Source organism: Streptomyces sp. ATCC 21386, from assembly GCF_018728545.1.
In the GTDB taxonomy this organism is placed as follows: domain Bacteria; phylum Actinomycetota; class Actinomycetes; order Streptomycetales; family Streptomycetaceae; genus Streptomyces.
Genome location: NZ_JAAVVL010000001.1, coordinates 6,334,400 through 6,425,915 on the forward strand (window position 1 = coordinate 6,334,400; position 91,516 = coordinate 6,425,915).

Consider the following 91,516-nt stretch of genomic DNA (forward strand, 5'->3'; position numbering starts at 1 on the left):
TGACCGGCGACACGCTGCTGCTGATCCGTCCCGACGGCTACATCGGGCACATCGCCACCCGCGACCTCCTCAGCACCACACAAACCGCCGTCCGGGCGATGACCCCACAGGCAAGGAGCCGCACCATGCCCCAGCAGAGCCACCCCTCCCCCGGTTCGGGGGCCACCGCATGAGCCGCACACTGCTCCGCGGAGCGCGAGTCATCACGATGACGCCGGGCCGGCCGGACGCCGAGCGCCTCGACATCCTCGTCGGCGGCGACCGCATCGCGGCCCTGGCCGAGAACATCGAGGCGCCCGACGCCGAAGTCGTCGACTTCTCCGGCCGCATCGTCATCCCCGGCCTGGTCAACGCCCACCTGCACACCTGGCAGACCGCGCTGCGCTCCGTGGGCGCCGACTGGACGCTGATGCAGTACCTCACCCACCTCCACGGCGAGTGCGTAGGGCACTACACCCCGGCCGACATGCACATCAGCAATCTCGCCGGCGCACTGAACCAGATCAACTGCGGTACGACCACCGTCGGCGACTGGTGTCACAACGCCCTCTCGCCCGAACACGCCGACGCCGCCGTCGAGGGCTTGACCCACGCCGGGATCCGCGCCGTCTTCCTGCACGGTACGGCCTACCGCTCGCCGGACACCCCCCACCCCCTCGCCGAGATCGACCGGCTGCTCGACGGCCCCCTCCGCGACCGCGCCCTCCTCACCCTGGGCATGGCCCTGCAGGGGCCGCAGTACTCCTCGCCCGACACCGCGTTGGCCGATTTCCGAGCCGGCGCGGAACGCGGCCTCGTCGTCTCGATGCACCAGAGCGGCGGAGAACCGTCCCCCGGCTGGGAAGCCGTGCGCGCCGCCGGGCTGTTCAGCCCTCTGACCAACATCGTGCACGGGATCGACCTCCCCGACGACTGGATCAAGACGCTCGTCGAGGCGGGCGTCACCTTCACCAGCACACCGGAGAACGAACTGGGCCAAGGACACGGCACACCCATCACCGGGTCCCTGCTACGCCTGGGCGCGGCGCCCTCCCTGGGCACCGACATCGACACCGCCGTGCCCGGCAATCTCCTCACGGCCGCCCGCATCGCCCTGGCCCACCAGCGCAGCCTGGACCACGCCCGACATCGACAGACGACAGGCATGCACGCCAACACCGCTTCGGTCACCGCCAAGCAGGCGCTGGCCTGGGCCACGGTGGAAGGAGCGAAGGCCCTGGGCCTCGCCGACCGGGTCGGCCGGATCGAGGTGGGCATGCAGGCCGACCTGGTCGCCGTCGACGCCCGGGCCCTCAACCTGTGGCCGGCACACGACCCGGTCGCGACGGCCCTGCACGCCGACATCGCCAACATCGAAGCCGTGATGGTCGCCGGCACCTGGCGCAAACGCGATCACGCCCTGCTCACGTCGCGACTCGACGAGGTCAAGGACCAGCTCCGCGAGTCCGGAGAGCGGCTGTTGCGCAGCACCCGGCTCGCAGGCAACCAGAGCTGACACCCGCGCAGCCTTCGAGCAGGAACCGCGCCGACGCGCACGGCGTTCCGTATTGCCACACCACCTTCGGGAAACCTCGAAGAGGCCGCACTGCCGGAACTGGGCGGAGAACCAGTGCCCGGCCACCGGCGCGTTCGGCAGTGACCCCGGGGGGTTGTCGCCGTTGCGGGGGTTGCCGCCGTAGGTCGGGACGCACATGCGGTCGAAGCCCTTGCCCTCGTCGTTGGGGACGGCGGCGCTGGAGCCGTCGGACTCCCCCCGGCGGCTTCACCCACACGTAGGCGTCGATGCCGACGGCCGGTGCCGCGGTGGGTCGTTCGCAGGGGGCCAGGTCTCCTTCGGCTTCCAGGCTCCTACAGCGGCAGCTTCGCCAAGCCGGCCGCGTCAGCCTGAACGGCACTTCCTGCACGACCGAGTGACGTATTCAGGACGCATCTGTCCACCCGGAACCCGCCCACCAGGCCCTCGTGCCGGAGGGGCGGGTGCCGTCTTTCTCACCAGCGGACACGAGCGGTCTTCGGGCAGGAGGTCTCGGAGCCCGAGCGAGGACCGATCTCGAAAAGGTCGATCGCTGTCAGGCTCATGCGCCGGAACCGAGTCGGCGCCTCGCTCGGAACGGCCTGGTCGGAACCGCCCGGACTCGGCGATGTACATCAACAACGCGGCCGGTGTGAAGGAGTCGACGCGCGAAGCCGTCCGACAAGCCATCAAAGAGCTGGGATACGTTCCCAATCTGGCGGCGCGCTCACTGGCCGGACAGCCGACCGATGCCGTCGCGCTCGTGCTGACGGAGCCCGACTGGCGCGTGTTCGCCGAGCCGTTCTTCTCGGAGATCGTCCGCTCGCTCGGGGACGCGCTGGCGGACACCGGGATGCAACTGCTGCTGACCCTGGTCCGCTCGGACACCGACCGGAAACGCTTCCTGGAGTACGCGCGCGGCGGTCGGGTCGACGGAGTTCTGCTGTTGTCCGTGCATGCGGGCGACCGACTGCCGGACATGCTCGCCGAGGCACGACTGCCGACCGTGATGCTGGGGCGCCGCTCGAGCGACGAGTACGTCAGTTACGTGGACGCGGACAACGTGGGCGGTGCCCGCAGCGCCGTCTCCCACCTGCTGGCGCGGGGCCGCAGAGCGATCGCCACCATCACGGGGCCGCTGGACATGCACGTCGCCCAGTGCCGACTGCGCGGCTACCAGGATGCTCTGACGCTGGCCGGCTCGGGGTACGAGGAGTCCTTGGTCGCCGAAAGCGACTTCACGGAGGACAGCGGGCGCCGCGCCATGGCAGAACTGCTCGAACGGCACCCGGAGATCGACGGGGTCCTCGCCGCGTCGGACACCACGGCGGCGGGGGCTCTGAAAGCACTGCGTGCGGCCGGACGGCGCGTGCCGGAGGATGTCGCCGTGATCGGGTTCGACGACTTTCCCCTGGCTCAGCGCACCGATCCGCCCCTGACCACTGTGCGTCAGCCGCTGGAGGAGATGGGCCGGGCCATGATCCGGCTGCTGCTGGAGGACATGGACGAGCCGTCGGTGGCCTACCGTCATGTCATCCTCCGTACAAAGCTGCAGGTCCGCGACTCGGCCTGAGGAGCGTCGGTGTCCGCCGGGCGACCCGGGCCGGAGACAGTTTCGGGAGCGCTCCCATCGCCGCTCTGGCAGCCAGCTCGGCTGGTCCAAGACGCTGGCCCGGGAAGTGGCGGCCGACGGCGTCACCTGCAACGTGGTCGTCCCCGGCCGAATCGGCACCCGGCGGACCAAGTTCCTCGACCAGGCCAAGGCCGAGCGGGAGGGCAGGTCCGTCGAGGAGACCGCCGCCGAGAGCCTCGCTCCGATCCCCGTGGGCCGCTACGGCGAACCGCGCGGAACGCCACCGGGACATGCTCACTTCTGTGGAGCTGCCGCTGACCACGGAGCGGGATCTGCCCGAAGGAGCGGTCCGTTTCCAGAACCTGTCCTAGCGATCATGTCGCTCGGTCAGGCCTCGTCGCGCAGATGGGCAAGGCCGCCGATAAGAAGTTCGAGCCCGAAGGAGAACTCGTCCTCGATCGGAACCGGCATCACCCCGGCCACCGTCACGGTGGCCGGGAACAGGTCGGGATCCACGCTCTGAAAGACGGCTGCCGTCCGTGCCGCGTCGTCGGGTTGTTCCGCGCCGGCATGCCCGTTGACCTGCACGGCGAACCCGAGGACGTAGCGGGCCACGGTCGCGTACGCGTACGCGGCCACTCGCGGTGGGAAACCACTGTCGAGCAGCACCGCGACACAGCGCTCCCGCAATGCCATGGCGTTCGGTCCCAGGGGTACCTGCTCGACCAGCAGGCGGGCCGCGTTGCTGTGCCGGGCCAAGGCGTCGAACATGGTGTGCGCGACCGTCCGCAGCGCCCTCTCCCAGCCCAGCGCGAGGAGTTCGTCACCGTTCAGCTCCACGCTGCCGAACATGCGGTCCACGACATGCGCGACCAGAGCTGCCCGGTTGTCGAAGTGCCGGTACAGCGTCGCCGTGCCCGAACCCAGACGCTGGGCCAGCGTCCGCATCGAGAGAGCGTCGGAGCCCTCCTCCTCCACGATCCGCAGTGCGGTGGCGACGATGCGCTCCAACGGCACGGGCGGCCGCCCCGGAGAACGCCGTGCCGATGCCCTCGCGCCTGTCGGCGCAGAACCAGCTTCTGCCACGGAACGTCCGACCTCCTCCGCCAGCACCGTAACAGCAACACCGTAGCCGATACGAAGACCGCCGGTCGGGCGAGGTGCTTGATCAGTCCCCCGGCACTTGCGCAGTACGGGTCGGTGAAGCGTCGGTCGGGGTCGAGCCGGTTGCGCAGTGCGGTGAACTCGTCGTCGCCCGACACCAGGTGGAGGGTGTTGACGCGTTCGCAGACCCTTTCCGGGGAGTGCACAGCGCGGCCGTGGCAACGGCGGCCGGGCGGAACGACGCTCTTCTCGGGTCGGACGGGGCGACCGTCGGACGGATCGGCGAGCGGATTGGCGGTCCGAGGGCGTCGTCGTCCCTCATCGGCCGGTCCCGGGGCGGGGCATGAGGCGCTCCCGCCGCCGCAGCCCCTTGGCTTCGGCGATGGGCAGGACGAGGCGCATCAGCCCGGGGAAGACGCCGGCGATCCGCTGGACGCGGCCTCCGAGGGGCGGGAAGACGACTTCGACCGGCTTGGCGGCGATGGCGTCGACGACGGCCCGGGCGATCCGCTCGGGTGCGTAGGGCTTCTCCGCGAAGGCGATGGCGCTGGAGGGGTCGGCCATTTCCTGCTCGAGCATGCTCGTCCGGGTGGACGGCGGATGAATGATCGTGAAGTCCAGCGGCCCGTCGCGCTCCTCGATGGCGACGCTGTGGTGAAAGGCCCGCAGCCCGTACTTCGAGGCGCAGTAGGTGGCGTATCCGGGCAGCGGCAGGAACGCGGTCATGCTGCAGACGTTGATGATGTGACCGTGGCCCTGCGCGGTCATCCGCTCCAGTGCCGTGCAGACCCCGGTGATGGTGCCGAGGAGGTTCACCTCGACGATGTCCCGGTGCTGCTGCTCCCGGAGGTCGCGTGCGACTCCGGTGTGGGTGATGCCCGCGTTGTTGACCAGTACGTCGACCCGTCCGAAGGCGGCCTCCGCCGCCTCGAAGGCCCTGGCCCACCCGGCGGAACTGCGGATGTCCAGCACACAGGCGGCGGCCCGGTCACCGAGGCTGAGGGCGCGGCTGACGACAGCCACTTCGTCGATGTCGGTCAGCATCACCCGATGGCCGCACGCGACGGCGAGTTCCGCGATGGCGGCGCCGATGCCGGCCGCCGCGCCGGTCACGAGGACGACCTGCTCCTGCTCAGTTCTCCGGCCCATGGCCACAGACTCCTTCGTTCATGGCGCTTCGGCGTCGTTCGTCACCGAAGGCGTCACGGCCGCACGCAACGGGGTGGGTCACAGCCGTGCCATCTCGATACGGCCGCCGCCCAGCGCGGCGGCGCGGACGGGATCGTCCGTCGGGACGGTCGCGGCGAAAAGAGTGCGGCCGTCATGACCCGCCACCAGGCAACTGAGGGTCTGCCGGCTCGTCGCCACCCGATCGAGGACACGGCCGCCCTCTGCCACGCGCACGCATTCGCCACGCAGGGCGTTCGCCACCCAGATCGTCTCGCCGTCGGCGTCCCAGGCGATGCCGTCCGGTGCGACGGGTGACGCGGAACGCTTCGCTACGGCGGGACGGTCCAGGAGGGCGGAGATCCTGCGGGTGATGCGTCCGGGCAGCCCCGGGTGGTTCAGCAGGCCCCACAGGACCGGTGAGATCAGCGCGGCCCAGGGCTGTGGGCCGGCGAGCGTGCCGTCGGCGTCGACGGGAAGGCGGATGAGTCGCATGGCGAGTGTCTCGGCCACCATCACCGCCTTGCCGTCAGCCGTGAGGAGCATGCCGTTGGGAAACAGCAGCGGCTCGGTCAGACCGATCAGGCTTCCGTCCGGAGCCAGACACGCGACCGGGGTTCTCGGGGGTCCGGGCGGCGCATAGAGCAGAGAGTTCGGGTGCTTGCGCGTGAAGGCGTGGTAGTCGAAACCGAAGTTTCCGACGTACGCCCGCCCTTGCGGGTCGACCAGCATGTCGTTCACCGGGCCGCCGACGATGTGGCGCAGATCGGCGTGCTCGACCAGTTCGCCGTCCGCCTCCATCCGGTACACGCACCCTCCGTCCATGGACACGACGAGCAGACGGCCGTCGGGAAGCCAGCCGAGCCCGCCGGCCCGGCCCGGCACCTTCAGGACCGTCTCCGGCTCCCCGCTGCCGTCCCAGCGATGCACGGAGCCGTGCGCCAGGTCGGAGAACCACAGAGCTCCTTCGTGCCAGCGCAGGGATTCCGGAACACCGAGGCCGCTCAACGCGACCACTGCCGTCCTTTTCATTCAGCCACTCCTTCAGTGACCGGCTGACGTGGCTCTTCTTCACCACGACCAGGAGTTGGACGCTCGTACAAGACGCTTGACTTGTACGAGCGACCGTCTCATCCTGCGTGAACCGAAGTCAACGTTCCGGCGGGAGCTTCGCGGCTCACATCGGAACCCTCGACGCAGGCGGAGCCCCGGCGAGCGCTCGCATCGCAGTGGAAATCCGGCCACCGGAGCGGTGATCGGCCATGTCTGAGGCCGCGGCGCGGGCCGGAACGCGCCGCCACCGAGAACTCCGAACCCGCAGCTATTCCTTCTTCTCGGCAAGGGTCAGAAGATGCTCGCCGGTCAGACGGAGCACCTCGCGGCTGTCCTCGCTGTTGCGGTCGACCAGCCAGCACAGGATGAGGCCGTCCAACACCGAGTTCAGATAGCGAGCCAGGACCGGTACAGGAACAGTCCAACGGATTCCCTGGGCCTCGGCGGCCTCCGTGAGGAGCCCCTGGTGGACTTCCAGGTAGCTCTGGTACTGCCGACGAGCCAACTCCTCGAAGCCGGCCTGCCGCAGGGCGTAATGGGTGAGCTCATAGGTCACCTGGTGCTCTCCCGGACTGAGTTCCACTCCACCCCAGAAAGCTTCCAGGCTCTCGGAGATCCTCATGCCGAGGTCGCCGCCCTCGGAAATGGCATTGCGCGCCGCTTCGGCACTCCTGGCGGCGAAGCGGGTGAGGACTTCCTGGAGCAGTTCTTCCCTGGAGCTGAAGCAGTAATGGAAGACACCCAACGGCATCTTCGCTTCACTGACGATCGCGCGCGTGGTCGCTTTCGTCACTCCGTCGCGGACCATGACGCGGAACGCCGCTGCGATCAGCTCTTCCCGTCGGTCCTTCGCCGCCATGCGAGGCATGCAGTCCGGTTTCCCCTGTGTGATCGAGACGCGTAGTCGCCCGTACTTTATCGCAGTGTCTTGGACGGTCGACCAACATGCGGCCGAGGGTGAAGGGCGTTCGCGTCAGCTCGGCGCCCGCGACGAGCGCGGGCGCGATTCTCCGGGAGTGCGGCCGAAACGGCTCCGGAAGACCCGGGTGAAGTGGGCCTGGCTGGCGAAGCCCCAGCAATGGGCGACTTCGGCGATCGTCAGATGGCGGGAGCTCGGCTCGGCGAGCACCTGCCGGGCCTTGCCGAGCCGCTGTTCGAGGATGTAACGGGAGGGGCTCACCCCGGTCGGCTGGAAGATACGGCTGAGGTGCCGCGCGGACACTCCGATCGCCTCCGCGACCATCCCCGAGCTCAGCCCGGGGTCCGTGAGGTGCCGGGCTATGTAGTCCTTGGCCACCGCCAGTTGGGAGAGCATGGCGGGCGACGCGGAACCGCCCAGCCTCGGTGCGGCCAGCGTACGGACGAGATCCAGCACGGTGGCCTGCGTGCTGACCGAGTCCTCGCCGCCCTGCCCCGTGACCCAGTCGGCCAGCACCGCCTCCAGTGCGGAAGCCCGGGCACCTTCGGCAGCCGACCCCCGGCCGAGCAGCATCGGTGCGGACACCTCGCCGGGGGCACACTGCGCGGCGAACACCTCACGCGGGATGTCCACCAGCAACTGGCGCATGGGAGAGGGGAACCCGAACAGATAGGGCCGCCTCGTGTCGTACAGAATCAGGTCGCCCGTCTGCAGGGTGACGCAACCGTCCTCGTGGAAGAACACCCCGCCGCCTGCCGTCAACAGCGTGACAAAGATCGAGTCCTTCGGCAGGGTCCGACAGGTCCGTGGGGTCCGTTCGATGACGTGCTCGTTGCCGGCGATCTCGGCCAGCCGCAGGTCTCCCAGCTCGACGTTCGTCTCCGTGGCCAGCAGGCCGTCCCGCGAGTACGACGAGCATGTCAAGCCCACCAGAGCCTGGCGGTTGTGTTCTTCCCAGAAGTCGATGCGGTCCGCCGGGTCGACCGACTGTGTGGACACGCGGGAGACGATAGGCAGGTACACCTGAATCTCCTTTCCGGCCCGTGCATCCCTGATGACTGTGGTGCGGGACTGTTTTTGCCGTGACGACAGGGAGTCGATGCGGCCGCCGGGCTGGGCCTCGCCTCTGACGTGAGGGGCCGTCGGAGGTGCCTGGTGCTGTCTCCGGGCGAGAGTACCCCCGGTGCGCTGCCGCGTCACGGGTCGCGCAGGCGGGGGCACGGCGCCCGAGCCGGGGGGCCCGCCGGCCGGCCGACGCCTGCACGATCGCGGTGAGCCGGGCTCAGCGCCTCCTCCCGCGGTCCGAGGTCGTATGCGTCGCGGTCTCGGCTGACGCCGCGCTGGTGACGAGGTGGTCGAGGCGGTCACGGTGTGCGGCGGGGTCGACCAGGATCTTGACCTGGTCTCCCGGACCGTCCGACAGCGCCTCGAAGCCATGGGGGACCAGAGCGTCGAGGGCGATGGTCGAGGTGACGACCGGTGTCAGGTCCAGCCCTCGCTCGGCGACCAGCCGGATGAGTTCCGGATAGGTGTCGCGGTACCCGACACTGCCGACGATCGACTGCTCGTTGTTGACCAGTGCGAAGGTGTCCAGGGACACCTCCCGGGCCAGACCGACGAGGACGACCCTGCCGCCGCGCCGAGTCGCGGCCAGGCAGGTGCGCAGGGCGCTCTCAGAGCCGACCACTTCGAACGCGACATCGACGCCCTCACCCCCGGTCAGCTCACGGATGTGCTCCCCGGCGCCTTCCTCCACGCGGGCGTCGACCAGATCGGTGGCGCCGAGCCCGGCGGCGCGGTGCAGGCGAGTCGGGGAAACGTCGACGGCGACGATGCGCCGCACGTTGCGTTCCGCGGCGAGCCGGACGGTGAGCAGACCGACCGGGCCCAGGCCGACCACCGCCACCGTCTCGGGCAGGGCCCCTGCGCGCCGTAGGGCGTGCAGGGCGACCGAGGCTGGTTCGAAGAGCGCGGCCTGCTCCAGCGACACGGTCTCGGGGAGGCGGTGCGCCATGTAGGCGGGGACGGCCGCGTACTCGGCCATGCCGCCGTTCCCCATCAGCCCGGCGAACCCGAAGTGCCGGCAGATGTTGTACTCCCCTGCCCGGCACCGTGGGCACGTCCCGCACCGGTAGTTCGGTTCGACTGCGACCCGGTCACCGATCGTCAGGCCGGTCACCGACGGTCCGAGGGCCTCCACCGTCCCGCAGAACTCGTGGCCGAGGACGAGCGGAGCCGTGGCGCCGGAAGCCGGATGCGGCTCCGCGACGGGGATCGCGTGTGGTCCGTCGACGTACTCGTGCAGGTCACTGCCGCAGATACCGCAGTAGGAGACCTTGATGAGCACCTCACCGTGCCCGGGTGCGGGAACGTCCACCTCTGCTATCCGGACGTCCCTGGCTCCGTACCAGACAGCGGCCCGCATACGCCGCGGGTCGGCCCTCATTCGGCCGCTCCCGCCACCGCTGCGCCCGAACCGACCGCAACCGCGGCCCGCTCGGCCCGTCGGCGCAACACCCGCGGCGCGGTCTCCCGCAGGCCGAGGGAGAGCAGGACGACGCCGACGGCGCCGCCGGCCGAGATGAACATGGCCGTCTGCAGGCCCCAGACGTCCGACGCGCGCCCGGCGATCATCGGGGCGAGGAAGCCACCGGCCAGCTCACCGACTCCCATGACCAGCCCGAGTGCGGTGGCCAGCGCGCCACGGGGCACCGTCTCGGCGGGGATGGTGGCCATGAACAGGGTGAAGCAGCCGAGCCCGGTGTAGGTGAGCACGATGACCAGGCCCAGCATCACCGGATCGGTGACGTAGACCACCGCGAGCGGACACAGGGCCGCTGTCACGGAAAAGCCGATCATGGTCGGCTTGCGGCCTATGCGGTCGGAGACGGCCGGGGTGAGGAACCCCCACAGCACCCACCCCACTCCCAGGCAGGTCATGACTCCGCTCATGGTGCCCGGGGAGAAGCCCTTGACGGTCAGCAGGTACGTGGGGGTGAAGGTGACGATGACGATGAACCAGGTCAGGTAGCAGCACGCGACCGCCATGCACAGGACGATGTTGCGGTGTCGCAGAACCTCCCGCACCGACGGCCTGGGGGCGGCCGTCGTCTCGGGTACGGCCTCGGCATCGGCGGCGGCGACCTGGACCCGGCCGCCGGGCGGGACCTCCCTGACCGACTTGGCGATCCAGACCGCGATGAGCAGACCAGGCACGATCGTCACGAGCAAGGCCGTGCGCCAGCCATGGAGCTCGGCCAGCCACACCACCGCCAGCGGGGCGAGGATCCCGCCCATCAGGCCTGCCGACGAGCCCTGGAGCAGCCCCATGTTGAGCCCGCGACGGCTCTCCCGCGACGCCTCCACCATCAGTGACTGGGCCAGCGGCAGCACGGCTCCCTCCGCCACACCCATCAGGGCCCGGGCGACGAGGAGACCGAGGAAGCCGGTCATCAGCCCGCCCGCCGCGGAGAAGCAGGAGAACAGGACCACCGCGGCGATCAGAATGGGTTTGCGTCTTCCGAGCTTGTCCGAGAGACGGCCGGCCACCAGCCCGGACAGTGCCCACGTGAGGGCCAGCACTCCGGACAGTGTGCCCAGCTCGGTGTTGGACAGATGAATGTCCTTGCTGATGAACGGGGCCAGGAACGGCAACGCCTGGCGGTCGAAGAAAACGAAACCGAAGGCCAGGAAGAGGATCAGCAGCAGCCGGTTCTCATAGCGGCGTGCAGTGGTGTCGACGGCCGCGGGCGGCGCTTCCGCTTCGGGCCGGACTCGGGTACGGAGACGTGGCATCGGAACCTCGTTCGAGCGATGGGACCGGGGTCACCGGAAGAGTGAGTTGACGTAGTCGGCACCGATGCCGACCTTCTCGTAGTGGTTCCGGCACAGCTCGATGTAGTCGTGGACATCGAAGTAGCCGACCGTTCCGCCGTCCTCGTCCAGCCAGATCAACGGACCCTTGACGATGAAGAACGCCTTCATCGGCTCGTCGCTCTCGTAGGCCACCAGTGTGTGTCCCTCGCCCGGGGCCTCGTAGACGAAGTCACCGGTGGTCGCGGTCCAGGGCCGCTCCAGGTAGCCCCACTTGCCGGAGATCGTGTACGCGAACACCTCGTGCGGGTGGTAGTGCCGGTTGACGAGCCCGGCTTGCTTGGCGCAGAGGATGTCGGCCCAGGAGTTGTCCTTGACGTTGATCCACAGCGGGCGCGAGCCGACGGTCTCGCTGAGCGGTGCGTAGTACCGGTCGTCGTCGGTGGCCACCTGGGACAGGTAGACCTCCGGTTGTGCGTCGGGCTTCACCGAGTCGGTGATCGGCTTGAGGCCCTTCCAGAATTCCGACCTGGCTTCCTCGGGCATGTTGCGGCTCCTTTTCGTCGAGGTGGCCGACAGTGAACCCCTAGAGCCGTGGCCAGGTCTTTCCCATAGGAGACATGGCGGATTGCCTGTTTGGGACATGCGCGGGCCCACCACCTCTCCGCGGTCGGAGCGCCCCACGTCGACTGCACCACAGCGAACGGCGGCCACCGCCATCGCCATCGGCATCGGCATCGGCATCGGCATCGGCATCGGCATCGGCCTGACGCTACGGATCCGCCGCCTCCACCGCGCGGCACTGGAGGACCGGGCCGCACGCCTGGAGACCGAGCGGTAACCAGCGCATCCCGCTGCCGACGGGGGCGCAGCGCCTCTTCGTGGTTCGACTTGGCGACCGGTTCCAGCACGCCCGACGCGTTGGAGGTCGCGAGGATCAGGACGCGGGTACGGCCGCCGACGCCTGGCCGTCGGGTCCAGCTGCAGCAGATCGGCCCGGTCGAGTTCACCGGCCCCTTGATGCATCCGTCGCAAGGAGTCCGTGGTAGAAGACGATCTGGCGGAGCCGCTCGGCGTCGTCGATCCCGGAGTCCGCCTGTCGCACACCCTGGTTCGAGCCTGCCGCGGCGTCCACCTCACAGGCGTCGTTCGTCGGCCTCGCGCTCTTCCCGAACAGACCTGCCTCGGCCGCATGCCGGGGTTGCCCGCAGTCCGGCCCCGGGTGCACGAGAAACGAGCTTACTTGACACCTGTCAGATTGCCACTAATCTGACAGGTGTCAGAGGTTGTTCGTGACGGACATCCCCACCGTCCCGACCGGCTCGGGGGACCTGGCTCTCGACGCCGGTCCGAGGAAAGGGCTGGCAGGTCTCGACGAGCGGCCCCCGCAAGCCGTCGCCGCGCTGCTGAAGCAGGTGGAGACGACCCCTTCCTGGGTCGACCCTCTGATGCTCCACCGGCGTGAGTCTGTCCGTCCCGCCCCTGTGGTTCGGTCTGATGACGAGCTCCGACGAAGCAGCCGTCCGACACATCACCGCACGTTCCTGCTCCTTGACCACTTCTGGAGACTTCGTCATGTCGCAAACGTCCTACGACACACCGGCCGCGGCCACCGTGTCCCCGCTCCCGTCCTCCGGCGCACCACCTCGCCATCGCTGGTGGATTCTCACCGTCATCGGCGTAGCCCAGCTCATGGTGGTGCTCGACTCGACGATCGTGAACATCGCCCTGCCCTCGGCCCAGAAGGACCTGGGCTTCTCCGACGGCGACCGGCAGTGGGTCGTCACCGCCTATGCCCTCGCCTTCGGCAGCCTGCTGCTGCTCGGCGGACGCATAGCCGACCTGTTCGGCCGTAAGATCACCTTCCTGGTCGGACTGGTCGGCTTCGCCGGGGCCTCCGCCTTGGGCGGCGCCGCGAACGGCTTCGAGGTGCTGGTCGCCGCGCGCGTCGGTCAGGGCCTGTTCGGGGCCTTGCTCGCACCGGCCGCGATGTCGCTGCTGACCACGACGTTCACCGACCCCAAGGAGCGCGCCAGGGCCTTTGGTGTCTACGGCGCCATCGCCGGCGCCGGCGGTGCCATCGGCCTGCTGCTCGGCGGTGTGCTCACCGAGCACCTGGACTGGCGCTGGACCCTCTACGTCAACCTCGTCTTCGCCGGTGCGGCGTTCCTCGGAGGTGCCCTCCTTCTGCGCCGTTCCCACCGCGACAAGACCACCAGCCTGGACATCCCCGGCGCCATCCTCGTCGGTGGCGGCCTGTTCAGCCTGGTCTACGGCTTCGCCAACGCCGAGAGCCATGACTGGAGTTCGCCGCAGACATGGGGCTGGCTGGTCGCCGGAGTCGTCCTGCTCGCCGCGTTCACCGTGTGGCAGACCAGGTCTTCCCATCCCCTGCTGCCCCTGCGCGTGCTGCTCGACCGCAACCGCGGCGCCTCCTTCATGGCCGTGCTGATCAGCGGCGCCGGCATGTTCGGGGTGTTCCTCTTCCTCACCTACTACCTGCAGCAGAGCCTCGGCTACTCGCCCATCGAGACCGGGCTGGCCTTCCTGCCCATGACCGGCGCGCTGGTGATCAGCTCCGCCCTTGCCACCAGCGTGCTGATCCCCCGCATCGGCCCCAAGCCGGTGGTCCCGCTCGGCATGGGCCTGGCCGCCACCGGCATGGTCTGGATGACCGCCCTCGACCTGCACAGCTCCTACGCCACGGACATCCTGCCTGCACTGGTCGTGGTGGGTCTCGGCCTGGGCCTGGTGATGCCCCCTGGCATGAGCCTCGCCGTCACAGGCGTGGACGCCGAGCACTCCGGGGTCGCCTCCGCCACCGTCAACGCCATGCTGCAGGTCGGCGGCTCGATCGGCACCGCCCTGCTCAACACCCTTGCCACCAGCGCCGCCACCGACTACCTGACCGGCAAGGACCCCAGGGACCCCGCTGTTCAGGCCCATGCGGGCCTGGAGGCCTACTCCACCGCCTACTGGTGGTCGGCCGTCTTCTTCGCCGTCGGCCTGGTCGTCAGCGTCATCCTCTACCGACGCGGCGTACCGGAGCACGACCCCGACGCCTCCCCCGTCGTACACATGTGACGCCCCGAGCAGGAGCCGAACCGACCCGAGGCACCGGGTCGGTTCGGCTGCTCATCGGAGACGGGCGCAGGCTGCCCCGATCCGCACTCCCGCGGACGGTCCCGAGAGCACCGGCATCCCTGTCGGTGGGGTCAGCTCGTCACGCGGAAGGTGGCGTCGTTGCGTCCTGTCGCGGTGGTGATCGGGTCCAGCCGCAGTTCGTAGGCGTAGTGGCGGATGTAGCGGTCGGGGTGGTTGTACGACTGGAACGACGACCAGGTCGAGTCGGCGAGGCCGGCAACCTGGCGGAAGGTGGCGTCCGCGGCGAACTGGCTGCTGCCGTCGTTGTAGACCAGTTGGAAGTCGTAGTTGGAGTGCCGCAGGAAGTACCCGGGGAAGTTCACCGACTCGAAGGAGACGGTGCCGGAGCCCGCCAGGCCGGGCCTGAGCCGGAACTTGGCGTCCTCGCTGGTGATGTTCTGGTCGATGCGCACGTCGAAGTTGGCGTGCCGCACGTACCGGTCCTGGAAGTTGAACGACTGGAGCCGCTGGGCGAGGGTGTTGGACCAGCGTGTGAGGACGCGGCTCTCCTCGGCGGCTGTCAGGTTCAGGATCGAACCGTGCCGCTTCTTCGTTCCGCCCATGCTGTAGCTGCCCGACGCCGGAATCCGGTAGGTGCCGGGGCTGGACGGGTTGGTCGTCATGACCGGCATGTAACCGCGCCCGCTCGCGTACTGGTCGAGGTACAGGGTCCACTCGTTGCGGTCGCGGAACTTCATCCACATCGGGCCTTCGACCTGGGAACCGGTCAGGCCGATGCCGGAGAGGTTGCCGAGGTTCGTCCAGGTGCCGAGGATCGAGTTGCTGCCCTCGAGCGTGATCTGGCCGTCGCCGGAGGCACGCACGTAACGGTAGTTGCCCACACCGGCCGGCAACTCGACGATCTGGGTGTCGATGAGTTCCTGAGTGCCGGGACGCTCGATGTAGGTCTGCGGGGTGGTGACGGTGCGGAAGTCGCTGGTGCGAGCGTAGAAGATGCGGTGCTTCGTCGCGCCGTTCAGGGGCACGTTCGTCGCCCAGTACAGGACGTAGTCGTTGGTGGCCGGGTTCCAAATGGCTTCCGGTGCCCACGCGTTGCGCCCGTCGGGGATCGCGCCCGCGACGTTGAGCAACCACGGCTGCGACCAGTTGACCAGGTCCGTGGACTCCCACACCACGAGGTTGCGGCTGCCGTCGTTGATGGCCTGACTCCACGTCTGCCCGCAGCCGATGCACAGGTCGGTCGCGATGATCCAGTACTTGTCACCGCCCGGGGAGCGGACCAGTGCGGGGTCACGCACCCCGCGCGTGCCGACGTTGGAGCGCAGGGTCATTCCCCCGCCGTTGAGGTCGTTCCAGTGCAGGCCGTCCGCACTGTGCGAGAAGTAGATCTGCTGCCCGGTCGCCCCCTCCCCGATGAAGTGCGTCATCAGATAGCCGGGGTCGGCGGCGGCCGCCCGCTGAGGTGTGGTCAGGACTTGGGAGGTGAAGAGCAGACAAGCGGCGACCAATATCGCCGCCAGCCGTGCGAGAACAGCGGACATGTACATCTCCCGTCGTTGTGCCATGCCACCGCCGGGTGAGGGGGCAGTGGGGGGCATGGATCGCTCGGTGTCGAGGGGACGGACGCGGCTACCGGGCGGCCTTTCCCCAGGGGCTAGGGGCCTTCGGAGGGTCACAACGCCAGCACCGGTTAGTTCGAATCCTCGAACAATGTTCGTAAAGTCGGGCAGAGTTAAGCGGGAGGAAGACGGAAGCGTCAATACCTCTGACACCTGCGGTTCACGGGGCCCGAGGGGCGGCCACCCTCGGCAAGCGCGGTGACGCAGCACGCGGTCCGGCCCCTGAGGGGCGATGGTTGCGTTGCACGGATGCGAGCATGCGGGGCACTTCCTGGTGCCGTCATCGCTGCCGCCGATCGCCAGTGGTTTCCACCTGTTGCGGGCACTCAACAGCGACACACAGCCGACCACGGCGAACCCGGCCCTGCCCTGTGTCACCTCGGCACCCCTCGGCACGCCACGGCCGAATTCCCCTCGCACGGACCTTGACACCTTCTCACCGAGCGGCAAAGAATTCCCGCTGCAAACACAGGAATGAAACGATTCAAAATCGTCGGCGTCGCTGCGTCCCCTCTTCCTCGGCCTCCAGAACACGACGCCCCGCAAACCCCACATCACCGCACATCACCGCACATCGCCATACATCACCGCACATCGACAGCAGGAGCCCACATGTCCTCTGTAACGCGCCGGTCCATCCTGTGCTCCGCCATAGCCGTGGCGCTCACGCCCACCCTCGGCTCGGCGCTCCTGCCGGGGCTCGCCGCCCCGGCGTCGGCCGCCGTCTCCTGGACCGCGAAGTGGATCTGGGCTCCGTCCAGCTCGACGAACCAGTGGGTGGCATTCCGCAGATCCTTCACCCTGGGTTCCGCGCCGTCCAAGGCGGTGACGCACATCGCGGCGGACTCCAAGTACTGGCTGTGGGTCAACGGCACGCTCGTCGTCTTCGACGGACAGCTCAAGCGGGGCCCCGACCGCACCGGCACCTACTACGACGAGATCGACCTCGCGCCGTACCTCACGAGCGGCCGCAACACGGTGGCGCTACTGGTGTGGTACTTCGGTAAGCAGGGCTTCTCGCACAGCAGCAGCGGCAAGGGCGGTCTGCTGTTCCAGTCCGACATCACCACAGGTTCCACCACCACCCGGCTCGTCAGCGACACCGGCTGGAAGCACATCGTCCATCCGGGCTACTCCAACAACACCAGCGGCACCCAGGTCAACTTCCGCCTGCCCGAGTCGAACATCCACTACGACGCACGCAACGCCACCGCCATGACCGCCTGGGAGTCGGCCGGCTACGACGACAGCGCGTGGAGTGCCCCCACCGACTTCGGAGCCGCCGGTGCCGCGCCCTGGAACGGTCTCGTCCGGCGGCCCGTCCCACAGTTCCGGTACTCGAGCCTGAAGTCCTACGGCAACGCCTCGTCGCTTCCGTCCACGGGACAGGGCGCCACCGCCATCACGGCCACCTTGCCCTCGAACCTCCAGGTCACGCCGTATCTGAGGGTGGACGCTCCGGCCGGCGCGGTGATCGGCGTGCAGACCGACCACTACGCCGACGGCGACGGCCTGACCGGCCTCACACCCGGGGCGGAGAACAACATTCGCGCCACCTACGTCTGCAAGGGCGGGGTCCAGGAGTTCGAGGCGCTGGCCTGGATGAGCGGCACGGCGGTGAAGTACACGATCCCCACCGGTGTCACCATTCTGGATCTGAAGTACCGGGAATCCGGCTACGACACCGACTTCGCCGGATCGTTCAGCAGCAACGAGGCCTTCTTCGACACCCTGTGGGGCAAGGCGGCGCGCACGATGTACGTCAACATGCGCGACACCTACATGGACTGCCCCACCCGCGAACGCGCCCAGTGGTGGGGCGATGTGGTCAACCAGCTCAAAGAAGGCTTCTACACCTTCGACACACGCTCCCACGCCCTCGGCGCCAAGGCCATCGCCGAGCTGACCGCCTGGCAGAAGCCGAGTGGCGTGCTCTACTCGCCGATGCCCTCCACCATCTGGACCGCTGAACTGCCCGTCCAGATGCTCGCCTCGGTGTGGGCCTTCGGTACGTACCACCTCTACACGGGCAACTCCGACGCGGTCGCCGGCACCTACCCGGCGGTGAAGGCGTACCTGAACCTGTGGAGCCTGGACTCGGCCGGGCTGGTCAACCACCGGGCGGGGGACTGGGACTGGGAGGACTGGGGCACCAACATCGACGCCCGCCTGCTGGACAACTGCTGGTACTACCTGGCCCTGGGCACGGCCATCACCCTCGCCGGCCTCAGCGGCAACAGCGGTGACGTCGCCGCATGGCAGGCCAAGCGCGACAGCATCAAGGCCAACTTCGACCGCGTTCTGTGGGACACGTCCAAGAACGAGTACCGCTCACCCGGCTACACCAAGGACACCGACGACCGCGGCAACGGTCTCGCCGTCGTCGCCGGCCTCGCGCCCGCCTCCCGACACCGGGCGATCACCGAGGTGCTGCGCACCCACCTCAACGCCAGCCCTTACATGGAGTTCTACGTCCTGGAAGCCCTTTACCTCATGGGAGCGGCCACCGTCGCCGAGGAGCGGATGCGCAACCGCTACGCCGCCCAGGTCGCCGACCCCGCCTGCTACACCCTGTGGGAAATATGGGACAAGTCCGGTGGCACCGACAACCACGCCTGGAACGGTGGCCCCCTGTACGCGCTGTCCGCCTACGCCGCCGGCGTCCGTCCCACCAAGCCCGGCTGGACCACGTACGACGTCATCCCGCAGACCGGCACCCTCACGAAGATCAACACGGTCACACCGACCGTCAAGGGCGACATCCGCTTCGGCATCACACGCGACGGCGACCAGGTCACCCTGACCCTCACCTCCCCGAGTGCAACAACCGCGCGGGTGGGTGTTCCGACGTACGGCGGCTCCTCACCGGTCATCAAGGCCAACGGAACCACGGTCTTCACGGGCGGCGCCTCCACCGGGAGCGTCTCGGGGCTCAGCTACGCGAGCAAGGACTCCTCGTACGTCTACTTCACCCTCCAGCCGGGCAGCTGGACGTTCACCGTCGCCGGCGCCGGCCGCCTGGACAATCTCGCCCTGGGTCGGCCCGTCACCAGCAACAGCAGCCTGGAGAACGGCGACTGGGGCAGGAACCGGCTCACCGACGGCAAGCTCACCAGCGTGACCGGCGCCAGGGGCTACACCAGCATCGACTTCCCCTCCGCCGATGTCAGCGCGAACCCCGTCTGGGTGGAGATCGACCTCGGCGCCGACACCGACGTCGACGCCGTGCGGCTCTTCCCGCGCACCGACACCCCGGCGGTCGGCGGCGGCACGGCGGGCTTCCCCGTCGACTTCACGATCCAGACCCGCCCCGAGGGGTCGAGCACCTACACCACCGTCCGCACGGTCACCGCCGAGCCCAACCCGGGCGGGCGCGTGCAGACGTACGGCTTCAAAACCAGGACCGCCCGCTACGTCCGTCTGCAAGCCACCAAGCTCGGTACCCCTCCCGTCGACGAGACCACCAAGTACCGGCTGCAACTCGCCGAACTCGCCGTCCCCACCGCCGCGACCGCCGTCAGGGCCAACTACACGCTGGAGAACGGCGACTGGGGCAAGACCCGGCTCCTGGACGGCACCACGACCAGCGTGTCCGGCGCCAGGGGCTTCACGAGCATCGACTTCCCCTCCGCCGGCGTCAGCGACACCCCCGTGTGGATCGAGATCGACCTCGGCGCCGACCGGGCCATCGGGTCCGTCACTCTTCACCCCCGCACGGACACCGGCGCAGCTGGCGGCGGAACAGCCGGCTTCCCGGTCGACTTCACGCTCCAGACCCGCCCGGACGGATCCGGCACCTACACCACGGCTCGCACCATCACCGCCGAACCCAACCCCGACGGAGCCGCTCAGACCTACACTCTCACGGCCGCCACCGGCCGCTATCTACGCCTGAAGGTCTCCAAGCTCGGCAAGCCCGCCTCGGACGAGTCCAGCAAGTACCGCCTCCAACTCGCCGAGATCCGCATCAAGTAGCAGGCCGTCCCGAAACGGGCAGGCGGCGGTCAGGTCATTCACCACGACCTGACCGCCGCTTCTCCGGAGAGAGCGACGACACGGCCAGGCGGTGACAAGCGGCGATCTCCGCCTCCCACCATCCGCAGGAGCCGATGGCCTCCAGGTCGCCGAACCGGCTTGACGCCGTGCGCGATCGGCCGGCCCCTGGTGCGGACCTCGCGGACGGCCCGCTCGCGGAGCTCGTCGGGGTATTCGCGTGTGCCGCCACTGCTCGTGGTTTTCGCGCTCGGGGGTGGATTCTCGTATCTGGCCCAGCTCACCGCCGGTCGGCAGGCCAGCCGTAGCGAGGTCAGGCGCCAGGCGGCTCAACTGGCGGAAAAACGCCGGACGGAGCGGCTTGAGTTGTTGCGCGAGTTCATCAGCCTCACACAAACAGGGCATCCGCCTCGCTCCGACCAGCTCCCGACAGAGGTTCATTCTGGCACGCAGCTCGAACGAAATATTTCGTCGAATCATTCGAATCATGCGAGAGGTATTGACGGGGTTTACTGGCCTCCTATCATCCAAAGTGCTCGATGTGCCGACCGATGTACGACATCACGAACGAGGCAGAAGCAGGCCCGACCCCGGGACGCCCTCCTCGACGAGCCACCGCACGCTCCACGTCGCACGTCGGCACAGCACCCGGCCCCACACCTGCCCCCACAACGGCCCGGACGTGCGAGGAGAACGCCATGGATATGTCATGCCCTGATCAATTTTGGGATCGCCGTCGCACGCTGGCCGCGGCCACCGGTCTGGTGACGGGCGCCCTGCTCCCCCTGACCGGAGCCTCACGGGTTGTCGCGGCCCCCGGTCCGGAACAGGGGCCATCGGTCACGGCTGCCGCGAACCTCACGAATCCGGTCGTCTGGCAGGACTTCGCGGACATCGACATCATCCGCGTCGGCAACACCTACTACGCCTCGGCCTCCACGATGCACTACTCCCCCGGAGCACCCGTCCTGCGCTCGTACGACCTGGTGAACTGGGAGATCGCCGGTCACGCGGTGCCCACCCTCGACTTCGGCGCCAAGTACGACCTGAACGGCGGGCGCGGCTACGTCCGGGGCATCTGGGCGTCGTCGCTGGCCCACCGCCCGAGCAACGGAACCTTCTACTGGCTCGGCCAGATCGACTTCGCCAGGACGTACGTCTACACCGCCACCGCCGTCGAGGGGCCGTGGAACAGGCTCACCACCATCAACACGCCCTACTACGACGCCGGGTTGCTCGTCGACACCGACGACACCCTGTACGTGGCGTACGGCAACACCACCATCAGCGTCGCCCAGCTCTCACCGGACGGCCGCACCCAGGTCCGCACCCAGCAGGTGTTCACCACACCGTCGAGTGTCGGCACCCTGGAGGGCTCCCGCTTCTACCGGATCAACGGGCAGTACTACATCTTCCTGACCCGTCCGGCGAACGGCCAGTACATCCTGAAGTCGTCGAGCGGCCCCTTCGGTCCCTACACGATGCGGCAGGTCCTGCTCGACCTGCGCGGGCCGATCCCCGGCGGCGGTGTCCCGCACCAGGGCGGCCTGGTGCAGACACAGAGCGGCGCCTGGTACTACCTGGCGTTCGTGGACGCGTACCCCGGCGGCCGGGTGCCCGCTCTGGCGCCGATCACCTGGACCTCGGACGGCTGGCCCGTGGTCCAACTCGTGAACGGCGCCTGGGGCGCCTCGTATCCCGCCCCGGTGGTGCCCGCCCCGCCCCGCCCGGTGACCCCCATGATCGGCGTCGACACCTTCGACGGGACGACCCTCAAACCGAGGTGGGAGTGGAACCACAACCCTGACAACACGAAGTGGTCGGTGAACAACGGTCTGACGCTGGCCACCGCGACCGTCACCAACGACCTGTACTGGGCCCGCAACACCCTCACCCACCGCATCCAGGGCCCCACCTCCACCGCCACCGTCCAGCTCGACCCCTCGGCCATGCGCGACGGCGACCGGGCCGGACTCGCGCTGCTGCGTGACTCCTCCGCGTGGATCGGGCTCAAACGCGACGGCGGCGTCACCCGGCTGGTCATGGTCGACGGGCTGACCATGGACGGCAACTGGAACACCACCGGAACCGGAGTCGAGCGGGCGAGCACGACCGTGCCGGGCGGGCGCGTCTGGCTGCGGGCGAACGCCGACATCCGCCCCGGGTCCTCCCGGCCGGGCACCTTCTCCTACAGCACCGACGGCACGCGCTTCACCCGCCTCGGCCCCGCCTTCTCCATGGGCAACGACTGGCGCTTCTTCATGGGCTACCGGTTCGCCCTCTTCAACCACGCCACCCGGGCACTCGGCGGCTCCGTCCGCGTCACCCGCTTCGAGGTGTCGACCCCCTGAAGACCGTCCGCCGCACCACCGAAAGCTCCCACCCGCTTCGCCATCACCCACACCCGCTTCGCCATCACTCGCACCCGCACCCGCACCCGCACCCGCACCCGCACCCGCACCCGACCGTACGAGGAGAACGATGAACCAGTGGAAACGGCTCGGCCGACGCCGGGCATCGGTACTGGGCCTGGCAGCGCTCATGACCCTCGCGACGCCCGGCATCGCGAACGGCGCGCCGGAGGCGGGTCCCGGCACCGCGACCGGCTCACAGAAGGCGGTGAAGGCGTCCACCCTGGGTGCTCAGGCCGCCCAGTCCGGACGGTACTTCGGAACCGCCGTGGCAGCCGGACGGCTGGGGAACAGCCAGTACACCGGCATTTTGGACCGGGAGTTCAACTCGGTCACGGCCGAGAACGAGATGAAGTGGGACGCGACCGAGCGGTCCCGGGGCCAGTTCACCTTCGGGGCCGGGGACCAGATCATGAACCGTGCGGCCTCCCGGGGCCAGCGCGTGCGCGGCCACACGCTGGTGTGGCACCAGCAACTCCCCGACTGGGTGAAGTCCATCAGGGACGCGAACACGTTACGCGGCGTGATGAACAACCACATCAGCACCGTGATGAACCACTACAAGGGCCGCATCCACTCCTGGGACGTGGTCAACGAGGCCTTCGCCGACGGCAACAGCGGCCAGATGCGCAGCTCGGTCTTCCGGGACGTGCTGGGCACCGGCTTCATCGAGCAGGCGTTCCGCACCGCCCGTTCGGCCGACCCCGGGGCCAAGCTCTGCTACAACGACTACAACATCGAGGACTGGAACGCCGCCAAGACCCAGGGCGTCTACCGCATGGTCCGCGACTTCAAGTCGCGGGGCGTGCCCATCGACTGCGTCGGACTGCAGGCGCACTTCGGCGCCGGCGGTCCCCCCGGCAGCTTCCGGACGACGCTGGCGAACTTCGCCGCGCTCGGTGTGGACGTGCAGATCACCGAGCTGGACATCGCGCAGGCGCCGGGGTCCGCGTACGCGAACACGGTCCGGGCGTGCATGGAGGTGTCCCGCTGCACCGGCATCACCGTCTGGGGCATCCGTGACAGCGACTCCTGGCGCAGCGGGGAGAACCCATTGCTGTTCGACCGCAACGGCAACAAGAAGCCTGCCTACCAGTCGGCGCTCACCGCGATGGGCGGCTCGCTCGCCTGATGCGGGCCGGCCCCACCCCCTGAGCTGGGGTGCTGCAACAGGTCCCAGGCCAGGAGCGGGTCGAAGAGACGGCGGTCACCACCAGGAAGGCGAGCACCGCTGCCTGGCCGAGCCCGCTCCCGCGGGGGGGCGGTGGACGAGCCGCGTGCCATGCGTCGTCCCCTCCCCGTTCCGGTGCCTGATGCAAGTGCTTCGTCAGTGCCAACGCTCCTGGCCGGCCCGAGAGCTCCGGGCGCGTGCGCGACGGGCGGACATGCGCGCCCGCGGGCGGTGTCAGGGTTCGATGAGACCGGCGCGGATGGCGTAGCGGGTGAGTTCCAGACGGTCGCGCAGGCCGAGTTTGTGCAGGAGGTTCGCGCGGTGCCGGTGGACCGTCTTGATGCTGATGAAGAGCAGTTCGGCGATCTCCTTGGAGGAGTGCCCCTCGGCGACGAGTTTGAGCACCTCCTCCTCCCGGGGGGTCACCACCTGGTCGGGTGGTTCCTCCCCGTGGCGGACCCGGTCGAGATAGTTGCGCACGAGCGCGGTGACCGCCCCCGGGTAGAGGAAGGGCTCGTCCCGCATGGCGGCCCGGCAGGCGGCGACCAGGTCGCGGTCGGCGACCGACTTCAGCACGTATCCGCTGGCACCCGCCTTCAGCGCCTGGAAGAAGTACTGCTCGTTGTCGTGCATGGTCAGCATCAGCACGCGTAGGTCCGGCTTCAGCGCGATCAGTTCCCGGGCGGCCTGCAGACCTGTCATCCGGGGCATGGCGATGTCCAGCACCGCGAGGTCGACGTCGTGGGTGCGGGCCTGGGCGATGGCCTCCGCGCCGTCCCCGGCCTCGGCGACGACCCGGAGGTCAGGCTCGCCGTCGAGGATGAGCCGCACACCGCGCCGTACGAGCGCGTGGTCGTCGGCGAGGAGGATGCGGATCTCGGTCGGGTCGGTCGGGGTCATGGCTGCTTCCTGGGGACGGGTACGGTCAGGCGGACGTGCGTACCGGTGGCCGGCCGGGAGGTGACGTCCAGCGCGGCGCCGATGAGCAGGGCCCGCTCGCGCATCCCGCGGATCCCCGCCCCTTCCCGGGCCACACCCGCCCCCCGGCCGTCGTCCGTGACGGACAGGACGATGACGCCGTCACCCGGGCTCAGGCTGACCTCGACCCGGCCGGCGTCGGCGTGCCGGGCCGCGTTGGTCAGGGCCTCCTGCGCGACCCGGTACAGCACCAGCTCGGTCTCCTGGTCCAGTTCGGGCAGGCCGGTGTCGAAGCGACGGACGACGCGCAGCCCGGTGTGGGCGGCGAACTCGGTGGTCAGCGAGGTCAGGGCGCTGACCAGGCCGAGATCCTCCAGGACACCCGGTCGCAGCCGGCGCACCAGGCGGCGGACCTCGTCGAGGCTCTCGCGGGTGATCTCCTGCGCCTGCTGCAGCTCGCCGCGCAGGGGTTCGTCCGCGTCGTCGGCCGCCCGTTTCAGCCCCAGCAGGACGGCGGTCATGCTCTGGCCCACCTCGTCGTGCAGTTCCTGGGCGATACGGCGGCGTTCGTCCTCCTGCGCGAGCAGCGCACGGGCGCTGCTCGACGCCCGCTCGTGTTCGAGCCGGTCCAGCATGGCGTTGAAGGTGCTGATCACCTCCGCGGTCTCGCCCCGGCCGCGCTCCGGCAGCCGCTGGCCGGGCCGCAGGAGGTCGACCGTGGTCATGAGCCTCGTCAGCCGGTCCAGGGGGGCGAGCCCGATCCTCAGCAGGGCGGCGTTGGCGATCAGCATGACGCCCAGGCCGGCCACGAGGATGATCGCCTCGGTCAGTACCACCGGCACGGACACGGTCACCGGAGCCCACAGCAGCAGTGCGGTCGCGGTCCCCAGCACGACGGCGTTGAGGGCGAAGATCCGCCAGAACAGGGACACCGCGACGACGCCTTCCTTCCTGCCGGTGACACGGGCTGTGTCGTTCTCGTGGCGGGCGCGCGACCCGGCCCGTGTGCCGTGTCCCGCCGCCGCGGGCCGGTCTCCCCGCAAGCCTGCCCGCACCCGGGCGGTCGCGTCGATGGGGCGCGATACCCATTTCCGCCGCCGGCCGGCCCACGCCACGGTAGACCCCGTGCGGCGGTGAATGGGTATTGCGCCCGATGGGTTTCGCGCGGCGCATCGGCCACGGTGAAGTCGTACCCCCGTCCACCGTGCGGAAGGCAGGACCCGCCATGTCACTCGATACACCCCGGACCGAGTCCCGGCCCGGACGGCTGTCCGCGCACGAGGCCCGGCAGCGCCTCGCCCACGAACGCGACACCCGCCTGACGCAGCTGCGAGCCCTCGCCGAGGCCGGACGCGAAGCAGGGGAGCAGCTGATGCCGGGGCAGCGGGACACCATCGAGCGCGTCCTCAAGGAGATCGACGCCGCCTTCGCCCGCGTCCAGGACCGCACCTACGGCACCTGCCTGGGCTGCTCGAAGCCCATCCCGGTAGAGCGTCTGGAGATCCTGCCCTACACGCGGTTCTGTGTCCCCTGCCGGCAAGACGCGGTCTGACGACCGCCGCCCGGTGACTCCGTCTCCCTGACAGCCCGAGGGGTGAAGTGGTGAACCAGCAGACCATCGGCGAACGCGAACGCGGCACGGCCCTGTCGGCCGCGGACCTGGCCGCACTGCGCGACAGCCTGAACGAGCAGCGCCTGTTCCGCCGCGAACAGATCCAGCAGCTCACGGCCTCGGCCGCGCCGCGCGCCGAGGCACTGCTCGACCGGCGGGCCGCCTCCCAGACCGAGGTACGCGTCCAGCTCGCCGCGTCGGCCCGCATGGTCCTCGCCGACGTCGAGGCGGCCCTGGAGCGCATGGACCAGGGCCGCTACGGCAACTGCCACCTGTGCCGCGGGCCCATCGACCGCGAGCGTCTGACGATCGTGCCGCAGGCCCGCTACTGCGGCCGCTGCCAGCACCTCAGGGAGGCGGGCCGGTGACCACGTTCCACCGGCCCCGCTCGCCCTCCTGCGGCACCCCCCGGCCGCGCGGCTCACGGTACAGCCGACGACGGCGTACCCGGCCCTCAGGTGGCCCCGGGGTGGCTGCCGGGCCCTTCGGTGTGCGGGGACAGGGGGGTCGGTGACAGGGCCGTGTCCTCCTCGCCGGGTTCCAGGAGGGTGTTGGCGGCGCCGACGATGAGCGGGTCGGGGGTGCCGACCGCCTCGGGGTCCTTGTTTCCGTAGTCGACGCGTGACAGCAGGCTGCGCATGGTCTCCAGCCGGGCGCGGCGTTTGTCGTTGCTCTTGACGACGGTCCAGGGGGCCTGTTCGGTGTCGGTGGCCCGGAACATGTCGACCTTGGCCTCCGTGTAGTCGTCCCACCGGTCCAGCGAGGCCAGGTCGGTGGGCGACAGTTTCCACTGGCGCACCGGGTCGACCTGCCGGATGGCAAAACGGGTGCGCTGTTCGGCGCGGGAGACGGAGAACCAGAACTTGCACAGCAGGAAGCCGTCGTCGACGAGCATCCGCTCGAAGGCCGGGCACTGTGCGAGGAACAGTTCGTACTCGTCCTTCGAGCAGTAGCCCATCACACGCTCCACGCCGGCCCGGTTGTACCAGGACCGGTCGAAGAAGACGATCTCACCTGCCGTCGGCAGGTGGGCGATGTACCGCTGGAAGTACCACTGCCCCATCTCCCGTTCCGTGGGCTTGTCCAGGGCCACCACCCTGGCTCCACGGGGGTTGAGCCGCTCGGTCAGACGTTGGATCGTGCCGCCCTTGCCCGCCGCGTCACGCCCCTCGCACACCACGATCACCCGCGCGCCCGCGTCCTTGACCCACCGCTGGAGCTTGAGCAGCTCGATCTGCAGGACGCGCTTGCGCCGTTCGTACTCCTGACGGCCGACCTTGCGCCCGTAGGGATGGTTCTCACGCCATGTCGTGAGGGGGCGGCCGGTCCCGTCGAGCAGGACCGGCCGCTCCCGTCGGCTGGTGTCCACGGTCAGGCCGTCCAGCAGTCCGTCGGCGTCTTCAGCGTTCATCACACCACTCCCGTATGGGATCATCGCCCGCTCCGGACGGTGCCGGACGGCCCAGCCCACCCTGCCGACGTCAGAACGGCATGCGTCCACGGGTACGGCGGCCCGCCGAGCCGCTGCGGCCGACGGCGCGGGAACTCGACCGGAACGGCTTGCTGAACAGCCGGCCCAGGGCGCCGGGCGCCTTGCCGCCCACCCGCGACCCGGCACCGAGCGAACGCTGCGTGCCGCGCTCGGGGTGACGGGAGAGGCGCGGGACGAAGAAGGCGAGAACAGCCAGGAGCACACACACTCCGACTACGACGGCAATGATCACGAGTTGTCTCCCTAGGCTGGTCGGGAGCGTACGGGTTCCCCGTCGGCGTCCGTCCATGTGAGCGCGCCGCGAGCCGCTTCAGCGGCTCTGTGCCCGCGCGGAGGAAGGGGAGGGCCTGTTCACGTCACGCGGGCACCGAACCCGACGGTTCGACGTTGGACGGATCGGTGGACGACGGCTCGGCGGACGCCCCGTCGACGACGGTCGCTGCCCGCCGAGCTGCATGCGTGGATGCTTCTGCCGGCCGCGACCCGGGCGTTGGAGCAGCGGCTGCGCGCGGTCGTGAAGGAGCGGCTCGGGGTGCCGCGCAGCCATCGGCCGACGGCGGTCACCGAGGTGATCCGCGCCTGCGGCGCCGCATATCGCGATTCAGTGCTGGTCATACACCAGGAGGCCATCGTCACGCAGCCGCGCACCAGGCGTCGGCCGATGCTCGGTCAGCCGCCCGTCATGGGACAGGTGCAACACCGGGGTCCCGCGCGCGAGTACGGCGAAGTCGGCGATGATCCGCCGGTGGCAGCGCCACCACACCGCTTCCGCGCACATGACCGTGGTGCGTACAGTCGCGGCCTCTGTGAGGAGCTCGTCCATGGCTGCCCCGAACTGCGGGTCCCGTGTGTACCCGGCGTATCCGCGGAAGGAGGCGTTCTGCCAGAACGTGTCCGGTGAGTCCGGCGCGGTCCTGCGGAAGCCGCCGAGCCGGGGCTCCCACCGGTAGGCGATGCCCTGACGCGGCATCCACTGCTCCAGCGCACCACGGTTCGTGTCCGGGTTGTGGCGGCTTCCGGGAGCGGTGCGGACGTCGACCACCGCCCGTACCTCGGCACTGTCCAGGAGCGCGGCCATCTGTTCTCTGGTGGCGGTGCTGTGCCCGAAGGTGAGCAACTGTCCGCGGCTCTCCTCTGCGCGGTTCACACGTCAGCCGGGTTTGGCGACGGTGAGGAGCGCCGCTGCGTCGTCGATCTCATGGCGGGCGTGGTCGCCCGATTCATCGAGTTCGACACCGTCGTGGCTGACCACTGGGGCGAGGTCTACCTCCAGCACAATGAGAACATCCCCGACGGTCCTGAGGCCATCCGTCGCTCGCTGGAGGAAATCGGCGCCTTTCCCGATGAGTTCAGACCGAGTTTCACTGTCGTCGCCACTGTCGCCGAAGGCGATCTGGTGTGGTTCCTCGAGCGCGTCCGCGTCGGAAGTCTGACCGGCCTCGGTGTCGACATCTTCCGACTGGTCGATCGCCGGATCGTGGAGCACTGGGACATCCCCGCGCTCCGACCGGATTCCGTCGATGCCGGGCAGTGACGCGATCACGCTGCCGTAGCGGCACGCTTGACCCCGGTGGCGGCCCGCAGGCAGATCGCGTCGCGCAACAGCCTCTCCACGGCGAAGTCCTGGGGGCCGTGCATTCTCGCTGTTCAACGCCATGCGCGCCATGGACACCAGCAGACGAGGAAGCTGCCAGGAGCATTCCGACAGGCGTCCCCCTCCGGGAAGCAGTACCCATAGCGCTCACGCTCACTGCTACGGACAGTCACGCCTTGTGGAACTGCCACAAGACAACAGGCCGAGCGCCAGGTCCTGATACCAGGGTGCGACTTGATCGCCCGCCAAGCCGGAATCCTCCGTTGACCACTCAGCTGACGATGCCCCCTCCACACCCCCAAAGCGGGAACACGAGCCGCCGACTGAAACTGATGGCGCGTCAGTAGAGTTGGCCAAGGGTTGGCAAGAGTCCTGCCACAGCTACCAACAGACAGCCAGACCCTGGAACCACCCAGCGCCCGAAACCGTAGCTGCGCCGCACCCCTCCGCTCCCCCCGCGAGCGACTGCCGAGCGCGAGCCAGCACCCGGCAGCACGTTACCCACCCGGCACCGAACGATCAGTCATTTCCGCAGGTCAACGGGCTCTGCCTCGCGGCTTCAGAGGCGTCGGCGGCAGCTCGGGAGCCGGCAGCGGATCCCGGTCATAGCCCTTTACCTCCCCGAACCGCGACCCTTCCATCCAGTCCCGCCGGGCTTGTGCGATCTCTTCCTGCGACCGTCCGATCCAGTTCCAGAACATGATCAGCTCCTCCTCGAACGGCTCGCCGCCGAGGAGCATCAAAGAGGCGTGCGTGTCGGCGCGCAGGGGGAGGTCGGTTCGGCCGCAGCCGAGGTAGAGCATGGAGCCGGGGAGGACGGGGACGCCGTCGACGTGGGCCTCGCCGGACATGGACAGGACCGCGTACTCGAAGTCGGGTTCGAGAGGCAGGCGCAGGTCGGCGCCCGGTGTGAGCGTGAGGTCGGCACCGACGATCGGCGTGAACGTCGTGCCGGGCGAGGTCGCGCCGTCCAGGCTGCCGAGGATGAGGGTCGCGCTCAGGCCGGACGCCGTGACGACGGGCAGCTCGGCGTGGTGCTCGAAGCGCGGGTCGGTGTGCCGGTGACTGTCCGGCAGCGCCACCCAGAGCTGGGCACCGTGCAGGAAACGGGCGTGCGACTTCGGACTCTCCTCCGAGTGGCTGATCGCCCGGCCCGAGGTCATCAGGCCCAGCTCGCGGGGGCGGATGGTCTGCAGGCTGCCCGTGGAGTCGCGGTGCAGCACCTCGCCCTGGTGCAGCCAACTGACCGTCTGCAGACCCATGTGCGGATGCGGCGGCACCTGCATGCCGGGCTCGTCGGCGATGTCGTCGGGGCCGTAATGATCGACGAAGGCCCACGCGCCCACCATGCGGCGGCCCAGGTTGGGCAGCAGACGCCGCACCTCGCTCGACTCGCCGAGCTTCACCCGGCGGGGGCTGAGGAGTTCACGAACCGGCTCGGCCACCACGAAGCCCCGGCCACCGCACACCGCGGGCACCGCCTCGCGATCAAGATTGCTCATGCCTCCAACCTAGCCCCGTCCGGCGCGCGTCGTCAGTCGTCCCCGGTACTCCATGACGTGGTCAGCGCCGACCGCGGCGACCGTACGGCCGCCTCCCCCGGCGTACGGCCGCCTTCCCCGGCAAGGCGGCATATTTACTAGCCATGGCTATAGTAGCCATGTACGGTATCGGTCATGAGTTCGGTCATCGAGGGCGCGACGCCCGGGTTTCTCGTCTGGCGGCTGTCCATGAAGTGGCGGGTCGCGGTCGACCGCGCGCTCGCTCCGCTGGGCCTGACGCACGCGCAGTACGCGCTGGTGGCGTCGTTGTACGGCATGCACCGGGACGGACTGCGGCCCAGTCAGCGGCAGCTCGCGGACCACACCGGCCTGGAGGCCCTGTACGTCTCCAAGCTGGCCCGCGCCCTGGAGACCGCCGGACTCCTCGAACGCACCCGGGACCCTCGCGACCCCCGCGCCGTACGGCTCGCACTCACCGAGCAGGGGCGCGAGGTCACCGGGCGCGCGATCGAGGTCGTCCAGGGACTGATGGACCAGCTGCTGGAACCGCTGGGCGGCCTCGACGGCACCCGCACCCGGGCGTTCGCCCGCGAGCTGACCACCCTGCTCGACGTACCGCTCGACATGCCGCTCGTCCCGTCCACCGCACAGGAACACGACAAGGAGCAACCATGACCACCACCGCCCCCGTCCTCACCTCCCGGGTCGTCGGGCTCGCCCACTACGCCGCCCGCGGGGTGCTGGAGAAGGTCCTGGCCCGACACGGTCTGACGTTCCAGCAGTCGCTGGCCCTGCGTGCCGTCGCGGGAGCCGACGAACCCCTCGACCGCGAGGCCCTCGTGGACCAGGTCGTCGACTCGCTCAAGGCCGAGAAGGCCGAGATACGGGTCATGGTCGAGGAGTCGGTCGCCGCGGGGCTCCTGGAGGCAGACCCCGCGCGGCCGTCCCGGCTCAGGATCACGGACGCCGGGCAGGAGGCCCACAGCAGGTCCGTCGCCGAGACGGCACCCATCTCCGCCCGGATCTACGCCGACATCCCGGCCGAGGAACTGGCCGCCGCCGGTCGCACGCTGACCCTCATCACCGAACGCGCCAACGCCGAGCTGGCCGCGATGAAGTGAGCCCGCCCGCTACTTCGACTCCGCCCGGCCGCCGTACGACCGCTTGCCGCGCCGGTGGGCCACCTCGCCCAGGACGACGTCCACCGCGATGAACGCCGCCAACGGGATGCCCAGCAGGGGCACGAAGTAGCCGAGGACCGCGACGACGGCGAGGGCGGGGACGAGGATCTGGGGCGGCACGTGCTGCCAGGCGCCGCGCGGGAGCGGGCGCCCGAAGGACGAGGCACGGCCGCGCTGCCACCACATGCGGTAGCCCCAGACGATCAGCACGACCAGGGAGGCCGCGAGCGCCATCAGCAGGAGCTGGTTGGCGAGGCCGAACAGGACGCCGGTGTGGGCGTCGATGCCCCAGCGGGACAGCTTGGCGAGGATCGGGAAGTCGGCGAACCGGAGGGTGTCGGTGACCTCGGCGCTCGCCGGGTCCACGGCCACCGCGTCCTGCTTGGTGGGCCAGCTGCGCTGGACCTGCTTGACCACGTACGCCGAGGACGCGTCGGCGGGCGGCACGATCTCCACCGGGTCGCCGAGGCCCTCGGCACGCGCGGCGGCCAGGATCTTGTCCAAGTCGCCCTCCGCGGCCGCCCCTTCGGCCGCCGAACCGCCCCCGTGGTCGCCGTGGTCGCCCGCCGCGGCGGAGACGGCCGGCGTCGCCTGACGGAGTTCGGTACGCAGGACCTCGATGTTGGCGCCCGCGTACGTGGACCAGGTCAGACCGGTCGCCGAGAGGAAGAAGAAACCGAGGGCCGCCCAGACGCCCACCGTGCCGTGCAGGCCCAGGGTGCGACGGCGGCCCGAGGTGCCGCGCACCTTGCGCTGGGCGCGGCCGCGGGCGAACCAGAGCACCAGGCCGCCGCCCGAGATGACCCACAGCCAACTGGCGGCGAGTTCGCTGTAGAGGCGGCCGGGCTCGCCGAGGTGGAGGTTGGCGTGGAACTTGTCGATCCAGGTCCGCACCGGCAGCGCGCCCGTGGAGCCGTACTGCTCCGACGCCCCGCGCACCTCGGCCGTGTACGGGTCGACGAACACCGCGAGGGTGTTGTTCTCGTCGATGCCCTCGACGCCCGTCAGCAGCACCCTGGTCGTCGCGTCGTCCTTCGGGGAGGGCCGGACGGCGGAGATCGTGCCCTCCGGGTGCGCCTCGCGGGCGGCGGCCACCTGCTCGGAGATCGGCAGCTTCTCCTCGCCCACCTTCGCGACGGTCATCCGGTCCGCGTAGACGATGTCCTCGACGGTGAACGAGGCGGCGTACAACCCGCCGGTCAGAGCGGCGACCAGCAGGAACGGGGCGACGAGGACGCCTGCGTAGAAGTGCAGCCGCAGGACGAGCGGCCGCAGCGCGGCCCAGCCCCTCGGCGAGCCGTCCGGCTTGGCGAAGGACTTCTGGGGCTCGTCCGTCTCGGTCGAGGGGGCGATGGTCATCGGCGGATGCTCCGGGATGCGGGGACGTCGTGGCGGTTCAGTAGTCGGGGCGAGCGGGCTCCGAGTTCCCGACCCTTTCTGTGACGTGGGTCACAGGAGCGTGCGCCGGTGTCGCGCCGCCGCCGAGAGGGGCGGTCGCACGGGCGGCCGTGCGAGAGCCGCCTCGCGTCGCGCGCGGCCGATTGGCATCCTGGCCCGATGGCTTCCGAACGTGATCGCACCGAGTCCCGCCCCCTGAGCGACCGGGTCGAGGAACTCCTCGCCCACGAGGGGCCGCTGCCGATCGTCGCCGCGGGCGACCCGGTGCTGCGCCGCACCGCCGAGCCCTTCGACGGCCAGCTGGGCCCGGGTCTCCTCGCCCGCTTCGTCGCCGCCCTGCGCGCCACCATGCACGCGGCACCGGGCGTCGGCCTCGCCGCACCCCAGGTGGGCGTGTCCCTGCGCATCGCGGTGATCGAGGACCCCGCGCCGGTTCCGGAAGAGGTACGGCTGGCCCGGGGCCGGGTGCCGCAGCCGTTCCGCGTCCTGGTCAATCCGGCGTACGAGGCCGTGGGCTCGTTCCGTGACGCGTTCTACGAGGGCTGTCTGAGCGTGCCGGGCTGGCAGGCCGTGGTGGCCCGGCACGCCAAGGTGCGGCTACGGGCGCTCGACGAGCACGGGCGGGCGGTCGACGAGGAGTTCGCGGGGTGGCCTGCCCGGATCGTCCAGCACGAGACGGACCACCTCAACGGCACGCTCTACCTCGACCACGCCGAACCGAGGTCCCTCTCCTCGAACCAGGCGATGGCCGACCGCTGGAACGACCCGACCCCCGCCAGGGCCGCACGGGAGCTGGGCTTCCTCCTGCCCGACTAGCCGACGCTGCCGGCCCACGCCTGCCAGCCGACACAGACCGGCCGACACCGACCGGCCGACACCGACCAGCCGACACCGGCGACCGGCGACCGGCGACCGGCGTGCGAGGGGCTCCCGATCGCCGGCCCCGCTCCGCGCTTCAGCCCCGGTACGCCTCCAGCAGCCGCAGCCACACCTCGCTGATCGTCGGGTACGAGGGCACCGCGTGCCAGAGGCGGTCGATCGGGACCTCTCCCGCGACCGCGATGGTGGCGGAGTGGATGAGCTCGCCCACGCCGGGGCCGACGAAGGTGACACCGCGGAGGATCTCGCGGTCCAGGTCGACGACCATGCGGGCGCGGCCCCGGTAGCTGTCGGCGTACAGGCCCGCGCCCGCGACGGAGGAGAACTCGACGTCGACCGCGCGGACGCGGTGGCCGGCCTGTTCGGCCTCGGCGAGGGAGAGGCCGACGGCGGCGGCCTCGGGGTCGGTGAAGACGACCTGGGGGACGGCCGCGTGGTCGGCGGTGGCCGCGTGGGCACCCCACGGATCGCTCTCCAGGAGCGGGACACCGGCCGCGCGGGCGGCGATGGCGGCCCCGGCGATCCGGGCCTGGTACTTGCCCTGGTGGGTGAGGAGCGCGCGGTGGTTGACGTCGCCGACCGCGTACAGCCAGTCGCTGCCCGTCACCCGCAGACTGTCGTCGACGGGCAGCCAGGTGCCGGGTTCCAGGCCGACCGTGTCGAGGCCGATGTCATCGGTGCGCGGGGCGCGACCGGTGGCGAAGAGGATCTCGTCGGCCTCCAGACGGTCGCCGGTGTCGGTCAGGGCCACCACGGTCCCGTTCTCGCGGGACACCGCCTTCACCGACGTCCCCGTGCGGACGTCCGCGCCCGCCTCGATGAGCGCCTCCGCGACCAGTTCGCCGGCGAAGGGTTCCATGCGGGGCAGCAGGCCCTTGCCGCGGACGAGGACGGTGACCTCGGAGCCGAGGGAGCGCCAGGCGGTGGCCATCTCGACGGCCACGACACCGCCGCCGACGACGATCAGCCGACCGGGCACCTCCTGCGCGCTGGTGGCCTCCCGGCTGGTCCAGGGCCGGACCTCGGCGAGTCCCGGCAGGTCGGGCAGCAGGGCGCGGCTGCCGGTGGAGACGACCACCGCGCGCCGGGCGGTGAGGACGTGGCGGCCGCCGTCGGGCACGTCCACGACCACGCGGCGGGGCCCGGCCAGGCGGGCGTGTCCCCGGTAGAGCGTCGCTCCGACACTGTCCAGCCAGCCGACCTGGCCGTCGTCCTTCCAGTGGGCGGTCTCGTAGTCGCGGTGGGCGAGCACCTCGGCGGCGTCCAGCGGGCCGTCGACCAGGTGGCGCAGGCCGGGGACGCGGCGGGCGTCGGCGCGGGCGATCGCGGGGCGCAGCAGGGCCTTGCTGGGCATGCACGCCCAGTACGAGCATTCGCCGCCGACCAGTTCGCTCTCCACGATCGCGGTGGACAGTCCGGCGGCGCGGGTGCGGTCGGCGACGTTCTCCCCCACGGGTCCGGCACCGAGCACCACGACGTCGTACTCGATCGTCGTCGCTTCAGCCGCGCTCTCGGTGGTTCCGGTGTTTTCCGTATCCGTCATGGGGCCAGTCTGGTTGGTGGTGTGCGCCGTGGCCACACGGGTACGCGCGCGGAATACGCCACCGTGGGGTGGCGTTGTCGAGAGCGGCTCGCCCGAGCACCTAGAGAGACCAGGAAGAGGGATGCACGCCATGAGCAGCACCGTGGAGCTCACCAAGGAGAACTTCGACCAGACGGTCACCGACAACGAGTTCGTCCTGATCGACTTCTGGGCGTCCTGGTGCGGGCCGTGCCGGCAGTTCGCCCCGGTCTACGAGAAGGCGGCCGACGAGAATCCCGACCTGGTGTTCGGCAAGGTCGACACCGAGGCCCAGCCGGAGCTGGCGCAGGCCTTCGGTATCCAGTCGATCCCGACGCTGATGATCGTCCGTGACCAGGTCGCGGTGTTCGCGCAGCCGGGCGCTCTGCCGGAGGCGGCGCTGACCGATGTCATCGGGCAGGCCCGCAGGCTGGACATGGACGAGGTCCGCAAGGCCGTCGCCGAGCAGCAGGCGCAGGTCGAGCAGAACGGTCAGTAGCCGTCAGTGGCCGGCCCCGTCGCCCGGATCCGTCACCCGGGTGCGTTCAGCTCGACTCACGGTGGACGATCCTCGCGGCCAGTACGTCGTGCGTCGTGGGGATCGTGGCGGGGTCGCGCACCACGCGGTCGACCAGTTCGGCGAGGTCGCGTCCGGACGGCAGTTCCAGGTGGACGGTGCTGAGGCGCGGCCGCAGCAGCCGTCCGATCATCAGGTCGTCGGCGCCGACCACGGCCGTCTCGTCGGGGATGCCGATGCCCTCGTCCTGCAGGGCCCGCATCAGCAGCATCGCGTATTCGTCGTTGTAGGCGAACACCGCGTCCAGCCCGCGGGACCGCCAGTCACGGGCGAGCCGGGACGCGGCCGCCTCGTCGTACGCGAGCGGCAGCTCGGTGACCGTCGCCTGCGTGCCCTGCACGGCGCGTCGTACGCCGGCGAGGCGGGGCTGGGAGAAGACCCCGAAGCCGGGCTCCTCGGGCACGACGACCCCGATCCGGCGGCGGCCGCGCTCGACCAGGTGCCGTCCCGCACTGTGGCCGACGCCCGCGTGGTCCAGGATCAACGCGTGGGCGCCCTCGACGGGTTCGGGGGTGAGGGTGACGACGGCCTTGGCTCCGGAGCGCTTGAGGACGGCCACGCCCTGCGGACCGATCCCGACCCCGGGCACGATCACGGCGACCGGGCGCAGTTCGGCCCAGGCGCGGGCGGCGTCGTCGCCGCGCAGGCCGATGCCGCCGTGCTGCACCACGGTGTAGTCGAGGCGGCTCAGGGCCCACTGGATCTCGTTGATGAACTGGCTGTAGAGCGGGCCGATGGGCACGTTCGGGGTGGGCATGAGGACCAGACGGCTGTGGCCGGCGCGCAGGCTACGGGCCGCCGCGTGGGGGACGTAGCCGAGTTCCTTGGCCGCCTCGTGGACCCGGCGGCGGGTGGGTTCGCTGATCCGGACCGCGCTGGTGTTGTTCAGGACGTAGCTGACCGTCGCGCGTGAGACACCCGCGAGTCGAGCCACGTCGGAGCTGGTCGGCACGGATCGCTGCAGGGGCGAGGGCGGGGCGGGCTCTTTCGGTATCTGCACCATGAGGACGGCATCCTTGCAGAAGCGGTGAAGGTCGTTCCGGCCGGGGCGTGCCAGCCATGCGGGAGCTCGGGGTCGGGCCACCGATCTTTGTGGCAGGGCAGTTTGGCGAATGTGTTCGAAATCCGTGCAACCCGGCAGCCATTTCGCGCCAAGTCCACCTGGGCGGGTCGGGGGGCACCCCGCACGCACCTCCGACCTGTCGGCCCTCGCGCCCGACGGACGACGCCGTGCCTGGCCAAAGACGTACGGCCGGTGCGCGGCAGTGCAGTTGGGCGCCTCTTGCCCGTCCACTTCTCGGTCACCCGTGTGGGTGTCCTGTGACGATGATGCCCGAAAGCTATGGCGTGAACTATGTGTTGGCCATGAGCGCCACGCCGCTTCGGACCTCCACGGCCACCCGCCGATCGGCGGGCAACCTCCGCCGCACGACGGCGTCCGAGTGCCCCGCCGCGAGGCCCATCATCACGGTACGAACCGCCTGCGCGCGTCGCGGTGACACCGTGGACGCGATACCCGCACGAGGAGAGGCCCATGACTGGGCGTCGGCAGCGACGGCACGGCGGCTCGCCGTCTCCCCACGAATCGCCGCCCTCGCCGCTCAACGCGTGTTCCCCGTACCGCCGTGGCCGACTGGACGTTACCGTTCGGTAGAAAGTCCTGCTTCCGGAGGTGTTCCGTATGGGTGTGGACCGTGCGCCGGGTCTCGTGGAGTGTGCTCGGGCGCTGGCCGCCGGGGAGGTGACGTCACGGGCGCTGGTGGAGGCCGCGCTGGCGCGGATCGAGGCGAGTCAGGGGACCGTGAACGCGTTCCGGCGGGTGCGTGCCGAGGCGGCGCTCGTGGAGGCGGAGGCGGCGGACCAGGAGCTGGCGGAGGGCGGGCGGCGGCCGTTGCTCGGCGTCCCGGTTGCCGTGAAGGACGACATGGACGTGGCCGGGGAGCCGACCGCGTTCGGCTGCCAGGGCGAGTTCCCCTCGCTGCCGGAGGACGGCGAGGCCGTACGGCGGCTGCGGGCGGCCGGGGCGATCGTCGTCGGCAAGACCAACACCTGCGAGCTGGGACAGTGGCCGTTCACCGAGGGGCCGGCCTTCGGCGCCACCCGCAACCCCTGGCACCCGGACCACACCCCGGGCGGTTCCTCCGGCGGCTCGGCGGCGGCCGTGGCCGCCGGGCTGGTACCGGCCGCGCTGGGCTCGGACGGCGCCGGCTCGGTCCGGATCCCGGCTTCCTGGACCCATCTCGTCGGTATCAAGCCGCAGCGCGGCCGCATCTCGACCTGGCCGCACGCGGAGTCCTTCCAGGGCATCACCGTCAACGGCACCCTGGCCCGTACGGTCGCCGACGCCGCTCTCCTCCTCGACGCGGCGAGCGGCAACCACGAGGGCGACCTGCACCGGCCGACCGCGATCAACGCCTTCGAAGCGGTCGGGAGGGACCCGGGCCGGCTCAGGATCGCCCTGTCGCTGAAGCCGCCGTTCACCGCGCTGCCCGCCCGGCTCGACGCTCGCGTGGAGAAGCGGGTGCGGGCGGTGGCGGAGCGCCTCGCCGCGCTCGGGCACGTGGTGGAGGAGGCGGAGCCCCGGTACGGGCAGATCGGGCTGACGTTCGTCCCGCGCGCCACCGCCGGTATCGCCGAACGGGTCGGCGCCATCACCGAGCAGGGCCTCCTCGACCGGCGCACCCTCGACGCCGCCCGCCTCGGCCGCCTGCTCGGCGGAGCGCCCCTGCGGCTGGCCCGCCGCGCGGAGGTCGCGCTGCACCGCCGGATCGGCGCGCTCTTCTCGTCGTACGACGTGCTGCTGGCCCCGACGACCGCCGCTCCCCCGCCCCGCGTCGGAGCCATGCTGAACCTCGGCGGACTCGGCACCGACCGCGCGATGATCGCGGCCTGCCCGTACGCCTGGCCGTGGAACGTGCTGGGCTGGCCCGGGGTGAACGTGCCGGCGGGATTCGTGGACGGCGGGCTGCCGGTGGGCGCGCAGTTGCTCGGTCCCGCGGACAGCGAGCCCCTCCTGCTGTCGCTGGCCGCGCAGTTGGAGGCGGACCAGCGCTGGCACGAGCTGTGGCCCCCGGAGCACACCACCGCGAACGCGCCCGCCGTCTGAGCGGGTTCGGAGCCCGGGACATGCCCCGTAGGCTGTGACCATGGACGAAGCGTCGATGGTCGGGCTGATGGGACGGGTGACCGGTGCGGTCGGTCCCGGGCTCGTCGGCGAGGTGATCGTCCGGGTGCGGGGCGGCGCCGAGCATTTCCTCGCCTACCCCGCCTCCGCGAAGGACCGGATCGAACCGGGGACCCTGGTGATGGTGATCGAGTATCTGCCGCCGCGCACCGTGTATGTGTCGGCGGCGTACGACAGTTGACGGTCCGTGAGGTGCTCGGACCGCGCTCTGTCGGCTTTCGGGAACCGGTTGGCATCAGGACTGCAACAACGGTCTCCCGGTACCTGTACCCCCGCTGAAGCACGCGGGACACTCCCGACGTTCGGTGCCGAAAGGGCACCAGGCCGAGGGGGGTGTGCCGATGTTCATCGGCATCATCGCGGGGGCCACCGCAGCGGTGGCTCTGGTACTGATCGCTCTGTTCAAGCTCATGTGGCGTGTCGCCGAACCGAACGAGGCCCTGATCATCTCCGGCTCCAAGCACAAGATGGAGGGCCTGACGGAGGGCATGAACTTCCGTATCGTCACCGGGCGCGGCACGCTCGTGCTGCCCGGGATGCAGGCGGTGCGCAAGCTGTCGCTCGACCTCAACCAGACCGAGCTGGCCGTGGAGTGCGTGACCTTCCAGGGCATTCCGCTGAAGATCCGGGGCGTGGTCATCTTCAAGGTGGGCGACGACTTCGTGTCCATCGCCAACGCCGCCCGCCGTTTCCTCGGCCAGCAGAAACGGGTCTCGGAACGGGTGCACAACGTGTTCGCCGGTCATCTCCGTTCCATCGTGGGCGGGTTGACGGTCGAGGACATGATCCGTGACCGCGAGAAGCTGACCGGTCAGACCCGGGCCGCGTGCGGTACGGAGATGGAGAAACTGGGCCTGATCGTCGACTCGTTGCAGATCCACGAGATCGAGGACCCGACCGGCTACATCAAGAACCTGGCCATGCCGCACGCGGCGGCCGTCCAGCGGGACGCCCGTATCGCGCAGGCCGAGGCCAACCGGCTCGCCACCGAGGCCGAGCAGCAGGCCGCCGCGCGCATGGCGGAGGCCACCCGGGACAGCGAGATTCTCCAGGCCGGCTACCAGGCCGAGCGGGACAACGCCTCGGCGCGGGCCAAGCAGGCGGGTCCCCTCGCCGAGGCGGCCGCCATGCAGGAAGTCGTCGTCCAGGAGACCCGGGTCGCGGAGCTGGCGGCCGCCCGGCGCGAGCAGCAGCTCCAGGCGGACGTCCGCAAGCCGGCCGACGCCAAGGCCTACGAGAAGCGGACCCTCGCCGAGGCCGAGCGCGACGCCCGTATCTCCGCCGCGCAGGCGAAGGCCAAGGAGACCGAACTGGCGGCCGCCGCCGAGGCGACCGCGACGCAGGTCACCGGTGAGGCCGAGGCCGCCGCCCGGCAGGCCAAGGGGCTGGCGGTCGCCGAGGCCACGCGGGCGAAGGGGCTCGCCGAGGCCGAGGGCATCAAGGCGCGGAGCGCCGCGCTGGCGGAGAACCAGGAAGCGGTGATCGCGCAGCAACTGGCCGAGCGGTGGCCGGAGATCGTGCAGGCGGGGGCGTCCGCGTTCGGGAACGTCGACAACATGGTGCTGCTCAACGGGGCCGACGGGATGGCGGACATGTTCGCCAAGGCGCTCACGATGGGCGGGACCGGGTTGGGGCTGGCGCGGCAGTTGCTGGCCTCCATGAACCAGAACGGGGTGGCGGCCGGCGGCTCGGCCGGGGTCAACGGGGTGCCGGTGGAGAAGGTGCAGGTCGACAAGGATTCGTAGCGCCGTGGCTTCGACCGTAGTGGTCGACCGGGGGTGGTAGGGGGTTGATCGCACCCACGCGACGGAGTCGCAGATCGACGTGGACCCGTGGCCCTGACGGGGCGCGGGTCCACGCTACGGCTAGCGTGAGGCCGTGACTTCCTTTGCCGAGCAGGACGTACCGGGGCGCTACGGCCCCTCCGCCACCGTCGAGGCCGATCCCCGTGAGGTCGGGCGGGTGCGGACGGAGTACTCGCCCGCGTACGACGGGGACCCGGATCCCGGGGAGATCGTCTGGACGTGGGTGCCCTTCGAGGAGAACGACGGGCGGGGGAAGGACCGGCCCGTGCTGGTCGTGGCCCGGGAGCCCGGAGGGACCCTGCTCGCCGTGCAGTTGTCGAGCAAGCGGCACGACGGGGACCGGGAGTGGGTGCCGATCGGGAGTGGGCCGTGGGACCGGTCGGGGCGTGACTCGTGGGTGGACGTGGACCGGGTGCTGCGGCTGCACGAGGCGGGCATGCGGCGGGAGGCGTGCGCGCTGGACCGGATGCGGTTCAACTCCGTCGTGCGGCGGTTGCGGGAGCGGTACGGGTGGCGTTAGGCCGGTTGGCCCGTAGGCCGGGTGCGGGTCGTGCGTGGCTGGTCGCGCGGTGCCCCGCGCCCTTGACGGGACGCGACTGTTGCGAACTCTCGTTCGAAGGTGACCCGGGTTGACGTTCCCCTCGTGCGGTCCAGGACGGCGAACACGACATGCGCGAAAGCACCGTCGAAACGACCGCCGTCCATGAGCAGCGCGCGGAAGGCGGTGGCCACCTGCGTGGGGTCGTTGCCGAAGACGCCGCAGCCCCAAGCACCCAGGACCAGGCGGCGGTAGCCGTGCGCCGCCGCCGTCTCCAGGACGCGCTCGGCGCGCACCGCGAGCGCGCGCGGGAGTTCGGGGACACGCTCCGGCGCCGTACGGCGGACGACCGACGCGTTCGGGGCGGCCGAGGTCAGGAAGCCGGTCGTGTACGGCATGTCGAGGAGGGTTCCCCGGTCGTCCCGGAAGACGGGGACGGCGGGTGAGTGGATGACACGGTCCGTGTAGAGCGGATCGCGGTGGGTGCGGTGGTGGTCGTAGAAGGCACGGGCCTCGCGGACGCAGGTGTAGAGGGCGGAGGCCCGACAGAGGGCCTCCTCCTGGGCCTGGGCGCCGTTGAGATAGCCACCGCCGGGGTTGCGCGCGGAGGAGAAGTTGAGGACGGCCACGGCAGTGGTGCCGGTGCCCGTCAGGCGGTGGGCGGCCTCCAGGCTGCTCTCGCCCGTGACCTCGACGGTCGACGGCACGGGAACGACCGCCGGGACCGGCACCGGGGCCGGGCCGTACAGGCGGGTGGCGGACCGCGCCGCCTCGATCTCCGCCGCGAGGGAGACCTCGTGGCCGGCGGGGGCCCGGTAGCCGCCCGCCGCGACGATCTGCTCGGTCTCCTGTGCGATTCCACGGAGGCGGGCGCTCATCGCGTCACCCCCGTGTGTTCCGCGAGCGCCGCCCGCGCGTACTCCCCCGTCGTGCTCATGGGCGCATCCTGGGCGATGCTGGTGAGTGGCCGCAACGGAGTTTCCTCGTGTGAATGACCCGCTCGGGTACGGGAAGAGGTGTCAGGAGTCCCCGAAGACGGAGATCGCCGATCCGCATTGCCACGATGTGCCCCCTTGTGCGAAAGCGGCGCGAGGGTTTTGGGTGGGACGAGCGCTGCCGGTCCGGCCCCACCGGGCGGGGATCGGCGGTTTGGCTGACGAGATGGCATCTCAGGAGGATCCCGACATGTCAGATTCGACGAGTGGCTGTACGGAGCACCGCTCCCCGGTCACCGAGGCGGAGGTCGAGGCCCTGGTCCGGGGCATCTGCTTCAAGACCGGTCCACCCCGCACCCTCGGTGTCGAGCTGGAATGGCACGTCCACGAGCTGAGTGACCCACGGCTCCCGGCAACACCCGCACGACTCGAAGCGGCCTACGCCGCACTGCGGACCCTGACCCTGAACTCGCCCCTGACCGTCGAACCCGGCGGCCAGCTGGAGCTCAGCTCGGCACCGGCCGCCTCCCTGATGGGGTGCGTCGGGTCCGTCTCGGCCGACCTCACCGCCGTCCGCGCCACGCTGCGGGAGCTGGATCTCGGCATCAGCGGCTTCGGCCACGAACCCTGGAACCCCCCGACCCGCTACCTCCACGAACCCCGCTACGACGCGATGGAGGTCTATCTCGACCGCTTCGGACCCGAGGGCCGGGCCATGATGTGCTCCTCCGCGTCGGTACAGGTGTGTCTCGACGCCGGGTACGAGGAGCCGGGCCCCCTCGGTCACCAGCGGCGCTGGTGGCTGTCGCACCAGCTCGGCGCCGTCCTGGTGGCGGCCTTCGCGCACTCCCCGCTGGCACGCGGCCGGGTCACCGGCTGGCGCTCGACCCGGCAGGCACTGTGGGCCGCCATGGACCCCGGCCGCACCGACGCGCCGTCGCTGGACGGTGACCCGCGCGAGGCGTGGGCCCGGCTGGTGCTGGACGCGCCCGTGATGTGCGTGCGCGCCGACGAGGGGCCCTGGGAGGTGCCCGGAGCGATGACGTTCCGGGAGTGGACGCGGTCCGACACCCCGCCGACCCGAGCCGACCTCGACTACCACCTGACGACGCTGTTCCCGCCGGTGCGCCCGCGGGGTCATCTGGAGTTCCGGATGATCGACGCGCAGCCGGGCGAGGACGGGTGGATCGTGCCGCTCGCCGTGACGGCGGCGCTGTTCGAGGATCCGGCGGCCGCCGAGACCGCCTACCGGGCCGTCAAGCCCCTCGCCGAGCGGGCCGGTTCGCAACCGCCACCGCGCAATCCGCTGTGGGAGGCAGCCGCCCGGGACGGGCTGGCCGATCCCGAACTGCGGGAGGTGGCGGCCGTCTGCTTCGCCGCGGCGGCCGAGGCTCTGCCCGGACTCGGGGCGAGCTCCGAGGTGCTGGACGCGGTCGCGGCGTACACCGACCGCCATGTGGCCCGGGGCCGCTGCCCCGCCGACGATCTGCTCGACCTGTTCCACGGGAAGGACATCCCCGCATGACCGCACCCGAGACGCCGGCTCCCACCGCCGACGCCGACCCCGACATACTCCGGGAGCGCGCGCTGGCGGCACTGACCACGGCCCGGTCCCGCACTGCGCTCCTGACCACCGCCGTCGACGAGCGCGACCTCACCGCCCAGCACTCGCCGCTGATGTCGCCCCTGGTGTGGGACCTCGCCCACATCGGCAACCAGGAGGAGCTGTGGCTCCTGCGGAACGTCGCCGGACGGGAGGCGATGCGGCCCGAGATCGACGGGCTGTACGACGCCTTCGAGCACCCGCGCGCCGAGCGGCCCTCGCTGCCGCTGCTGCCGCCCGAGGAGGCCCGGCAGTATCTGCACGAGGTGCGCGGCCGGGCGCTGGATGTGCTGGAGAGCATCGACTTCCACGGCACCCGGCTCACCGACGCGGGCTTCGCGTTCGGCATGATCGCGCAGCACGAACAGCAGCACGACGAAACGATGCTGATCACCCATCAGCTCCGCAAGGGGCCCGCCGTACTGTCGGCGCCGGACCCCGAGCCGGCCCCGCTGCACACCGGTCCCTCCGAAATCCTGGTGCCCGGCGGGGAGTTCGTGATGGGCACCTCGACCGAGCCGTGGGCGCTGGACAACGAGCGGCCGGCGCACCGGCGGATCGTCCCGGCGTTCCACATCGACACCACACCGGTGACGAACGGCGCCTACCAGGCGTTCATCGAGGACGGCGGCTACGACGACGAGCGCTGGTGGACGGCCGAGGGCTGGGACCACATCCGCGCGCACGGCATCCACGCGCCGCTGTTCTGGCGGCGCGACGGCCGGCAGTGGCTGCGGCGGCGCTTCGGGGTCACCGAGGCCGTACCGGCCGACGAACCGGTGCTGCACGTGTGCTGGTACGAGGCCGACGCGTACGCCCGCTGGGCGGGGCGGCGGCTGCCGACGGAGGCAGAGTGGGAGAAGGCCGCCCGGCACGACCCGGTCACCGGCCGCTCCCGCCGTTACCCCTGGGGAGACGCCGATCCGGGGCCCGAGCACGCCAACCTGGGGCAGCGGCATCTGCGCCCGGCGCCGGCCGGCAGCTATCCGGCGGGCGAATCGCCTCTGGGGGTACGGCAGTTGATCGGTGACGTGTGGGAGTGGACGTCGAGCGACTTCCTGCCCTACCCGGGGTTCACGGCGTTCCCGTACAAGGAGTACTCGGAGGTGTTCTTCGGCCCTGAGTACAAGGTGCTGCGCGGTGGCGCGTTCGCCGTGGACCCGGTGGCGTGCCGGGGAACGTTCCGCAACTGGGACTACCCGATCCGGCGGCAGATCTTCAGCGGCTTCCGCACGGCGCGTGACGCCTCCCCGGAGGTCGTCTGATGTGTCGTCATCTCGCTTATCTGGGGCCGGAGGCGGCGCTGGGCAGGGTGCTGGTGGAGCCGCCGCACAGCCTGTTCCGGCAGTCGTGGGCACCCCGGCGGCAGCGGTACGGGACGGTCAACGCCGACGGTTTCGGGGTCGGTTGGTACGCGGAGGGCGACCCGGTGCCGGGACGGTACCGCCGGTCGGGGCCCATCTGGGGAGACCTGTCCTTCGCCGACCTCGCCCGGGTGGTCCGCTCCGGGGCCCTGCTGGCCGCCGTACGGGACGCCACCGTGCCCGGGGCGGACAACGAGGCCGCCGCGGCGCCGTACGCAGCCGGGCCCTGGCTGTTCAGCCACAACGGGGCGGTCGCCGGGTGGCCCCGGTCGCTCGGGCATCTGGCGGACGGGCTGCCCGCCGCGGAACTGCTGTCGATGGAGGCCCGCAACGACTCCGCGCTCGTGTGGGCACTGGTCCTGAACCGGCTGCGCGCGGGCGACGAGGAGGGCCAGGCGCTGGCCGACACGGTCCTCGACGTCGCCCGGGCGGCTCCCGGCTCGCGGCTCAACCTGCTGCTGACCAACGGGGAGGCGATCGCCGCGACCGCTTGGGGCGACACGCTCTGGTATCTCGCCGAGCCCGGCCGCAGCACGGTCGTTGCGTCCGAGCCCTACGACGACGATCCGCACTGGGTGGAGGTCCCGGACCGCACGCTGCTGGCGGCGAGCCGCACGGACGTCCTGCTCACTCCGCTCAAGGAGCTGGACGAACCCAGCAGCCCGCACGACGAGTCCGCCTCCGCCGCACCGAAGGAGCCTTCCGCGTGAGCCCGTTCCTTCTCACCCGCACCCTGCCCGAGGACGCCACCGACGCGGCCCTGCGCGCCGATGTCCTCCAGGGCCTGACCCGCACCCCGAAGACACTCCCGCCCAAGTGGTTCTACGACGCCCGCGGCAGCGAACTGTTCGAGCGCATCACCGAGTTGCCCGAGTACTACCCGACCCGTGCCGAGCGGGAGATTCTCGTCGGCCGGGCGGGCGAGATCGCCGCCGCGAGCGGGGCGCGCACCCTGGTGGAGCTGGGCTCCGGCTCCTCCGACAAGACCCGGCACCTGCTGGACGCGATGCCGGGCCTGCACACGTACGTGCCGGTCGACGTGAGCGAGAGTGCGCTGCGGCAGGCCGGTGAGGCGCTGGTCGCCGAGCGGCCGGGGCTGAACGTGCACGCCCTGATCGCCGACTTCACCGCCGGGCTCGAACTGCCCTCGACACCGGGGCCGCGCCTGGTGGCGTTCCTGGGCGGCACGATCGGCAATCTGGTGCCCGTGGAGCGCGCCGCGTTCCTGGCCGCCGTACGGGCCCTGCTGGCGCCGGGGGACACGCTGCTGCTGGGCACGGACCTGGTCAAGGACGAGGCGGTGCTGGTCGCCGCGTACGACGACGCGGCCGGGGTGACGGCCGAGTTCAACAAGAACGTGCTCAACGTGGTGGACCGGGAGCTGGGGGCCGACTTCGACCCCGACACGTTCGACCACGTCGCCCTCTGGAACGCGGAGTGTGAGTGGATCGAGATGCGGCTGCGGTCCCGTACGGCGCAGACGGTGAAGATTCCGGCGCTGGATCTCGCGGTCGATTTCGAGGCCGGGGAGGAGTTGCGGACGGAGGTCTCGGCGAAGTTCCGGAAGGAGGGTGTGCGGGCCGAACTGGATTCTGTCGGGCTGGAGTTGACGCGGTGGTGGACGGATGAGGAGGGTCGGTTCGCGCTGTCCTTGAGTCGAGCGGGGTAGCGGGCGGCCGGGGTGCGTCGTCGGGTGGGGGCGGGCGGGGTTTCTCGCGCGGTTCCCCGCGCCCCCTGAAAGATCCAGCCCCCGCGGTCCTGGAAAGCGATCGGCGACGGGCCTGAAAAGCACGGGGCGCAGCCGCGGCTTTTTCAGGGGTGCGGGGAACTGCGCGACCAGCCCTCACCCCACCCGCACCCCCAGCGCACCCCTCCCCACCCCGCCCCCCTCGCGAACCGGCGGAGCCTGAGGCACCGTGGAGGGATGTGGCGCATCGGCCACCGGTGGAGCACGCGACAAGGAGAACCCGCATGACCGACCACGTGTACCGGGTCACCGAGATCGTCGGCAGTTCGGGCGAGAGCGTCGACCACGCCATCCGCAACGGCGTCGCCCGCGCCGCCCAGACCCTGCGCAACCTCGACTGGTTCGAGGTGACGCAGGTCCGGGGGCACATCGAGGACGGGCAGATCGCGCACTACCAGGTCGGCCTCAAGGTCGGCTTCCGGCTGGACGACACCGACTGACGGGACGACGCCGACCGACGCACCGGGACGGCCGGGTCCGGCCCCGGCTCCCGGTCCGGGTCCGGCTCCCGGTCCGGGCCCTCAGGTCCGGCCCTCCCGCTCCTGCGCCACCTTCAGCGCGGCGGAGGCCGCGGCCCAGCGCGCCCGTACGACGGTGAAGCCCGCCCGCTCCGCGTCCTCGCAGACCAGTTCGTCGTCGTCGACGAGGACGCGGATCTCACGGGTCCGGGCGAGGTCGCGGAGGATCTCCAGCTTGGTGCGACGGGCGGGCCTGCGGTCGTTGTTGCGGCGCATCCAGATCCGCCCTTCCGGCAGCCCCTGCGCGGCCAGCCAGTCGATGGTGTCACGGCGGCAGCGTTCGGGCCGCCCGGTCAGATACACCACCTCGCACTCCTCCGCGCTCTCCAGCGCGAGCGCGACGCCCTCGGCCAGGGGCGGGTCCTGCGGGGCGGCGGCGAAGAACGCGTCCCAGTCGCGCGGGCTGCGCTCCAGGAACCGCTGCCGGTGCGAGGTGTCGGCGAGGGTGTTGTCCAGGTCGAAGACGGCGAGGGGCCGGTCGTTGTCGGTCACGGCACCAGCCTAGGCAGCCGCTGACTCGTGTCGTCCGTCGTCGCTTCACACAACAACCACGAACTCCGCCAGTAGCTTGAGGTTTCAAACGTTAGGGTCGTCATCTCTCCCCCCACCCAGCACAGGAGAATCGGCGTGCCTGACGGCGAAGTGATCGTGATCGGCGGCGGATACGGCGGCATCCGCCTCGCCAAACAGCTGGACGAGACAGCCCGTGTCACCCTCGTGGACCGCAAGGAGGTCTTCTTCCACCGCATCGCCGCGCTGCGCGCGGGCGTGCAGGAGGCATGGACGACCACCCCCTTCATCCCCTACGACCGACTGCTGCGCCACGGCCGTGTGGTCGTGGGCAAAGCGGTCGACATCGACACCGGCGAGCGACAGGTCCAACTCGGCACGGGTGAGCGGCTGCCGTACGACGTGGTGGTGATCGCGACCGGCGCGGACTATCCCGAGCCGGCTCGCTTCCTGGGCACGACCGCCGAGGAGGCGGGCAAGACGTTCGCCGCGCACCAGGAGAGCGTGGCCGCCGCCGAACATGTCCTGATCGTCGGCGGCGGGCCCGGCGGCGTTGAGCTCGCCGCCGAGATCCGGCTGGCCCGGCCGGACGCGCGGGTCACCCTGGCGCACGCGGGACCGGAACTGCTCAGCTCCACCGGCAGCAAGTGGGCGGGACGACGGGCCTTGACCTGGCTGGAGTCGCACGATGTCGCGGTGCGCCTCGACTCGTTCGTCTCCCAGGGACCCGACTTCGGCACCTACCGGGACGGCCGGGGCGGACTCATCGAGGCGGACCTGTCGTTCTGGGCCAACGGCACCACCCCGAACACGCTCTGGCTGCGGCTGGCCGGGCACGGGGCGTGGCTGAACGCGGACGGGCAGGTCAAGGTCGACCGGATGCTGCGCGTCGACGGGCGGCTCGACGTGTTCGCGGTCGGTGACGTGAACGACGTGAGCGAGCTGAAGGTCTCGCCCGTCGCGTTCGCCCAGGCGGACCTCGCCGCACACAACATCCGCGCCTACCTGGCGAGTTCGGGCAGGCACCGCAAGGAACCGCGACTGTACCGGCCTGTCCGGCGGACCCCGCTGATCATTCCCTTCGGTCCGGCCGACGGCGTCACCCTGCTGCCGGTGCCAGGGGGCGAGACGGCCGTACTGGGGGCTCGCACGTCGACGCTGGCGAAGGCGAAGACGTTGATGACGCCGTATATGCGGAGGCAGTTGGGGTACTGAGGGAATTGGGGCGGATTGGGGTCGTCGTCGGGTGCGGGTGCGTGGGGCTTCTCGCACAGTTCCCCGCGCCCCTGAAAAGCAGGGGCTGCGCCCCACGCTTTTCAGGCCCGCAAGGCCTGGCCCTTGTCTCACCCCCCGCCTCACTCGACCCGTGTCGCCCCCTGCTCCACCAGCTCGTTCGCGTGGGTGAGGAAGTCGTCGACCATCCGGTGGAAGAGGCCCGCGAGCTGCCGCAGTTCCTCCGGGGACCATTCGGACAGCGCCATCTGCATGCCGCGGACGCCGGCCTCGCGGATGCGGCCTATGGCCTCCTGGCCGGCCGCCGTCAGCTCGATGCGCTGGGCTCGGCGATCGTCCGGGTCCGGGACGCGGGTGACGTAGCCGGTCCTCTGGAGCTGCTGGACCTGCCGGGTGACGTGGGAGGCCTCGACGCCGAGCCGGTTGGCCAACTCCCCCGGGCGCAGCGGCTCGGAGTCGGCGATCTGCCGCAGCAGGGCCACGGCGGCACGGTCCAGCGGCACCCCGGCCAGGCTCATCAGGCGCTCGTGGGCGCGCGCCCGGGTGCTGAGGTAGGTGATGCGGGTGAGGGCTCGCTCGATCTCGATCACTTCCGCCGAGGCGGGGTCGGAGGGTGGCGGTGATGGGGACATGAGGACCATTTTACCATCTCATTGCCTGACTCAAGTAAATTCATCGCCCCGGGGAAGCCCCGCTCCCACGTCCGAACGGAGCCCCACGCCCCGGCGCGCTCGGCGGCACGTTCAGCGGCGCGATACGAGCATGCTGAGCGCGTTCGCCGCTACGACCGCGCCGATCGCCGCCCACTCGACCCCGCCCAGGTGCTGACCGAGCATGATCCAGCCCGCGAGCGCGGCCAGGACGGGGTTGACGCTCATGAAGAGCCCGAACACCTGGGCGGGTACGCGGCGCAGGGTGAAGACGTCCGCGAGGTACGGCACGGCCGAGGCGAGCACACCGGCCGCGATCGCGTAACCGACGGCCCCGACCGTGGGCGGGTTGCGGACGACCACGACGACGCCGACCGGGAGGAAGGCCAGGGCGGAGAGGGCCGCGGCGGCCGCGGAACCCTGCGCGCCGGGGACACGGCGGCCGACGGTGCGGTTGAGGAGGATGTACGACGCCCAGCAGATGGCGGCCAGGAGACCGAGGCCCATGCCGAGGTAGTCGGCGGAGGGCTGCGGTCGCATCAGGGTGACCACGCCGAGGCCGGCGATCAGCGCACAGCACGCGTCCACCCGGCGGCGCGAGCCGGCCAGGGCGATGGCGAGCGGGCCGAGGAACTCCAGGGTCACCGCGAATCCCAGGCCGATGCGGTCGATGGCCGTGTACAGCGACAGGTTCATCGTCCCGAAGACCAGGGCCAGCAGCACCACCGGCCACCACTGCCGTGCGGTGAAGGACCGCAGCCGGGGCCGGCCGACGGCCACCAGGACGATCGCGGCGACGTACTGCCGGATCGCGACGACCCCGGCGGGTCCGAGCACCGGGAAGGCCAGCGACCCGAGCGCGGCCCCGACCTGGTTGGAGACGCCGCAGCCGGCCATGGTGAGGACACCGGCCAGCCGCGAGCCACCCGAGTTGGGCAGAGTGCCGGGCGCGGGAGCCGGGGCGGGGGCGCCGGACACGGCGAGCGGGCCGGAGAGGGCGGGCGCGGAGCCGGCGGCGGAGGGTGCGGCGGTGTCCATGAGCCGATCGTGCGCCAGGACCTCCCTTGCGCAAAATGCATCCGCCCCGCGATCTATACGCTGGAGTCATGGATGGCGGGGATGACGTGGATGACGTGGTTGACCTCGGTGACGCGGCGGCCGCAGTCGGGAAGGTGGAGCTGCGGCAGCTGCGCTGCCTCGTGGCGATCGTCGACGAGGGCACCTTCACCGATGCCGCCATCGCGCTGGACGTCAGTCAGGCAGCAGTCTCCCGCACCCTTGCCTCGCTCGAACGAGCCCTGGGCGTACGGCTGTTGCGGCGGACCTCACGGGAGGTGACACCCACGCCGACCGGTCTGCGGGTGGTGTCGCACGCGCGGCGGGTCCTCGGCGAGGTCGACGACCTGGTACGGGAGGCGACCTCGGGGCAGGTACTGCTGCGGATCGGGTACGCATGGTCGGCGCTGGGCCGGCACACGCTGGCGTTCCAGCGTCGCTGGGGCGTCGCCCACCCAGGGACGGACCTGCAGTTCGTGCGGGCCAACTCCCCCACGGCCGGGCTGGCGGAGGGCTCCTGCGACCTCGCGGTCGTCCGGCGGGCGGTGGACGACCGCCGGTTCGAGTCCGCGATCGTGGGGCTGGAGCGGCGACTGTGCGCGATGGCGAGCGACGATCCGCTGGCCCGCCGCCGCTCGGTACGGCTCGCCGATCTGAGCGGACACACCCTGCTGGTCGACCGACGCACCGGCACGACCACCACCGACCTGTGGCCGCCCGGTTCCCGGCCCGCGACCGAACAGACGCACGACGTCGACGAATGGCTGACCACGATCGCGACGGGCCGTGCCGTCGGGGTGACCGCCGAGTCCACCGCGAACCAGTACCGGCGGCCCGGCGTCGTCTACCGGCCGGTGCGCGACGCCGAGCCGATCGCCGTGCGGCTGGCCTGGTGGCGGGACGACCCTCACCCCGCCACCCCGGCCGCCATCGAACTGCTCACCGCCCTCTACCGCACCGGCTGAGCCCCCGCCCCCGCCGCCCTCGGCGTCAGCCGCGGCACGGTGCCTCGCCGTCCCTCCGGATTCCGCCGCCACACCCGACCCCGGGACCAGGTCGGCGATCACATCGAGCCGTCGGCCCCGAAGGCGACGCCGTTGGAACCCCACAGCGGGTTGTGCGGGTTGAGCCGCCGCGCCTCCCCACGGGCGCTGGTGGTACGGAGTTCGCCGCTCGCGTCGTACCGGCTGTGCCGCGCGCCCGGTTCTCTCCCACTCCCACGCTGGTCATGTCTCCTCCCGCCGCGGTCACTCGGCGCCCACGAGCACGTCGTCGAAGCCGCCGTCCGCACGCCACCGCCGGAGCAGTTCGTGGAAGGCGACGGGCCCGTCGCCGTACGACTCGCTGCGCTCCCTCGGGCGGCCCTCGTTGTTGTAGTAGCCGGGGGTGCACTCCGCCTGGAACTTGTACAGGTCCGCGGCCTTCTCACGGATGGTGGCGACCCAGGCGTCCTGGGCCTCGGCGCTCGGCTCCACGTACCGGGCGCGGCGCCTGCGGGCCTCGGCGACGACCTCACCCACATGGATCGACTGCTGGTCGAGGATGTGGACGTAGTTGACGGCGCTGGCGTTCTGCATCGGGCCGAGCTGGAAGAGGTTGGGGAAACCATGGCTGTAGAAGCCGTGGAGGGTCCTCGGGCCGGCCGTCATCCAGGTCTCCAGCAGACCGACGCCGTCCCGGCCGTACGCGGGGAGGCGGCCGGAGAGCAGACCCGAGACACCGACCTCGAAGCCGGTGGCGAAAATGACGCAGTCCACCTCGTACTCGACCCCGCCGACCACCACGGCCTTCTCGGTGATCCGCTCGACGCCGTGCGTGTCGGCCGTGTCGACGAGCGTGACGTTGGGCCGGTTGAAGGTCTGGAGGTAGTGGTCGCTGAAGGTGGGCCGCTTGCACATGTAGCGGTACCAGGGCTTCAGCTTCTCGGCGGTCTCCGGGTCCTCGACGACGGTCGCCACGCGGTCGCGCAGCTCGTTCATCTTCTGGAAGTCGGCGACCTCGTAGGCCAATTCCCGCTCGTCCGGCGGGACGTCGTCGTACGCGTGGGTCGGGATCAGCTTCTCCTGGAGGCGGGCGCTGCTGGTCCAGGCGTCGTTCACCAGGTCCGTCCCGGCCCGGACGCCGGTGACGGTTCTCAGGAAGTTGTCCCTGCGCGCGGCCTGCCAGCCGGGGGTCAGTGTCCTCTCCCACTCCGGGTCGGTGGGCCTGTTGCCGCGGACGTCGACCGTCGAGGGGGTGCGCTGGAAGACGTAGAGGTGGGCCGCGTCGGCCCCCAGGTGCGGGACGATCTGAATGGCGGTGGCGCCGGTTCCGATGACGGCCACGCGCTTGTCGGCGAGGCCGGTGAGACCGCCGTTCGCGTCGCCGCCGGTGTAGTCGTAGTCCCAGCGGCTGGTGTGGAAGGTGTGGCCCTCGAAGGTCTCGATGCCGGGGATGCCGGGGAGTTTGGGCTGGCTGAGGGCGCCGCTGGAGACGACCACGTAACGGGCGCGCATCCGGTCGCCCCGGTCGGTCGAGACGATCCACTCCAACTCGGTCTCGTCCCAGCGTAGTTCGGTGGCGACCGTCTGGAAGGCGGCGTCCCGGTAGAGGTCGAAGTGGCGGCCGATCGCCCGGGAGTGCTGCCGGATCTCCTCGCCCGGGGCGTACTTCCACCGCGGGACGTAGCCCAGCTCTTCCAGCAGCGGCAGGTAGATGTACGACTCGATGTCGCAGTGGATGCCGGGGTAGCGGTTCCAGTACCAGGTGCCGCCGAAGTCGCTGCCCTTCTCGATCACCCGGATCGACTCGACTCCCGCCTGGCGCAGCCTGGCCCCGGCGAGCAGTCCGCCGAAGCCGCCGCCGACGACGACCGCCTCGACCCGGTCGTTCAGCGGCTCGCGGGTGAACTCCCCGTCGGCGTACGGGTCGTCGTCGTAGTGCCCGAACTCGCCGGTGATCCGCTGGTACTGCCGGCGGCCGTCCGGACGGATCCGGCGTTCACGCTCGGCGCGGTAGCGGGCGCGCAGGGCGGCGGGGTCGAAGCCGAGCTCCTCGGGGTCGAGGAACGGGGGGCCGGACGGAGTGTGGGGGGTGGACATCGGTGTCCTCTCTGCGGGCCGTGGACGTGTGTGGTGGTGCGGTCGCGCCGCACGCCGCCGCCGACGAGCGAGCACGTGCCGGTGATGTAACGCGCTTCGGAGTCGATACGGAAGGCCACGGCGTCCGCTGTCTCCGCCGGGGTGCCGGCGCGGCCCGCGCCGCTCGCCTCCAGCATGGACACCATGTGGGCGCCGCTCGGGCTCTCGGCCTCCACCTCCGCCATGGCGTTGGGGACGACCCCGGGGCTGACGCTGTTTGATCCGGGCGCCGCGCCGACTCCAGGCGAGGTCGACCTTCGGGATCGTGTCGGCGGACCCCTGGGCGGCGGCGTTCGGGCGTGGACAGCACCCTACCCCTCTCATTGCTTGACTCAAGTAAGTCGCATGTGCTTGCCTCGCTCAAGCAAAGCGACCGGAGCAGCCGGGTGATCGGCTCATCCCATGAAAGAGGGACGTTCCATGAGCAGTGACGGTCTCGACGGCCGCGGTGTCGTCGTCACGGGCGCCGGTTCCGGCATCGGGCGCGCGGCTGCCCTGAAGTTCGCCGCGGCCGGTGCGAAGGTGCTGGTCGCCGACATCGTCGAGAAGGCCGCCGAGGAGACCGTCGCGGCGATCACGGCGGTCGGCGGCACCGCCGTCGCGGTCGTCGGCGACCTCAGCGACCAGACGGTCGTGGACCGGGTCGTCGCACATGCCGTGGAGACCTTCGGCGGGCTGGACGTCCTGGTGAACAACGCCGGGATCATGGACCGGATGTCCGCCCTCGCCGATGTCGACGACAGCGAGTGGGAGCGGGTCATCCGGGTCAACCTGACCGCGCCGTTCCTGCTCACCCGGGCCGCGCTGCCGCACATGCTGAAGGCGGGGCGCGGCGCGATCGTCTTCACCGCGTCCGAGGCGGGCCTGCGCGGCAGCGCGGCCGGTGCCGCGTACACCGCGTCCAAGCACGGTGTCGTCGGCCTGGTGAAGAACCTGTCGGTGATGTACCGCAAGCAGGGCATCCGGGCCAACGCGATAGCCCCCGGTCCGACGATGACCAACATCCAGGTCGACGCCGACCAGCAGGCGCACGGTCCGGCGGTCGTCGGCGGGCTGATCGGCGCCACCATCGGCCGGCTCGGCACGGCGGAGGAACAGGCCGACGCCATCGTCTTTCTCGCCTCCGACGCGGCCGCCTTCGTCAACGGCGTGGTGCTGCCCGTCGACGACGCCTGGGCCGCCGTCTGACGGACGGGGCCCCGCCCCGAGGGCCCGCTCGGGCCCGACCTCCCGTCGACGTCGACGTCACCTTCCCCCCACATGGGCGGCGTGCCCTCGCGCGTCCATCCGGGCGGCGAGCCGGTCCCGGTGACGCTCGGCCACGAACCGGCCGGGGAGCTCGTCCAGGCCCCCCGGGCTCGTCGAACACCACGCGCGCTCGGCCAGGCCCATCACTCACCGGGTGCGCCGCCGAGAGGTCCACGGCCCCAAGTGACGTGGGCCTGCCGCCGGTTGCCGCCGGTCGGCAGGACCCGGTCGTCCCTTCGCGCCCCACGAGCCGCCAACTCGGTCCGGATTGAGGTCACATGAGCGCTTCGCACCTGGAGGATCCTCTGAATCTGAGGATGCGCTGAGTGTTCCGTGTGCCCCTTACGTAGACAAGGACGCGCATGACCCGTGCCGGATGTCCCGCCGGCTCCGGAGTTGTCCTTGAGAGGCCTGATGAGACGCAACACGCGAAAGAGATCGAACACCGCCCGCCGAGCGGTGGGTGCGGCAGCCGCTGTGGCCATCGGCGCCGGCGGACTGGTGGCGGTCAACATCTACGCCTCGGCAGGCGAGACCGGCGCTTCCAAGGGCTCCGCCCAGAACCAGGTGCTCGCGGCCGGAACGTCCACCATCGACTGCCCCGACGTGGGCCAGAAGCTGACGTCGGTGCCGGCCCAGGCGAAGGCTCAGGTCGACAGGGAACTGGCCCTGCTCGACAAGCAGATCTCCGAGGCGTACCAGCGCCTCTCCACCTCGCAGCGGGCCATTCAGCAGGACCCCAACTTCGCGCAGAACGCGATCGTGAATCCGCTGAAGGACAAGCGGAAGGCGACGATCGACCGGATCGCCATCGCCATCGGCCGGGTGGCGGCCAAGCCGCAGGGCCTCGACGCCCTGGCGGCGTGCACGCTGCGCCCCACCGGCAACCAGCCCGCCCCCGCCCCGAGCGGCGGCGCCAACCAGGGCGGCAACCAGGGCGGCAACAACCCCAATGCCGGTGTGGCCGGCAACGGTCCCGTCGCCGCCGACTTCGTGGACATCACCAAGGTGAGGCCCAACGTCCGCACGCCCGCCAGGTCGGCGGGGGCGTCGAAGGGCGTCTTCGTCACCCAGTGCGGCGTGAACGCCAACAAGCTGTACAACAGCGACAACGTCATCGTCGCGCCGGGTGTCACCAACGGTGCGCACCACATGCACGACTACATCGGCAACCAGGACAACGACGCCTTCTCCACCGACCAGGACTTCGCCAAGGCGGGGACCAGCTGCCGGAACAAGGGCGACAAGTCGTCGTACTACTGGCCGGTGCTGCGGCTCCAGGACGGCACCAAGGAGTTCGACGCCGCCCAGCAGGGCGGCGGTGCCGAGGGCAACACGGGCCGGATCCTGACGGCCAAGAAAGCCACCCTGAACTTCGTGGGCAGCCCCCGCGGCAAGGTGGTGGCGATGCCCAAGTTCCTGCGCATCATCACCGGTGACGCCAAGGCGTTCGTCAACGGGAACGCCAACGCCAACGCCTCCTGGAGCTGCACCGGCTTCGAGAACAAGGTGCAGCTGAAGGACAAGTACCCGCTCTGCCCCTCGGGCAGCGACGTGGTGCGCACCTTCAAGTTCCAGAGCTGCTGGGACGGCAAGAACATCGACAGCGCCAACCACCGCACGCACGTGGCCTTCGCCGACGCGAACGGCAACTGCCAGGCCGGGTTCAAGGCCATCCCGCAGCTCGTGCAGCGGCTGGTGTACGACGTGGACGCGCCCAGCGTGAAGGACAACGGCAAGACCCGTCCGTTCTACTCGCTGGACGGTTTCCCCGAGCAGCAGCACAAGCCGGTCACCGACCACGGCGACTTCATCAACGTCTTCGACCAGAGGCTGATGAACAAGGCGGTGCAGTGCATCAACACCGGACGTAAGTGCAGCTGAGTCCGGTCCGGCAGGAGTAGGTAGGGGCGTCGTCCTTCTGACGGCGCCCCTACTCGTTGTTGGGATACGCCGGCACGGCCGGCGCCCTGCGGTTGCCGGTGTCGCCGGTCGGCAGGTTGAGTTCCAGGAAGACGTTGCCGATGTGCTTGCTCAAGGACAACGGCCGCACGGCCTACGAGGTCCCTGAGCAGACAGCCGACCCCGCCCGCTCACCCACCGAGAGGGGCTGCTCGCCCGCCCTGAAGGCCGCCGACGGCTCCCCGGCCCGGCCGGTGCCGGTCCTCTCGCGGTACATGGCGGAGTCCTACGCCGCCGGGCTGCCTGCCAGTGGCAGCCGGAGCGTGAACGTGGTCGTGCCCGGCTCGCTTTTCAGGGTGATGGTGCCGCCGTGGGCGCGGGCCAGGGAGTGGGCCACGGCGAGGCCCAGGCCGCTGCCGCCCCGGTCGCGGCTGCGGGCCTTGTCGACGCGGTAGAAGCGGTCGAACACGCGCTCCTGGTCGTCGGCCGGGATACCGGGCCCCGAGTCGGTGATCCGTACCTCGGCCGTGCCGGACTCCACGGCGACCTCCAGGGAGACCTTCGTACCGGACGGGGTGTGCACGGCGGCGTTGGTGAGAAGGTTGTCGAGGACCTGCCGCAGGCGAAGGGGGTCGAGACGCAGCCGGACCGGTGCGGCGCCCGTGGCCACGGTCAGCGGATGGTCGGGGTGCCCCGCCCGGAAGCCGTCCGCCGCCTGACGGGCCAGCTCCACCAGGTCGGTCTCCTCCAGCCGCAGCGGTGTCTCCACGTCGGCCGCGTCGAGGCGGGCCAGCATCAGCAGGTCGTCCAGGAGGACCCCCATCCGGGCCGCCTCGGCGCGCAGCCGGGCCAGGTGCTTGTCGCGTTCCTCGGGGCTGTGGGCGGCGGCGTACTGGAAGAGGTCGGCGTAGCCGCGGACCGACATCAGCGGGGTGCGCAGTTCGTGGGAGGCGTCGGCGACGAAGCGGCGCAGGCGCTGTTCGGCCTCGGTGCGCACGGCGAGGGCGTCGTCGATGTGCTCCAGCATCGTGTTGAAGGCGGTGCGCAGCTCCTCGACCTCGGGGCCGCCGTCGCGGTTGTCGTGGCGCACGGGCAGCCGCGCCGAGTCCGTCAGGTCGTGCGAGGTGATGCCGCGGGCGGTGTGCGCCATGTCGCTCAGGGGTTTCAGCCCGCGCCGCAGCATGGCCCGGCCGAAGACGACGAGCGCCATCAGGGCGAGGGCGAAGGTGACGACCTGGACGGTGATCAACCGGGTCACGGTGTCGTCGATGTCCTCCATGGGGGCCGCACTGACGAGGACCAGGCCGGGCTCGACCTCGCAGCCCCGCAGCCGGTACTGGCCCGCGCCCTTGAGGTATTCGGTGCGAGTGACCTCCGTGCCCCCGGCGGTCAGCGCCTTGGCCAGGAGGGTGAACTGCTCGATGTCCTCGGGGACGTCGGCGGGGTCCTCGGGGGTGCGGAGCACGGGGGTGCCGCCGGAGGTGTCGTACACCGCGTAGTACCAGCCCCAGTACTTCTTGCCCGTGAGCGTGCCGTCGTCCGCGATGCTCTTGGACTGGGCGACCTGCGCGATCCTCAGCTGTTCGGTGAGCTGCGCGGACAGATAGTCGCGCATGTACATGGTCAGCGCGTTGCCGACGACGGCGAAGACGACGAGCGCCAGGGCGCCGAGGCCGAGGGCCAGTCGGGTGCCGAGGCGCATGTCGCGATAGCTCTGCTGGAGTCGGGCGATCACTCGCCGGCCTGCCGCAGGACGTAGCCGAAGCCCCGGACGGTGTGGATGAGCGGTTCGCCGGTGTCGTCGAGCTTGCGGCGCAGTCGGCTGACGACCAGCTCGACGACGTTGGAGCGGCCGCCGAAGCCGTACTCCCAGACGTGGTCGAGGATCTGGGCCTTGGTGAGGACCGTCGGGGACTTGCGCATGAGGTAGCGCAGGACCTCGTACTCGGTGGGCGTGAGGGTGAGCAGCTTGTCGCCGCGGCGGACCTCGCGGGTGTCCTCGTCCATCGTCAGGTCTGCGACCCGGAGCACCGACCGCTGGAAGGCCGGTCCGGCGCTGCGGCGCAGCACGGTGCGCAGCCGGGCCATCAGCTCCTCCACGGCGAACGGTTTGACCAGGTAGTCGTCGCCGCCCCGGGTGAGGCCGGCGACCCGGTCGGCGACGCCGTCGCGGGCGGTCAGGAACACCACGGGCACCATCGTGCCGGATCGGCGGAGCCGGTCCAGCACGCCGAAACCGTCCACACCGGGCAGCATGAGGTCCAGCACCACGATGTCGGGACGGAACTCGGCCGCCTGCCGCAGCGCCTCCTCCCCGGAGTGCGCCGTGACAGCGTCCCAGCCCTCGTAGCGGGCGACGGTGGCCACCAGGTCCGCGATCGGCGGGTCGTCGTCCACCACGAGCAGTCGCACTTTTTCCACGTGCTCATACTGCGCTACCGATCGCGTCCCGCCATAGCCGCTCACAGTCAGGCGGCAGATCGATAAATACTTGAAAGTTGTCCGACAGCAAAACGACAGCAGCCACCGGAGAAGCTCGTATCCCCCACTCGATCAAGGAGTCTCCCCGTGACCACTGTCCAACACCCCCCAGCGGCGGTCAGCCGCTCGGGAGCGCGCCCCAAAGTGGTCGCCCGCACCGGTCTGTACGCGGTGCTGGCGGCGAACGTCGCCGTGGTGACCTTCTTCTTCGTGCAGGCGGGCTTCGCCTCGAACGCCCTCATCGTGCTGGGCCGCCTGGCCGGTCTGTACGGCGCGCTGCTGATGGCCTTCCAGCTGGTGCTGGTGGCCCGGCTGCCCTGGTTCGACCGGCGCATCGGCATGGACCGGCTGACCTCCTGGCACCGCTGGACCGGCTTCTCGGTGCTGTGGCTGCTGGTCGCGCACGGGGTGTTCATCACCTTCGGCTACGCCCAGTCCTCGGACCTGGACCCGGTCAGCCAGCTGGTGGACCTCGCCGAGACCGTCGAGGGCGTGCTGCGCTCGATCGTCGCGCTCGGCATCATCATCGTGATCGGCGTGGTCTCGGCCCGCTTCGCCCGCCGCAGGCTGGCCTACGAGACCTGGCACTTCATCCACCTGTACACCTACGTCGCGGTGGTGCTGGCCTTCACGCACCAGGTCGCGGCGGGGACGTCGTTCGCGTCGTCGAAGGCCGCGACGGCCTACTGGTACGGGCTCTGGGGCGCGGCCCTGACCTCGGTGTTCGTGGGCCGTCTTGTGCTCCCGCTGTGGCGCAACTGGCGTCATCAGCTCCGCGTCACCGCGGTCGTCCCCGAGGCCGACAACGTCGTCTCGATCTACATGACCGGCCGCGACCTGCACCGGATGCCCGCCCGGGCCGGCCAGTTCTTCCTGTGGCGGTTCCTGACCCGGGACCGCTGGTGGCAGGCCAACCCGTTCTCGCTGTCGGCCGCGCCCGACGGCACCCAGCTCCGGCTCACCGCGAAGGCGGCCGGCCCGGGCTCCGCCGCCCTGCGCCACGTCAAGGTCGGCACCCGGGTGTTCGCCGAGGGCCCGTACGGCGCCTTCACCGCGATGCACCGCACCCGGCCCGAGTCCGTGCTCATCGCCGGCGGTGTCGGTGTCACCCCGATCCGGGCCCTGCTGGAGGAGATCGAGGGGCACGCGGTGGTCATCTACCGTGTCGCCACCAAGCAGGACGCGGTCCTCTACGAGGAGTTGCAGCGGCTCGCCTTCGACAAGGGCGCCGAGCTGCACCTGGTGTCCGGTCCCGCCAGCCCCGATCTGCTGGCGCCACGCGAGCTGCTGCGGATGGTGCCCGACATCGCCGACCGGGACGTGTTCCTGTGTGGGCCGCCGCCGATGATGAACGCGGTCCTGGGCAGTCTGCGGGAGCTGGACGTGCCCAAGCCGCAGATCCACTTCGAACGCTTCAGCCTGGCCGGCTGAGGGACACCGGGACACGAGGACAGCACTGTGAAACGAGCCATACCCGCCCTGGTCCTGAGCGCCGCCGCGCTGGTACCCGTCTGGCGTTACGCCCCCTCGACCGACACGACGTCCACGACGACGACCGCCGAACCCGCCCCGTCGGCCTCCGCGTCCACGTCGTCGGGCTCCACCGTGGTCACGGGCCCGACGATCGACACCGAGAAGGGACCCGTCCAGGTACAGGCGACCTTCCGGGGCGAGAAGATCACCGCCGTGAAGTTCCTCCAGCAGCCGGACCATCCGCAGACCGAGGCCGCCGTACCGGTACTGATCGAGGAGACGCTCCAGGCGCAGAGCGCCGACATCGACACGGTCTCGGGCGCCACCATCACCAGCGACGCCTACCGGGAGTCCCTCCAGGCCGCCATCGACGCGAGGGCCTGAGCCGGTGCGCCGCGTCGAACACATCATGGGGTTCCCGATCTCGCTGCTGATCGAGGACGAGGAGGCCACCGCCGAGGCGGCTGAGCCGGCCTTCGCCTGGCTGCGCGAGGTCGACGCGCGGTTCAGCCCGTTCCGTGCCGACAGCGAGGTGTCGCGGCTGGACCGGGGCGAGCTGGCAGCGCACGAGCTGAGCCCGGACCTGACCGAGGTCCTCGCCCTCTGCGAGGAGTACCGGGTGGCGACGGGCGGCGCGTTCGACGTACGGCTGCCGGGGCGCGGGCTCGACCCCTGCGCCATGGTGAAGGGCTGGGCCGTGCAGCGGGCGGCGGAACTGCTGACCGGGCTGGGCGCGAAGCGCCTGTGCCTGAACGCGGGTGGCGACGTGGCGGCGACCGGCGGGCCGTGGCGGGTCGGGGTGCGCCACCCGGAGCGGGCGGACCGCCTCTGTACGGTTCTGTCGGTCGCGGACGGCGCGGTCGCCACGTCCGCACGGTACGAGCGCGGCGACCACATCCTCGACGGCCGCACCGGGCGCCCGGCGACGGGCCTGCTCAGCCTCACGGTGGTGGCGCCGACCCTCACCGAGGCCGACGCGACGGCGACGGCGGCGTTCGCGATGGGCGCGGAGGGGGTCGCGTGGGCCGCGTCGAGGGGGTGCGAGGTGTTCGCGGTCGATGCCCGCCAACGGGTGTTCCGGACGCCGGGGTTGCCGGTGGCCGCGTGAGGGTGCGGGTGCGGGTGTGGCGCCTGATAGCTGGGGGGCGCGGGCTTGAGGACGCCTGATAGCTCGGGGGCGCGGGCTTGAGGGCGCCTGATAGCTCGGGGGCGCGGGCTTGAGGGCGCCTGATAGCTCGGGGCGCGGGCTTGAGGGCGCCTGATAGCTCGGGGGTACGGGTGGTCGGCGACTGCGGCCGGTACGTGGCTGATCGCGCAGTTCCCCGCGCCCCCAGAAGGGCTGCGCCCTTCATCGGGCGCAGAGCGCCTCTCGCCCCCGGCCCACCGGACGCCCGCCCTCGGAAATCCCGTTGCGGCCGCGCCCCCGGCCCCCGGACAGTGGCCCCATGACCACGACCCACCCCACCCCCCTCCCACCCGGCCTGACCGTCCGCCCGGCGACGCTCGACGACGCCGAGGCCGTATGCGCGCTGCTCAACGAGATCGACGTGCTGGAGATCGGCCGTGCCGAGACCGAACTCGTCGAGGTGCAGGCGGATCTGAAGCATCCGGAGGCGGACCTGGAGCGGGACTCCTGGCTGCTCTTCGAAGGGGACCGCCTGCTGGCGTACGGCCTGCAGTGGGACGAGTCCGGCGGCGAGCGCATCGACATGGACCACTACACGCTGCCGGACCACCCCCTCGGCGCGCTGCATCTGTTCGACCTGATGGAGGCCCGGGCGGCTGAGCGCGCGGCGGCCAACGGCGCGGACCGGGCCGTCGTGCACATGCACCTCAACATCACGCCCACGATGGACCTGGACGCGCTGCGCGGACGCGGCTGGCGCACGGTCCGCCGCTACAACGTCATGGCCCGCCCCCTCTCCCCCGCCGAGCCCCTGCCGACGCTCCCGCCCGACGTCACCCTGCGCACCTGCGCCTCCGAGGAGGACCGCAGGAAGGCCTACGCCCTGCTGCAGACGGCCTTCGCCGACCACTTCGACTTCCAGCCGCGCGCGTACGAGCAGTGGCTGGACGACATCGACGCCGAGAACGTCGACTGGTCGCTGCTCTGGATCGCGCACGTCGACGATCTCGGGGACGTGGCGGCCCTGCGGTCCCGCAACGACCGTTCCGCGGCGGCGTGGATCTCCAGCATCGGTGTCCTGCGCGAGGCCCGCGGCCGCGGTCTCGGCAGTCTGCTGCTCCGCCACTCCTTCGCTCACTACGCGGCCCTGGGCCGCGACCGCATCAGCCTCGGTGTCGACACCGACAACAGCACCGGAGCCCTCGCCCTGTACGAACGGCACGGTATGAAGCGGGACTTCGCGGTCGACACGTGGGAATTGATACGCCCCGTCCAATAAGCACGGACCGCGGAGCCCCCGTCCTCCACCGAGGACGGGGGCTCTTTGTTCGACCTGTCGGACATTGTTCGAAACCTCTTGACGCCTCACCACACGCCGATTGACACTCTCGCAACACGACGTCACACGGCCGAAACAGCGGGACACCCGGGGCGAGGGTTCCCGCCCTTTCCCGACCCCTCCCACATGCCTTGCCGATGTCTTCGCCACCCCTTCATCAGCCGTGCTCTCAGCAGGGATACTCCACATGACGTACATCGCACGTCTGCGCGGCGGCGCGAGACGCTGGGCGGGTCCGCTCGCCGGACTGACCGCCGCGTCACTGCTTCTGGGCCTCGCCGGGCCCGCCGCTCCGGCCGCCGCGGACGACGCCGGCCTCACCGACGGTCTGGCCCTCTGGTACAAGCTCGACGCCACCTCGGGCACCACGGTCACCGACGCCTCCGGCAACGGCCGTGACGGCACCGTGAACGGCACCGCCGGCTGGACGGGCAACGGTCAAGGTCTCGCCTTCAACGGTTCGGACACCTACGTCAAGGTGCCGAACGACGTCATGAAGGGCATGAGCTCGATCAGCGTCTCCATGGACGTGCTGATGGACGAGTCGCAGGCCGGGCCGTACTTCATCTACGGCTTCGGCAACACCAGCAACGGCACGGGCAACGGCTACCTCTTCGCCACCGGCAACTCCCTGCGCACCGCCATCGCGTCCGGCAACTGGTCGACCGAGCAGAGCACCCGGCCCTCCGACTCGCACAACCTGACCCGTTCGGTGTGGAAGCAGCTCACCTACACCCAGACCGGCACCACGGGCGTGCTGTACGAGGACGGCGTGGAGGTCGGCCGCAACACCTCGGTCACGACCACCCCGGGTTCCATCGGCTCGGGCACGACCACCGCCAACTACATAGGCAAGTCGGTCTACACCGGCGACAAGCTCTTCAAGGGCAAGATCCGGGACTTCCGGGTCTACGACCGGGCCCTCGCCGGCTCCGAGGTCGAGCAGCTCTCGCTGCCCATCGCCGCGGAGGGCGTCGCGGCCGACAAGGCGGCCCTCACCCTGGGCGACACCAGCGCGGTGACCGCCGACCTGGACCTGCCGAAGACCGGCACGGCCGGCGGCTCGACCATCACCTGGGCGAGCGACAACACGGACGTGGTCTCGAACTCCGGCGCGGTGACCCGCCCCGCCGCCGGTCAGCCGAACGGCCACGCCACGCTGACGGCGACCCTGAAGAAGGGCCCCGCGAGCGCCACCAAGACCTTCGAGGTCACGGTCCTGCCCGCCTTCGACGACACGACGGCCGTCGAGCAGGCCACCGAGGCGCTGACCGTCCACAACATCGACGACGCACGCGGGAACCTGACGCTCCCGACGTCCGGCGACTTCGCCACGAAGGTGTCCTGGTCCTCCGCGAACCCGGACGTCGTCTCCGCCGAGGGCGTGGTGAAGCGTCCCGCCGACGGCGACGGCGCCACCACCGTCGAGCTGACCGCGACCGTCACCAAGGGCGACGCGAAGAAGACCCGTTCCTTCACCGCGAAGGTGCCGGAGCTGCCGAAGAAGGAAGCCCTCAAGGGCTATATGTTCAGCTACTTCACCGGCGAGGGCACCTCGGACGGCGAGCAGCTCTACGCGGCCCTCAGCAAGGGCAACGACCCGCTGAAGTGGCGGGAGTTGAACGACGGCAAGCCGGTCCTGACGTCCACGCTGGGCGAGAAGGGTCTGCGCGACCCGTTCATCATCCGCTCCCCCGAGGGCGACAAGTTCTACCAGATCGCCACCGACCTCAAGATCTACGGCAACGGCGACTGGGACGCCTCGCAGCGCACCGGCAGCAAGTCCATCATGGTCTGGGAGTCGACCGACCTGGTGAACTGGACGAACCAGCGCCTGGTGAAGGTCTCCCCCGACTCGGCCGGCAACACCTGGGCCCCGGAGGCCTATTACGACGAGGAGCGCGGCGAGTACGTCGTGTTCTGGGCGTCCAAGCTGTACGACAACGAGGCCCACTCCGGCGACACGTACAACCGCATGATGTACGCGACGACCCGTGACTTCTACACCTTCAGCGAGCCCAAGGTCTGGATCGACCGCGGCTACTCGGTGATCGACTCCACGGTCATCCGGCACGACGGCGAGTACTTCCGCCTCTCCAAGGACGAGCGCAACAACAGCTCCTCCACGCCCAACAGCAAGTTCATCTTCGAGGAGAAGAGCGACACGCTCCGCAACCTCTCCTGGACCGCGGTCGCCGAGGGCATCGGCAAGGGCGAGATGAGCGCCGCCGAGGGCCCGCTGGTGTTCAAGTCGAACACCGAGGAGAAGTGGTACGCGTTCCTGGACGAGTTCGGCGGGCGCGGCTACATCCCCTTCGAGACGACGGACCTGGCCTCGGGCGTCTGGACCCCGTCCACCGGCTACGACCTGCCGTCCAAGCCCCGGCACGGCACGGTGCTGCCGGTGACCCAGGCCGAGTACGACCGGCTGCTGCGGACCTACCAGCCGGACCAGATCATCACCGACGTCGAGGACGTCAAGGTCGAGACGCGTGTCGGTGACGCCCCGGTCCTGCCGGCCACCGTCATCGCCGAGACCGGCGCCGGTGTGAAGCGGCCCGTCGCCGTCACCTGGGAGGCCGTGGACGCCTCGCAGTACGCGCAGGCCGGCACCTTCACCGTGCAGGGCGACATCGCCGGCGACTCGGCGATCGAGGTCACCGCCGAGGTCACGGTCTCCGCCGAGGGCCCCGACGTCCCGGCCGACCTGCTCCTGCGCTACGACTTCGACGAGACCGGCGGCAGCATCGCCCGCGACTCCAGCGGTCACGGCTACCACGGCACCTACGTCCGCACGCCCGACTTCGGGACCGGCGTGGACGGCGGCTCGTTCAAGATGTCCGGCGGCAACAGCGGCTCCAGCTCGCCGTACGTCAAGATCCCGAACGGCGTGCTGAAGGGCACGAGCAGCGTCACCGTCTCCACGTACGTGAAGTGGAAGGGCGGCGACAACTTCCAGTGGCTGTTCGGGCTCGGGCCGGACAGCAACAAGTATCTGTTCGCGACCCCGTCCAACGGCGGCGGCAAGCTGTTCTCCGCGATCACCAAGGCCACCTGGTCCGGTGAGAAGCAGATGATCGGCGGCTCCAAGCTCACGGCCGGCGAGTGGAAGCACGTCACGGTCACCCTGAACGGCGCGACCGAGACGGCGATCCTCTACGTCGACGGCGCCGAGACGGCCCGCGTCAGCGGGGTCACCATCAAGCCGTCCGACCTGTACGACTCCGCGAAGGACCACTCCGGCTACATCGGCAGGTCCCTGTACTCCCCCGACCCGTACTTCGGCGGCGAGGTCGACGACTTCCGGATCTACAACCGGGCCCTGACGCCCGCCGAGGTCCTGGAGCTGGGCGGCAACACCACCGGCATCGCCGCGGTGACGCACCCGGCGCTCAAGACCGACGCGATCATCACCGACAAGGACAGCAAGGTCGTCCTGCCGCTGACCCCGGGCAGTGATGTCACCGCCCTGGCACCGGAGTTCACCCTGGCCCACGGCGCGAGCATCAGCCCCGCCTCCGGCACCCTGCGCGACTTCAGCAAGCCGGTGACGTACGAGGTCACGGGCTCGGACGGGAAGAAGCGCACCTGGACCGTGTCGGCGGCGGTCATGAAGAGCCCGGTCCTGCCGGGTCTCAACGCCGACCCGAACGTCGTCCGCTTCGGCGACACCTTCTACATCTACCCGACCACCGACGGCTTCGAGGGCTGGAGCGGTACCCAGTTCAAGGCGTACTCCTCCAAGGACCTGGTCAACTGGACCGACCACGGCGTCATCCTGGACCTCGGTCCGGACGTCTCCTGGGCGGACAGCAGGGCCTGGGCACCGGCCATGGAGGAGAAGAACGGCAAGTACTACTTCTACTTCTGCGCCGACGCGAACATCGGTGTCGCGGTCTCCGACTCGCCCACCGGCCCGTTCAAGGACGCGCTCGGCAAGCCGCTGCTGAAGGCAGGTGACTACCGGGGTCAGATGATCGACCCGGCGGTCTTCACCGACGACGACGGCACGCCGTACCTCTACTGGGGCAACGGCCGCGCCTACGCGGTCCCGCTCAACGACGACATGATCTCCTTCGACGCCTCGAAGGTCACCGACATGACGCCGAGCAACTACAACGAGGGCACCTTCGTCATCAAGCGCAAGGGCACCTACTACTTCATGTGGTCGGAGAACGACACACGTGACGAGAACTACCAGGTCGCCTACGCCACCGGCTCCTCGCCCACCGGCCCCTGGACCAAGCAGGGCGTGATCCTGGAGAAGGACCTCTCGCTCGGTATCAAGGGCCCCGGCCACCACTCGGTGGTCCATGTCCCGAACACCGACGACTGGTACATCGTCTACCACCGCTTCGCCATCCCCGGCGGTGACGGCACGCACCGCGAAACCACCATCGACAAGCTGGAGTTCGACGCCGACGGCCTGCTGAAGAAGGTCGTCCCGACCCTGGAGAGCATCGACCCGGTCACCATCGCCCGGGCCGGCGCGGACGCCTCCGGCAAGGAAGGCGCCAAGATCCAGCTGAACGGCACGGTCTCCGGCGCGGGCACCGCCCAGTGGACGATCGGCAACGACGTGCCGTGCGTCTTCGCCGACGCCAGGTCCGCGAGGACGACGATCACCTGCGCGGACAACGGCACGTACGAGGTCACCCTGACCGGCGGCCGCAGCAGCGACACGGCGAAGGTGACCGTCACCAACGCGGCCCCGAAGATCACCTCCGTGACCGGCCCCAAGTCCCCGGTGGCGGCGGGCAAGGGCACCTCGGTGAAGGCCGGGTTCACCGACCCGGGCGCCCGCGACACCCACACCTGCAAGGTCGACTGGAAGGACGGCACCAAGCCCACCGCCGGGAAGATCTCCCTCGGTGTCTGCAAGGCGGAGCACATCTACCGCAAGGCCGGCATCTTCCGCCCGGTCATCACCGTCACCGACGACGACGGCGCCTCGGCGAGCAGCACGCTCCCCGAGCTGATCGTCTACGACCGGGCCGCCGGTTCCGCGACCGGAAAGGGCAGCTTCACCTCGCCGGCCGGGTCCTTCCCGGCGGCGCCGAAGCTGACCGGCACGACGGGCTTCTCCTTCACCGCGAAGTACGCCAAGAACGCCACGAAGCCGTCCGGCAAGGCGGCGCTCGACTTCGCCAAGGCCAAGCTGAAGTTCCGCTCCACGGGCTCCGACTGGCTGGTCGTCACCGGCTCGAAGGCGGTCTACCAGGGCTCCGGCACGGTCAACGGGAAGACCGGGTACGCCTTCCGCATCACGGCCACGGACGGCCCGGACACCTTCAAGATCAAGATCTGGAAGAAGTCCTCGGGTTCGGTCGTCTACGAGAACAAGTCGGCCGCGAAGACGAAGGGGATCACGATCGGCCGCAAGTGACCCGTAGTCCTGGCGACACCTAGAGCGAGCCGCGTCCGGTTTTTCCGGGCGCGGCTCGTTCTTGTGGGGGAGGTGTGGGAGGTGCGTGGCTGGCTGCGGGCCCGGTGGGGCTTCTCGCGCAGTTCCCCGCGCCCCTGAAAAGCAGGGGCTGCGCCCGTGCTTTTCGGCCCGCGAGGGCCGGAGGCCCTTGACGGGCGCGGGGAACTGCGCGACCAGCCATGACGCACCCGCGCCCGCCGACGCCGGGAATCCCCCCACCACCAGAACGTTGAACCCCATATGACCCCGGCCCTCACCTCCACCTCCTCCACCCGCTTCTCCGTCCTCGACCGCTCCCGCACACGCGAGAACCACACCGCCCCCGAGGCCCTGCGGGACACCGTCCAGCTGGCAAAGGACGCGGAACGGCTCGGATTCCACCGCTTCTGGGTGTCGGAACACCACGGCGTCCCCGGTGTGGCCGGCTCCGCCCCCACCGTCCTGGCGGCGGCCGTGGCCGCCGCCACCCGCACCATCCGGGTGGGCACCGGAGGGGTCATGCTCCCCAACCACCGGCCCCTGATCGTCGCGGAGCAGTTCGGCGTCCTGGAGTCCCTCTTCCCGGGCCGCATCGACATGGGCCTCGGCCGGTCGGTCGGCTTCACCGACGGCGTACGCCGGGCCCTCGGCCGGGACAAGGACGACGCCGACGACTTCGCGGGCCAGCTGGAGGAGCTGCTCTCGTGGTTCCGGGGCACCTCCCCGACCGGCGTGCACGCCCGCCCGTCGGAGGGCCTGACCGTCCCCCCGTTCGTGCTCGCGATGGGTGAGGGCGCCGACATCGCCGCGCGGGCGGGCCTGCCGATGGTGATCGGCGACCTCCGCGACCGCGATCGGATGCGGCGCGGCATCGACCGCTACCGCGCGGGCTTCCGTCCGTCCGCGTGGGCCGAGGAGCCGTACGTCGTCGTCTCCGGCACGATCGCCGTCGCCGCCACGCCGGAGGAGGCGCACCGGATCCTGCTCCCCGAGGCCTGGGCCATGGCCCACTCCCGTACCCGTGGCACGTTCCCGCCGCTCGCCCCGGCGGAGGAGGTCGAGCGGCGGACGATGACGGCCAGGGAGCGGGGCTTCTACGAGGCCGGGCTGACCGGCCAGGTGTACGGCACCGAGGAGCAGGTGGCGCACGAACTGGAGTCGTTGATCAAGGAGACGGGCGCCCAGGAGATCCTGGTCACGACCAGCACGTACGACCGCGAGGCGCTGCTGGACTCCTACACCAGGCTGGCCCGGATCGCGGGACTCGGCTGAGCGGGCAGGCACCCCCCGCCCACGTCGGGCACATGCTCGACCATGGCCGCCACGTCGATCACCGCCGTCTGCGCCGCCCCCGCCAGCGCCCGCCGGTCGAGGTGGTCGGCCGGGCGGACGACGGGCCGTACGTCCACCTCGGCGACGACGTCGCGTGCCGTCACCACCCGCCACACGGAGGCGAGCAGCGAGTCGTCCCCGACGTAGGCGGGCGCGGTGCTCGCCCCGCCCGGGGCGAGCCGATAGCGGACGCGGACCGGCTGCACGGGCACGTCGGCGTCGAGCGCGGCCTGGAACACGGCCCGCCGGAAGCGTCCCTGCGCGCGGCCGCACCAGGTGCTGCCCTCGGGGAAGGCGACGACGGCCGCGCCACCGCGCAGGGCGTCGGCGATGCGGCTGACCGTCTCCGGCAGCGCGCGGATCCGGTCCCGTTCGATGAACAGCACCCCGCTGCGTGCCACCAGAGCGCCCGCGACCGGCCACGACCGTATGTCCGCCTTGGCGAGCATCCGCGCCGGACGCACCGCGCCGAGCAGCGGTATGTCCAGCCAGGAGACGTGGTTGGCGACGAGGAGCAGTCCGCCGGTGGGCGGGGCGGTGCCGGAGATCCGTACCCGCACCCCCGAGGCCCGCACGACCCACCGGGACCACCGCCGTACGGCCCCGGCCGGGAGCCGCAGGCCGACGAGACTCACGAGCACCCCGAGGAGGACCAGGGCCACGACCGCCGCGAACCGGACGGCGGCCCGGGGCACGGCGGCGAGGGACGGCCTCGTCTCCACGCAGGCCGCCGGGGTGCAGGGCGCGCTCGGCAGCCAGACGCTCACCGGGTCACGCCGCCGGGACGAGGGAGAGGAAGTGGCGCAGATAGCGGGCGTTGACCCGACGCATCGACAGCAGCACGTAGAGGTCGGCGACGCCGAAGTCCGGGTCGTGCGCGGGCTCGCCGCAGACCCAGGCGCCCAGCCGCAGATAGCCGCGCAGCAGCGGCGGCACCTCCGTGCGGGCCGCGGGGGTCTCGTTCTTCGGGACCCAGGGCAGCAGCGGCCGTACCCGGTACTCCTCGGGGGCCAGGTGCTTGTCCCGCACCCGGTTCCAGGTGGCGGTGGCGAGCGTGCCGCCGTCGGAGAGGGGGATGGAGCAGCAGCCGGCGAGCCACTCGTGGCCCCGGTCGAGCATGTAGCGGGCGATGCCGGCCCAGATGAGGCCGATGACGGCGCCGTCCCGGTGGTCGGGGTGGACGCAGGAGCGGCCGACCTCCACCAGCCCTGGCCGGATGGCGTCGATCCGGGCGAGGTCGAACTCGCCCTCGGAGTACAGCCGTCCGGCGACGGCGGCCCGCTCCGGCGGCAGCAGCCGGTAGGTGCCCACGACCTGCCCGGTCAGCGTCTCCCGGACGAGCAGGTGGTCGCAGTACGCGTCGAACGGGTCGACGTCGAGCCCCGGCTGCGGGCCGGCCAGCAGGGCGCCCAGCTCTCCGGCGAACACGTCGTGCCGCAGCCGCTGGGCGGCCCGCACATCGGCTTCGTCTCGGGCGAGGCTGACGGTGTAGGGGGTGGGGCCCGCCGACTGGGGCGCCGGGGACGGCAGCGGAGGGGTGTCCAGAGCGGATACGGCGGTCATGGCTCACTCCAGGTCACGGGCCGGTTCGGCCTGAGCGGAAGGACAGGCCGGTCGGGTACGGCCTGCGCGTACCTGTTCTTCCGATGCCGTCTGGCTTTCGTGTGACCGGTGGCGGGAGCCCGGATGTGCGCTTGCTGAACGGAACGGTCCCGGTGGACGTCACCTGGCCGGTGCGCAACCCCCGAGCCACGTGCGGGTTTCATCGGCGTCGAGGACCCGCTCCAGGACGAGTTCGCCCGTCATCCGGGGGAAGAACCGCCCGGCGGGCCAGCTCCGCTCGTACGGCGGTGCGTCGAGGACCAGCAGCCGCACTCCGTCGACGACGGGGATGTCGCTGGGGGTGCCCTCGTTCCACACCCACTCTCCGCCGGGTGTGACGAGGTTGAAGGCCCCGGTCGTCGGCACCTGCCCGGGCGCGTCCCGGCAGACGGCGACCTCCCGCTCGGACGGCGCCCGCCCGTCCACGTGCCCGCCGCCGACGAGCACTCCTGCGAGCAGGGTGTGGAGCTGGAAGTTGTCCCCGATGCCGCTCATCCGCATCGCGTACCCGGTGCCGCTGGGCCGGTGCAGCACCACCAGCGGCTCGTCGTCGAGCACGAGCAGGGCGTACGCGAGGCACTTGAAGTCGTGCCCGGACGCCTTCTCCACGGTCCGCAGCGCCCTGAGCACCCGAGCGCGGGTCTCGTTGCCGAGGCCGGTCCGTACGGCGGGACGGTTGAGGAGGGCGACGGATGCCATCTCCCAGCGCGGGAGCAGCCACCAGCCGAGGGCCGCCTCCATGCCGACCCGCTCGACGATCGAGGGGTCGGGGTCCCCGTGGTCGGGTTCGGGGAAGTCACCTCCGCCGGTGGCCGACCAACGCTCGCAGAACTCCCCCGCGGCGCCGAGCGCCCAGTCGAGCCCGTGGAAGATCGCCGGCGCGCAGCCGACCGCGTCGGCGCCCCGTTCGACGCAGGCGCCGATCACGATGGCGACCATGGTGTCGGGTCCGGCGGGCAGCTCCGGCAGCAACGCGACCAGCCGGGGCGCAGCCTGGGCGATCTCGTGCTCCGTCGCGCCCTCGAACCGCCGGTGCATCTCCTGGTAAGCGCGCTGTATCCGAGCGTCGTCGCGCCCCCGCACAGCGGCGTCGAAGCCGGCGACGGCCTCCAGGAACCGCTGCCTCCCCCGCCGCCCGAACATCATGCGAGCAGCCTACCTACACAGAAAATCCAGACGGGGCCGGGACTGAGCACCACTCCCGACCCCGCCCGTCCGCACGATTCGGCGGACGTCCAGCGCCCCGAAGGGGCGCGGGGAACTGCGCGACCAGCCACAACGGACGCGCACCCCGAAATCGACAGGCCCTACGGCGCTACCGCTTCCCACTCCTCCGAGTGGCCCGCAGCCACTCCTTGTTCATACTCGTGATCGACACCAGAGGGATCCCCTTGGGACAGGCCGTGGCGCACTCCCCGGCCAGCGTGCACCCTCCGAACCCCTCCGCGTCCATCTGCTCCACCATGTCCAGCACCCGCGTCTCCCGCTCGGGCGCCCCCTGCGGCAGCACGTTCAGATGGTTGATCTTGGCCGAGGTGAACAGCATCGCCGCCCCGTTGGGACACGCGGCCACACACGCCCCGCACCCGATGCACTCCGCGTGCTCGAACGCGAAGTCCGCGTCCGGCTTGGGCACCGCCGTGGCGTGCGCCTCCGGCGCGGCCCCGGTCGGCGCCGTGATGTACCCGCCGGCCTGGATGATCCGGTCGAAGGCGGACCGGTCGACGACCAGGTCCTTGACCACCGGGAACGCCGACGCCCGCCAAGGCTCCACATCGATCGTGTCCCCGTCCGAGAAGGACCGCATGTGCAGCTGACAGGTCGTCGTCCGCTCCGGCCCGTGCGCGTCCCCGTTGATGACCAGCGAGCACGCCCCGCAGATCCCCTCCCGGCAGTCGTGGTCGAAGGCCACCGGGTCCTCACCGCGCAGGATGAGTTCCTCGTTGAGCGTGTCGAGCATCTCCAGGAAGGACATGTCGGGCGAGATGCCGTCCACCTCGTACGTGGACATGGCGCCGTCCGCGTCGGCGTTCTGCTGCCGCCATACGCGCAGGGTGAGCTTCATGCGTAGCTCCGCTGGGTGGGGTGGACGTACTCGAAGACGAGGTCTTCCTTGTGCAGGACGGGAGCCGTGCCCGTCCCCGTGAACTCCCAGGCGGCCGCGTACGAGAACTCCTCGTCGCGGCGCTCCGCCTCACCGTCCGGCGTCTGGGACTCCTCGCGGAAGTGCCCGCCGCACGACTCGCCGCGGTGCAGCGCGTCGAGGCACATCAGCTCGGCGAGTTCGAGGTAGTCGACGATCCGGTTGGCCTTCTCCAGCGACTGGTTGAACTCCTCGCCGGTCCCCGGCACCTTGATCCGCCGCCAGAACTCCTCACGGATCTGCGGGATCCGCTCCAGGGCCTTGCGCAGTCCGCCGTCGGTGCGGGCCATGCCGCAGAACTCCCACATCAGCTCGCCGAGTTCACGGTGGAAGGAGTCGGGCGTACGGTCGCCGTCGACGGAGAGCAGCAGGTTCAGCCGGTCCTCCGTCTCGGCCAGCACCTCCTGCACGACGGGGTGTTCACGGTCGATGCCACCCTGGCTCGGGTGCCGGGCGAGATAGTCGTTGATGGTGGCCGGGAGCACGAAGTACCCGTCGGCGAGGCCCTGCATCAGCGCGGACGCGCCGAGGCGGTTGGCCCCGTGGTCGGAGAAGTTGGCCTCCCCGATCGCGAACAGGCCGGGGACGGTGGTCTGGAGGTCGTAGTCGACCCAGAGTCCGCCCATCGTGTAGTGCACGGCCGGGTAGATCCGCATCGGTACCTCGTAGGGATCCTCGTCGGTGATCCGCTGGTACATGTCGAAGAGGTTGCCGTACTTGGCCTCCACCGCCTCACGCCCCATCCGTGCGATGGCGTCGGCGAAGTCCAGGTAGACGCCCTGCCCGCCGGGGCCGACGCCGCGGCCCTCGTCGCAGACGTTCTTCGCGGCCCGGGAGGCGATGTCACGGGGGACGAGGTTGCCGAAGGAGGGGTAGATCCGCTCCAGGTAGTAGTCGCGCTCGTCCTCGGGGATCCGGTTCGCCGGCCGCTGGTCGCCCCGTGCCTTCGGCACCCAGATGCGGCCGTCGTTGCGCAGCGACTCGCTCATCAGCGTCAGCTTCGACTGGTGGTCGCCGGTGCGCGGGATGCACGTCGGATGGATCTGGGTGAAGCACGGGTTGGCGAACAGCGCGCCCCGCCGGTGCGCCCGCCACACGGCGGTCGCGTTGGAGTTCATGGCGTTGGTCGACAGGTAGAAGACGTTGCCGTATCCGCCGCTCGCCAGCACCACGGCGTCGGCGAAGTACGTGTCGATCTTCCCCGTGATCAGATCCCGCGCGACGATCCCGCGTGCCCTCCCGTCGACGACGATCAGGTCGAGCATCTCGGTGCGCGGGTGCATCTCCACGTTCCCGGCGGCGATCTGCCTGCTCAGCGCCTGATAGGCACCCAGGAGCAGCTGCTGACCCGTCTGGCCCCGGGCGTAGAACGTCCGCGACACCTGGACGCCGCCGAAGGAGCGGGTGTCGAGCAGACCGCCGTACTCCCGGGCGAACGGCACCCCCTGGGCCACGCACTGGTCGATGATCTCGACGGAGATCTGGGCGAGGCGGTGGACGTTCGACTCCCGCGCCCGGAAGTCGCCGCCCTTGACGGTGTCGTAGAACAGCCGGTGGACGGAGTCGCCGTCGTTGCGGTAGTTCTTGGCCGCGTTGATGCCGCCCTGGGCGGCGATCGAGTGGGCCCGGCGTGGGGAGTCCTGGTAGCAGAACTGGACGACGTGGTAGCCCTGTTCGGCGAGTGTGGCGCCGGCCGATCCGCCGGCCAGCCCGGTCCCCACGACGATCACGGTGTGCTTGCGGCGGTTGGCGGGGTTGACCAGCTTGGCCTCGAAGCGGCGCCTGTCCCAGCGCTCGGCGATCGGGCCCTCGGGGGCCTTGCCGTCGACGACCGGGTCACCGGTCACGTAGTCCGCGTACTCGGAGGATGTGGTCATGGTCAGTTCACCACTCCGGTCATGACGGCGACGGGTACGGAGACGAAGCCCACGGTCAGCACCAGGGCCAGGACGTCGGCGGTGGTCTTCAGGGCGCGGTCGCGGGTGCGGCTGCCGGCGCCGAGGGTCTGCGCGGCGCTCCAGAAGCCGTGGCGGATGTGCAGGCCGAGGGCGAACATCGCGACGAGGTAGACGACGTTGCCGTACCAGGTGGAGAAGGTGTCGATCACGTTCTGGTACGGGTGTCCGGCCTCGAAGCCGCCCGGGTGGACGGTGCCGGTCGTCAGGTCGAGAATGTGCCAGACGATGAAGAGGGCGAGGATGACGCCGCCCCACCGCATGGTGCGGGTCGCGTAGCTCGTCCGCCGCTTCTTGTGGACGTAACCGGTCGGCCTGGCCCGCAGGTCACGGCGGCTGAGCTGGTAGGCGGCCGTGGCGTGGGCGACGACCGCGGCGACGAGGACCACGCGGACGATCCACAGCGCCCACTCGTGGTGCAGGAAGGGTTCGCCGAGGGTGCGCAGCCAGTGCGCGTAGCCGTTGAACTCGTCGGAGCCGAAGAAGATCTTGAGGTTCCCGAGCATGTGGACGACCAGGTACGCCAGCATGATCAGTCCGCTGACGGCCATGACCGTCTTCTTGCCGAGGGAGCTGTCCCACACCGAGCGCGCCAGGGACGGTTTTGATCCCCGTTGTCCCGCCCGTTCCGCGCGTTCCGTCCGCGTTGCCAGAGCCATGCCCCTGACGCTAGAACCGCTTCACCCCATCGGTCCAAGACATGAAACAGCTCGTTTCGATAGCCGGAAGCTATCGTCCCGTATCGTGGAGGGATGCAGTTCCAGCAGCTCCAGTACTTCGTGGCGGTGGCGGAGACCCGGCACTTCACCCGGGCCGCCGAGCTGGTCCATGTGGCGCAGCCGTCGCTGTCGCAGCAGATCAAGGCGCTGGAGAGGGAGTTGGGGGCCGACCTCTTCCAGCGGGCGCGCGGCAACATCACGCTGACCGACGCCGGCGAGGCGCTGCTGCCGCTGGCCCGGCGCATCCTCGCCGACACGGACACCGCCCGGCACGAGGTGCAGGAGCTGGCACAGCTGCGGCGGGGCCGGGTCCGGCTGGGCGCGACCCCGAGTCTGTGCACCGGTCTGCTGCCCGACGTGCTGCGCGCCTTCCACGACCGCTACCCCGGCATCCGGCTGCTGATCGAGGAGGGCGGCTCCCACGACCTCGTACGCCAGCTCGCGCGCGGCGCGCTGGATCTGGCGCTGGTGGTCCTCCCCCTGCCCACGCCCTCCCCCGCGCTCACCACGGTGGAGCTGCTGCGCGAGGACCTGGTGGTGGTCTCCTCCCCCGACGCGCCCAGGCCCGGCAACGGCCGCCGTACCGTGCGCGTCCCCGATCTGGAGGGTGAGCGTCTGGTCATGTTCCGCCACGGCTACGACCTGCGGGAGCTCACCGTCGCCGCGTGCCGCTCCGCGGGGTTCGAGCCGGACTTCGCGGTCGAGGGCGGGGAGATGGACGCGGTCCTCGGCTTCGTCCGGGCCGGCCTCGGGGTGGCCGTCGTCCCACGTATGGTCGCCACGCGCTCCGGGCGGGGCCTCAGGGTCACCCCGCTGGCCCGGCCCGGCCTCCACCGCACGATCGCCCTGGCCCACCGCAGCGATGTGGCTCCGCCTCGGGCCGCGCGGGAGTTGCAGCGGATGTTGGTGGAGCGGTGAGCGGTGGCTGTCGGGCCCGGTCCCGCCGTTGGTGGTGCCCGCCGTTCGGGCCTGCGGGTGAGTGGGGCTTCTCGCGCCCGCGCGGCGGAGCCGCACATCGATACAGCCCCGCGCCCCTCAAGGGGCGCGCTGCGCGCACCCCCGAAAGCAGCCCGGTGGTTGAGAAGTCCCCCTATCCCGTCGCGTCCACCAACGCCAGTTCGTGGAGGCGCTCCGGAGGGCCCGGGCGGGCGTAGTACCAGCCCTGGGCGGTGTCGCAGCCGAGTATCCGCAACTGCTCGGCCTGGGCGCCGGTCTCGACGCCCTCGACGGTGACCGCGAGATCGAGGCTGTGGGCGAGGGAGACGATCCCCTCGACGATCTTCAGATCGACGGGGTCGGCCGGGAACTGCTGCATGCTCTGGGTGAACGACCGGTCCAACTTCAGGACGCGGACCGGCAGTCGGCGCAGATTGGCGAGGTTGGAGTAGCCGGTGCCGAAGTCGTCGAGGGCGATGTCGACGCCCATCTCCGAGAGTCTGCGCAGTGGTTTGAGCAGGTCGTCGTCGGCGCCGATCAGGGCGGACTCGGTGACCTCCAGGCAGAGGGCGTCCGGTTCGAGGCCCGCGCGGTCCAGGATGTCGACGGTGTCCTGGACCAGCCCCGGGTTGGTCAACTGGCACGGCGACAGATTGACGTTGACCCGCAGCGGCGCCGCCGCCACGGTGCCGCCCTGTCGCTCCTGCCACTCCCGGGCCTGGCGCACCGACTGCTCCAGGACCCAGCGGCCGAGCGGCACGATCAGTCCGGTGCGCTCGGCGAGCGGGATGAACCGGTCGGGGCCGAGGACTCCGTGCTGCGGGTGCAGCCAGCGGACCAGGGCCTCGGCGCCGCGCACCGAGCCGTCGCCGAGATGGACCAGCGGCTGGTACTCGATGAAGAACTCGCCCCGGTCGAGTGCGGCGGGCAGTGCGGTGGTGAGGCCGTGCCGGGTGATGGCGCGGGCGTCGGCCTCCGCGTCGGCCATCTCGTAGCGGTTGCCGCCCGCCGACTTGGCGCGGTACATCGTGATGTCGGCGCTGCGCAGCACCTCCGCCGGACCGCGTTCCCCCGCCGGGCCCTCGACGATGCCGATGCTGCCGCGGACGAGGAGTTCGCGGCCGTCGATACGCACGGGGGTGACCAGCGCGTTCATGATGCGGTCGGCGAGTTCGTCGACCTCGCGTTCGGTGTCGGTGCCCGTGGTCAGCGCCACGAACTCGTCGCCGCCGAGCCGGGCGACCATCTCACCGGGCGCGGTCGCGCAGGACTGCAGCCGGTCGGCGACCTCCACGAGCAGCCGGTCGCCCGCCGCGTGCCCGAGGCTGTCGTTGATGGTCTTGAAGCCGTCCAGATCGAGGTAGCACAGGCCGAAGCGCTGGCCGTCGCCTGCCGCGAGGGCCTTCTCCAGCCGCTCGAAGAACAGGGTGCGGTTGGGCAGTCCGGTGAGCGCGTCGTGGGTGGCCTCGTAGCGCAGGCGCAGGTTGAGCAGCCTGCGCTCGGTGGTGTCCTCCATGAGGGCCAGCTGGTACTGGGGCCGGCCGTCCGCGTCCCGCAGCAGGGAGACGGTGAGGTTGGTCCACAGGACCGTTCCGTCGGGGCGGGAGAACGCCTTCTCGGTGTGGTAGTGCTCGCGCTCGCCACGGACCAGCTCGTCGTAGAGCCGCCACACCTGGGGCGCGTCGTCGGGGTGTCGCCAGTCGGGGACCGGCCGCCCGCGCATGGTCTGCTCGGTGACGCCGAACATCCGCAGCAGCGCGCCGTTGACCTGGAGGACGTTGCCGTCGAGGTCGGCGATGCCGATGCCTATGGCGGCGCCCTCGAAGACCGCACGGAAACGGGCCTCGGTGGCGTGCAGCGCGCGGGCGACCGCGCCCTGGGCCTCCAGCGCGGCGCGGGCGATCGCCTCCTGCTCGGCGAGGGTGCGCTGCCTGAGCGCCTCGGCGTATCCGGCGGCCATCGCGGACTGCAGCCGCGAGGAGCGCGCCCGCAGGTCCTCCTGGGGGCCGTCGCCGCCGCAGTAGAGCACCAGATAGGCCTCGACGCAGTCCAGGGTCTGGCTGAGCGCCTCGGGTTCGGTGCAGTGCGCCGCAACGAGAGCGGCGCCGACGGCCCTGCCCTCCTCGGCGTCGTACGTCCTGGCCCGCAGCGCCTCGCTGAGTCTGCGGGCCAGCGGCAGGAGTTGTTCCTCGAACTCGGGCCGGGTCAGCGAGGTGGAGGTGGCGGGGAAGACCGCCCGGCTCCAGATCGTCGCGAACCTGCGGAGTCTGTCCTCCGGCCCGTCCGGCTCCGCCCTCACGCCTTGGTCCCCACGCCGGCGAACTGGGCATAGGCGTACGGATCGTCGTCCTCGGAAGCCGTGTCGGGCCGCCACTTCGCCATCGGCACCACCCCGGGTTCCACCATGTCGTACCCCTCGAAGAACCGCGCGACCTGGTCGGACGAGCGCATGGTCAGCGGATTGCGAATGTTCCTGTACACGTCCACCACACCCGCCGCCCGCTCCTCGGGCAGCGGGATTCCCTCGCGGCAGGCGTGCGAGACGACGAGCAGGCTGCCCGGAGCGAGCGCGTCACGCAGCTCCGCCACCGCTTTGTACGGGTCGTCCTTGTCCTCCACGAAGTGCAGTATGGCAACCAGAAGCAGCGCGACCGGCCGGTTCAGGTCGATCAGTCGCCGTACGCGGGGGCTCTCGAGGATCTCGCGGGGCTTGCGGAGGTCGGCCGCGACCACATCCGTGTCGTCGTTCCCCTCGAGAACGGCCTGGCTGTGTGCTACGGCGACGGGGTCGTGGTCGACGTACACGACCCGTGCGCCGGGGCTGGCCTCCTGGGCGACCTCGTGCACGTTTCCGAAGGTGGGTATCCCGGATCCGATGTCCAGGAACTGGGTGACGCCCGCGTCGACGGCGTACCGGACGGCACGGCGCATGAAGGCGCGGTTCGCCTGCATGATCTTGGGCAGGCCGGGCACGAACTCCATGGCCCGGCGGGCCGCCTCGCGGTCGACCTCGAAGTTGTGCGAGCCGCCCAGGTAGTAGTCGTACATGCGGGCCACGGACGGCATCGAGATGTCGATGCTCCGCGGTGCCCAGGCGGGACGCTCCATCAGTGCTCTCCAACGCGTCGGGGGTGGCGTAGGCGATCCGGTGTTCGAGCTGAGGCTACTGATCGTCCGCCGAAGGAGCGAGCGAAAACGGAAATTGACCGTCCGTTCAAAATCGTTGCCGATGCCACATGCCCAACCACCGCACCGGCCATGCCTGTTCGAACCCGGGCATGCCAAGCGGTCCGCCCCCTCCGGTGCGGTACGGAGGGGGCGGACCTGGATCGGCCGCGCTGGTGCGGTGCGTGGGGAAGGCGCGGCCTACTTGTCGGCGCCGATCGGCTCACCGTCGCCGTTGATCGCGAACCAGGTGCCGCCGACGCCCTGGCCGTTGGTGTCGCCGGGTGCCTTGTCGTTCGCGAAGGTGTAGAGCGGGATGCAGTTGATGGTCTGCTGCTTGATGCCGTCGGGACGGTCGAAGACCGTGTAGCCCTTCAGCAGGATGCCCTCGGTGTCGTTCTTGTCGACCGGGGCGACGACGGGCCACTTGTCGAGGCAGTCGCCGACGCACTTGGTCGACATCGGCCACTGGGTGTCCTTGAGGAACCGGTAGACCGTCATGCCGTTCTTGTCGACGACGATCTCGCCGAGCTTGGCGTCCTTGCGCGTGGTCAGACCGGCCTGCTCGACCGCCCCGGCGCCGTTGCCGCCGGCCCCGTTGCCGCCCGCGTCGGCACCCCCGCCGCCCTTGGTGGAGGCCTTCTTGCCGTTGGGCGCGGACGCGAACCAAGTGCCCTTCAGACCCTGGCCCTTGATGTCACCGGCCTTGGTGTCCTTGGCGAAGTAGTACATGGGCCAGCCGGCCACCGTCAGCTGCTTGGTGCCGTCGGGACGGCTGACCTCGCCGAGCAGGGCCTTGTCGACACCCTGGGCGGCGGTGGCGCCCGCGGCGGGCACCGGCGGCCAGGTGACGGCGCACTCGCCCTCACAGGTCGTCTTCGGCGGCTCGAAGGAGTCCTTGTCGAAGCGGTACAGGGTGCGACCGGCGCTGTCCGTGAGGACCTTGCCGTACTCGTCGCTGTTCCACACGGTCAACTGGCCCGCGGAGGCCGCCGTGGTGGACTGGGCCTGGTCCGACGTACCGGAACCGGCCGCGCCGGCGCCGGCCGTACCGGTACCGGTGCCCGCGATGGTGCCGGCACCCAGCGTCGGGGTCGAGGCGGCGCCCACGTTCTGCGAGGACGTCGACCCCTGTTCCTGACCGCACGCCGTCGTCAGCACCAGCACAGCCGCAGCTGTCGCTACGAGTGAGGCGCTCCGCCAGGAGGTCTTCATTCCAACTCCCCGTGTATCCGGTGGGTGTCGCAGCGCCCTACTGCGCCGCTTGCTGGCCCTAGGTACGGGTGGGAGTGGCTCCTGTGTTCAACGTGGCACGAATTTCTTTCCGAAGTCTGTGCCACGGTTCTGCGGCGCGGCCTGCGGCGGTATCGAAAGAGGCGTCAGCACCGGGCGCCCGCACTCAAACGTTCGGGGCCCGTTTTTCGCTCCTTTGGAGCAATCCCTCCGTGCTCCCGCGTACGCGGGCGCGCAAGCACGGATGATCTCCGACGTGCAAGGACCCCAGCGGACCCGATCCGCTCTCGCCCTACGGCTGTCGGCCCTGCTCGCACTGACCTGGCTCCTCACCGGAACTCCGAGCGGCACCGCGGTCGCCGACGCCTGCGCGTACGGCACCGTCGGCCCGGACGGCGGCGGTCGGGTCGCCGTGGCGATCGGAAGCACCGACTCCTGCGAGCCGACCCCGTCACCCACCCCCACGCCCCCGCCGACTCCGTCGTGTCCGCCGGAGCCGACGCCCACTCCGACGCCTCCGCCGCGGCCGAAGCCGCCCACCCCCACCCCGGAGCCCGTTCCGGACCCCCCGCCCGCCCCGAAACCGACACCGCCCCCGCCTCCGAGGCCCGCACCGCCACCCCCGCCGCCACCGCCGCCCGTCCGGGAGGCGCCCCGGCCGGTCCCCGCCCCCACTCCCCCGCCGAAGCCGAAGCCGAAACCCACGCCGAGCCCCCGCCCGAAGGTGTCGCCGACCCCGGTGAGCTACCCGCCGTACCGGGCCCCGTCCCACGCGCGCGCCAAGCCCTCCGGCCCTTCGCTCGTCTCACTCGCCCTGCTCGTCACGGTGCCCGCGGTGTTCGCCGCCGCCGCCCTGCGTCCGCGCTGATTCCTGGAGGAACCTCTTGTCGGAATGGCTTGTTCTCACCCTCGCGATGGGGGCGGCCTGTCTGGTCGTCCTCATCGTGGCCGTAGTACGGCATCACGCCGCACCCGCGGACGAGGACCCGTCCGAGACCCCGGACGTCATCGAGTACATCACCATGATGATCGGCGTGGTGTACGCCATCGTGCTGGGCCTGGCGATCGCCGGTGTCTGGGAGGCCCGCAGCGCCGCGCAGGACCAGGTCCAGACGGAGGCGCAGGCCCTGCACGAGATCAGTGAGCGGGTGCGGGTGTACCCGGCGGACGTGCGCGACCGGATCCGCGCGGACATCGACGCCTACGTCGACCACGTGGTGACCACGGAGTGGAAGGTCATGGCCGAGAAGGGCGAGGTGACCGAGCGCGGTACCGAGTTGTTCGACACCGTGCGCCACGAGGTCACCGACTACGAGCCCCGCAGCGACTTCGAGGCACAGGCCTACCAGCCCCTGTTGGACCAGGTCGCCACGGCCGACGCCGCGCGCGGCAGCCGCGCGGACTCCACCGGCGAGACGATGCCGGGCGTGGTGTGGTTCGGCCTGATCATCGGCGCCGTCGTGACGGTCGGCATGGTGTTCGCCCTGCAGATCCGGCGCACGGCGCGCGAACTGATCCTCGCCGGGCTGTTCTCCGCCCTCATCGCGTTCCTGCTGTTCCTGGTCTGGGACTTCGACGCGCCCTACAGCCGGGGGCTGTCGGCCACGGCGGACCCGTTCCTGGCCCTGTTCCCCAACGCGGGCGGGTGACGGTCCCTCAGTCCGGTCCACGGCCGGGGGACGGGCGCCGCGCCGCGCCCGTCCCCCGGCCGTACGCGTGCGGGTCCCCCGTGCGGAGCACACGCTTGCCCCGTTCGCGCGACTGCGATCGCGCCACCGGGCGCGCCTTCTTAGCGTTTCGGTCATCGAGGTGCATTCCAGGCGCAGGCGGAAACGGTCCGCAGCAGGCTCCTCGGGGACCCGGAGGCTCCACCATGCGCGCGATACGCGTCGCTTCGGCCACTCTGCTGGGCGTGACCGCCCTCTCCCTCTCCGCTCCCGCCGCGCACGCGGCACGGGTCAGTGACCTCACGTCGTTCGGCTTCGGCGTGACGCCCTCGGCCGTCGTCCCCGGTGGGCGGGTGATCCTGAGCGTGGACGGCTGCCGCCACCGGACGACCGTCTCCTCGGGCGTCTTCGACGCCGTCATGATCCCCAGGGGCCATTCCTCGGCGACGGCGACCGTGGACCGGGACGCCCGGCCCGGGACCGTGTACCAGGTGACGTTCCAGTGCGGCGACGAGATCGGCCGGACGGATCTCACCATCGTCGGCGACCGGCCGACCCACCACCCCACGCACCACCCCACCCGGGGTTCCCACGCCGGGGCCGGCGGCACCGTCGCGGGGTTCGACCTCTCGGAGATCGGTCTCGGTGCCGCGCTCGTGGCGGGGTCCATGGGAGCGGCCTGGCACTGGTCGCGCCGTCGCCCCGAGGGCGGCGGTCACTCCTGACCGGCGCTCGGTGCGGCACACCCGACAGCCCTTCACCCCGGACCGTTACGGGTTCCGGGGCGTAGGGCTGTGCGGCGGGGCCTGTCGTTCGGCTCAGGCCTTGTTCTCGCTCAGGCCTTGTTCTCGGAGCGGCGCCGCATCCAGAAGACGCCCCCGCCGACGACGGCCGCCGTCACCAGTGCGCCGCCGATCGCCATGTCGGTGGTCGTGGCCCCGGTGGAGCTGCCACCGCCGAGCCCGCCGCGGACACCGCCGATGACGGTGAACACGCCGGTGAACGTCTTGCGCTCACCCTCGCAGTGGGTGGTGACGCTGTACGAGCCGGGACTGGCGTCGGAGTTGACCCGCACCGTGGCCGTGGCCGTGGCGGTCGTACCTCCCATGGAGGCGAGGTTGGTGGTCGGAAAGGCGTTCGAGCTGATCGTGCTGCCGGCGGTCGCGCACGCGTCACCGCCCTTGACGGTGAGGACGAGCTGCCCGCCGCGGGCGATGACATTGGGGGCGGCCGTGACCGAGCTCGGTTGGTCCCAGGCGGCGGCCGTCGGCGCGGCGACACCGACCAGGGCGGCCGCGGCGGCCGAGGCCGCCAGGACACGAGTAGTACGCATGTGATCCTCCGCGGAAGACGCCCCGGGTCCCGTCCCCGGTCGATCGGCGAGAAAGCGCCTCCCGGATAGACCCTCAGTTGCCGTGCGCGGGGCCGCATTTCGGGGCTGGTCCGTCCTGGTGAGTCCCGGCGAGGGGACACGCCGGGCATATCTCCGGACGATCGGATATCGCCGCAGGTCACGGACCGTCAGAAAGTTCCTCCCTACCGCGCACTCGGATGGCGCAGGGCTCCGCCGTCCCGCCACCCGTTCGTACCCGCCCCCGTCGCCGTCGCGTTGCGGCGCGCTTAGCGTTTTCGTACGCGCGACGCACACGGCGACGGCCGTGTCGAGAGGGGATGGCGAATGTCTTCGTCGGCACCGGCCGAGGCCGAGTGGGAGGAGCGGCGGAAGAAGCGTGCTCCGTGGGGCGTGATAGCGCTTGTCCTGCTGACCGGTCTCGCGCTCATTCGCAATGGCTCGGGCGAGTTCGACGTGGGTCCGCCGCAGCCGGCGTCGGCGGCGGCCGCCGACAGCGGCGGCACTCCGCACGGCACCTTCGCGCACGCCCCGCAACCGCTACCGTACGCCATGGTCGACCGGGTGCGGATCCCGTCGATCCGGGTCGACGCGCCGGCGGTGGCCGTCGGGCTGGACGCACAGGGCTGGGTGGACGCGCCCCCGGCCCGGGACCCGAACCTCGCGGGCTGGTTCACCGGCGCGGTCTCCCCCGGGGAGAAGGGCACGGCCGTCGTCGTCGGCCATGTCGACAACGATCAGGGACCCGCCGTGTTCTACGGGCTCGGCGCCCTGAAGAAGGGCGCCAAGGTGGAGATCCGGCGCGCGGACAGCAGGATCGCCGTGTTCGAGACCTACGGCGTCGAGGTCTTCGCGAAGAACAACTTCCCCGGTGACCGGGTCTACGGGAACAGCGGAATTCCCGAACTGCGGGTCATCACCTGCGGGGGCGGCTTCTCCAAGCAGAACGGTTACGACGGGAACGTCGTCGTGTTCGCCCGCCTGGTCGAGGTGCGCTGAGCGCACCCGGCCGGCGGGCGAACGCCCACGAACGTCATCGGGGCCCGGAGCGGGGCCTCATACGTACTGCCGCTGCGGCACGGTGATGCGGTAACCGGAGTCCAGCAGCTCGGGCAGATAGTCGCGCAGGGCCGCCACGCTCTGCGAGCGGTCTCCGCCCGCGTCGTGGGAGAGCACGACGACCCCGGGGGCCGCGCCGTCCGCCACGCGCTCGGCGATGGTGTGCGCGCCCGGCCTGCGCCAGTCCAGGGTGTCCACGGTCCAGCCGAGCGGCTCCATGCCGAGCTCCGCGCCGAACCGGAACGCGGCCCGGTTCCAGGCGCCGTAGGGGGCACGGAACCACAGCGGCGATTCGCCGTACGCCTTCTCGATGATCTCGCTGGTGCGGGCCATCTCCGTGTGGACCCTGGAGCGGGAGAGGGTGGTGAGCAGCGGGTGGGACCAGGTGTGGTTGCCGACCACATGGCCGTCGTCGGCCATCTCGCGCAGCAGGTCCTGGTGCTGGACCGCCATCTCCCCGCACACGAAGAACATCGCCCGGACGTCGTGCCGGCGCAGGATGCGCAGGATGTCCGGGGTGAAGCGGGGGTCGGGGCCGTCGTCGAAGGTCAGCACCATGTTCCGGCCGCGTCCGTCCACCCGCAGGTACGGTTCGCGCCGTACGCCGGCCCGGACGAGGGTGCGGCGGCGGGTGCGCGGGCCGTACCCGGCGATGGGCTCCAGACGGTACGCGGAGGGTTCGAGCGCGGGTCGGCCCGGCGGACCGGCGGCCGGGCCGGGGGCTCCGGCCGGTGCCGGGGCGGGGCCCCCGTCGCCGACGAGCAGGGCGGCGGTGCCCGCCGTGCCGACGGCGCCCAGCAGGGCGGCCGTTCCGGTCAGCAGGTGGCGGGTGAACAGGCGGCGACCGGTGGGCATCTGATCCTTCGTCATGACTCATCAGTCGACCAAGGCGAGGACGGCGCACCACCACGACACCGGGGTGGCGGCATGGAATCACACGATGGGAGCAGTTCTCCGCGTCCCTGGGACCGCCCGGCGCACGCCAGGAGGCCAGATGCTCGGATAGCCTCGCAAGCGTGACCGATCAGCAAGCACACCGGTTCGAACGCGGCACCGACGGTCCCAAGGTCGTCCTCGTCGGACTGGACGGTTCCGACACGTCCCTGCGCGCGGTGTCCTACGCCGCCGGTCTCGCCCGCCGCCAGCACGCGCTGCTCGCCATCGTGTACGTGCAGCCGCCGCTGGCGACGAGCGCGGCGCTCGGGATGCCGGTGGCGGGGACGACCGAGGAGATCGCCGAGCAGCTGGTGGCGGAGATCCGGGAGGCCGCCGAGCAGGTGAAGGGCGTTTTCGAGGTGCGCTGGGAGTTCCACACCTTCCGCGGCGACCCGTACAGCGGTCTGGTGACGGCGGCGGACCGGCTCAAGGCGGACGCGGTCGTGGTGGGCGCCTCCCAGCAGGCCGGCCACCGCATCGTCGGCTCGGTCGCCCTGCGCCTGGTGAAGGCGGGCCGCTGGCCGGTGACGGTGGTGCCGTAGGGCCGGATGGTGGTGGCACCGTTGACCGGTGGCGGTGGCGCAGTAGCTTCGCCCGTGGTGGTGGTCCGGGTCCGCCGACCGTTCGTCGCACCGTTCGTCGACAGGTTCGACCGCCCGCCGCACATCCGTGACCGGCCTCTGTCCCCACGAAGCGGCCCGCGTTCCCATACGGCCATGACGGCCGGAACCACGATCACCAACGGGACGACCGCCGAACACGAGCTGGCCGAGCTCCAGCGCGAACACGGCCGACCCCTCTTCGCCCTGCTGCTGCGGCTCTCCGACGGGGACCGCCATCGCGCCGAGGACCTGGTGCAGGAGACCTTCGTGCGCGCCTGGCAACACCCCGAGGCGCTGCGCGCCGACGACTTCGACTCCGTACGCCCCTGGCTGCTCACCGTCGGGCGGCGGCTCGCCATAGACGCGCGGCGGGCCCGGCAGGCGCGCCCCGCGGAGGTGGGGGACGCGGTGCTGGAGAACGCCCGAGTGATGACCGATCACGCCGATCGGTCGGTGGCGACCCTCGATGTACGGGAAGCTGTGAAGACACTCACTCCCGAGCACCGCGAAGTACTGGTGCAGGTGTACTTCCAGGGGGCGAGTGTGGCGGAAGCCGCCGAAGCCCTCGGGATCCCGCCCGGTACGGTGAAGTCTCGCGCGTACTACGCACTGCGCGCCCTACGCCGGGTGCTTCCGGGATACGCGGCCGACCTGCGGTGAAACCCATGGCCGAGTCAAACCTCCGTAAAGCGCCTTGCTGAGGACCCCTGTTGAGCAATCAGCTGTCTTCTATCCGTGTTCCGGATGGGGGCCGGGGCCTGGTCTCCAGGCCCGGGGTCGGGCGACGCGCACGCACCGGAGGAAGGCAGGAAGGGATGCTGCACAGAGGGCAGGAGAGCACGGACGGCGCCGGCGGCGGCGAACTGGCCGTACCGATGGCGTGGTTCTACGCCGAGTACATCGCGGAGGAGCTGCTGCGGACGGGCGACCTGATGCCGCCGACGTCCTTCGAGTTCCGTGCGGGGCGGGACGCCCTGGCGCTGACGATCTTCCTCTCGGACGCGGGCGGTGAGCTCTCCGGCATCCGGGTCGTCACCCAGCTGGAGACCTGGCTGTCGCTGACGGCGTACGACCAGCCGTGGCAGGACTGGGTGTGCGAGCGCCTGGCGGACTTCACCGCCGAGGCGCTGGAGTCGGGCGGTCCGTCCCCGGATCTGGAGCTGGCGGCCGCCGCATGGCGCTGGCTGGAGGAGACCGAGCTGCTCGCGCCCGACCTGGACGCGGTGCCGGGCGGCGGCGCGGTGCTGGGAGAGGACGACGGCCCGAAGGTCTGGACGCCGGCCTGGCGGCTCGGTCTGCCGCTGGGGCACCTGGCGATCCACCTCTTCTAGCCGGCAGACACCGGGGCCGGGTGTCGGCCGCCACCTGTCCCGGCCCTGCCCGACGAACTTTTTCCGTCCGGGACCAATCCGCCCGACGGAGGGCTCCGAATCTTTTGGTTGGCATTGTCGTGAGGCTTGAGTGATTCGCCGGTCTGGTCCGTACCGGTGGGGGCAGGAAGCAACCCCCACCGCACACCGGCCCGAGGAATCGCCATGTGGTCCCAGGATCGTCATCACGACGTCGGCGCGTATGCGCTGGGCGTGCTGGACGAGGTGGATTCGTTCCACTTCGAGGACCACGTCCGCGGCTGCCCGCAGTGCGCGCTACAGGTCACCGAGTTCCGTCCCGCCGCCCGACAGCTGATGCTGTACCGCAACGCGACCCCGCGCTCCGTGCACCCGTTCGCGGCGCCCGGCCCCCGGATGCTGGGACGGCTGCTCGACGAGGTGTCCGCCCGCCACCGGGCGAAGCGCCGTCGCTGGCTGTTCGCCCTCGCGGCCTCCGTGGTCATCGCCGTCGGCGGCCCCGCCGTGGCCGTTCTCGCAGGTCCGGGCGAGGCTCCGGACACCGTCGCCGCCACCGACGCCAAGACGGGCGTCTGGGCCGAGGTCAAGGCCGAGGAGCGGCTGTGGGGCAGTGACATCGAGCTGAAGGTCAAGGAGGCCGAGGGCGTCCACGCCTGCCGGCTCGTGGTGATCGGCAAGGACGGCTCCGAGGAGACGGCCGCGAACTGGAAGTCCCCCGAGGGCGCCGACAAGGCCTCCGAGATGGTGGGGGGAACCGCCATGCAGCGCGAGGACATCAGCCGCTTCGAGGTGCGCAGCCAGGACGGCGAACTCCTGGTGACCATCGAGGCCCCGGCCTGGCGCTGAACCGGGCACATTGGTCCGTACCTTCAATGGTTGCGGATCATGACCGCCGCCCGTTCCGGACTGTTCGAGCGGTCGATCAGGACTACTTGAGCAACCGCGACAACCGTCGGTCGGCAAGGGGTCTGCCTCCCGTCTGACAGGTCGGGCAGTACTGCAGCGAGGAGTCGCTGAAGGAGACCTCCCGGACCGTGTCACCGCACACCGGGCAGGGCTCCCCCGCTCGGCCGTGGACCCGGAGCCCGCTCTTCTTCTCCGCCTTCAGCCTCCCGGCCGCCAGCCCCCGGGAGCGCTCGACGGCCTCGGTGAGCGTGGTGCGCAGCGCCTCGTGGAGGTGCCGGACCTCCTCCGGCCTGAGCGACGAGGCCAGTTTGAAGGGCGACATCTTCGCGGCGTGCAGGATCTCGTCGCTGTACGCGTTCCCGATGCCCGCGATCAGGCTCTGGTCCCGCAGGGCGCCCTTGATCTGCCGCCGCTCCCCCGCGAGCAGTCCGGCGAAGCGGGTCACGTCGAAGTCGTCGGCGAGCGGGTCCGGGCCGAGCCGGGCGATGCCCGCCACCTCCGCCGGGTCCCGTACCAGGTGGACCGCGAGCCGCTTCTGCGTCCCGGCCTCGGTGAGGTCGAAGCCCTCGCCGGTCTCCAGGGCGACCCGCATCGCGAGCGGGCTCCTGCCGCCGGGTCTGGGCGGTCCGTCCGGCAGCCGGTCCTTCCACTGGAGCCAGCCGGCCCGCGCCAGATGCGTGACGAGGTGCAGCTCGCCGCCGTCCGCCGCGAGGTCGAGGAACTTCCCGTGGCGGCGTACGTCGGTGACCTCCCGTCCCTCGAAGGCGCTCAGGGGCGGGTCGTACGTCTTCAGGACGCTGATGGCCACGGGCAGCACGCGGACGACCTCATGACCGACGACCTTGCCGACCAGGAAGTCCCGGAGAGCCTCCACCTCGGGCAATTCGGGCATACGTCCAGAGTGCCATGCGGCTCCGCCGGGTGCGCCGAGGGTCCACCGCCGCGTCGCCGGGTGCGCGTGGGTGGGGGCTGGTCGCGCAGTTCCCCGCGCCCCTGAAAAGCAGGGGCTGCGCCCCGTGCTTTTCAGGCCCGCAGGGCCGTGGTCTTCCAGGCCCGCAGGGCCTGGTCATTTGGGGGCGCGGGTAACTGCGCGAGAAGCCCCGCCGGAGCCGCGGCCGCCGACGCACGCGCACCCCCGAACTATGACGCGCCCGGCAGCATGAACTCGCAC

General features: G+C 70.8%; 80 protein-coding genes and 3 pseudogenes (1 of these 83 only partly in view). 44 read left to right on the top strand and 39 right to left on the bottom strand.

Features of this window, described 5'->3' with window-relative positions:
* Both GWK25_RS27165 and GWK25_RS27170 read left to right on the top strand, forming a co-directional pair.
* Positions 1–173, top strand: partial view of an FAD-dependent oxidoreductase gene (locus GWK25_RS27165; protein WP_215453881.1) — the 3' end only. It extends 1,420 nt beyond the left edge of the window; only the last 173 of its 1,593 coding nucleotides appear in the window; its start codon lies beyond the left edge, outside the window; the stop codon is at positions 171–173.
* Entirely contained in the window at positions 170–1,495 is a 1,326-nt protein-coding gene (locus GWK25_RS27170; RefSeq protein WP_215453883.1) for an amidohydrolase family protein, read from the top strand. The genes GWK25_RS27165 and GWK25_RS27170 overlap by 4 nt, the downstream gene beginning before the upstream one ends.
* Before the next feature lie 90 nt (positions 1,496–1,585).
* Here GWK25_RS27170 and GWK25_RS43830 read toward each other — a convergent pair.
* Positions 1,586–1,814 (bottom strand): annotated as a pseudogene (locus GWK25_RS43830) (glycoside hydrolase family 6 protein); the annotation flags it as partial.
* Positions 1,815–2,141: 327 nt separating this feature from the next.
* Between GWK25_RS43830 and GWK25_RS27175 the strand changes: the two are divergent.
* On the top strand, positions 2,142–3,086 hold the full coding sequence (locus GWK25_RS27175; protein WP_215453884.1) for a LacI family DNA-binding transcriptional regulator: 945 nt from the start codon (positions 2,142–2,144) through the stop codon (positions 3,084–3,086).
* A 387-nt stretch (positions 3,087–3,473) separates the two neighbouring features.
* Here GWK25_RS27175 and GWK25_RS27180 read toward each other — a convergent pair whose 3' ends face one another.
* The 8 genes from GWK25_RS27180 to GWK25_RS27215 form a co-directional block, all read right to left on the bottom strand.
* Positions 3,474–4,103, bottom strand: a complete 630-nt coding sequence (locus GWK25_RS27180; RefSeq protein WP_215453885.1) for a TetR/AcrR family transcriptional regulator — start codon at positions 4,101–4,103, stop codon at positions 3,474–3,476.
* A gap of 405 nt (positions 4,104–4,508) precedes the next feature.
* A complete protein-coding gene (locus tag GWK25_RS27185) occupies positions 4,509–5,339 on the bottom strand; it encodes an SDR family oxidoreductase (RefSeq protein WP_215453886.1) in 831 nt (276 codons plus the stop codon).
* Positions 5,340–5,417: 78 nt separating this feature from the next.
* Positions 5,418–6,389: an SMP-30/gluconolactonase/LRE family protein gene (locus GWK25_RS27190; protein ID WP_215453887.1), complete on the bottom strand. Its 972-nt coding sequence runs from the start codon at positions 6,387–6,389 to the stop codon at positions 5,418–5,420.
* A 289-nt stretch (positions 6,390–6,678) separates the two neighbouring features.
* Positions 6,679–7,269 (bottom strand): TetR/AcrR family transcriptional regulator, encoded by a 591-nt coding sequence (locus GWK25_RS27195; RefSeq protein ID WP_215453888.1) that lies wholly within the window; start codon positions 7,267–7,269, stop codon positions 6,679–6,681.
* Positions 7,270–7,383: 114 nt separating this feature from the next.
* Complete coding sequence (locus GWK25_RS27200) at positions 7,384–8,328, bottom strand: helix-turn-helix domain-containing protein (protein ID WP_215453890.1); 945 nt, start codon at positions 8,326–8,328, stop codon at positions 7,384–7,386.
* 283 nt (positions 8,329–8,611) lie between these two features.
* Positions 8,612–9,775, bottom strand: coding sequence for a 2,3-butanediol dehydrogenase (locus GWK25_RS27205; RefSeq protein WP_251829059.1), 1,164 nt, complete (start codon positions 9,773–9,775; stop codon positions 8,612–8,614).
* On the bottom strand, positions 9,772–11,124 hold the full coding sequence (locus GWK25_RS27210) for an MFS transporter (RefSeq protein ID WP_215453891.1): 1,353 nt from the start codon (positions 11,122–11,124) through the stop codon (positions 9,772–9,774). The genes GWK25_RS27205 and GWK25_RS27210 overlap by 4 nt, the downstream gene beginning before the upstream one ends.
* Before the next feature lie 30 nt (positions 11,125–11,154).
* A complete protein-coding gene (locus tag GWK25_RS27215; RefSeq protein ID WP_215453892.1) occupies positions 11,155–11,688 on the bottom strand; it encodes a 2,4'-dihydroxyacetophenone dioxygenase family protein in 534 nt (177 codons plus the stop codon).
* Between the two features lie 82 nt (positions 11,689–11,770).
* On the opposite strand from GWK25_RS27215, the gene GWK25_RS27220 reads away from it, so the two are divergent.
* Positions 11,771–11,983, top strand: coding sequence for a hypothetical protein (locus tag GWK25_RS27220; protein ID WP_215453893.1), 213 nt, complete (start codon positions 11,771–11,773; stop codon positions 11,981–11,983).
* A 734-nt stretch (positions 11,984–12,717) separates the two neighbouring features.
* Entirely contained in the window at positions 12,718–14,226 is a 1,509-nt protein-coding gene (locus tag GWK25_RS27225; RefSeq protein WP_215453894.1) for an MFS transporter, read from the top strand.
* Positions 14,227–14,357: 131 nt separating this feature from the next.
* On the opposite strand, the gene GWK25_RS27230 is transcribed toward GWK25_RS27225, so the two are convergent.
* The gene (locus GWK25_RS27230) at positions 14,358–15,788 is read right to left on the bottom strand and encodes a glycoside hydrolase family 43 protein (RefSeq protein WP_215453895.1); all 1,431 of its coding nucleotides are present in this window, start codon (positions 15,786–15,788) and stop codon (positions 14,358–14,360) included.
* Positions 15,789–16,478: 690 nt separating this feature from the next.
* Between GWK25_RS27230 and GWK25_RS27235 the strand changes: the two genes are divergently transcribed.
* The 3 genes and pseudogenes from GWK25_RS27235 to GWK25_RS27245 form a co-directional block, all read left to right on the top strand.
* Positions 16,479–19,841 carry a discoidin domain-containing protein gene (locus tag GWK25_RS27235; protein ID WP_251829060.1) on the top strand — a complete coding sequence of 1,121 codons (3,363 nt, stop codon included), beginning with the start codon at positions 16,479–16,481 and terminating at the stop codon, positions 19,839–19,841.
* Between the two features lie 722 nt (positions 19,842–20,563).
* Positions 20,564–22,210 carry a glycoside hydrolase 43 family protein gene (locus tag GWK25_RS27240; protein ID WP_215457623.1) on the top strand — a complete coding sequence of 549 codons (1,647 nt, stop codon included), beginning with the start codon at positions 20,564–20,566 and terminating at the stop codon, positions 22,208–22,210.
* Positions 22,211–22,340: 130 nt separating this feature from the next.
* Positions 22,341–23,399, top strand: a pseudogene (locus GWK25_RS27245) (endo-1,4-beta-xylanase); the annotation flags it as partial.
* 276 nt (positions 23,400–23,675) lie between these two features.
* Here the strand turns inward: GWK25_RS27245 and GWK25_RS27250 are convergent.
* Positions 23,676–24,341: a response regulator transcription factor gene (locus GWK25_RS27250; RefSeq protein ID WP_215453900.1), complete on the bottom strand. Its 666-nt coding sequence runs from the start codon at positions 24,339–24,341 to the stop codon at positions 23,676–23,678.
* Positions 24,338–25,291: a sensor histidine kinase gene (locus GWK25_RS27255; protein WP_215453901.1), complete on the bottom strand. Its 954-nt coding sequence runs from the start codon at positions 25,289–25,291 to the stop codon at positions 24,338–24,340. Before GWK25_RS27255 ends, GWK25_RS27250 begins: the two co-directional genes overlap by 4 nt.
* Before the next feature lie 293 nt (positions 25,292–25,584).
* Here GWK25_RS27255 and GWK25_RS27260 point away from each other — a divergent pair, with 293 nt between their 5' ends.
* Together GWK25_RS27260 and GWK25_RS27265 are read left to right on the top strand one after the other, a co-directional pair.
* Positions 25,585–25,911 carry a TraR/DksA C4-type zinc finger protein gene (locus GWK25_RS27260; protein WP_215453902.1) on the top strand — a complete coding sequence of 109 codons (327 nt, stop codon included), beginning with the start codon at positions 25,585–25,587 and terminating at the stop codon, positions 25,909–25,911.
* A 47-nt stretch (positions 25,912–25,958) separates the two neighbouring features.
* Positions 25,959–26,339 (top strand): TraR/DksA C4-type zinc finger protein, encoded by a 381-nt coding sequence (locus GWK25_RS27265; RefSeq protein ID WP_215453903.1) that lies wholly within the window; start codon positions 25,959–25,961, stop codon positions 26,337–26,339.
* An 86-nt stretch (positions 26,340–26,425) separates the two neighbouring features.
* Here GWK25_RS27265 and ppk2 read toward each other — a convergent pair whose 3' ends face one another.
* Positions 26,426–27,382, bottom strand: a complete 957-nt coding sequence (gene ppk2, locus GWK25_RS27270; RefSeq protein ID WP_215453904.1) for a polyphosphate kinase 2 — start codon at positions 27,380–27,382, stop codon at positions 26,426–26,428.
* Positions 27,383–27,452: 70 nt separating this feature from the next.
* Positions 27,453–27,695 carry a DUF6411 family protein gene (locus tag GWK25_RS27275; protein WP_215453905.1) on the bottom strand — a complete coding sequence of 81 codons (243 nt, stop codon included), beginning with the start codon at positions 27,693–27,695 and terminating at the stop codon, positions 27,453–27,455.
* Between the two features lie 231 nt (positions 27,696–27,926).
* Between GWK25_RS27275 and GWK25_RS43835 the strand changes: the two are divergent.
* Positions 27,927–27,998: pseudogene (locus tag GWK25_RS43835) on the top strand (MarR family transcriptional regulator); the annotation flags it as partial.
* A gap of 66 nt (positions 27,999–28,064) precedes the next feature.
* Here the strand turns inward: GWK25_RS43835 and GWK25_RS27280 are convergent.
* Positions 28,065–28,541, bottom strand: coding sequence for a DUF488 family protein (locus tag GWK25_RS27280; RefSeq protein ID WP_215453907.1), 477 nt, complete (start codon positions 28,539–28,541; stop codon positions 28,065–28,067).
* A 21-nt stretch (positions 28,542–28,562) separates the two neighbouring features.
* Here GWK25_RS27280 and GWK25_RS27285 point away from each other — a divergent pair, with 21 nt between their 5' ends.
* Positions 28,563–28,997, top strand: a complete 435-nt coding sequence (locus GWK25_RS27285) for a hypothetical protein (RefSeq protein WP_215453908.1) — start codon at positions 28,563–28,565, stop codon at positions 28,995–28,997.
* Positions 28,998–29,593: 596 nt separating this feature from the next.
* Here GWK25_RS27285 and GWK25_RS27290 read toward each other — a convergent pair.
* Positions 29,594–30,559 carry a pirin family protein gene (locus GWK25_RS27290; protein WP_215453910.1) on the bottom strand — a complete coding sequence of 322 codons (966 nt, stop codon included), beginning with the start codon at positions 30,557–30,559 and terminating at the stop codon, positions 29,594–29,596.
* A 174-nt stretch (positions 30,560–30,733) separates the two neighbouring features.
* On the opposite strand from GWK25_RS27290, the gene GWK25_RS27295 reads away from it, so the two are divergent.
* Together GWK25_RS27295 and GWK25_RS27300 are read left to right on the top strand one after the other, a co-directional pair.
* Positions 30,734–31,234, top strand: a complete 501-nt coding sequence (locus GWK25_RS27295; protein ID WP_215453912.1) for a MarR family winged helix-turn-helix transcriptional regulator — start codon at positions 30,734–30,736, stop codon at positions 31,232–31,234.
* Positions 31,231–31,680: a winged helix DNA-binding protein gene (locus GWK25_RS27300; protein ID WP_215453913.1), complete on the top strand. Its 450-nt coding sequence runs from the start codon at positions 31,231–31,233 to the stop codon at positions 31,678–31,680. The genes GWK25_RS27295 and GWK25_RS27300 overlap by 4 nt, the downstream gene beginning before the upstream one ends.
* A gap of 9 nt (positions 31,681–31,689) precedes the next feature.
* Here the strand turns inward: GWK25_RS27300 and GWK25_RS27305 are convergent, their stop codons facing one another.
* A complete protein-coding gene (locus GWK25_RS27305; protein WP_215453914.1) occupies positions 31,690–33,099 on the bottom strand; it encodes a PepSY domain-containing protein in 1,410 nt (469 codons plus the stop codon).
* Positions 33,100–33,297: 198 nt separating this feature from the next.
* On the opposite strand from GWK25_RS27305, the gene GWK25_RS27310 reads away from it, so the two are divergent.
* Positions 33,298–33,954, top strand: coding sequence for a peptide deformylase (locus GWK25_RS27310; protein ID WP_215453915.1), 657 nt, complete (start codon positions 33,298–33,300; stop codon positions 33,952–33,954).
* A gap of 139 nt (positions 33,955–34,093) precedes the next feature.
* On the opposite strand, the gene GWK25_RS27315 is transcribed toward GWK25_RS27310, so the two are convergent.
* Positions 34,094–35,560, bottom strand: coding sequence for an NAD(P)/FAD-dependent oxidoreductase (locus GWK25_RS27315; RefSeq protein WP_215453916.1), 1,467 nt, complete (start codon positions 35,558–35,560; stop codon positions 34,094–34,096).
* Between the two features lie 130 nt (positions 35,561–35,690).
* On the opposite strand from GWK25_RS27315, the gene trxA reads away from it, so the two are divergent.
* Entirely contained in the window at positions 35,691–36,077 is a 387-nt protein-coding gene (gene trxA / locus GWK25_RS27320; protein ID WP_184902431.1) for a thioredoxin, read from the top strand.
* 46 nt (positions 36,078–36,123) lie between these two features.
* Here the strand turns inward: trxA and GWK25_RS27325 are convergent, their stop codons facing one another.
* Positions 36,124–37,158: a LacI family DNA-binding transcriptional regulator gene (locus GWK25_RS27325; RefSeq protein ID WP_215453917.1), complete on the bottom strand. Its 1,035-nt coding sequence runs from the start codon at positions 37,156–37,158 to the stop codon at positions 36,124–36,126.
* A gap of 678 nt (positions 37,159–37,836) precedes the next feature.
* On the opposite strand from GWK25_RS27325, the gene GWK25_RS27330 reads away from it, so the two are divergent.
* From GWK25_RS27330 to GWK25_RS27345, 4 genes are all read left to right on the top strand, one after another.
* The gene (locus GWK25_RS27330; protein WP_215453918.1) at positions 37,837–39,261 is read left to right on the top strand and encodes an amidase; all 1,425 of its coding nucleotides are present in this window, start codon (positions 37,837–37,839) and stop codon (positions 39,259–39,261) included.
* 34 nt (positions 39,262–39,295) lie between these two features.
* A complete protein-coding gene (locus GWK25_RS27335) occupies positions 39,296–39,520 on the top strand; it encodes a hypothetical protein (RefSeq protein ID WP_055513823.1) in 225 nt (74 codons plus the stop codon).
* Positions 39,521–39,680: 160 nt separating this feature from the next.
* Positions 39,681–41,084, top strand: coding sequence for a flotillin family protein (locus GWK25_RS27340; RefSeq protein ID WP_215453921.1), 1,404 nt, complete (start codon positions 39,681–39,683; stop codon positions 41,082–41,084).
* Positions 41,085–41,217: 133 nt separating this feature from the next.
* Positions 41,218–41,664 carry a type II toxin-antitoxin system PemK/MazF family toxin gene (locus tag GWK25_RS27345; RefSeq protein ID WP_215453923.1) on the top strand — a complete coding sequence of 149 codons (447 nt, stop codon included), beginning with the start codon at positions 41,218–41,220 and terminating at the stop codon, positions 41,662–41,664.
* On the opposite strand, the gene GWK25_RS27350 is transcribed toward GWK25_RS27345, so the two are convergent.
* A complete protein-coding gene (locus GWK25_RS27350; protein ID WP_215453925.1) occupies positions 41,661–42,560 on the bottom strand; it encodes a TIGR02452 family protein in 900 nt (299 codons plus the stop codon). The two genes, GWK25_RS27345 and GWK25_RS27350, sit on opposite strands and share 4 nt — an antisense overlap.
* A gap of 307 nt (positions 42,561–42,867) precedes the next feature.
* Between GWK25_RS27350 and egtA the strand changes: the two genes are divergently transcribed.
* The 5 genes from egtA to GWK25_RS27375 all read left to right on the top strand — a co-directional run bounded on the left by egtA (position 42,868) and on the right by GWK25_RS27375 (position 47,771).
* Positions 42,868–44,142, top strand: coding sequence for an ergothioneine biosynthesis glutamate--cysteine ligase EgtA (egtA, locus tag GWK25_RS27355; protein ID WP_215453927.1), 1,275 nt, complete (start codon positions 42,868–42,870; stop codon positions 44,140–44,142).
* On the top strand, positions 44,139–45,485 hold the full coding sequence (gene egtB, locus GWK25_RS27360) for an ergothioneine biosynthesis protein EgtB (RefSeq protein ID WP_215453928.1): 1,347 nt from the start codon (positions 44,139–44,141) through the stop codon (positions 45,483–45,485). The genes egtA and egtB overlap by 4 nt, the downstream gene beginning before the upstream one ends.
* Positions 45,485–46,294 carry an ergothioneine biosynthesis protein EgtC gene (gene egtC, locus GWK25_RS27365; RefSeq protein WP_215453929.1) on the top strand — a complete coding sequence of 270 codons (810 nt, stop codon included), beginning with the start codon at positions 45,485–45,487 and terminating at the stop codon, positions 46,292–46,294. Before egtB ends, egtC begins: the two co-directional genes overlap by 1 nt.
* Positions 46,291–47,253: an L-histidine N(alpha)-methyltransferase gene (gene egtD / locus GWK25_RS27370; RefSeq protein WP_215453930.1), complete on the top strand. Its 963-nt coding sequence runs from the start codon at positions 46,291–46,293 to the stop codon at positions 47,251–47,253. Before egtC ends, egtD begins: the two co-directional genes overlap by 4 nt.
* Positions 47,254–47,555: 302 nt before the next feature.
* Positions 47,556–47,771 carry a dodecin gene (locus GWK25_RS27375; RefSeq protein WP_184902405.1) on the top strand — a complete coding sequence of 72 codons (216 nt, stop codon included), beginning with the start codon at positions 47,556–47,558 and terminating at the stop codon, positions 47,769–47,771.
* Between the two features lie 81 nt (positions 47,772–47,852).
* On the opposite strand, the gene GWK25_RS27380 is transcribed toward GWK25_RS27375, so the two are convergent.
* Positions 47,853–48,341 (bottom strand): HAD family acid phosphatase, encoded by a 489-nt coding sequence (locus GWK25_RS27380; protein ID WP_215453931.1) that lies wholly within the window; start codon positions 48,339–48,341, stop codon positions 47,853–47,855.
* A 135-nt stretch (positions 48,342–48,476) separates the two neighbouring features.
* Here GWK25_RS27380 and GWK25_RS27385 point away from each other — a divergent pair, with 135 nt between their 5' ends.
* On the top strand, positions 48,477–49,574 hold the full coding sequence (locus tag GWK25_RS27385) for an FAD-dependent oxidoreductase (RefSeq protein WP_215453932.1): 1,098 nt from the start codon (positions 48,477–48,479) through the stop codon (positions 49,572–49,574).
* A gap of 140 nt (positions 49,575–49,714) precedes the next feature.
* Here GWK25_RS27385 and GWK25_RS27390 read toward each other — a convergent pair whose 3' ends face one another.
* Together GWK25_RS27390 and GWK25_RS27395 are read right to left on the bottom strand one after the other, a co-directional pair.
* Complete coding sequence (locus GWK25_RS27390; protein ID WP_215453933.1) at positions 49,715–50,224, bottom strand: MarR family winged helix-turn-helix transcriptional regulator; 510 nt, start codon at positions 50,222–50,224, stop codon at positions 49,715–49,717.
* 111 nt (positions 50,225–50,335) lie between these two features.
* Positions 50,336–51,280, bottom strand: a complete 945-nt coding sequence (locus GWK25_RS27395) for an EamA family transporter (RefSeq protein WP_215453934.1) — start codon at positions 51,278–51,280, stop codon at positions 50,336–50,338.
* A gap of 68 nt (positions 51,281–51,348) precedes the next feature.
* Here GWK25_RS27395 and GWK25_RS27400 point away from each other — a divergent pair, with 68 nt between their 5' ends.
* The gene (locus GWK25_RS27400; protein ID WP_251829061.1) at positions 51,349–52,263 is read left to right on the top strand and encodes a LysR family transcriptional regulator; all 915 of its coding nucleotides are present in this window, start codon (positions 51,349–51,351) and stop codon (positions 52,261–52,263) included.
* A 282-nt stretch (positions 52,264–52,545) separates the two neighbouring features.
* Here the strand turns inward: GWK25_RS27400 and GWK25_RS27405 are convergent, their stop codons facing one another.
* Positions 52,546–54,270 carry an NAD(P)/FAD-dependent oxidoreductase gene (locus tag GWK25_RS27405; protein ID WP_308404497.1) on the bottom strand — a complete coding sequence of 575 codons (1,725 nt, stop codon included), beginning with the start codon at positions 54,268–54,270 and terminating at the stop codon, positions 52,546–52,548.
* Positions 54,168–54,602: a hypothetical protein gene (locus GWK25_RS44595; RefSeq protein ID WP_308404337.1), complete on the bottom strand. Its 435-nt coding sequence runs from the start codon at positions 54,600–54,602 to the stop codon at positions 54,168–54,170. Before GWK25_RS44595 ends, GWK25_RS27405 begins: the two co-directional genes overlap by 103 nt.
* Positions 54,603–54,837: 235 nt before the next feature.
* Here GWK25_RS44595 and GWK25_RS27415 point away from each other — a divergent pair, with 235 nt between their 5' ends.
* A complete protein-coding gene (locus GWK25_RS27415) occupies positions 54,838–55,605 on the top strand; it encodes an SDR family NAD(P)-dependent oxidoreductase (protein ID WP_215453938.1) in 768 nt (255 codons plus the stop codon).
* Between the two features lie 474 nt (positions 55,606–56,079).
* Positions 56,080–57,549: a DUF1996 domain-containing protein gene (locus GWK25_RS27420; protein WP_215453939.1), complete on the top strand. Its 1,470-nt coding sequence runs from the start codon at positions 56,080–56,082 to the stop codon at positions 57,547–57,549.
* 304 nt (positions 57,550–57,853) lie between these two features.
* Here the strand turns inward: GWK25_RS27420 and GWK25_RS27425 are convergent, their stop codons facing one another.
* Together GWK25_RS27425 and GWK25_RS27430 are read right to left on the bottom strand one after the other, a co-directional pair.
* The gene (locus tag GWK25_RS27425; RefSeq protein ID WP_215453940.1) at positions 57,854–59,302 is read right to left on the bottom strand and encodes a cell wall metabolism sensor histidine kinase WalK; all 1,449 of its coding nucleotides are present in this window, start codon (positions 59,300–59,302) and stop codon (positions 57,854–57,856) included.
* The gene (locus GWK25_RS27430; protein ID WP_215453941.1) at positions 59,299–59,988 is read right to left on the bottom strand and encodes a response regulator transcription factor; all 690 of its coding nucleotides are present in this window, start codon (positions 59,986–59,988) and stop codon (positions 59,299–59,301) included. Before GWK25_RS27430 ends, GWK25_RS27425 begins: the two co-directional genes overlap by 4 nt.
* Before the next feature lie 147 nt (positions 59,989–60,135).
* Here GWK25_RS27430 and GWK25_RS27435 point away from each other — a divergent pair, with 147 nt between their 5' ends.
* From GWK25_RS27435 to GWK25_RS27460, 6 genes are all read left to right on the top strand, one after another.
* A complete protein-coding gene (locus GWK25_RS27435; protein ID WP_215453942.1) occupies positions 60,136–61,479 on the top strand; it encodes a ferric reductase-like transmembrane domain-containing protein in 1,344 nt (447 codons plus the stop codon).
* 27 nt (positions 61,480–61,506) lie between these two features.
* Entirely contained in the window at positions 61,507–61,905 is a 399-nt protein-coding gene (locus GWK25_RS27440) for an FMN-binding protein (protein ID WP_215453943.1), read from the top strand.
* A 4-nt stretch (positions 61,906–61,909) separates the two neighbouring features.
* Positions 61,910–62,629 carry an FAD:protein FMN transferase gene (locus GWK25_RS27445; protein WP_215453945.1) on the top strand — a complete coding sequence of 240 codons (720 nt, stop codon included), beginning with the start codon at positions 61,910–61,912 and terminating at the stop codon, positions 62,627–62,629.
* A 337-nt stretch (positions 62,630–62,966) separates the two neighbouring features.
* Positions 62,967–63,926 (top strand): GNAT family N-acetyltransferase, encoded by a 960-nt coding sequence (locus GWK25_RS27450; RefSeq protein WP_215453947.1) that lies wholly within the window; start codon positions 62,967–62,969, stop codon positions 63,924–63,926.
* 247 nt (positions 63,927–64,173) lie between these two features.
* Positions 64,174–69,372, top strand: coding sequence for a family 43 glycosylhydrolase (locus tag GWK25_RS27455; protein ID WP_215453949.1), 5,199 nt, complete (start codon positions 64,174–64,176; stop codon positions 69,370–69,372).
* A 279-nt stretch (positions 69,373–69,651) separates the two neighbouring features.
* Positions 69,652–70,662 (top strand): LLM class flavin-dependent oxidoreductase, encoded by a 1,011-nt coding sequence (locus tag GWK25_RS27460; protein ID WP_215453951.1) that lies wholly within the window; start codon positions 69,652–69,654, stop codon positions 70,660–70,662.
* Here GWK25_RS27460 and GWK25_RS27465 read toward each other — a convergent pair.
* The 6 genes from GWK25_RS27465 to GWK25_RS27490 form a co-directional block, all read right to left on the bottom strand.
* Positions 70,626–71,489: a 1-acyl-sn-glycerol-3-phosphate acyltransferase gene (locus GWK25_RS27465; RefSeq protein ID WP_215453953.1), complete on the bottom strand. Its 864-nt coding sequence runs from the start codon at positions 71,487–71,489 to the stop codon at positions 70,626–70,628. The two genes, GWK25_RS27460 and GWK25_RS27465, sit on opposite strands and share 37 nt — an antisense overlap.
* Positions 71,490–71,493: 4 nt before the next feature.
* Positions 71,494–72,285 (bottom strand): GNAT family N-acetyltransferase, encoded by a 792-nt coding sequence (locus GWK25_RS27470; protein WP_215453955.1) that lies wholly within the window; start codon positions 72,283–72,285, stop codon positions 71,494–71,496.
* Between the two features lie 159 nt (positions 72,286–72,444).
* Entirely contained in the window at positions 72,445–73,470 is a 1,026-nt protein-coding gene (locus GWK25_RS27475; RefSeq protein WP_215453957.1) for a hypothetical protein, read from the bottom strand.
* Positions 73,471–73,639: 169 nt separating this feature from the next.
* Positions 73,640–74,389 (bottom strand): succinate dehydrogenase/fumarate reductase iron-sulfur subunit, encoded by a 750-nt coding sequence (locus tag GWK25_RS27480; RefSeq protein ID WP_215453958.1) that lies wholly within the window; start codon positions 74,387–74,389, stop codon positions 73,640–73,642.
* Positions 74,386–76,344, bottom strand: coding sequence for a fumarate reductase/succinate dehydrogenase flavoprotein subunit (locus tag GWK25_RS27485; protein ID WP_215453960.1), 1,959 nt, complete (start codon positions 76,342–76,344; stop codon positions 74,386–74,388). The genes GWK25_RS27480 and GWK25_RS27485 overlap by 4 nt, the downstream gene beginning before the upstream one ends.
* A gap of 2 nt (positions 76,345–76,346) precedes the next feature.
* On the bottom strand, positions 76,347–77,081 hold the full coding sequence (locus tag GWK25_RS27490) for a succinate dehydrogenase (protein WP_215453963.1): 735 nt from the start codon (positions 77,079–77,081) through the stop codon (positions 76,347–76,349).
* Between the two features lie 93 nt (positions 77,082–77,174).
* Here GWK25_RS27490 and GWK25_RS27495 point away from each other — a divergent pair, with 93 nt between their 5' ends.
* Complete coding sequence (locus tag GWK25_RS27495) at positions 77,175–78,059, top strand: LysR family transcriptional regulator (protein WP_184902347.1); 885 nt, start codon at positions 77,175–77,177, stop codon at positions 78,057–78,059.
* Positions 78,060–78,231: 172 nt separating this feature from the next.
* Here GWK25_RS27495 and GWK25_RS27500 read toward each other — a convergent pair whose 3' ends face one another.
* The 3 genes from GWK25_RS27500 to GWK25_RS27510 all read right to left on the bottom strand — a co-directional run bounded on the left by GWK25_RS27500 (position 78,232) and on the right by GWK25_RS27510 (position 82,457).
* Positions 78,232–80,376 (bottom strand): bifunctional diguanylate cyclase/phosphodiesterase, encoded by a 2,145-nt coding sequence (locus tag GWK25_RS27500; protein ID WP_215453965.1) that lies wholly within the window; start codon positions 80,374–80,376, stop codon positions 78,232–78,234.
* Positions 80,373–81,185 carry an SAM-dependent methyltransferase gene (locus tag GWK25_RS27505; RefSeq protein ID WP_215453967.1) on the bottom strand — a complete coding sequence of 271 codons (813 nt, stop codon included), beginning with the start codon at positions 81,183–81,185 and terminating at the stop codon, positions 80,373–80,375. Before GWK25_RS27505 ends, GWK25_RS27500 begins: the two co-directional genes overlap by 4 nt.
* A gap of 258 nt (positions 81,186–81,443) precedes the next feature.
* On the bottom strand, positions 81,444–82,457 hold the full coding sequence (locus tag GWK25_RS27510; protein ID WP_215453969.1) for an SCO0930 family lipoprotein: 1,014 nt from the start codon (positions 82,455–82,457) through the stop codon (positions 81,444–81,446).
* Between the two features lie 757 nt (positions 82,458–83,214).
* Between GWK25_RS27510 and GWK25_RS44345 the strand changes: the two genes are divergently transcribed.
* From GWK25_RS44345 to GWK25_RS27525, 3 genes are all read left to right on the top strand, one after another.
* Positions 83,215–83,343: a hypothetical protein gene (locus GWK25_RS44345; protein ID WP_286014553.1), complete on the top strand. Its 129-nt coding sequence runs from the start codon at positions 83,215–83,217 to the stop codon at positions 83,341–83,343.
* 16 nt (positions 83,344–83,359) lie between these two features.
* Positions 83,360–84,124 (top strand): DUF4239 domain-containing protein, encoded by a 765-nt coding sequence (locus GWK25_RS27520; RefSeq protein ID WP_215453971.1) that lies wholly within the window; start codon positions 83,360–83,362, stop codon positions 84,122–84,124.
* Positions 84,125–84,348: 224 nt separating this feature from the next.
* The gene (locus GWK25_RS27525; protein ID WP_215453972.1) at positions 84,349–84,867 is read left to right on the top strand and encodes a hypothetical protein; all 519 of its coding nucleotides are present in this window, start codon (positions 84,349–84,351) and stop codon (positions 84,865–84,867) included.
* Between the two features lie 110 nt (positions 84,868–84,977).
* Here the strand turns inward: GWK25_RS27525 and GWK25_RS27530 are convergent, their stop codons facing one another.
* Positions 84,978–85,475 (bottom strand): hypothetical protein, encoded by a 498-nt coding sequence (locus GWK25_RS27530; protein ID WP_215453973.1) that lies wholly within the window; start codon positions 85,473–85,475, stop codon positions 84,978–84,980.
* A 345-nt stretch (positions 85,476–85,820) separates the two neighbouring features.
* Between GWK25_RS27530 and GWK25_RS27535 the strand changes: the two genes are divergently transcribed.
* Positions 85,821–86,492 (top strand): class F sortase, encoded by a 672-nt coding sequence (locus GWK25_RS27535; protein ID WP_215453974.1) that lies wholly within the window; start codon positions 85,821–85,823, stop codon positions 86,490–86,492.
* 57 nt (positions 86,493–86,549) lie between these two features.
* On the opposite strand, the gene GWK25_RS27540 is transcribed toward GWK25_RS27535, so the two are convergent.
* On the bottom strand, positions 86,550–87,422 hold the full coding sequence (locus GWK25_RS27540) for a polysaccharide deacetylase family protein (RefSeq protein ID WP_215453976.1): 873 nt from the start codon (positions 87,420–87,422) through the stop codon (positions 86,550–86,552).
* 146 nt (positions 87,423–87,568) lie between these two features.
* On the opposite strand from GWK25_RS27540, the gene GWK25_RS27545 reads away from it, so the two are divergent.
* From GWK25_RS27545 to GWK25_RS27560, 4 genes are all read left to right on the top strand, one after another.
* Positions 87,569–88,030 (top strand): universal stress protein, encoded by a 462-nt coding sequence (locus GWK25_RS27545; RefSeq protein WP_215453978.1) that lies wholly within the window; start codon positions 87,569–87,571, stop codon positions 88,028–88,030.
* A 174-nt stretch (positions 88,031–88,204) separates the two neighbouring features.
* On the top strand, positions 88,205–88,750 hold the full coding sequence (locus tag GWK25_RS27550; protein WP_184902325.1) for a sigma-70 family RNA polymerase sigma factor: 546 nt from the start codon (positions 88,205–88,207) through the stop codon (positions 88,748–88,750).
* Positions 88,751–88,905: 155 nt separating this feature from the next.
* Positions 88,906–89,421, top strand: a complete 516-nt coding sequence (locus tag GWK25_RS27555) for a hypothetical protein (protein ID WP_215453980.1) — start codon at positions 88,906–88,908, stop codon at positions 89,419–89,421.
* A 204-nt stretch (positions 89,422–89,625) separates the two neighbouring features.
* A complete protein-coding gene (locus GWK25_RS27560; RefSeq protein WP_215453981.1) occupies positions 89,626–90,285 on the top strand; it encodes a hypothetical protein in 660 nt (219 codons plus the stop codon).
* A gap of 82 nt (positions 90,286–90,367) precedes the next feature.
* Here GWK25_RS27560 and GWK25_RS27565 read toward each other — a convergent pair whose 3' ends face one another.
* Positions 90,368–91,237, bottom strand: coding sequence for an Fpg/Nei family DNA glycosylase (locus tag GWK25_RS27565; RefSeq protein ID WP_215453982.1), 870 nt, complete (start codon positions 91,235–91,237; stop codon positions 90,368–90,370).
* Positions 91,238–91,516 lie beyond the last annotated feature (279 nt).

Coding starts and splice junctions, on each gene's coding strand:
- GWK25_RS27170 (WP_215453883.1), top strand. CDS start 170: ATGAGCCGCACACTGCTCCGCGGAGCGCGAGTCATCACGATGACGCCG.
- GWK25_RS27175 (WP_215453884.1), top strand. CDS start 2,142: ATGTACATCAACAACGCGGCCGGTGTGAAGGAGTCGACGCGCGAAGCC.
- GWK25_RS27185 (WP_215453886.1), bottom strand. CDS start 5,339: ATGGGCCGGAGAACTGAGCAGGAGCAGGTCGTCCTCGTGACCGGCGCG.
- GWK25_RS27190 (WP_215453887.1), bottom strand. CDS start 6,389: ATGAAAAGGACGGCAGTGGTCGCGTTGAGCGGCCTCGGTGTTCCGGAA.
- GWK25_RS27195 (WP_215453888.1), bottom strand. CDS start 7,269: ATGGCGGCGAAGGACCGACGGGAAGAGCTGATCGCAGCGGCGTTCCGC.
- GWK25_RS27205 (WP_251829059.1), bottom strand. CDS start 9,775: ATGAGGGCCGACCCGCGGCGTATGCGGGCCGCTGTCTGGTACGGAGCC.
- GWK25_RS27210 (WP_215453891.1), bottom strand. CDS start 11,124: ATGCCACGTCTCCGTACCCGAGTCCGGCCCGAAGCGGAAGCGCCGCCC.
- GWK25_RS27215 (WP_215453892.1), bottom strand. CDS start 11,688: ATGCCCGAGGAAGCCAGGTCGGAATTCTGGAAGGGCCTCAAGCCGATC.
- GWK25_RS27225 (WP_215453894.1), top strand. CDS start 12,718: ATGTCGCAAACGTCCTACGACACACCGGCCGCGGCCACCGTGTCCCCG.
- GWK25_RS27230 (WP_215453895.1), bottom strand. CDS start 15,788: ATGTCCGCTGTTCTCGCACGGCTGGCGGCGATATTGGTCGCCGCTTGT.
- GWK25_RS27235 (WP_251829060.1), top strand. CDS start 16,479: ATGTCCTCTGTAACGCGCCGGTCCATCCTGTGCTCCGCCATAGCCGTG.
- GWK25_RS27240 (WP_215457623.1), top strand. CDS start 20,564: ATGTCATGCCCTGATCAATTTTGGGATCGCCGTCGCACGCTGGCCGCG.
- GWK25_RS27250 (WP_215453900.1), bottom strand. CDS start 24,341: ATGACCCCGACCGACCCGACCGAGATCCGCATCCTCCTCGCCGACGAC.
- GWK25_RS27260 (WP_215453902.1), top strand. CDS start 25,585: ATGTCACTCGATACACCCCGGACCGAGTCCCGGCCCGGACGGCTGTCC.
- ppk2 (WP_215453904.1), bottom strand. CDS start 27,382: ATGAACGCTGAAGACGCCGACGGACTGCTGGACGGCCTGACCGTGGAC.
- GWK25_RS27280 (WP_215453907.1), bottom strand. CDS start 28,541: ATGGCCGCGCTCCTGGACAGTGCCGAGGTACGGGCGGTGGTCGACGTC.
- GWK25_RS27290 (WP_215453910.1), bottom strand. CDS start 30,559: ATGAGCAATCTTGATCGCGAGGCGGTGCCCGCGGTGTGCGGTGGCCGG.
- GWK25_RS27295 (WP_215453912.1), top strand. CDS start 30,734: ATGAGTTCGGTCATCGAGGGCGCGACGCCCGGGTTTCTCGTCTGGCGG.
- GWK25_RS27300 (WP_215453913.1), top strand. CDS start 31,231: ATGACCACCACCGCCCCCGTCCTCACCTCCCGGGTCGTCGGGCTCGCC.
- GWK25_RS27305 (WP_215453914.1), bottom strand. CDS start 33,099: ATGACCATCGCCCCCTCGACCGAGACGGACGAGCCCCAGAAGTCCTTC.
- GWK25_RS27310 (WP_215453915.1), top strand. CDS start 33,298: ATGGCTTCCGAACGTGATCGCACCGAGTCCCGCCCCCTGAGCGACCGG.
- GWK25_RS27315 (WP_215453916.1), bottom strand. CDS start 35,560: ATGACGGATACGGAAAACACCGGAACCACCGAGAGCGCGGCTGAAGCG.
- trxA (WP_184902431.1), top strand. CDS start 35,691: ATGAGCAGCACCGTGGAGCTCACCAAGGAGAACTTCGACCAGACGGTC.
- GWK25_RS27325 (WP_215453917.1), bottom strand. CDS start 37,158: ATGGTGCAGATACCGAAAGAGCCCGCCCCGCCCTCGCCCCTGCAGCGA.
- GWK25_RS27330 (WP_215453918.1), top strand. CDS start 37,837: ATGGGTGTGGACCGTGCGCCGGGTCTCGTGGAGTGTGCTCGGGCGCTG.
- GWK25_RS27340 (WP_215453921.1), top strand. CDS start 39,681: ATGTTCATCGGCATCATCGCGGGGGCCACCGCAGCGGTGGCTCTGGTA.
- GWK25_RS27350 (WP_215453925.1), bottom strand. CDS start 42,560: ATGAGCGCCCGCCTCCGTGGAATCGCACAGGAGACCGAGCAGATCGTC.
- egtA (WP_215453927.1), top strand. CDS start 42,868: ATGTCAGATTCGACGAGTGGCTGTACGGAGCACCGCTCCCCGGTCACC.
- egtB (WP_215453928.1), top strand. CDS start 44,139: ATGACCGCACCCGAGACGCCGGCTCCCACCGCCGACGCCGACCCCGAC.
- egtC (WP_215453929.1), top strand. CDS start 45,485: ATGTGTCGTCATCTCGCTTATCTGGGGCCGGAGGCGGCGCTGGGCAGG.
- GWK25_RS27375 (WP_184902405.1), top strand. CDS start 47,556: ATGACCGACCACGTGTACCGGGTCACCGAGATCGTCGGCAGTTCGGGC.
- GWK25_RS27390 (WP_215453933.1), bottom strand. CDS start 50,224: ATGTCCCCATCACCGCCACCCTCCGACCCCGCCTCGGCGGAAGTGATC.
- GWK25_RS27395 (WP_215453934.1), bottom strand. CDS start 51,280: ATGGACACCGCCGCACCCTCCGCCGCCGGCTCCGCGCCCGCCCTCTCC.
- GWK25_RS27400 (WP_251829061.1), top strand. CDS start 51,349: ATGGATGGCGGGGATGACGTGGATGACGTGGTTGACCTCGGTGACGCG.
- GWK25_RS44595 (WP_308404337.1), bottom strand. CDS start 54,602: ATGGCGGAGGTGGAGGCCGAGAGCCCGAGCGGCGCCCACATGGTGTCC.
- GWK25_RS27415 (WP_215453938.1), top strand. CDS start 54,838: ATGAGCAGTGACGGTCTCGACGGCCGCGGTGTCGTCGTCACGGGCGCC.
- GWK25_RS27420 (WP_215453939.1), top strand. CDS start 56,080: ATGAGACGCAACACGCGAAAGAGATCGAACACCGCCCGCCGAGCGGTG.
- GWK25_RS27450 (WP_215453947.1), top strand. CDS start 62,967: ATGACCACGACCCACCCCACCCCCCTCCCACCCGGCCTGACCGTCCGC.
- GWK25_RS27455 (WP_215453949.1), top strand. CDS start 64,174: ATGACGTACATCGCACGTCTGCGCGGCGGCGCGAGACGCTGGGCGGGT.
- GWK25_RS27460 (WP_215453951.1), top strand. CDS start 69,652: ATGACCCCGGCCCTCACCTCCACCTCCTCCACCCGCTTCTCCGTCCTC.
- GWK25_RS27470 (WP_215453955.1), bottom strand. CDS start 72,285: ATGACCGCCGTATCCGCTCTGGACACCCCTCCGCTGCCGTCCCCGGCG.
- GWK25_RS27475 (WP_215453957.1), bottom strand. CDS start 73,470: ATGATGTTCGGGCGGCGGGGGAGGCAGCGGTTCCTGGAGGCCGTCGCC.
- GWK25_RS27480 (WP_215453958.1), bottom strand. CDS start 74,389: ATGAAGCTCACCCTGCGCGTATGGCGGCAGCAGAACGCCGACGCGGAC.
- GWK25_RS27485 (WP_215453960.1), bottom strand. CDS start 76,344: ATGACCACATCCTCCGAGTACGCGGACTACGTGACCGGTGACCCGGTC.
- GWK25_RS27490 (WP_215453963.1), bottom strand. CDS start 77,081: ATGGCTCTGGCAACGCGGACGGAACGCGCGGAACGGGCGGGACAACGG.
- GWK25_RS27495 (WP_184902347.1), top strand. CDS start 77,175: ATGCAGTTCCAGCAGCTCCAGTACTTCGTGGCGGTGGCGGAGACCCGG.
- GWK25_RS27505 (WP_215453967.1), bottom strand. CDS start 81,185: ATGGAGCGTCCCGCCTGGGCACCGCGGAGCATCGACATCTCGATGCCG.
- GWK25_RS27510 (WP_215453969.1), bottom strand. CDS start 82,457: ATGAAGACCTCCTGGCGGAGCGCCTCACTCGTAGCGACAGCTGCGGCT.
- GWK25_RS27525 (WP_215453972.1), top strand. CDS start 84,349: ATGCGCGCGATACGCGTCGCTTCGGCCACTCTGCTGGGCGTGACCGCC.
- GWK25_RS27530 (WP_215453973.1), bottom strand. CDS start 85,475: ATGCGTACTACTCGTGTCCTGGCGGCCTCGGCCGCCGCGGCCGCCCTG.
- GWK25_RS27535 (WP_215453974.1), top strand. CDS start 85,821: ATGTCTTCGTCGGCACCGGCCGAGGCCGAGTGGGAGGAGCGGCGGAAG.
- GWK25_RS27540 (WP_215453976.1), bottom strand. CDS start 87,422: ATGACGAAGGATCAGATGCCCACCGGTCGCCGCCTGTTCACCCGCCAC.
- GWK25_RS27550 (WP_184902325.1), top strand. CDS start 88,205: ATGACGGCCGGAACCACGATCACCAACGGGACGACCGCCGAACACGAG.
- GWK25_RS27555 (WP_215453980.1), top strand. CDS start 88,906: ATGCTGCACAGAGGGCAGGAGAGCACGGACGGCGCCGGCGGCGGCGAA.
- GWK25_RS27560 (WP_215453981.1), top strand. CDS start 89,626: ATGTGGTCCCAGGATCGTCATCACGACGTCGGCGCGTATGCGCTGGGC.
- GWK25_RS27565 (WP_215453982.1), bottom strand. CDS start 91,237: ATGCCCGAATTGCCCGAGGTGGAGGCTCTCCGGGACTTCCTGGTCGGC.